The sequence below is a fragment of the Massilia sp. X63 genome (assembly GCF_041023745.1).
Taxonomy (GTDB): Bacteria; Pseudomonadota; Gammaproteobacteria; order Burkholderiales; family Burkholderiaceae_D; genus Telluria.
In genome coordinates this window covers 113,284-227,374 of sequence record NZ_JBFTEF010000006.1, presented here as the reverse complement: position 1 = coordinate 227,374, position 114,091 = coordinate 113,284, and the positions used below count along the sequence as shown (strand labels likewise).

The 114,091-nt window shown below is 67.1% G+C and carries 99 protein-coding genes (2 of these 99 running past the window's edge); 43 read left to right on the top strand and 56 right to left on the bottom strand.

The features are described 5' to 3' along the window. A protein-coding gene (locus AB3347_RS14420) for a protein phosphatase CheZ (RefSeq protein ID WP_369092497.1) crosses the window boundary here: on the bottom strand, positions 1-829 show its 5' portion. 50 nt of this gene lie to the left of the window's left edge; the window shows 829 of its 879 coding nt (coding positions 1-829); its start codon is at positions 827-829; the stop codon falls past the left edge of the window. A 391-nt stretch (positions 830-1,220) separates the two neighbouring features. Here AB3347_RS14420 and AB3347_RS14415 point away from each other — a divergent pair, with 391 nt between their 5' ends. From AB3347_RS14415 to AB3347_RS14405, 3 genes are all read left to right on the top strand, one after another. Beyond that, positions 1,221-1,688: a universal stress protein gene (locus AB3347_RS14415; RefSeq protein WP_369092496.1), complete on the top strand. Its 468-nt coding sequence runs from the start codon at positions 1,221-1,223 to the stop codon at positions 1,686-1,688. A 160-nt stretch (positions 1,689-1,848) separates the two neighbouring features. Next, positions 1,849-2,493: a response regulator gene (locus tag AB3347_RS14410; protein ID WP_369092495.1), complete on the top strand. Its 645-nt coding sequence runs from the start codon at positions 1,849-1,851 to the stop codon at positions 2,491-2,493. A gap of 421 nt (positions 2,494-2,914) precedes the next feature. Further along, positions 2,915-3,709 carry a Crp/Fnr family transcriptional regulator gene (locus tag AB3347_RS14405; RefSeq protein WP_027866725.1) on the top strand — a complete coding sequence of 265 codons (795 nt, stop codon included), beginning with the start codon at positions 2,915-2,917 and terminating at the stop codon, positions 3,707-3,709. A gap of 174 nt (positions 3,710-3,883) precedes the next feature. On the opposite strand, the gene AB3347_RS14400 is transcribed toward AB3347_RS14405, so the two are convergent. The 3 genes from AB3347_RS14400 to AB3347_RS14390 form a co-directional block, all read right to left on the bottom strand. Then, positions 3,884-4,990, bottom strand: a complete 1,107-nt coding sequence (locus AB3347_RS14400; protein WP_369092494.1) for a glycine zipper 2TM domain-containing protein — start codon at positions 4,988-4,990, stop codon at positions 3,884-3,886. Positions 4,991-5,076: 86 nt separating this feature from the next. Continuing rightward, the gene (pdeM, locus tag AB3347_RS14395; RefSeq protein WP_369092493.1) at positions 5,077-5,754 is read right to left on the bottom strand and encodes a ligase-associated DNA damage response endonuclease PdeM; all 678 of its coding nucleotides are present in this window, start codon (positions 5,752-5,754) and stop codon (positions 5,077-5,079) included. Beyond that, positions 5,751-8,222: a ligase-associated DNA damage response DEXH box helicase gene (locus tag AB3347_RS14390; protein WP_369092492.1), complete on the bottom strand. Its 2,472-nt coding sequence runs from the start codon at positions 8,220-8,222 to the stop codon at positions 5,751-5,753. The genes pdeM and AB3347_RS14390 overlap by 4 nt, the downstream gene beginning before the upstream one ends. 371 nt (positions 8,223-8,593) lie before the next feature. Here AB3347_RS14390 and AB3347_RS14385 point away from each other — a divergent pair, with 371 nt between their 5' ends. Continuing rightward, the gene (locus AB3347_RS14385) at positions 8,594-8,830 is read left to right on the top strand and encodes a hypothetical protein (RefSeq protein WP_369092491.1); all 237 of its coding nucleotides are present in this window, start codon (positions 8,594-8,596) and stop codon (positions 8,828-8,830) included. A gap of 48 nt (positions 8,831-8,878) precedes the next feature. Continuing rightward, positions 8,879-9,487 carry a GGDEF domain-containing protein gene (locus AB3347_RS14380; RefSeq protein WP_369092490.1) on the top strand — a complete coding sequence of 203 codons (609 nt, stop codon included), beginning with the start codon at positions 8,879-8,881 and terminating at the stop codon, positions 9,485-9,487. Positions 9,488-9,532: 45 nt separating this feature from the next. Here the strand turns inward: AB3347_RS14380 and AB3347_RS14375 are convergent, their stop codons facing one another. From AB3347_RS14375 to AB3347_RS14310, 14 genes are all read right to left on the bottom strand, one after another. Continuing rightward, positions 9,533-11,167 carry an ATP-dependent DNA ligase gene (locus AB3347_RS14375; RefSeq protein WP_369092489.1) on the bottom strand — a complete coding sequence of 545 codons (1,635 nt, stop codon included), beginning with the start codon at positions 11,165-11,167 and terminating at the stop codon, positions 9,533-9,535. Then, positions 11,160-12,233 carry a ligase-associated DNA damage response exonuclease gene (locus AB3347_RS14370; protein WP_369092488.1) on the bottom strand — a complete coding sequence of 358 codons (1,074 nt, stop codon included), beginning with the start codon at positions 12,231-12,233 and terminating at the stop codon, positions 11,160-11,162. The genes AB3347_RS14375 and AB3347_RS14370 overlap by 8 nt, the downstream gene beginning before the upstream one ends. Before the next feature lie 27 nt (positions 12,234-12,260). Further along, the gene (locus AB3347_RS14365) at positions 12,261-13,967 is read right to left on the bottom strand and encodes an ATP-dependent DNA helicase RecQ (RefSeq protein WP_369092487.1); all 1,707 of its coding nucleotides are present in this window, start codon (positions 13,965-13,967) and stop codon (positions 12,261-12,263) included. Positions 13,968-14,469: 502 nt separating this feature from the next. Beyond that, on the bottom strand, positions 14,470-16,041 hold the full coding sequence (gene ahpF, locus AB3347_RS14360) for an alkyl hydroperoxide reductase subunit F (protein ID WP_369092486.1): 1,572 nt from the start codon (positions 16,039-16,041) through the stop codon (positions 14,470-14,472). Between the two features lie 122 nt (positions 16,042-16,163). After that, the gene (ahpC, locus tag AB3347_RS14355; RefSeq protein ID WP_224942955.1) at positions 16,164-16,727 is read right to left on the bottom strand and encodes an alkyl hydroperoxide reductase subunit C; all 564 of its coding nucleotides are present in this window, start codon (positions 16,725-16,727) and stop codon (positions 16,164-16,166) included. A 225-nt stretch (positions 16,728-16,952) separates the two neighbouring features. Then, a complete protein-coding gene (locus AB3347_RS14350; RefSeq protein ID WP_369092485.1) occupies positions 16,953-18,167 on the bottom strand; it encodes an ATP-binding protein in 1,215 nt (404 codons plus the stop codon). Continuing rightward, positions 18,164-18,781, bottom strand: coding sequence for a chemotaxis protein CheB (locus AB3347_RS14345; protein WP_369092484.1), 618 nt, complete (start codon positions 18,779-18,781; stop codon positions 18,164-18,166). The genes AB3347_RS14350 and AB3347_RS14345 overlap by 4 nt, the downstream gene beginning before the upstream one ends. Next, positions 18,778-19,635 (bottom strand): protein-glutamate O-methyltransferase CheR, encoded by an 858-nt coding sequence (locus AB3347_RS14340; RefSeq protein ID WP_369092483.1) that lies wholly within the window; start codon positions 19,633-19,635, stop codon positions 18,778-18,780. Before AB3347_RS14340 ends, AB3347_RS14345 begins: the two co-directional genes overlap by 4 nt. A gap of 2 nt (positions 19,636-19,637) precedes the next feature. Next, positions 19,638-23,123, bottom strand: coding sequence for a response regulator (locus AB3347_RS14335; RefSeq protein WP_369092482.1), 3,486 nt, complete (start codon positions 23,121-23,123; stop codon positions 19,638-19,640). 137 nt (positions 23,124-23,260) lie between these two features. Further along, a complete protein-coding gene (locus AB3347_RS14330; protein WP_369092481.1) occupies positions 23,261-25,837 on the bottom strand; it encodes an excinuclease ABC subunit A in 2,577 nt (858 codons plus the stop codon). Between the two features lie 76 nt (positions 25,838-25,913). After that, the gene (locus tag AB3347_RS14325; RefSeq protein WP_369092480.1) at positions 25,914-27,161 is read right to left on the bottom strand and encodes a glycosyltransferase; all 1,248 of its coding nucleotides are present in this window, start codon (positions 27,159-27,161) and stop codon (positions 25,914-25,916) included. A gap of 12 nt (positions 27,162-27,173) precedes the next feature. Further along, positions 27,174-27,710, bottom strand: coding sequence for a pyridoxamine 5'-phosphate oxidase family protein (locus tag AB3347_RS14320; RefSeq protein WP_369092479.1), 537 nt, complete (start codon positions 27,708-27,710; stop codon positions 27,174-27,176). Between the two features lie 135 nt (positions 27,711-27,845). Then, entirely contained in the window at positions 27,846-28,313 is a 468-nt protein-coding gene (locus AB3347_RS14315; RefSeq protein WP_369092478.1) for a DUF1854 domain-containing protein, read from the bottom strand. After that, positions 28,314-30,593, bottom strand: a complete 2,280-nt coding sequence (locus AB3347_RS14310; protein WP_369092477.1) for an ABC transporter ATP-binding protein — start codon at positions 30,591-30,593, stop codon at positions 28,314-28,316. Between the two features lie 338 nt (positions 30,594-30,931). Between AB3347_RS14310 and cphA (AB3347_RS14305) the strand changes: the two genes are divergently transcribed. The 6 genes from cphA (AB3347_RS14305) (at position 30,932) to AB3347_RS14280 (ending at position 41,195) form a co-directional block, all read left to right on the top strand. Continuing rightward, a complete protein-coding gene (gene cphA, locus AB3347_RS14305) occupies positions 30,932-33,106 on the top strand; it encodes a cyanophycin synthetase (RefSeq protein ID WP_369092476.1) in 2,175 nt (724 codons plus the stop codon). Positions 33,107-33,191: 85 nt separating this feature from the next. Further along, a complete protein-coding gene (gene cphA, locus AB3347_RS14300) occupies positions 33,192-35,762 on the top strand; it encodes a cyanophycin synthetase (protein ID WP_369092475.1) in 2,571 nt (856 codons plus the stop codon). Then, positions 35,762-36,628 carry a MaoC family dehydratase gene (locus AB3347_RS14295; RefSeq protein ID WP_369092474.1) on the top strand — a complete coding sequence of 289 codons (867 nt, stop codon included), beginning with the start codon at positions 35,762-35,764 and terminating at the stop codon, positions 36,626-36,628. The genes cphA (AB3347_RS14300) and AB3347_RS14295 overlap by 1 nt, the downstream gene beginning before the upstream one ends. Positions 36,629-36,717: 89 nt before the next feature. Beyond that, positions 36,718-37,293: a DUF3617 domain-containing protein gene (locus AB3347_RS14290; protein WP_369092473.1), complete on the top strand. Its 576-nt coding sequence runs from the start codon at positions 36,718-36,720 to the stop codon at positions 37,291-37,293. A gap of 252 nt (positions 37,294-37,545) precedes the next feature. Further along, on the top strand, positions 37,546-40,224 hold the full coding sequence (gene mutS, locus AB3347_RS14285; protein ID WP_369092472.1) for a DNA mismatch repair protein MutS: 2,679 nt from the start codon (positions 37,546-37,548) through the stop codon (positions 40,222-40,224). Continuing rightward, on the top strand, positions 40,224-41,195 hold the full coding sequence (locus AB3347_RS14280) for a hypothetical protein (RefSeq protein ID WP_369092471.1): 972 nt from the start codon (positions 40,224-40,226) through the stop codon (positions 41,193-41,195). Before mutS ends, AB3347_RS14280 begins: the two co-directional genes overlap by 1 nt. Positions 41,196-41,369: 174 nt before the next feature. Here the strand turns inward: AB3347_RS14280 and AB3347_RS14275 are convergent, their stop codons facing one another. Next, positions 41,370-41,903 carry a peptidylprolyl isomerase gene (locus AB3347_RS14275; protein WP_369092470.1) on the bottom strand — a complete coding sequence of 178 codons (534 nt, stop codon included), beginning with the start codon at positions 41,901-41,903 and terminating at the stop codon, positions 41,370-41,372. Positions 41,904-42,008: 105 nt separating this feature from the next. Here AB3347_RS14275 and AB3347_RS14270 point away from each other — a divergent pair, with 105 nt between their 5' ends. The 3 genes from AB3347_RS14270 (at position 42,009) to AB3347_RS14260 (ending at position 44,177) form a co-directional block, all read left to right on the top strand. Next, positions 42,009-43,130, top strand: a complete 1,122-nt coding sequence (locus tag AB3347_RS14270; protein ID WP_369092469.1) for a cupin domain-containing protein — start codon at positions 42,009-42,011, stop codon at positions 43,128-43,130. Positions 43,131-43,152: 22 nt separating this feature from the next. Further along, positions 43,153-43,632, top strand: coding sequence for a hypothetical protein (locus AB3347_RS14265; RefSeq protein ID WP_369092468.1), 480 nt, complete (start codon positions 43,153-43,155; stop codon positions 43,630-43,632). 269 nt (positions 43,633-43,901) lie between these two features. Further along, positions 43,902-44,177, top strand: coding sequence for a hypothetical protein (locus AB3347_RS14260; protein WP_369092467.1), 276 nt, complete (start codon positions 43,902-43,904; stop codon positions 44,175-44,177). A 184-nt stretch (positions 44,178-44,361) separates the two neighbouring features. Here AB3347_RS14260 and bamC read toward each other — a convergent pair whose 3' ends face one another. From bamC to AB3347_RS14210, 10 genes are all read right to left on the bottom strand, one after another. Beyond that, complete coding sequence (gene bamC, locus AB3347_RS14255) at positions 44,362-45,516, bottom strand: outer membrane protein assembly factor BamC (protein WP_369092466.1); 1,155 nt, start codon at positions 45,514-45,516, stop codon at positions 44,362-44,364. Positions 45,517-45,558: 42 nt separating this feature from the next. Next, positions 45,559-46,440 carry a 4-hydroxy-tetrahydrodipicolinate synthase gene (gene dapA, locus AB3347_RS14250; protein ID WP_369092465.1) on the bottom strand — a complete coding sequence of 294 codons (882 nt, stop codon included), beginning with the start codon at positions 46,438-46,440 and terminating at the stop codon, positions 45,559-45,561. Positions 46,441-46,497: 57 nt separating this feature from the next. Further along, positions 46,498-47,064 (bottom strand): class I SAM-dependent methyltransferase, encoded by a 567-nt coding sequence (locus tag AB3347_RS14245; protein ID WP_369092593.1) that lies wholly within the window; start codon positions 47,062-47,064, stop codon positions 46,498-46,500. A 33-nt stretch (positions 47,065-47,097) separates the two neighbouring features. Then, positions 47,098-47,757, bottom strand: a complete 660-nt coding sequence (locus AB3347_RS14240) for a site-2 protease family protein (protein WP_369092464.1) — start codon at positions 47,755-47,757, stop codon at positions 47,098-47,100. Between the two features lie 67 nt (positions 47,758-47,824). After that, entirely contained in the window at positions 47,825-48,448 is a 624-nt protein-coding gene (locus AB3347_RS14235; RefSeq protein WP_369092463.1) for an L-threonylcarbamoyladenylate synthase, read from the bottom strand. Between the two features lie 52 nt (positions 48,449-48,500). After that, complete coding sequence (gene htpX / locus AB3347_RS14230; protein ID WP_369092462.1) at positions 48,501-49,376, bottom strand: protease HtpX; 876 nt, start codon at positions 49,374-49,376, stop codon at positions 48,501-48,503. Between the two features lie 105 nt (positions 49,377-49,481). Further along, entirely contained in the window at positions 49,482-50,312 is an 831-nt protein-coding gene (locus tag AB3347_RS14225; protein ID WP_369092461.1) for a 3',5'-nucleoside bisphosphate phosphatase, read from the bottom strand. Positions 50,313-50,392: 80 nt separating this feature from the next. Then, the gene (locus tag AB3347_RS14220; protein WP_369092460.1) at positions 50,393-50,941 is read right to left on the bottom strand and encodes a FlgO family outer membrane protein; all 549 of its coding nucleotides are present in this window, start codon (positions 50,939-50,941) and stop codon (positions 50,393-50,395) included. 11 nt (positions 50,942-50,952) lie between these two features. Continuing rightward, entirely contained in the window at positions 50,953-51,624 is a 672-nt protein-coding gene (locus AB3347_RS14215) for a hypothetical protein (RefSeq protein ID WP_369092459.1), read from the bottom strand. A 178-nt stretch (positions 51,625-51,802) separates the two neighbouring features. Then, positions 51,803-52,696, bottom strand: coding sequence for an alpha/beta fold hydrolase (locus AB3347_RS14210; RefSeq protein ID WP_369092458.1), 894 nt, complete (start codon positions 52,694-52,696; stop codon positions 51,803-51,805). Positions 52,697-52,854: 158 nt separating this feature from the next. Here AB3347_RS14210 and AB3347_RS14205 point away from each other — a divergent pair, with 158 nt between their 5' ends. The 3 genes from AB3347_RS14205 to AB3347_RS14195 are packed head-to-tail and all read left to right on the top strand — an operon-like array spanning position 52,855 to position 54,775. Next, positions 52,855-53,379, top strand: coding sequence for a gamma carbonic anhydrase family protein (locus AB3347_RS14205; RefSeq protein WP_369092457.1), 525 nt, complete (start codon positions 52,855-52,857; stop codon positions 53,377-53,379). A gap of 4 nt (positions 53,380-53,383) precedes the next feature. Continuing rightward, on the top strand, positions 53,384-54,337 hold the full coding sequence (gene hslO / locus AB3347_RS14200) for an Hsp33 family molecular chaperone HslO (RefSeq protein ID WP_369092456.1): 954 nt from the start codon (positions 53,384-53,386) through the stop codon (positions 54,335-54,337). 9 nt (positions 54,338-54,346) lie between these two features. Next, the gene (locus AB3347_RS14195) at positions 54,347-54,775 is read left to right on the top strand and encodes an acyl-CoA thioesterase (RefSeq protein WP_369092455.1); all 429 of its coding nucleotides are present in this window, start codon (positions 54,347-54,349) and stop codon (positions 54,773-54,775) included. A gap of 1 nt (position 54,776) precedes the next feature. Here the strand turns inward: AB3347_RS14195 and AB3347_RS14190 are convergent, their stop codons facing one another. After that, positions 54,777-55,499 (bottom strand): hypothetical protein, encoded by a 723-nt coding sequence (locus AB3347_RS14190; RefSeq protein ID WP_369092454.1) that lies wholly within the window; start codon positions 55,497-55,499, stop codon positions 54,777-54,779. A gap of 193 nt (positions 55,500-55,692) precedes the next feature. Here AB3347_RS14190 and AB3347_RS14185 point away from each other — a divergent pair, with 193 nt between their 5' ends. Beyond that, positions 55,693-56,199 (top strand): Dps family protein, encoded by a 507-nt coding sequence (locus tag AB3347_RS14185; protein WP_369092453.1) that lies wholly within the window; start codon positions 55,693-55,695, stop codon positions 56,197-56,199. 84 nt (positions 56,200-56,283) lie between these two features. Here AB3347_RS14185 and AB3347_RS14180 read toward each other — a convergent pair whose 3' ends face one another. Continuing rightward, positions 56,284-56,562, bottom strand: coding sequence for a hypothetical protein (locus tag AB3347_RS14180; RefSeq protein WP_369092452.1), 279 nt, complete (start codon positions 56,560-56,562; stop codon positions 56,284-56,286). Positions 56,563-56,669: 107 nt separating this feature from the next. Between AB3347_RS14180 and AB3347_RS14175 the strand changes: the two genes are divergently transcribed. After that, the gene (locus tag AB3347_RS14175; protein ID WP_369092451.1) at positions 56,670-56,960 is read left to right on the top strand and encodes a PAAR domain-containing protein; all 291 of its coding nucleotides are present in this window, start codon (positions 56,670-56,672) and stop codon (positions 56,958-56,960) included. A gap of 44 nt (positions 56,961-57,004) precedes the next feature. On the opposite strand, the gene ftsB is transcribed toward AB3347_RS14175, so the two are convergent. The 4 genes from ftsB to AB3347_RS14155 form a co-directional block, all read right to left on the bottom strand. Then, the gene (gene ftsB / locus AB3347_RS14170) at positions 57,005-57,346 is read right to left on the bottom strand and encodes a cell division protein FtsB (RefSeq protein WP_369092450.1); all 342 of its coding nucleotides are present in this window, start codon (positions 57,344-57,346) and stop codon (positions 57,005-57,007) included. A 61-nt stretch (positions 57,347-57,407) separates the two neighbouring features. Then, complete coding sequence (gene eno / locus AB3347_RS14165) at positions 57,408-58,694, bottom strand: phosphopyruvate hydratase (protein ID WP_369092449.1); 1,287 nt, start codon at positions 58,692-58,694, stop codon at positions 57,408-57,410. A 142-nt stretch (positions 58,695-58,836) separates the two neighbouring features. Beyond that, complete coding sequence (gene kdsA / locus AB3347_RS14160; RefSeq protein ID WP_369092448.1) at positions 58,837-59,691, bottom strand: 3-deoxy-8-phosphooctulonate synthase; 855 nt, start codon at positions 59,689-59,691, stop codon at positions 58,837-58,839. Beyond that, on the bottom strand, positions 59,688-61,376 hold the full coding sequence (locus AB3347_RS14155; protein ID WP_369092447.1) for a CTP synthase: 1,689 nt from the start codon (positions 61,374-61,376) through the stop codon (positions 59,688-59,690). Before AB3347_RS14155 ends, kdsA begins: the two co-directional genes overlap by 4 nt. Positions 61,377-61,624: 248 nt before the next feature. On the opposite strand from AB3347_RS14155, the gene AB3347_RS14150 reads away from it, so the two are divergent. From AB3347_RS14150 to AB3347_RS14120, 7 genes are all read left to right on the top strand, one after another. Continuing rightward, positions 61,625-62,749 (top strand): YjgN family protein, encoded by a 1,125-nt coding sequence (locus tag AB3347_RS14150; RefSeq protein ID WP_369092446.1) that lies wholly within the window; start codon positions 61,625-61,627, stop codon positions 62,747-62,749. 9 nt (positions 62,750-62,758) lie between these two features. Further along, on the top strand, positions 62,759-63,847 hold the full coding sequence (locus tag AB3347_RS14145) for a M48 family metallopeptidase (RefSeq protein WP_369092445.1): 1,089 nt from the start codon (positions 62,759-62,761) through the stop codon (positions 63,845-63,847). A gap of 147 nt (positions 63,848-63,994) precedes the next feature. After that, complete coding sequence (locus tag AB3347_RS14140) at positions 63,995-65,722, top strand: methyl-accepting chemotaxis protein (RefSeq protein ID WP_369092444.1); 1,728 nt, start codon at positions 63,995-63,997, stop codon at positions 65,720-65,722. A 231-nt stretch (positions 65,723-65,953) separates the two neighbouring features. Next, positions 65,954-67,105, top strand: coding sequence for a YaiO family outer membrane beta-barrel protein (locus AB3347_RS14135; RefSeq protein ID WP_369092443.1), 1,152 nt, complete (start codon positions 65,954-65,956; stop codon positions 67,103-67,105). A gap of 165 nt (positions 67,106-67,270) precedes the next feature. After that, the gene (locus AB3347_RS14130) at positions 67,271-67,807 is read left to right on the top strand and encodes a dihydrofolate reductase family protein (RefSeq protein WP_369092442.1); all 537 of its coding nucleotides are present in this window, start codon (positions 67,271-67,273) and stop codon (positions 67,805-67,807) included. Then, positions 67,804-68,373: a TetR/AcrR family transcriptional regulator gene (locus AB3347_RS14125; protein ID WP_369092441.1), complete on the top strand. Its 570-nt coding sequence runs from the start codon at positions 67,804-67,806 to the stop codon at positions 68,371-68,373. Before AB3347_RS14130 ends, AB3347_RS14125 begins: the two co-directional genes overlap by 4 nt. A gap of 95 nt (positions 68,374-68,468) precedes the next feature. After that, positions 68,469-70,766: a penicillin-binding protein 1A gene (locus tag AB3347_RS14120; protein ID WP_369092440.1), complete on the top strand. Its 2,298-nt coding sequence runs from the start codon at positions 68,469-68,471 to the stop codon at positions 70,764-70,766. A gap of 79 nt (positions 70,767-70,845) precedes the next feature. Here the strand turns inward: AB3347_RS14120 and AB3347_RS14115 are convergent, their stop codons facing one another. From AB3347_RS14115 to AB3347_RS14100, 4 genes are all read right to left on the bottom strand, one after another. Then, the gene (locus tag AB3347_RS14115; protein WP_369092439.1) at positions 70,846-71,400 is read right to left on the bottom strand and encodes a c-type cytochrome; all 555 of its coding nucleotides are present in this window, start codon (positions 71,398-71,400) and stop codon (positions 70,846-70,848) included. 113 nt (positions 71,401-71,513) lie between these two features. Next, positions 71,514-73,124 carry a DUF4139 domain-containing protein gene (locus AB3347_RS14110; RefSeq protein ID WP_369092438.1) on the bottom strand — a complete coding sequence of 537 codons (1,611 nt, stop codon included), beginning with the start codon at positions 73,122-73,124 and terminating at the stop codon, positions 71,514-71,516. A 134-nt stretch (positions 73,125-73,258) separates the two neighbouring features. Then, complete coding sequence (locus tag AB3347_RS14105; RefSeq protein ID WP_369092437.1) at positions 73,259-73,633, bottom strand: hypothetical protein; 375 nt, start codon at positions 73,631-73,633, stop codon at positions 73,259-73,261. 434 nt (positions 73,634-74,067) lie between these two features. Beyond that, on the bottom strand, positions 74,068-77,250 hold the full coding sequence (locus AB3347_RS14100) for an error-prone DNA polymerase (RefSeq protein WP_369092436.1): 3,183 nt from the start codon (positions 77,248-77,250) through the stop codon (positions 74,068-74,070). Between the two features lie 109 nt (positions 77,251-77,359). On the opposite strand from AB3347_RS14100, the gene AB3347_RS14095 reads away from it, so the two are divergent. From AB3347_RS14095 to AB3347_RS14065, 7 genes are all read left to right on the top strand, one after another. Continuing rightward, positions 77,360-78,160: a PhzF family phenazine biosynthesis protein gene (locus AB3347_RS14095; protein ID WP_369092435.1), complete on the top strand. Its 801-nt coding sequence runs from the start codon at positions 77,360-77,362 to the stop codon at positions 78,158-78,160. A 104-nt stretch (positions 78,161-78,264) separates the two neighbouring features. After that, the gene (locus AB3347_RS14090) at positions 78,265-80,091 is read left to right on the top strand and encodes a M61 family metallopeptidase (protein ID WP_369092434.1); all 1,827 of its coding nucleotides are present in this window, start codon (positions 78,265-78,267) and stop codon (positions 80,089-80,091) included. Between the two features lie 155 nt (positions 80,092-80,246). Further along, on the top strand, positions 80,247-80,783 hold the full coding sequence (locus AB3347_RS14085) for a PH domain-containing protein (RefSeq protein ID WP_369092433.1): 537 nt from the start codon (positions 80,247-80,249) through the stop codon (positions 80,781-80,783). Between the two features lie 97 nt (positions 80,784-80,880). Then, positions 80,881-83,319 (top strand): TonB-dependent receptor plug domain-containing protein, encoded by a 2,439-nt coding sequence (locus AB3347_RS14080; RefSeq protein ID WP_369092432.1) that lies wholly within the window; start codon positions 80,881-80,883, stop codon positions 83,317-83,319. 186 nt (positions 83,320-83,505) lie between these two features. Next, positions 83,506-84,999 (top strand): ATPase domain-containing protein, encoded by a 1,494-nt coding sequence (locus AB3347_RS14075; protein WP_369092431.1) that lies wholly within the window; start codon positions 83,506-83,508, stop codon positions 84,997-84,999. Continuing rightward, complete coding sequence (locus AB3347_RS14070) at positions 84,986-86,707, top strand: response regulator (RefSeq protein WP_369092430.1); 1,722 nt, start codon at positions 84,986-84,988, stop codon at positions 86,705-86,707. Before AB3347_RS14075 ends, AB3347_RS14070 begins: the two co-directional genes overlap by 14 nt. A 72-nt stretch (positions 86,708-86,779) precedes the next feature. Further along, positions 86,780-86,995 carry a hypothetical protein gene (locus AB3347_RS14065; RefSeq protein ID WP_369092429.1) on the top strand — a complete coding sequence of 72 codons (216 nt, stop codon included), beginning with the start codon at positions 86,780-86,782 and terminating at the stop codon, positions 86,993-86,995. 103 nt (positions 86,996-87,098) lie between these two features. Here the strand turns inward: AB3347_RS14065 and AB3347_RS14060 are convergent, their stop codons facing one another. Both AB3347_RS14060 and AB3347_RS14055 read right to left on the bottom strand, forming a co-directional pair. Next, positions 87,099-87,350, bottom strand: coding sequence for an antitoxin Xre/MbcA/ParS toxin-binding domain-containing protein (locus AB3347_RS14060; RefSeq protein WP_369092428.1), 252 nt, complete (start codon positions 87,348-87,350; stop codon positions 87,099-87,101). 11 nt (positions 87,351-87,361) lie between these two features. Next, positions 87,362-88,489 (bottom strand): branched-chain amino acid ABC transporter substrate-binding protein, encoded by a 1,128-nt coding sequence (locus tag AB3347_RS14055; protein ID WP_369092427.1) that lies wholly within the window; start codon positions 88,487-88,489, stop codon positions 87,362-87,364. A gap of 221 nt (positions 88,490-88,710) precedes the next feature. Between AB3347_RS14055 and AB3347_RS14050 the strand changes: the two genes are divergently transcribed. After that, entirely contained in the window at positions 88,711-89,001 is a 291-nt protein-coding gene (locus tag AB3347_RS14050) for a hypothetical protein (protein WP_369092426.1), read from the top strand. On the opposite strand, the gene AB3347_RS14045 is transcribed toward AB3347_RS14050, so the two are convergent. The 4 genes from AB3347_RS14045 to AB3347_RS14030 all read right to left on the bottom strand — a co-directional run bounded on the left by AB3347_RS14045 (position 88,991) and on the right by AB3347_RS14030 (position 93,364). Continuing rightward, positions 88,991-90,352 (bottom strand): ATP-binding protein, encoded by a 1,362-nt coding sequence (locus AB3347_RS14045; protein WP_369092425.1) that lies wholly within the window; start codon positions 90,350-90,352, stop codon positions 88,991-88,993. The two genes, AB3347_RS14050 and AB3347_RS14045, sit on opposite strands and share 11 nt — an antisense overlap. Beyond that, a complete protein-coding gene (locus AB3347_RS14040; protein WP_369092424.1) occupies positions 90,349-91,011 on the bottom strand; it encodes a response regulator in 663 nt (220 codons plus the stop codon). Before AB3347_RS14040 ends, AB3347_RS14045 begins: the two co-directional genes overlap by 4 nt. Positions 91,012-91,160: 149 nt before the next feature. Beyond that, a complete protein-coding gene (locus AB3347_RS14035) occupies positions 91,161-92,684 on the bottom strand; it encodes a Do family serine endopeptidase (RefSeq protein ID WP_369092423.1) in 1,524 nt (507 codons plus the stop codon). 206 nt (positions 92,685-92,890) lie between these two features. Continuing rightward, positions 92,891-93,364 (bottom strand): Hsp20 family protein, encoded by a 474-nt coding sequence (locus AB3347_RS14030; protein WP_369092422.1) that lies wholly within the window; start codon positions 93,362-93,364, stop codon positions 92,891-92,893. Between the two features lie 254 nt (positions 93,365-93,618). Here AB3347_RS14030 and AB3347_RS14025 point away from each other — a divergent pair, with 254 nt between their 5' ends. Together AB3347_RS14025 and AB3347_RS14020 are read left to right on the top strand one after the other, a co-directional pair. Then, positions 93,619-94,782, top strand: a complete 1,164-nt coding sequence (locus tag AB3347_RS14025; protein WP_369092421.1) for a metallophosphoesterase — start codon at positions 93,619-93,621, stop codon at positions 94,780-94,782. 34 nt (positions 94,783-94,816) lie between these two features. Then, the gene (locus AB3347_RS14020; RefSeq protein ID WP_369092420.1) at positions 94,817-97,381 is read left to right on the top strand and encodes an ATP-binding protein; all 2,565 of its coding nucleotides are present in this window, start codon (positions 94,817-94,819) and stop codon (positions 97,379-97,381) included. A 24-nt stretch (positions 97,382-97,405) separates the two neighbouring features. Here AB3347_RS14020 and AB3347_RS14015 read toward each other — a convergent pair whose 3' ends face one another. Next, positions 97,406-99,790, bottom strand: coding sequence for an EAL domain-containing protein (locus AB3347_RS14015; protein WP_369092419.1), 2,385 nt, complete (start codon positions 99,788-99,790; stop codon positions 97,406-97,408). Positions 99,791-99,979: 189 nt separating this feature from the next. Here AB3347_RS14015 and arfB point away from each other — a divergent pair, with 189 nt between their 5' ends. Beyond that, entirely contained in the window at positions 99,980-100,375 is a 396-nt protein-coding gene (gene arfB, locus AB3347_RS14010; protein WP_369092418.1) for an alternative ribosome rescue aminoacyl-tRNA hydrolase ArfB, read from the top strand. A 79-nt stretch (positions 100,376-100,454) separates the two neighbouring features. Continuing rightward, a complete protein-coding gene (locus AB3347_RS14005) occupies positions 100,455-101,165 on the top strand; it encodes a GNAT family N-acetyltransferase (protein ID WP_369092417.1) in 711 nt (236 codons plus the stop codon). 2 nt (positions 101,166-101,167) lie between these two features. Here AB3347_RS14005 and AB3347_RS14000 read toward each other — a convergent pair whose 3' ends face one another. From AB3347_RS14000 to imuA, 3 genes are all read right to left on the bottom strand, one after another. Then, positions 101,168-101,521 (bottom strand): response regulator, encoded by a 354-nt coding sequence (locus AB3347_RS14000; RefSeq protein WP_369092416.1) that lies wholly within the window; start codon positions 101,519-101,521, stop codon positions 101,168-101,170. 314 nt (positions 101,522-101,835) lie between these two features. Next, the gene (locus tag AB3347_RS13995; RefSeq protein WP_369092415.1) at positions 101,836-103,419 is read right to left on the bottom strand and encodes a DNA polymerase Y family protein; all 1,584 of its coding nucleotides are present in this window, start codon (positions 103,417-103,419) and stop codon (positions 101,836-101,838) included. Then, complete coding sequence (imuA, locus tag AB3347_RS13990) at positions 103,349-104,083, bottom strand: translesion DNA synthesis-associated protein ImuA (RefSeq protein ID WP_369092414.1); 735 nt, start codon at positions 104,081-104,083, stop codon at positions 103,349-103,351. Before imuA ends, AB3347_RS13995 begins: the two co-directional genes overlap by 71 nt. 244 nt (positions 104,084-104,327) lie before the next feature. Here imuA and AB3347_RS13985 point away from each other — a divergent pair, with 244 nt between their 5' ends. Together AB3347_RS13985 and AB3347_RS13980 are read left to right on the top strand one after the other, a co-directional pair. Beyond that, a complete protein-coding gene (locus tag AB3347_RS13985; protein WP_369092413.1) occupies positions 104,328-105,566 on the top strand; it encodes a putative Na+/H+ antiporter in 1,239 nt (412 codons plus the stop codon). A 12-nt stretch (positions 105,567-105,578) separates the two neighbouring features. After that, entirely contained in the window at positions 105,579-105,995 is a 417-nt protein-coding gene (locus AB3347_RS13980) for a DUF86 domain-containing protein (protein WP_369092412.1), read from the top strand. 110 nt (positions 105,996-106,105) lie between these two features. Here AB3347_RS13980 and AB3347_RS13975 read toward each other — a convergent pair whose 3' ends face one another. Next, entirely contained in the window at positions 106,106-107,194 is a 1,089-nt protein-coding gene (locus AB3347_RS13975) for an endonuclease/exonuclease/phosphatase family protein (protein WP_369092411.1), read from the bottom strand. Positions 107,195-107,430: 236 nt separating this feature from the next. Here AB3347_RS13975 and AB3347_RS13970 point away from each other — a divergent pair, with 236 nt between their 5' ends. Next, a complete protein-coding gene (locus tag AB3347_RS13970) occupies positions 107,431-107,604 on the top strand; it encodes a hypothetical protein (RefSeq protein WP_369092410.1) in 174 nt (57 codons plus the stop codon). Between the two features lie 9 nt (positions 107,605-107,613). On the opposite strand, the gene AB3347_RS13965 is transcribed toward AB3347_RS13970, so the two are convergent. The 6 genes from AB3347_RS13965 to AB3347_RS13940 all read right to left on the bottom strand — a co-directional run bounded on the left by AB3347_RS13965 (position 107,614) and on the right by AB3347_RS13940 (position 112,824). Further along, positions 107,614-108,408, bottom strand: coding sequence for a cytochrome c (locus AB3347_RS13965; protein ID WP_369092409.1), 795 nt, complete (start codon positions 108,406-108,408; stop codon positions 107,614-107,616). Next, positions 108,405-110,009: a cbb3-type cytochrome c oxidase subunit I gene (locus AB3347_RS13960; protein ID WP_369092592.1), complete on the bottom strand. Its 1,605-nt coding sequence runs from the start codon at positions 110,007-110,009 to the stop codon at positions 108,405-108,407. The genes AB3347_RS13965 and AB3347_RS13960 overlap by 4 nt, the downstream gene beginning before the upstream one ends. Positions 110,010-110,022: 13 nt before the next feature. Then, a complete protein-coding gene (locus tag AB3347_RS13955; protein ID WP_369092408.1) occupies positions 110,023-110,601 on the bottom strand; it encodes a cytochrome C oxidase subunit II in 579 nt (192 codons plus the stop codon). A 1-nt stretch (position 110,602) separates the two neighbouring features. Next, on the bottom strand, positions 110,603-110,776 hold the full coding sequence (locus AB3347_RS13950; protein WP_369092407.1) for a hypothetical protein: 174 nt from the start codon (positions 110,774-110,776) through the stop codon (positions 110,603-110,605). Between the two features lie 25 nt (positions 110,777-110,801). Beyond that, positions 110,802-111,962 carry a cytochrome c gene (locus tag AB3347_RS13945; protein WP_369092591.1) on the bottom strand — a complete coding sequence of 387 codons (1,161 nt, stop codon included), beginning with the start codon at positions 111,960-111,962 and terminating at the stop codon, positions 110,802-110,804. A gap of 172 nt (positions 111,963-112,134) precedes the next feature. After that, a complete protein-coding gene (locus AB3347_RS13940) occupies positions 112,135-112,824 on the bottom strand; it encodes a cytochrome c (protein ID WP_369092590.1) in 690 nt (229 codons plus the stop codon). A 371-nt stretch (positions 112,825-113,195) separates the two neighbouring features. Between AB3347_RS13940 and AB3347_RS13935 the strand changes: the two genes are divergently transcribed. After that, positions 113,196-113,657 (top strand): hypothetical protein, encoded by a 462-nt coding sequence (locus AB3347_RS13935; RefSeq protein WP_369092406.1) that lies wholly within the window; start codon positions 113,196-113,198, stop codon positions 113,655-113,657. A 3-nt stretch (positions 113,658-113,660) separates the two neighbouring features. After that, positions 113,661-114,091, top strand: partial view of a DUF2145 domain-containing protein gene (locus AB3347_RS13930; RefSeq protein WP_369092405.1) — the 5' portion only. Its footprint extends 472 nt past the window's final position; only the first 431 of its 903 coding nucleotides appear in the window; the start codon lies at positions 113,661-113,663; the stop codon falls past the right edge of the window.

Here is a 114,091-nt window from a genome sequence, read left to right as displayed (position 1 = left end):
CCGTATCCGGCACCGACGGGCCCTGCATCAGCGGCGCAGGCGCAGGCGGGACTTCTTTCTTGGCCAGCTTTTCCTTCAGGTCGGCGGGGGCGCTGTCGCGCAGCAGCTGCGCCAGCTCGGCTTCGACGGTCTGGGTGATCTTGACCACCTTCTTGATCAGCTGGCCGGTGATGTCCTGGAAGTCCTGCGCCATCATGATCTCGAGCAGGCGCGCCTTTTCCGCTTCGGTCGCTTCGTTGACGGCGGCGGCGAACTGGCGCGCGTCGCCGGCCAGGGCCTTGAACTCGTCCAGGCTCAGCTTGCCCGAGAACAGGTCGGCCCAGCGGTTTTCCATGTCCTTGGCCTGCTTCGACAGCAGGTCCTGCGCCGGCATGCCTTCGTCCAGGGTGTTCAGCACCTTGTTGGCGGCCTGCTCGGTGAGAGTGGCGACGTATTCCAGGCGGTCCTGGGCATCGTTGATGGCCGACGAGGCTTCGGTCAGCGCCTTGTCGTAGCCCAGCTCGCGCAGCGAATCGTGCAACAGGCGCACGATGCCGCCGAGGCGCTCGAACATGGCGTGCTCGCCGTCGCTGCTGGCGGCCGGCAGGGTCGTTGCAGCCACCGGAGCGGCCGCAGCCGTGGCAACCGGCGCGGCCGCGGCGGTCGCCGGAGCGCTCGAGGCGGCCACCTGGTCGAACAGGGATTCGAGGTCGTCCTCGTCGGCCGGGGCGGCATTTGCCGCAGCGGGCGCGGCCTCGGGCGCCGGCGCCGGGGCGGCGGCGGGAGCGCTGGCGCGCTGCGCCGCCACTTCCTCGAATAGTGCGTCGAAATCGTCAGCGGCGTTGGTCATGATCCCTGCTTCTCCATGGTGTTTAAGTTCGCAATGAGCGTTGCAATTACGGTATTTTTACTGCGCCCATCCGGCCATTTCGGCGGCACGCGGGATGGGTCAAATCTGCATGGGAGTGTAGCAGTGTGGTTGCCGTAGGTAAATGTCGGAGACGGAGACGCAACAAAATGGACAGTGAAACTTAATTCCGCGACAATTAAATTGCAGGGTTCCTGAATAATTACACAAGGGAGGTGTTGTTTTTCGTAACGCGAAGCGTATTCTTAACCCGGTGTTGTTGTGCCATTGAAATAAATACCCGGAGTTTGATCGAGCTCAACAGTTTGCGTTCTTGCAATCGCCGCCATGCCGTGTTCGCTCCAGAATGGCGTGGCCATTGGAGGAGTCAACCATGTATCGCAAAATCCTGATCACCACCGACGGCTCGGCCGTGTCGCAGCATACGGCCTGCGCCGGTGTCAAATTCGCGCAACAGATGGGCGCCGAGGTGCTGGCCCTGTTCGTCGCGCCCGAGTACCAGTACCCCGTCTATGTGGAAATCATTCCGCCCTCCTACCCCAGCGAAGAGGAATACATCGCCCAGATGCGCCGCATGGGCGAAGAATACATGGGCAAGATCATGCGTTCCTGCGCCGGCGCAGGCCTGAAGCATGCGTGCATGACCGCGTTTTCCGACAGCGCCGCCCTCAAGATCGTCGACGTCGCCGAGCAGGAAGGCTGCGACCTGATCTTCATGGGCTCGCACGGCCGCAGCGGCTGGGGCCAGCTGTTGCTGGGCAGCGTCACCAACAAGGTGCTGTCGCACACGAGCAAGCCGGTGCTGGTGCACCGCCTGATCAGCGAGCCGGCGCCGGCATGAGGCGCGCAGCAGGGCATGGCCCCGGGAAGCCGGCTCCGGGCCCCGGGAAGCCGGCTCCGGGCCCCGGGAAGCCGGACCTGACGAAAGTACGACAAATACCGGTACGATCCCGTGTTAGCCTGCATCGGTCATCGTCGCGTTCACCTCGAAGGATGGATTTATGATTCGCATAGTCATTGCCGACGACCACACGATCATGCGCGAAGGCCTCAAGCGCATCCTCGACGGCGCACCGGATATCGAGATCGCCGGGGAAGCGACCAACGGCTTCGAAGTGCTGGCCCAGGTACGCCAGGGCGGCTTCGACCTGCTGCTGCTCGACCTCTCGATGCCGGGCCGCAGCGGCGTCGACCTGATCCGCCAGGTGCGCAGCGAAGCGCCCAAGCTGGCGATCCTGATCCTGACCATGCACGAGGAAGAGCAGTACGCGGTGCGGGCCATCCGCGCCGGCGCCCAGGGCTACCTGACCAAGGAAAGCGCGGGCACCCAGCTGGTGGGCGCCATCCGCAAGGTGGCCTCGGGACGTCCATATATCAGTACCGAGGTGGCCGAGCAGCTGGCCCTGAACATCATGACGCCGAACGAACAGCTGTTGCATAAACAACTGTCGGACCGCGAGTTCGAGGTGTTTTCGCTGCTCGTCGGCGGGAAGTCGATCACGGAAATCGCGAACAGCCTGCACCTGTCGGTCAAGACGGTCAGCACCCACAAGACCCGCATCATGCAGAAGATGGGCATGACGTCGTTGTCGGAAATGGTCCAGTACGCCGTGGCGCACAGGCTCTTGTCTCCGATGAAGGCGTAATACAAAGACGTTTTAGACACGCGGCAGCTCGTTTTGTGCCTGCGACGCCACGCTTCCAGGGTAGGAATTTCTACCCTGACCTGCTCCCCTCCTCGCTCCCCCCTCCCCGCACTTCCCTCTGGCGCCCCATGTCGCGGGTCGGAATATTCCTACAAGCCTGTCATCCTTCCTACCTACATATTCAGCCATCGCTGATATCCGTGCCGGACTCGTGTTGGCATACTGAATTCAGCGTTTCGACTTGCTTGCGATCCAAGTCCCAGCGTGAGCCACCGGCAGCGGGAATTTTCCAAAGCACCGGTTGCCTGCTCCGCCCTGTGGTCGCCGCCTGAAACCCTGAGTCTTTCACCTGGAGATGAGCATGCAGTCCCAGCCAACGTCAGAACCACGCAACGTCACTCAGCCGACCCTGCATACCCCCATGGAAGCCGGCCGCCAGCGCCAGGGACGTCTCTGGTCGAACCTCAAGGAAGTCTGCGACCTGCTGCGCATTCCCGCCAGCGTCTCGGTCACCTCCGAAGAACTGCTGTTCCAGCACGTCCAGTTCAAGACCGGACAGCGGGTACACACCATCGGCCAGGCCTTCGACACCCTGTACATCGTCAACTCCGGCTTCCTCAAGACCGTGCTCATCGACGAGTTCGGCAACGAGCAGGTGCTGAGCTTCCCGATGAAGGGCGACATGCTGGGCGTGGACGGCATCCACACCCGCCACTACGCCTCGGAAGCCGTGGCCCTGTCCGACTGCGACCTGATCCTGCTGCCGTTCAAGAAGCTCACCGCCCTCGGCCGCGTCCACGCCGAGCTCGAGAACATGATGTACGGCGTCATGAGCCGCGAACTGGTGCGCGAGCAAACCATGATCGGCATGCTCGGCGCCCTTTCGGCCGAAGCGCGGGTGGCCCGCTTCCTGGTTTCGCTGGCCGACCGCTTCGCCGCGATGGGCTACTCGAGCAAGCTGTTCAACCTGCGCATGACCCGCCACGAGATCGGCAGCTACCTCGGCCTGACGCTCGAAACGGTCAGCCGCACCCTGTCGGCCTTCAACGAGATCGGCCTGATCACCGTCGACCAGCGCACCATCGGCATCAAGGACGCCGAGGCGCTCAAGACCCTGCGCCGCCTGCCGCCCTCGCGCTCGCGCACCAAGGGCGGCGCCAAGCAGAAAGCCGAGAGCGAACAGCCCGGCGACGACCAGGTGCTGGCAACCGCCTGATCGGCGTCGTAAAAAACAAGGCCGGTTCCCGCCAGGGCGCCGGCCTTGTTTTTTCGTAGGGTGGGCGGCTATGCCGCCCGCGCGTTCACATCACCTTAGCGCAGAGGCAAACCGATCAGCATTCATGCGCTGCTTGAACGCGTGGGCGGGAGACCCGCCCACGCTACTCTTAAATTATTGGTCGCGCGACAGCACCCCATTGTTCACCCGCACCCGATCGCCCTGGCGGAAGCCCGGATCGTTGTCGAACTGCAGGGTCTGGGTCGCGCCGCTGTTGGCATAGCGCACCACCACTTCATAGCGCTGCTCGCGGTTCATGTTGCGCTGCACGTTGCGTCCGGCCAGACCGCCGGCCACTGCGCCGGCCACCGTGGCCGCGGTACGGCCGCTGCCGCTGCCGACCTGGTTGCCGAGCAGGCCACCGATGACGGCGCCGCCTGCCGTGCCCAGGTAGTTGCCGTTACCCGACACTTCGATCACGTTGACCGCTTCCACGACCGCGCAATTGGTGCAGTAGCGCGCCTGGCGCGGCTCGCGCGCTTCGTTCAGGCGCCCGCTTGCCAGCAGCGGCCGGCCCAGCACGCTGGTGGTGTAGCGGCCATTGGCGCGGATGGTCGCTGTGACGCGGCTGTCCGGCGCGATCCGGTCCGAGGCGCGAACCGTGTAGACCGCGTCGTATTCGCCCGGTCGCACTTCCGGCAGGAAGAACACGCCGCGCGCGCCGGCGATCGCCACCTCGACCCGGCCGCCGGGCGTGCCGAAGACCGTGAAGCGCAATTCGTTGCCCGGGCCCAGCTCAGGGCTGCCCTGCACCTCGAAACGCTGGATCGCGGGCGCCCCGGCCAGCTGGCCGCGCCGTTCGCGCGGCGCGTTCGGCTGCAGCAGCGATTCGCTCAGCAGGCTGGTCGCCACCTGGTTACCCAGGCGCAGGTTGGCGGTCACCCCGCTTTCGGGGCGGATGCGGTCGTGGGTGCCGATGGTGTAGGTGCCGGTGTACTGGCCCGGCTCGACTTCGGTCAGGTGCAGGTTGCGGGTGGCGCCGTCGATGCGCAGGGTCGCGGTGCCGCCCGGGCTGCCGTACATGTCGAAATGCAGCTCGACGCCCGGGGTCAGGCGGCGCACCTCTTCCACGTTGAATCCGTTGATGACCGGGCCGTAGGCGCGGTTGTTCTGGTATTGCTGGGCATGGGCGACGGCGCCGCCCGTCAGCACCGGTCCGAAAGCCGTCGTCATGGCGATGACGGCAGCGAATGCGGCTTGCAACAGCTTACTGAAATGCATGGCTTCTCCTCCCTGGTCGATGGCGGTACCGGATCACCTCATATTCTTAGGGAAATTTACGCTCGGGCACGCCAGGGGTCGGTTCGCTATCGTACGCTGTGCACGCAGTGGACCGCCTCGCCCGAGCTCACGTAGATGCTGTCGCCCGGTTCCGGACGGATCGCGTGACCGCCGGTGAAGGCGCCAAAGGAGGGCAGGATCATCCGCTCCTGCCCGACCACGAAGCACGGCAGGCGCAGCGCATCGAAGCGGGTGGCCAGCACGTAGACCGGATGGATGTGGCCGGCCATGGCGTAGCCGGCGGAATCCAGATCGGGGTGGTGGCAGAAGGCGAAGGGGCCGACCGCATGTGGCTCGTCGACCAGCGCGATACCGAGCGCCGCCGCCGGGTCGCCGGCGTGGCGGTCGTGGTTGCCGCGCACCAGCGTCAGCGCCAGGTCGCGGCGCCGTTCGCGCCAGGCCAGCATGGCTTGCTGGGTCGCGCTGGCATGGGCCGCGCGCGCATGCAGGAAGTCGCCCAGGAAGACCACGTGGCGCGCGCCGTGTGCCTCGACCAGGGCGTCGAGCCCGAGCAGGTTCTCGGTGGTGGTCCCGCGCGGCACCGGCACGCCCAGGGCGCGGAAGGCCGCCGCCTTGCCGAAGTGGATGTCGGCGATGACCAGCATCTTTTCGTGCGGCCAGTACAGCGCCTTTTCCGGCAGCAGCAGCACCGTTTCTCCCCCGACCCGGACGGCCACGCTGCTGCTCGTGCCGCTTGCGCTCATGCCGCGGCCGCCTTTTCGAGTTCGCGCACCATGCGCGCGACGCGGTCGGACAGCTTCTCGGTGCTGACCTTCTCGCGGAAGCGTTCGACCATCAGCGCAAAGCCGAAGGGCGTGGCGCGCTTGACCTCGCGGAAGGCGACGCGGCGCCCGTGCAGCTCGCCGAGGGTCTCGCGCAGGCGCGTCAGTTCCAGCTCCTGCTCCAGCACCTCGCGCTGGGCCTGGCTCAGGAGCAGGTTGCCCGTGTCGTGCTTGCGGAAGACCTCGAAGAACAGCGACGACGAGGCCTGCAGCTGGCGGTTCGACTTCGGCTGGCCGGGATAGCCCTGGAACACCAGGCCGGCGATGCGCGCCACCTCGCGGAAGCGCTGCTGCGACAGCTGGGTGGCGTTCAGGCTGCCCAGCACGTCCTCGAGCAGGCAATCGGTGCTCAACAGATCTACCCCTGCCCCGGTTTCCGCGGTGAAGATGCGCGGCCAATCGACCGGCTCCGGCGCGAGCAGCTCGAAACCGTAGTCGTTGATCGCAATCGAAAAGGTCGAGGGCTGCATGCGCCCGATCCGGTAGGCCAGCAGCGACGCCAGCCCCATGTGCACCGAACGCCCCGCGAACGGATACACGAACAGGTGCCAGCCTTCGCGGCTCTTCATGCTCTCGATCACCAGGGTCTCGCTGGTGGGCAGCGCCGACCAGCGGCACTGGATCTCGATCAGCGGGCGCAGCGCCTCCATCTCGGGGCCGTCGTAGATGCCCTGGGAGGCCAGGCGCAATTCCTCCAGCGCGGCATGCGCCAGTTCCGAGGACATCGGCATCTTGGCGCCCTGCCAGCGCGCGATCGCCCCGCGCTTGCTGGTGGCGCGCTTCACGAACGCGGTCATCTCGTGCACCCGCACGAATTCCAGGATGCGCCCGCCGAACAGGAAATGGTCGCCCGGCTTCAGGCGCGAGATGAAGGATTCCTCGACGCTGCCGATGCGTCCCCCGCTCATGTACTTCACCGAGATGGTCGAATCGGACACGATGGTGCCGATGCCCATCCGGTGGCGCCGGCCGATGGCGGTATCCGGCACCCGGTAGACGCCCTCCTCGTCCGGCAGCACGCGGCGGTATTCCGGATACACGGTCAGGCTCTGGCCCCCGCGCGCGACGAAATCGAGCGCCCACTGCCATTCTTCCTCGTCCAGGTGGCGGTAGGACCAGGCGCGCCTGACTTCCTCGAACAACTCGCCCGAACGGAAGCCCCCGCCCAGCGCCACCGTGACCAGGTGCTGCACCAGCACGTCGAAGGGCTTGTTCGGCACGTAGCGCCCCTCGATGCGGCGCGCCGCCACCGCCTTCTTGGCGCCGGCCGCTTCCAGCAGTTCCAGGCTGTTGGTCGGCACCAGGGTCACGCGCGACACCCGGCCCGGCGCGTGTCCGCTGCGGCCGGCGCGCTGCAACAGGCGCGCGATGCCCTTGGCGCTGCCCACCTGCAGCACGCGCTCGACCGGCAGGAAGTCCACGCCCAGGTCCAGGCTGGCGGTACAGATCACCGCCTTCAGTTCGCCCTTCTTGAGCCCCATCTCGACCCATTCGCGCACCTCGCGGTCGAGCGAGCCGTGGTGCAGCGCGATCAGGCCGGCCCAGTCGGGGCGCTCGTCGAGGATGTTCTGGTACCAGATCTCGGACTGGGCGCGGGTATTCGTGAACACCAGCGTTGCATCGTAATGTTCGATTTCGCGGATCACCGGCCCCAGCATCTGGAGGCCCATGTGGCCGCCCCAGGGAAAACGCGCCACGTTCTCGGGGATCAGGCAATCGACCTCGATCTTCTTGCGCAGGTCGCCTTCCACCAGCACCCCAGGATCATCCGACGGCGCCCCGCCCAGCAGCACCTGGCGCGCCAGGTCGAGGTTGCCCATGGTGGCCGACACGCCCCACACCAGCAGTTCGGGACGCCAGTGGCGCAGCCGGGCCAGCGCCAGCTGCACCTGCACGCCGCGCTTGCTGCCCATCAGTTCGTGCCACTCGTCGATGACGATCATGTCGAGGTGCCTGAACTGCTCGGCGGCCGCGGCATGGCTCAGCATCAGGGACAGGCTCTCGGGCGTGGTGACGAGCGCGGTGGGCCAGCTACGCGACTGCCGTGCGCGCTCGGCCGAGCCGGTATCGCCAGTACGGGCGCCGATGGTCCAGTCGGGCGCCAGTTCGGCTGCCGACTGTTCCAGCGCGCGCTGGGTATCGGCGGCGAGCGCGCGCATCGGCGTGATCCACAAGACCCTCAGTCCGGCCGCTCGCTTACCCTTGGCAAGCGCGCCGCGCTGCAGCGCCGCGAACCAGACGGCGAAGGTCTTGCCTGCACCGGTATTGGCATGCAACAGGCCGGACTGACCGGCAAGTGCCGCCTTCCAGACGGCAGCCTGAAATGGAAAGACCTTCCATCCGCGCGCTGCGAACCAGTCCTTGACAAGCTTTGGCGCAGGACCGCTCATGCACCCGTGACGGCCGCCCGCCTGCTCGGCCGGATGCGCATGCTGGAAAGATCGCGTGTCGATGTCGTGTTCATGTTCGGAGTGGGCCGGGTAGACCGAAAGTATCAGCGTGTCCGTGTACCGATGCCGGCCGGGCCAGGCAAGCAGCAGCGGCATCGAAGCCTGGCCGAGTCTAGCAGAGGACGATCCCAGGCGGCGCAGGCCAAGCGGCGATGGGCGTCGACACCGTCCCTTCGATCGGCTATCCATTCGAACATTGCTACACGTTATGTATCGAAGAAAGAGTGCTGAACCGGACGAATCGGCGGCAGTTTGGGTGTATGGTTGTTCTTTGCATCGGGACGACGGGCCGTACACCGGCCAGGACATGAATGAGCGAACGCCAGAAACGGACTGACATCCATACGGCAAACGTGGTGATGCGCGGCGTCAATATTCTGCTCGTGCGCGACCCCGTGGTGGCGCGAAAGTACATGGAATACAAGCATGTGCCTGCGCACGTCATCGAACGCGTATTGGACTACCCCACCCTGCGGCGCATGCCCAGTGCCGAACAGCTGAGGTCGGAAGCGATCACGCCGTTTCCGCCCGCCCCGGACGACGATTAGCGCTCCCGCCTGCGTGAGACTACCCTGCCCAGCCATGGTCGGCCGGACATGATGGAGGCCCAGCGGCCCGCCCTGCCGCAGCTGAATGCACTGTTGACGCTGGCGCGCGAACTGTTCCAGGACGACGATATGGACAGTTCGCCAGGGCTGGCGGTACCGGGCCATACGGGGCTGGTCGCCCTGATCGTCGCCTGGGATCACGACCTCGATGGCGCGGACCAGGATGCGCACGCACGGACCATGTCGTCCATTCTGGGACTGACGGCGGCGGCGCTGGGCAAGATCGAAGCACGCACCTCGCTGGAGCACCTCGTCCGCTACCAGCGCGAGCACATCGCCACGTCGGCCGCGGAATATGCCGCCGAACTGGCCCGGCGCGACCTGGCCGCTACCGAAATGCGCATGCTCTCGCTGACCGACGTGCTGACCGGCCTGTACAACCGTCGCGGCATCTTCGTGCAGGCCGAACGCGTCTTCAAGGTGGCACGCCGCAAGCGCGCACGCAGCGCCGTCATCTTCGCCGATATCGACGGTCTGAAGCGCGTGAACGACGAACTCGGGCACGACACCGGAGACCGCCTGATTCTCGACGTGGCGCTCAGTGCCGGCCTGGTGAAGTGCGATCCGCTTGGCGACCAGACGCTGGCGGATGATTGACGGCGCTTTTACTCATGCCTTGCCGATGCCTTGTTCATGCGCTGCTCACGCTCCTGCCGCGGCCAGCAGGCCCTTCAGGGTATCGAGCGTGTCCGCCTCGTCCACCGGCTTGTCGAAGCGGCGCCGCAGGATGCGCGGGAAGCGCACCGCGATGCCGGCCTTGTGGCGGGTGGACAGGGCGATGCCCTCGAAGCCGATCTCGAACACCATGGTCGGCTTCAGCGAGCGCACCGGCCCGAATTTTTCGATGGTGGTCTTGCGCACCGCATTGTCCACCTGCTGGATCTCGGCATCGGTCAGCCCCGAATAGGCTTTCGCGAACGGCACCAGGCGCCGTTCCTCGCCCTGTCCGTCCCACACGGCGAAGGTGTAGTCGGTATACAGCGAGGCGCGCCGTCCGCTGCCGGCCTGGGCGTAGATCAGCACCGCGTCCACCGTGTACGGGTCGATCTTCCACTTCCACCAGGTGCCGACGTCCTTGGTGCGGCCCACGCCGTACTGGGCGCTCCTCGCCTTGAGCATCATGCCTTCGACGCCGCGCTCGCGCGACTGCTCGCGCAGCTGCGCCAGCGCATCCCAGCTGTCGGCCTGCACCAGCGGCGACAGGCGCAGCTGCGGCAGGTCGAGCGCCTGGACCTCGGTTTCCATCAGCGCACGCCGTTCGTGCTGGGGCAGCGCGCGCAGGTCGACCCCGCCGAATTCCAGCAGGTCGTAGCAGCACAGCACGGCAGGCAACTCCCCCAGGAGCTTGGCGCTCAGGGTCTTGCGGCCGATGCGCTTCTGCAGGTCGGCAAACGGGGCCGGCGCGTCGACCCCGGGCTGCCAGATCAGCACTTCGCCATCGAGCACCGTCCCTTCGGGGAGGTGCAGGTTCGCCAGTTCGGGGAAGCGCTCGGTGATCAGGTCTTCGCCGCGCGACCACAGGAAGTTCTGGCCGCCGCGCCGCACCAGCTGGGCGCGGATGCCGTCGTACTTCCACTCCACCTGCCAGTCGTCGACTTCGCCCAGGGCAGCGGGCTCGCCCTGCAGCTGGTGCGCCAGGAAGAAGGGGTAAGGCTGGCCGCCGCGCATCTTGTGTTCTTCGTCGGACTGGGCAGCGATCAGTTGCAGGAAGCTGGTGGCGGTGGGCCGCACCGAGTTGTCGGTCCAGCCCATCAGGCGTTGCGCGATCAGCTTGCTGTCCACCGCCGCGATCGCCGCCAGCGCGCGCGTGACGAGCAGGCGCGACACGCCCACGCGGAAGCCTCCGCCGATGAGTTTGACGAACAGGAAGCGCTCGCGCCAGTCGAGTTCGTCCCAGGCCGCGAACAGGGCGTCGCGGATGGTGCCGGGATCGGCGCCGCGCAGCGGGCCGATCCTGTGCTCCATCCATTCGGCCAGCCCGATCTCGCTGCGCCGTGTGGGCGGCGGCAGGATGTGGGCGATGGTCTCGGCCATGTCGCCCACCGCGTGGTAGGACTCGTCGAACAGCCATTCGTCCAGGCCGGCGTATTCGATGGCGTACTGGCGCAGCAGCTTGGTGGGCACGGCCTGGCGCGGCTTGCCGCCGGCAAGGAAATAGACGGCCCAGGCGGCATTCTCGGGCGCGGCATGCGAGAAGTAGGACTGCAGGGCGTCGAGCTTGCGGGTGGTGGAGGTGGTTTCGTCGAGTTCGGCGTAGAGGCGGGCGAATTCACGCATCGGGCGCTCCTTCAGGCTCATCCGCTGGCGCCGCGCTTGCCGCCTTGCTGGCCGCGGCGCCGGCCGGCGGCAGCGCTTCGTCCTCTTCCTCGTCGCCGTATTCGGTATCGAAGCCCTTGGCATCCAGCCCGTTCTGGCACAGCCAGCGCACCATGGTCGGAATCGATCCGTGGGTAACGATGACCTGCTGCGCTTCGGTCGCCTTGATGGCGCTCATCAGCCCGGGCCAGTCGGCGTGATCGGACAGCACGAAGCCGCGGTCGACGCCGCGCCGGCGCCGGGCGCCGCGCAGCAGCATCCAGCCGCTGGCGAAGGAATCGCTGTAGTCGCCGAAGCGCTTCATCCAGGGCGAGCCGCTGGCCGAGGGCGGCGCGATCACGATCGCGCGCCGCAGCAGCGCCTTGTCGATCTCGCTGACCATCAGCGTCTCCGGCAACTCCACGCCGCCGGCGCGATACACGCGGTTGAGCGGCTCCACCGCGCCATGGCAGACGATCGGCCCGATGGAGGGATCGAGGCGCGACAGGATGCGCTGGGCCTTGCCGAAGGCATAGGCGAACACCACGCTGCAGCGCCCTTCCTCGGCATTGCGGCGCCACCAGGCATTCATCTCGTCGATGACCTGCTGCTCGGGGTCCCAGCGGTAGATCGGCAGTCCGAAGGTGGACTCGGTGATGAAGGTATCGCAGCGCACCGGTTCGAAGGGCGCGCAGGTCTTGTCGGGCTCTACCTTGTAGTCGCCGGAGGCCACCCAGACTTCGCCGCCGCACTCCATGCGCACCTGCGCCGAGCCGAGCACGTGGCCGGCCGGGTGCAGCGAGATGGTGACGCCGTTGTGCGTGATGCGCTCGCCGTACTCCAGGCCCTGCACGGTGATGTCGCCGAGGCGCGACTGGAGCACGCCGACGCCGGGCGCCGCCGCCAGGTAGTGGCCGTGGCCGTAGCGCGCATGGTCGCCGTGGGCATGCGTGATGACGGCCCGGTCGACCGGGCGCCAGGGGTCGATGTAGAACCCGCCGGGCACGCAATACAGCCCTTCCTTGCGGACGACGACCATGTCTCCCATGTGGTCCTTTCTCGTGTCGTGCGAGCCTTACACCGGCTCGAGATAACTTGCCAGGAAAGTATGCGGCTGCTCCTGGTCGGCAAATTCCATCGTCACCTGGTCGCCGGCAACGGCGGTCACCGTGCCTTCACCGTACTTCGGCGCCCTGGCGCGCGCGCCGGCCTCGAACACCGGGCCGCTCGGCGCGGGCGCCGGCTCGCGCTCGAATTCGTCGTCGCGGATCGCGATGTCCTCGAGCAGCGCGGCCGGCGGGTTCAGGCAGTTATCGCACTTGCAGCACTTCTCGAAGCCCGCGACCGTGTCACCGAAATAGTCCAGCAACAACTTCCAGCGGCAAAAACCGCTTACCGCATAGCCTACCATCTGATCGAGCGCCTCGCGTTCCCGTTCAGCTTTCTGGACATAGACCTCGGCCAGTTTGCCGAACACTCCCGGTTCAGGCGCCTTGCTCGCGACCAGGAACTCGAGCTTGCGGTTCTGGCGCAGCAGCTTGGCGTCCTTGAGCAGCTTGAGGCAGACCTTGAGCTTGGCGTCGCCCGCCTCCTCGAGCACCTCTTCCAGGCGCTCGCAAGTGAGCGGCCCCTCGGCGGCCAGTTCGCACGCCGTGTTGTAGACCACCTGCAGCTCGGCCGCGGTCGGGTAATGCTTGACCAGGAAGAACTGCTGGATGCGCTTGTCGTCCTGCAGGAACAGCAGCGTGCACCTGGCGTCCAGGCCGTCGCGTCCGGCGCGCCCCGATTCCTGGTAATAGGACTCGAGGTTGGCCGGGATCTGCAGGTGGATCACGAAGCGGGTGTCGCGCTTGTCGATCCCCATGCCGAAGGCATTGGTGGCCACCATGACGCGGCGCTCGCCGTTCATGAACATGTCCTGGTTGTGCTTGCGCTCGGCGGCTGCGAGCTTGCCGTGGTAGAGGGTGACCGATTCGCCGGCCTCTTCCAGCACGGCCAGCATCTCCTCGGCCACCTTGACGGTGGCGGCATAGACGATGCCGACGCCTTCGGTCTCCTGCACCAGCGTCAAGGCCCGGGACAGCTTTTCCTGCGGGTTGGTGACCTGCACCACGCTGTAGTGCAGGTTGGGACGATAGATGCCGGTGTTGATGACGTTCAGCTTGCGGCCCAGCTGCTTGCCGATATCGGCCACCACGTCCTCGGTGGCGGTGGCGGTCAGCGCCAGCACCGGCGGCCTGCCGAGGGCGTCGAGGGCGGCCGACAGGCCGATGTAGGCCGGGCGGAAGTCGTGGCCCCACTGCGAGATGCAGTGCGCCTCGTCGACCACCACGATGTCCAGGGTCACCTGCCTGAGCACGGCGATGAACTCGGGCGAGACCAGGCGCTCGGGCGTGCAGAACACGATCTCGCAGGCCTCGCCCGCGATCGCCTCGAGGGCGGCCGCTTCTTCCTCGGCGTTCAGGCTGCTGTTGACCTGCACCGAGCGGATGCCCAGCTCTTCCAGCTTTTCGAGCTGGTCCTTCATCAGGGAGATCAGGGGCGAGACCACGATGGTGATCCCTTCGAGCATCTTGGCGGGAATCTGGTAACACAGCGACTTGCCGGCGCCGGTGGGCATGATCGCCAGCGTGTCCTTGCCGTCCAGGACGCTGTCGATGACGTGCTGCTGGCCTTCGCGCAGCTGCTCGATACCGAAGACGGAACGCAGCAGGCGACGGATGGTATTGCGACGCACGGCAAGCAGGCCGCGGTGCAGGAGTTTGGGTTCGTGTCGGGTCATGATGGGAGCTACTCTATGCCCGCCGCCTGCCGCGAACTATAGGACGCCGCCTAGCTCCGGCGTAGGAGCTCAACCAGATGAGCGCCCCAAAGTCGTCGTGACAATGTCACAAGGTTTATTCCTACAAACCCACGGAGGTTTTGCCGATGTTTATTGTCGGGTCCGGGTTTTAAGATGGCTCCATCACCACTACGATTTCATCGATCAGGGAGTCTCATCATGGCACGCCACCATCCAATGACCTGGACCGCAGTCCACCTGGCACTGGCCAGTGCGGCCACCTGGCTGCTGCTCGAGACCGAGGCGCTCACCGGCGCCTTGCTGGTCGCGTTTCATTGATCATAAAGCATCTTTCGCCGATGCCTGCGCACGCTTGCGCTGCGCGGGATCGCCACCGCTTACTGGAGCCGCGTCCTGCAGCACCGGTAAATAAAAACGCCACCTCCCGCATGGGACGTGGCGTTTTTTCTGTTGGCAAGCGGGTGGAAAGCCCGCTCTTCCATTACGCAGCTTTCGCTTGTTCTTCCTCGACCGGCAGGCGCATCAGGTAATCGAAGGCCGCCAGCGAGGCCTTGGCGCCCTCGCCCACCGCGATCACGATCTGCTTGAACGGCACCGTGGTGACGTCGCCGGCAGCGAACACGCCCGGCACCGAGGTCTGGCCCTTGGCGTCGACTTCGATCTCGCCGTGCGCCGACAGGTCCAACGTGCCCTTCAGCCATTCGGCGTTCGGCACCAGGCCGATCTGCACGAACACGCCTTCCAGGTCAACGCGCTTGAGTTCGCCGCTGTTGCGGTCCTTGTACGACAGGCCGTCCACGATCTGGCCGTCGCCGTGGATCTCGGTGGTCTGGGCCGACTTGATCACCGTGACGTTCTTCAGCGAGTACAGCTTGCGCTGCAGGACCGCGTCGGCACGCAGTTCGGCGCCGAATTCGATCAGGGTCACTTCCTTGACGATGCCGGCCAGGTCGATCGCCGCCTCCACGCCCGAGTTGCCGCCGCCGATCACGGCCACGCGCTTGCCCTTGAACAGCGGACCGTCGCAGTGCGGGCAATAGGCCACGCCCTTGTTGCGGTACTCGCGCTCGCCCGGCACGTTGATCTCGCGCCAGCGGGCGCCGGTGGCGATGATCACCGACTTCGACTTGAGCACCGCACCGGTCTCGGTGTGCACCTCGATCAGCTTGCCTTCGACCAGCTTGTTGGCACGCTGGGTGTTCATGATGTCGACGTCGTAGTGCTTGACGTGCTCTTCCAGGGCGACGGCGAATTTCGGGCCGTCGGTTTCCTTCATCGAGACGAAGTTCTCGATGGCGAGCGTGTCCAGCACCTGGCCGCCGAAACGGTCGGCCAGCACGCCGGTGCGGATGCCCTTGCGGGCGGCGTAGATCGCCGCGGCCGCGCCGGCAGGACCACCGCCGACGATCAGCACGTCGAACGGGTCTTTCTGATTCAGCTCGGCCGCCTTGCGGGCGCCGGCATTGGTGTCGATCTTCGACAGGATCTCTTCCACGCTGGTGCGGCCCTGGCCGAAGTGCTGGCCGTTCAGGAACATCATCGGTACCGCCATGATCTGGCGCGCTTCGACTTCGCTCTTGAACACGCCGCCGTCGATGGCGACCACCTTGATGCGCGGGTTGATCACCGACATTGCGTTGAGGGCCTGCACCACTTCCGGGCAGTTATGGCAGCTCAGCGAGATGAAGGTTTCGAATACGTAGTCGCCGTCCAGGTTCTTGATTTGGTCGATGACGGCCTGGTCCAGCTTGATCGGGTGGCCACCCACCTGCAGCAGCGCCAGCACCAGCGAGCTGAATTCGTGGCCCAGCGGGATGCCGGCGAAATCCACGGCGATGTCGGTGCCCACGCGCTTGATCGAGAACGAGGGCTTGCGGGCATTGTTGCCGTCGTTGCGCACGCTGATCTTGTCGCTCAACGCGGCGATTTCGCGGAGCAGTTCATCCATTTCGCGCGCCTTCGGCGAATCATCCAGCGATGCAACGAGCTCAATCGGCTGCACCACTTTTTCCAGATAGGCTTGCAACTGCTTCTTGAGGGTTGCGTCCAGCATGATATTTTCCTCGACTATGACGTTGTTGTTTGAGTATATGGCGGTGCCCGGGATCGGATATGGATCCCTGAAATGCACCGGGCCGCCCACGGCGGCCCGGGACAGTACTACCGAACTGCTATTTAGATCTTGCCGACCAGGTCCAGCGACGGGGTCAGGGTTTCAGCGCCTTCGGTCCACTTGGCCGGGCACACTTCGCCCGGGTGCGAAGCGACGTACTGGGCAGCCTTGACCTTGCGCATCAGTTCCGATGCGTCGCGGCCGATGCCGTTGTCGTGCACTTCCATGACCTTGATCTGGCCTTCCGGGTTCATCACGAAGGTGCCGCGCAGCGCCATGCCTTCTTCTTCGATCATGACTTCGAAGTTGCGTGCCAGGGTGCCGGTCGGGTCGCCGATCAGCGGGTAGTTCACTTTCTTGATGGCGTCCGAGGTGTCGTGCCATGCCTTGTGCGCGAAGTGACTGTCGGTCGACACGCCGTAGACGTTCACGCCCATCTTTTCGAATTCAGGCTGGAAAGCAGCCAGGTCTTCCAGTTCGGTCGGGCAGACGAAGGTGAAGTCGGCCGGGTAGAACATCAGGATCGACCAGGTGCCCTTGAAGTTCTCTTCCGTCAGATCGATGAATTTGCCGTTGTGGTAAGCGGTGGCTTTGAACGGCTTGATCTGGGTGTTGATGAGGGACATGTAATCTCCTGTTTTCGGGTGGTTAAAGATTTGATAGACACCAGTGTACCGACCTGGACGTCTTTTGTGAAATTGATTGACGCGATACTCACAATAGATTTTAACTATCAATCAAGTATTGCTTGCCCCTCGCGGGGGCTCACCGCGCCGGCAGACCGGCGCGATCCGTGAGTGTGGACGAAATGACAGCGGCGTGCAACCCGTGCTTCGATTGCGGTCCGGAAGCTAGACGGCGCTGACCGCCGGCTCGGTCTGCCGGCAGGTCGGCAGCACCAGGGTGAAGGTCGAGCCTTCGCCCGGCTTGCTGGTCACGCGCAGTTCGCCGCCATGCGAGATGGCCAGCTGGCGCGAGATGTACAGGCCCAGCCCCAGGCCCTTGGGCTCGCCGTTGCGCGCGCCGCGTTCGTAGGGCTCGAAGATGCGTTCCAGGTCGCTCGGGGCGATGCCCTTGCCCTCGTCGCGCACGTGGATGCTGACCGTGTCGCCGGCGTACTGCACGCTCACTTCGACCGGCTGGCCGCCGCCGTAGCGCAGCGCATTGGTGAGCAGGTTCACCACCACCTGCTCGATGCGGAACTCGTCCCAGCACCCCTCCACCGGCGGGTGCGGGTTCAGGGAAAGCTTGCAGCCGGTGGCGCTGGCCTGCAGCGACAGGTCGCTGACCACCCGCTCGAGCAGGTCCATCAGCTGGACCTGGCCCGGGCGGATCGACAGCTGGCCGCTGCGCATGCGCGAGACGTCGAGCATGTCGTCGATCAGGCGGATCATCGACTTGATCTGGCGTTCGTCGCGCCGGATCATGGCTTCGAACTGGTCCGGATTGATCGCGCCCAGCGTGCCGCGCTTGAGCTGCAGGCTGCGCATCTGGGCTTCCAGGAACAGGGTGTTGAGCGGGGTGCGCAGTTCGTGCGCCACCAGCGACATGAACTCGTCGCGCATGCGCAGCGAGCGTTGCAGCTCTTCCTGGGTCTGGTTCAGTTCGCGCAGCAGGGTTTCCTGCTCCTGGCGGCTGCGCTCGAGCGCGGCCATCTGGCGCTGCATCTGGCGGCGCTGCTGGTCGAGCGTGACGAACACGTTGACCTTGCTGCGCACCGCGTCCGAATCGAGCGGCTTGTAGAGGAAATCGACCGCGCCGCTCTCGTAGCCCTTGAAGGCGTAGTTCAGTTCGCGCCCGGCGGCCGACACGAACACGATCGGGATGTTGCGGGTGCGCTCGGTGCCGCGCATCAGTTCGGCCAGCTCGAAGCCGTCCATGCCCGGCATCTGGACGTCGAGGATGGCGAGCGCGAAATCGTGCTCGAGCATCAAGGCCAGCGCGTGGTCGCCCGACGAAGCCTGGTAGACCAGGCGCCCTTCGCCGCGGATCAGGGCGTCGAGCGCGCGCAGGTTTTCCGGCAGGTCGTCGACGATCAGGAGTTTGCTTGGGTCTTGGACGCTCATGGGTTCCTCAGCATGGGAAGCAGTGCCCGGATACCGGACAGGGGCAGCACGAGATCGGGGGCACAGCGGCGGATGGCTTCCTCCGGCATCGCGCTGGCCTGCGCTTCAAGGGGGTCCTGCACCACGGTCAGGCCGCCGCGCTCGCGGATCCGGCACATGCCCGCGGCGCCGTCATGGTTGGCGCCGGTCAGCAGGATGCCGGCGAGCAGGGGGCCGTAGGCGTCGGCGGCGGACTCCATCAGCACGTCGATCGCCGGGCGCGCGAACTGCACCGGCGGCTCGCAGCTGAGCGAGAAGCAGCGCTCGCGCTCGACCGACAGATGATACCCCGAGCCGGCAAAATAGATGACGCCGGGCTCGATCCGCTCCTTGTCGCGCGCCTCGCGCACCGGCAGCGCGGCGCGCAGCTCGAACAGTTCGGCCAGGCGGCTGTCGCGGTCGGACGGCACGTGCAGGATGCAGACCACGCCCGCGCGGTGGTCGGCGGGTATCTCCGGCAGCAGCTGGAACAGCGCATCGACGCCGCCGGCCGAGCCGCCGATCACGACCAGCTCGGTGCGCCGGCCGCGCAGGGCCTGCGCGACCTGCTCCGGCGCAGCGCGTGGCACGGTCACGCCACCCCCTTGCGGTAGATGCGCTCGCGCCGCGACAGCACGTCGAAGCGCTCGCCATAGCTGGAGAACTCGATGCTCTCCTTGCTGCCCAGGCCCAGGAATCCGCGGTAGCACAGCGATTCGTGGAACAGGCCGAGCACGCGGTCCTGCAGCTTGCGGTTGAAGTAGATCAGCACGTTGCGGCAGCTGACGAAGTGCGTCTCCGAGAACACGCTGTCGGTCGCCAGGCTGTGGTCGGCGAAGGTCACGTTCTCGACCAGCACCCGGTTGAACAGCGCGCCGTTGTAGGCAGCCGTGTAATAGTCCGAGAACGCGCCCTTCCCGCCCGCCTTCTGGTAATTCTCTGTATAGGTGCGCATGCGGTCGAGCGGGAATACGCCGCGCCGCGCCGCATCCAGCGATTCCGGGTTGATGTCGGTGGCGTAGATGATGGTGCGCTCGAGCAGTCCTTCTTCCTGCAGCAGGATCGCCAGCGAATACACTTCCTCGCCGGTGCTGCAGCCGGCCACCCAGACCTTCAGCGACGGATAGGTCTTCAGGAACGGCACCACGTGCTCGCGCAGCGCCTGCCAGTACTCGGGGTCGCGGAACATTTCGGTGACCGGGATCGTCAGGTACTGCAGCAGCTGGGCAAAGCCGTCCGGCGCATGCATGACCTTGGCCTGCAGGCTCGAGACGGTATCGCATTCCATCTCGCGCATCGCCACCAGGATGCGGCGCTTCTGCGAGGCGCCGGTGTACTCCCTGAAGTCGTAGTTGTACTTCAGGTAGACCGCTTCCATGAGCATCTTCAGCTCGATGTCGAAGTCGTCCGGCGCTGGCGGGACCATGGGATTGGTCGGATTCGTCGACATGCTCAAATACGCTCCAGTGCAGGCATCCACACGCGCAGCAGCGAATACAGGCGGCTCAGGTCGATCGGTTTGGCCAGGTAGTCGTTGGCGCCGGCCGCCAGGCATTGTTCCTGGTCGTCCTTCATGGCCTTGGCCGTGATCGCGATGACCGGCAGGCGGTCGAAGCGGCCGTCCGCGCGGATGCGGCGGGTCGCTTCCAGGCCGTCCATGCCCGGCATCATCACGTCCATCAGCACCAGGTCGATCCCTGGAACCTGGTCGAGCTTGTCGAGCGCTTCGAATCCGTTCCTGCCCACCTCGACCTTGGCCCCGCGCGACTCCAGCGCACTGGTCAGCGCGAACACGTTGCGCACGTCGTCGTCCACCAGCAGGATGGTACGCCCTTCGAACACGCGGTCGCGCCCGCGCACGGCCTTGAGCATGGTCTGGCGTTCCGACGACAGCTCGCTCTCGACCTTGTGCAGGAACAGCGTCACCTCGTCCAGCAGGCGCTCGGGCGAACGGGCGCCCTTGATGATGATCGAGCGCGAGTACTTGAGCAGCTGGGCCTCTTCGTCGCGCGTCAGGTTGCGGCCGGTGTACACGATCACCGGCGGGAAGGAGCACAGTTCTTCGCCGGCCATGCGCTCGAGCAGCTCGCCGCCCTGCATGTCGGGCAGCTTCAGGTCGATGATCATGCAGTCGAAGATCTGCTCCTTCAGCAGGGCCAGGGCGTCGCCGCCGAGGCCGACCGCCCTGATCTCGACGTCGGTGTCGGCGATCAGCTGGACCACGCTTTCACGCTGGCGTTCGTCGTCCTCGACCAGCAGCACGCGCTTGATCTTCTGGCTCGACTTTTCCTGCAGCTTGCGGAACACCTCTTCCAGCTGCTCGCGGCTGGTGGGCTTGAGCGCATAGCCGATCGCGCCCAGGTGCAGGGCCTCGCCGCCGTTCTCCATGCTCGAGACGATATGCACCGGGATGTGGCGGGTGGCCGGATTGTCCTTCAGCTGCTGCAGCACCGACAGGCCGGAGCTGTCCGGCAGGCGAATGTCGAGCAGCACCGCGTCCGGTTTCTGGCTGGCGGCCAGCGCCAGGCCCTCGCCGGCGCTGAGGGCAACCAGGCAACGGTAGTCGAGTTCATGCGCCAGGTCGAACAGGATGCGCGCGAACTCCGGTTCGTCCTCGATCACCAGGACGGTACGCGATGCCCCCGACGCGGCGGCCGGCTGGTCGCGGTCGTCCGGGAAGGTGGCTGCCGGTTCGACCGACGCCGGGGCGCTGGTGGGCGCCGGGGTCGCGGCAATCGCCGGCAGTGCCGCCTGGGCAGGCGCCAGCATCGGCGCCGCCGGCGGCGCGGCGGACACCGCACCGCTGCACGGCAGGCTCAGGGTGAACAGGCTGCCCTCGCCCGGATTGCTGGACACGGTCAGGGTGCCGCCCAGCAGGCTGGTGAGGTCGCGCGAAATCGACAGGCCCAGGCCGGTGCCGCCGAAGCGGCGGCTGGTGGTGCCGTCGGCCTGGTGGAAGGCATCGAAGATCTTGTCCTGCTGGTCCGGAGCGATGCCGATGCCGGAGTCGACCACGCCGAACTGGACCCAGCCTTCCGGCGTGACGCTGACGTTCATGGCCACCCTGCCGCTGTCGGTGAACTTCACCGCGTTCGACAGCAGGTTCTTGAGGATCTGTTCCACGCGCTGGCGGTCGGTGGTGATCGCCATCGGGACGTTCGGCGCGATGACGACGCTGAAGTCGAGCGACTTCTGGCGCGCCAGGGGCTCGAAGCTGCGCGCCAGGCCTTCGACCATGCGGCGCACCGGCACTTCTTCCGGCACCAGTTCGAGCTTGCCCGCCTCGACCTTCGAGATGTCGAGGATGTCGTTGATCAGGTGCAGCAGGTCGTTGCCGGCCGAGTAGATGGTCTGGGCGAAGCGCACCTGCTCTTCGTTGAGGTTGCCGGCCGCGTTATCGGCCAGCAGCTTGGCCAGGATCAGCGAGCTGTTGAGCGGCGTGCGCAGCTCGTGCGACATATTGGCCAGGAATTCGGACTTGTAGCGGCTGGCGCGCTCCAGGTCGAGCGCGCGCTGGCGCAGCTGCTCCTGGGCGCCGGTCAGGGCCGCATTCTTCATGTCGAGGTTGAGCGCCTGCTCGGCCAGCTGGTCGTTGGTGGCGCGCAGCTCGGACTGCTGGTTCTCCAGCGCCGTCTGCGATTCTTCCAGCGCGCGCGACTGCTCTTCCAGCTCCTCGTTGGCGGTGCGCAGCTCTTCCTGCTGCACCTGCAACTCCTCGTTCAGGGTTTGCGTCTCTTCCAGCGCGTGCTGCAGGCGCAGGCGGTACAGCACCGCCGCCATCGAGGCGCCCACGCTCGGAGCGATCAGCTCCATGAACTCGCGGTCGCGCGCTTCCACCTTGTGCAGGAAGCCGATTTCGATCACGCCCTTGATCTTGCCGTGGTTGTTGACCGGCGCGATCAGGAGTTCGCGCGGCGCCGATGCGCCCAGCGCGGAGCCCACCTTGATATAGCTGTCGGGCAGGTCGTGCAGCACCAGGACGCGCTTGTCGATGGCGGCGCGGCTGGCCAGCGAATCGCCCGGCATGATGACCTGGGCGTCGTCGCTGCTGTCGAAGGCGAAGCCGTAGGCGCCGATGCGGCGCAGCACGCCGTCCTCGCCGTACACGTACATGGCGGCCACCGCGCCGTCCAGGTAGCGCACCAGATAGTTCAATACCGCTTCGGCCAGCGGTTCCAGCGAATGAATGCCGGCGCTCAGCCCGGCCAGCTCGGTCTGTCCCGCGCGCAGCCAGTCCTGGTGGCGCAGCTGGGCATTGTGCTCGGCTTCGTGTTCCAGCGTCTCCTGGTAGGAATTCGACAGCGCGACCAGCTGGCGCCGGCCGAACAGCGCCAGGCCCCCGCCTACCAGCAGGCTCAGCAGCAGGAAGGAAGCCACCGACCAGGTCGTGACGCTGCGCGCCTCGTCGTTGCGGTCACGCAGCTGGCGGCGTTCGACGTCGAGGAAATCGTCGTAGGTGCGGCGGATGTCGTCGGTGAGGATCTTGCCGCGGCCGCTGCGCACGGCGTCGATGTAGGCCGGATCGTTGCGGCGGCGGCGCTCGACCATCTCGGCGGCAAAGGCTTTCCACTGCATCTGCGCGGCCTGGATGCGCTTGACGCGCTCGACCTGGGATGGGCTGTCCGCCACCATCTCGGCCATGTTCTGCAGCCCGCTCTCGATGCGCTGCAGCGCCAGCAGGTAGGGCGACAGGAAGCCTTCGTCGCCGGCCAGCAGGTAGCCGCGCATGCCGGCTTCCATATCGGCCGTCAGCTTACTGACTTCCTGGGCATTGCCGATCACCCGCTCCGAGTGCTCGACCCGGTTCAGGACGCTGATCAGGTAGGCAATGATGCCGACGAAGACGATCGCCGTGATGACGCTCAGGCCCAGCGGCAGGGCCACGTTGCGGGTCAGGATGCGGCGAAATTCTGAATTATCGATGCTTGGGCCGGTCATACGTGACGGAAAGTTAGGAAAAAAATATCCTAAGTGTAACGTATGGACCCGGTTTCCGGTCACACAATTGAATGCGTCGAAGACATGGCAATTGTCCTGGCAGAAACCAAGTTGCAGGCGCCGCCGTCTTGCATCCTTTATGGCAGATGGGCCTTCAGGTAGGGCGCCGTACGACTGGCCTTGCAGCGCGCGACCTCTTCCGGCGGCCCGGCGCAGATCAGCTTGCCGCCTTCGTCGCCCGCCCCCGGGCCGACGTCGATGACCCAGTCGCAGCCCGCCACCACGCGCATGGTGTGCTCGACCACGATCACGGTGTTGCCGGCATCGACCAGGCGGTTCAGCTGGAGCACCAGGCGGTCGGCGTCGCGCGGATGCAGGCCGGTAGTCGGCTCGTCCAGCACGTACAAGGTGTTGCCGCGTCCGGTGCGCTGCAGCTCGGACGCCAGCTTGATGCGTTGCGCCTCGCCGCCCGACAGCTCGGTGGCCGGCTGGCCCAGGCGCAGGTAATCCAGGCCCACCTCGGCCAGCACTTCGAGGGAGCGCTCGACCAGCGCCTCGCCCTCGAAGAAGCGGATCGCCTCGCCCACCGTCATGCCCAGCACCTCGGCGATGTTCTTGCCGCGGTAGCGGACCTCGAGGGTCTTGGCGTTGTAGCGCGCGCCCTCGCAGGTCGGGCACGGCGCATACACGCTGGGCAGGAACAGCAGTTCGACCATCACGAAGCCCTCGCCCGCGCAGTGTTCGCAGCGCCCCTTGGCGACGTTGAACGAGAAGCGGCCGGCGTCGTAGCGGCGCTTCTTCGCATCGGGGGTGGCAGCGAACAGCTTGCGCACCTGGTCGAACAGGCCGGTATAGGTGGCCAGGTTGGAACGCGGGGTACGGCCGATCGGCTTCTGGTCGACCCGCACCATGCGCCGGATCCCCTCCATGCCGGCGACGATCCGGCCTTCGAGCGGTAGCGCCGTCTCCTGCTCCAGGCCGGGCTCGTCCGCATCAAGCGCCTCGGCTTCCGGCGCGCCCTGGCCGAGCGCGGCGCCGACCAGCTCCACCAGCACCTGGCTGACCAGGCTGGATTTGCCGGAGCCGGACACCCCGGTCACGGCAGTGAGCACGCCGAGCGGGAAGGCCGCATCGATCCCGTCCAGGTTATTGCGGCGCACGCCTTCCAGGCGCAGCCAGCCGCTCGGCTGGCGCGGCGGGCGCAGTTCGAGCGGCGCCTCGTCGAACAGGTAGCGCCGCGTCTGCGACGCTTCGACTTTTTTCAAACCGTCCGGCTTGCCGCTGTACAGCACCTGCCCGCCCTGCTCGCCCGCTTGCGGACCGACGTCGACGATCCAGTCGGCGCGCCGGATCACGTCGAGCGCATGCTCGACCACGAACAGCGAATTGCCGGCGCTTTTCAACTGGGCCAGGGCGTCGAGCAGGGCTTCGGTGTCGGCCGGATGCAGGCCGGCCGAGGGTTCGTCGAGCACGTAGACCACGCCGAACAGGTTCGAGCGCACCTGGGTCGCCAGGCGCAGGCGCTGCAGTTCGCCCGGCGACAGGGTCGGCGTGCTGCGCTCCAGCGCCAGGTAGCCCAGGCCCAGGTCGAGCAGCACGCGCAGGCGCGCGCACAGGTCCTGGGCGATGCGCTGGGTGACGATCATCTGTTCCGGGTGCTCCCTGGCACGGGTCTTGTCGGTGTTCGCGCTGCCGGCGGCATAGGGTGCCAAGAGATCGGCAAGCCGCGCCAGCGGCAGGCGCGACAGTTCCATGATGTCGATGCCGGCAAAGCTCACCGACAGCGCCTCCTGGCGCAGGCGCTTGCCGCGGCACAGCGGGCATTCGGTGCTCACCATGTAGCGCGCCACCCGCTTCTTCATCGACGCGCTTTCGGTATTCGCGAAGGTCTGCAGCACGTAGCGGCGCGCCCCGGCGAAGGTGCCCTGGTAGCTCGGCGTGTCCTTGCGCCGCAATGCCGCCCGCGTCTCCTTGGGCGTCAGGCCGGCATATACCGGCACGGTCGGGGTCTCGTCGGTGAACAGGATCCAGTCGCGGTCCTTCTTCGGCAAGTCGCGCCAGGGGGTGTCGACGTCGTAACCCATGGTGACCAGGATGTCGCGCAGGTTCTGGCCGTGCCAGGCCGGCGGCCAGGCCGCCACCGCGCGCTCGCGGATGGTGAGCGAGTCGTCCGGCACCAGCGACTGCTCGGTGACCTCATAGACCCGCCCCAGTCCCGAGCACTGCGGACAGGCGCCTTCCGGCGTGTTCGGCGAAAAGGATTCGGCATACAGCAGTTCCTGCCCCGGCGGATAGTCGCCGGCGCGCGAATACAGCATGCGCAGGGAATTCGACAGGGTGCTGACGCTGCCGACCGAGGAGCGCGCGGTGGGCGAGCCTCGCTGCTGCTGCAGGGCCACCGCCGGCGGCAGGCCGTCGATCTCGTCGACGTCCGGCACCGGCATCTGGTGGAACAGGCGGCGCGCATAGGGCGACACCGATTCCAGGTAGCGCCGCTGCGCTTCCGCATACAGGGTGCCGAAGGCCAGCGAGGACTTGCCGGAGCCGGACACCCCGGTGAACACGACGAGAGAACCGCGCGGGATGTCGACGTCGACGTTCTTCAGGTTGTGTTCGCGGGCGCCGCGCACCCGGACGTAGCCCACCCGGCTTTCGCCGGCGGCGGGTGACTGGTCGTGGTCCGCGTGCTTGTGTTGCGGCTGCTTGTTGCGCATGGCTTCCCCGGCATCGTGAGGTCGATACCCTATTTCATCCTATCGGCGGGAAACGGACCGTGCGCTTCCCAACAGTTCATTGCGCAAGAGACAAGAGCCGCGCACACAGCGGCGCGAGCTCGGCCGGCGCGGCATGGGTGGCCACCCTGCGGCAGGCGTCGGCCACATCTTTATTGTCAACAACTTCCGCCAGCCGCCGGGCCAGCCGTCCCGGGGTCAGACGGCTGGCGCGCAGGCTGGCGCCCACGCCCAGCCTGCCGACCCGCGCCGCGTTGTCGAACTGGTCGTGCGCCAGCGGCACCACCAGCTGGGGCGTGCCGGCGCGCAAGGCTTCGGCCGTGGTGCCGATGCCGCCATGGTGGACCAGCGCAGCCACGTGCGGCAGCAACGCGCGCAGCGGCACGTAGTCCTGCCACAGCACCGGCGTCGGCAGCTGGGCCGGCAGCTGCTCGCGGTGCGGGGTGAGCAGGATCGCGCGCCGGCCGCGCCGGGCGCAGGCATCCAGCGCGCAGCGGAAGTAATCGGCCGCCTGGCGGTTGCCGGTGCCGGGCGTGAACACCACCGGCCTGGCCCCCTCTTCCAGGAAACGCGCCACTTCCGGCGACAATTCGGCCTCGGGCGACGGGTCGTACAGTGGAAAACCGGTCCGCGCCAGGGGCTGCGGCCAGTCGGGCTGGGTCGGCGCGAACCAGTCCGGGAACAGGGTGATCGACAGGTCCGGCACCTTGACGATGAAGTCGATCAGGTCGGCCACCGGCGCCAGGCCGCTGTCCGCGCGCGCCGCGTTCACGCTTGGCAGCGCCACCGGATTGATCAGGGCCTCGCCCAGGCGCCGCCACAGCCGCCGGCGCAGGCCCAGCGGCACCCAGCGCGGCACGGGGTACGGTCCCAGCAGCAGCGGATCGTGCACGGTGGGCAGGTTCGAGGGCGCCAGGTAAGCCGCCGCCACTTTCAGGCCGGGACGGCGCGCGCGGCACAGGTCCGCTTCGGGCAGGGCCAGCGGATGGACCAGCAGCAGCACGCGTTCGCCTGGCGGCAGCGCGGCCACGAAGGCAGGCACTTGCGCCATCGCCGGGCGCGTCGCGTTCCAGACCACGGCCAGTCCGCGCGTCGGGTGCCACAGGTCGGGATGGTCGAGCACCGCTTCGTCGGCCGGCAGGCCGTGGAAAGCCAGCCCGGTCGGCGCCACGAAGGGCGCATGCTGCACGGGACCCAGCATGGTGACGCGCTGCCCGCTGTCGCGCAGCGCCAGCGCCACCCGCGTGAAGGGGAACAGGTCGCCGGCCGAGCCGATGGTGACGACGACGACGTGGAGCGCGGACATCGGCAGCGCGGCTCAGAAACTGAGCGTGCCTTCGATCGAATCGTCCAGCGTCTTGCCGAGCACCGCGCCGACCACCACCTTGGCCCCGGCCACGGCGTCGCCGTGTTTGTTGTCCCAGTAGTAGCCTCGGCGCGGAATGACCCGGATCACGGTGATGCGCGGGTCGTCTTCGCCTTCGGTGAACCAGGTCTTGAGCATGAAGTTCCACAGCTCCTTGATGCGCCGGCGGTCGGTCAGCACCTCGGCATGACCGTCCAGCTCCAGGAAGCCGGCATGGGCATTTTTCTGGAAGTAGAGCGTGACCGCCGGATCGGCAGCGATTTCGGCGTTCTTGTGGCTGTCGGCGGCGCTCAGGAACCAGAGTTGGCCGGCATCGTCCGCCTCGCGCACGCTCATCGGGCGCACGCCCCGGCTAGGCCCAAGGCCGCCCCGGGTGACGAAGAAGCAGCTGTCGGCGTCCTGCGCCAACTCCTTGAGGCGCTGCACGGCCTCCCGGCCGCTCAGGTCGAGACGGTTCTGTTCGGGCTGATTGCGGTTGATCGAGTCCATGGCGTCTTCCTTTCTGGCTTGGCGGATGGGGAGACTCTACCCGCGACCTGCCTGCCGGTATGTGGGCGGGCGTACACTCGCCGTCAAAACAGACCCGCGGCACGGGTCATTCCTGCGGCGTCCGCATCGACACGCTTACAGGAAGCGGTCCAGGATCTTGCGGCTGTGCTTGTCGATATGGAACATGTCGCGCACCAGGAAGTTGATGCCGTGGCTGTCCGACACCAGCAGCGAAGCCTCGCCGATGCGGCGGATGTCCTCGTCGACCTTGAGCACGAACTCGGTGTCGCCGCGGTCGGTCTTCACGTACCAGGTGCAGGGCGTGGCGAAGCTCGACACGTCACTGATGTGCAGGATCTCGGGGATGAATTCGCGGCCCTCGATCTCCTCCTGCACCAGATGACGGATCGGTTCCGGCAGGTCGGCCAGGTCGTCGATCCAGGCCACTTCCTTGCCGCCCTCGCGCACCATCGAGATGCCACGCATCGGCGCCTGGATCGGAAAAGCGCGCACCGGGATCACTCCGACGTGTTCCTCGCCGTCGGCGGTGGTCAGGACCAGCTTGCCGAAGCTGTCGCGGCGCAGTTGAAAAGTGCTGCTCATTTAGTCGTCCTTGTCGTCGGGATCCTGGTCCACGTTGCGCGCCTGCGCTTCGTAGAGGCGGTGATAGGCGCCTTCGCGCGCCATCAGTTCGTCGTGGCTGCCCTCTTCCACCACCACGCCGCGGTCCAGCACCACCAGGCGGTCGGCCCGGTGCAGCGTGGACAGGCGGTGCGCGATGGCGATGGTGGTGCGGCCCTGCACCAGGTTGTCGAGCGCCTTCTGGATTTCCTTCTCGGTTTCCGAGTCCACCGAGGAGGTGGCTTCGTCCAGGATCAGGATCGGCGGGTCGATCAGCAGCGCGCGCGCGATCGAGATGCGCTGGCGCTCGCCGCCCGACAGGCCCTGGCCGCGCTCGCCCACCATCGAGTCGTAGCCCTGCGGCAGGCGCAGGATGAACTCGTGGGCGTGCGCGGCGCGCGCCGCCGCGATGATCTCTTCGCGGGTGGCGCCCGGTTTGCCGTAGGCGATGTTCTCGGCAATCGTCCCGAAGAACAGGAAAGGCTCCTGCAGCACCAGGCCGATGTTGCGGCGGTAATCGGCCACCGCGAAGCTGCGGATGTCGGTGCCGTCGAGCAGGATCGCGCCTTCGGCCACGTCGTAGAAGCGGCAGATCAGGTTCACCAGCGTGCTCTTGCCCGAACCCGAATGGCCGACCAGGCCGACCATCTCGCCGGCCTTGATCCTCAGCGAAATGCCGCGGTTGACGGCGCGATTGCCGTAACGGAAACCGACTGCGCGCAGCTCGATGTTGCCGGCCACCTTGTCCACCTTCACCGGATTGACCGGGTCCGGCACGCTCGACACGTGGTCGAGGATGTCGAAGATGCGCTTGGCGGCCGAGGCCGACTTCTGGGTGACCGACACGATGCGGCTCATCGAATCGAGCTTGACGTAGAAGCGGCCGCTGTAGGCGATGAAGGCGGTCAGGGTGCCGACCGTGATGTCGCCCTGCGATACCTGCCAGATGCCGAAGCACCAGATCACCAGGAGGCCGATTTCGGTCAGCAGCGAGACGGTCGGCGAGAACAGCGACCAGACCTTGTTCAGCTTGTCGTTGACGGCCAGGTTGTGCTTGTTGGCTTCGCGGAAGCGGACGGCCTCGCGCTTTTCCTGGGCAAAGGCCTTCACCACGCGGATGCCCGGGATGGTGTCGGCCAGCACGTTGGTCACCTCGCCCCAGACGCGGTCGATCTTCTCGAAGCCGGTGCGCAGCTTGTCGCGCACCACGTGGATCATCCAGGCGATGAAGGGCAGCGGCACCAGGGTCACCAGCGCCAGCCACGGATTCATGCTGAACAGGATCACGCCCGTCATGATGATCAGGAGGACGTCCGACAGGAAGTCGAGCAGGTGCAGCGACAGGAACACGCTGATGCGGTCGGAGCCGCTGCCGATGCGCGACATCAGGTCGCCGGTGCGCTTGCCGCCGAAGTATTCGAGCGACAGGCGCAGCAGGTGTTCATAGGTGGTCGAGCGCAGGTCGGCGCTGATGCGCTCCGAGGCCAGCGCCAGCACGTAGGTCTTGCCCCAGCCCAGCGCCCAGGCCAGCAGCGCCGCCCCGAACAGGCCACCCATATATAAATAGACGAGCGTGGTGTCGATGGTCTGGCCGTTCTGGTATGGAATCAGGACATTGTCCATCAGCGGCTTGGTGAGATACGGCGGGATCATGTGCGCGCCGGTCGAGCCCACCATCAGCAGGAAACCGAGCAGCAGCTGGCCCTTGTAGGGCCGGGCGAAGCGCCACAGGCGGAACAGGGTCCAGGTCGACGGCGGCGTGTGCAGCACCTTGGCGCACACGGCGCACTCGGCGTCGTCGGCCTCGAGCGGCGCCTTGCAGCTCGGGCAGGTGTGCTGCTCCGGCGGGGTCACCGGCACGCCCGTCACATGGCTTTTCACCTGTTCGTTGAAATGGTCGACCACGCGGATCGCGCCCAGGTTCTGGCCCAGGGTAAAGCGCCAGGCCCCCAGCAGGCCCTCGGCATCGACCAGTTCCAGGTGGCCGACGCCGGCGTGGTCGTGATGGCGAAGAACCAGCCCGGGGCGGTAGGCCCAGTCGCGCCAGCCGTCTTCGCCCGCGGCCTTGGCCAGCAGGCGGCGGCTGGTGACCACCACCAGGCCCTTCTTGAAACGTAATTTCGCATCGAGGTCAACCTCGACGCCGGTCAAAACGTTTTCCCCTGGTGCAAGCTGTTTCGCAACGTCATTTTGCCAGTGTTCAGGCAGGCCATTGGCGGCAACCGCCAGGGACGACGGAATAGCAAGTTGTTGAGTTGTCATGTATTACGCCCGAGATCAGGCATGGGTTCTGGTGGGAGGTGCGAAATGCGGTCACAGGCGGCTTGGCACGGACGTGCCGGGGTGCCTGCTTGGTGAAACGCTCCACAAACAGGCATAACGTTTCTGCGTATTCTTTGGATGACAGGAAACAGTAAGTAGATGCGCGAATAGGCAGGAAAGGAAGCGGCCCGGTAAGCTTCGGGCCGGCAAGTATATAGGAATGTACCGTGGATGTGCGCTGCGAACAGCCGCCTTCCGGTACCGTAGCAACAGGCAGGTAACCAAAGGTAAAGATCGGCGGCGCGCAGGAAGCCCGCGGCCGGCAAAGACATTTTTTCATGAACAAGAAGAACGACATCAAGTTCCTCCGCGTGAACCACCTGCGCGGCCCGAACATCTGGACCTACCGACCGGTGATCGAGGCCTGGCTCGACATCGGGGAGCTCGAAGACTTCCCATCCAACACCTTGCCCGGCTTCACCGAACGCCTGTGCGCCTGGCTGCCCGGCCTGGTCGAACACCATTGCGGCGTCGGCCACCATGGCGGCTTCATTGAACGCCTGCGCGACGGCACCTGGGCCGGCCACATCCTCGAGCACGTCGTGCTCGAGCTGCAGAACCTGGCCGGGATGAAGACCGGTTTCGGCAAGACCCGCTCGACCGGCCAGCGCGGCGTGTACAAGATGGCCTTCCGCACCCGCGACGAGATCGTCGGCCGCGCGGCGCTGGAGGCCGGCCACGCACTCATGATGGCGGCCATCAACGACACCCCTTTCGACATGGCCACCTCCGTGCAGCGCCTGACCGAACTGGTGGACCGCTGGTGCCTGGGCCCGTCGACCGCGCACATCGTCGACGCCGCCACCGAGCGCCGCATTCCCTCGATCCGCCTCACCGAGGGCAACCTGGTGCAGCTCGGCCACGGCGCGGCGCAGCGCCGCATCTGGACCGCCGAGACCGACCGCACCAGCGCCATCGGCGAAGGCATCGCCAGCGACAAGGACCTGACCAAGACCCTGCTCGCTTCCTGCGGCGTGCCGGTGCCGGAAGGCGCCCTGGTGCGCAGCGCCGAAGAAGCCTGGGAAGAGGCGCAGGACATCGGCCTGCCGGTCGTGGTCAAGCCGGTCGACGGCAACCACGGACGCGGCGTGACCCTGAACCTGATGACCGAAGCCGATGTCATCGCCGCCTACGCCATCGCCGCGGAAGCCGGCGACAGCAGCGCCGTGCTGGTCGAGCGTTTCATCCCCGGCAACGAGCACCGTCTGCTGGTGGTCGGCCGCGAGGTGGTGGCCGCCGCCAAGGGCGAGTCGCTGTGGGTGACCGGCGACGGCAGGCAGAACGTGGTCGAACTGTGCGACAGCCAGATCAACACCGACCCGCGCCGCGGCGAGAGCGAGGAACACCCGCTCGGCCTGGTCAAGCCGCACGACAGCGAGATCATGCTGGACCTGAAGCGCCAGGGCCTGACGCCCGACTCCGTGCCGCCGGCCGGCCAGAAGGTGCTGATCCAGGTGAACGGCAACGTCGCCGACGACGTCACCGACCAGGTCCACCCCTCGGTCGCGCACGCGGCCGCCCTGGCCGCCCGCATCGTCGGCCTGGATGTGGCCGGCATCGACCTGGTGGTCGAGGACATCTCGCGCCCGCTCGAAGAACAGCGCGGCGCCATCATCGAAGTCAATTCGAGCCCGGGCCTGCTGGCCCACATCAAGCCGGCCGCTGGCCGGCCGCGCAACGTCGGCAAGGCGATCATCGAGCACCTGTTCGCGGACGGCGAGACCGGCCGCATCCCAGTGGTCGGCGTCACCGGCACGCTCGGCACCAGCCTGATCGCGCGCCTGGTGGGCTGCCTGGTGCACATCACCGGCAAGCACGTCGGCGTGGCCAACGGCGAAGGCCTGTACCTGGACGCGCGCCAGGTCTCCAGCCGCGACGCCACCGGCTTCGAGGCCGGCCAGCGCCTCCTGATCAACCGCACCGTGCAGACCGCCGTGTTCGAATCGAACGCACGCACCATCCTGTCCGAGGGCCTGCCCTACGACCGCTGCCTGGTCGGCATCGTCACCGACATGGAAGGCCTGGACGAGCTCGCCGAGTTCCACATCCATGACCAGGACGCACTGCGCAACGTGATCCGCAGCCAGGTCGACGTGATCCTGCCGGAAGGCGCGGCCGTGCTGAACGCCGCCAACGAACAGGTCGCGGCCCTGGCCGAACTGTCCGACGGCCGCGTGATCTTCTATGCGCTCGACGAGCACAACCCGACCATGGCGGCGCACCGTGCGGCCGGCGAACGGGTCGTGTTCGTGCGTGACCGGCGCATCGTGTTGGCCGAAGGCGGCGACGAAACCGCGCTGCTGGAGCTTGCAAAGATCCCGCCGGCCACCGTGAAGCATCCGGACAGCGTGCTGGCCGCGGTGGCGGCGGCCTGGGCGCTGGGCGTGCCCGCGGACCTGATCTGCGGCGGCCTGCGCGCCTTCGACGCCACCCCGAAGAAGACGACCAACTAAATAAGAACGGCCCGGCCGGTGCCGGGACCTGCGCTGCGCACCGGCCCTCATGGCGCGGTGCCGCGCCCGAAAGGACTGAAGGTTTATGGAAGTATCTCGCGTACGGGCCCTGCGTGGCCCCAACCTGTGGAGCCACCACACCTCGGTGGAGGCGATCGTCGCCTGCACCCTTGAAGAAGAATCGATCGGACAGCTCGCCGGCTTCGAGACGCGGCTGCGCGCGCGCTTCCCGCAGGTGGGCGAACTGCAGCCCTACGGCCATGAGGACACGGTGCCGCTGGCCCAGGTGCTCGAGCGCGTGGCGCTGGCGCTGCAGGCCGAAGCCGGCTGCCCGGTCACCTTCAGCCGCACCACCGCCACCGTCGAACGCGGCATCTACCAGGTGGTGGTCGAATACAGCGAAGAAGACGTGGGCCGCCTGGCGCTGGAACTGGCCCAGGAACTGGTCGACGCGGCCCGTCACGACACCGCCTTCGACCTGGCGGGCGCGCTGGCCCGCCTGCGCGAACTCGACGAAGACGTGCGCCTGGGCCCCTCCACCGGCGCCATCGTGCAGGCTGCAGTGGCCCGCAACATCCCGTTCCGCCGCCTGACCGAGGGCAGCCTGGTCCAGTTCGGCTGGGGCAGCCGCCAGCGCCGCATCCAGGCCGCCGAGATCGACGCCACCGGCGCCATTGCCGAGACCATCGCCCAGGACAAGGAACTGACCAAGAAGCTGCTCGACGCCGCCGGCGTGCCGGTGCCGATGGGCCGCAGCGTGAGCGACCCCGAAGACGCCTGGGCCGCCGCCCAGGAAATCGGCCTGCCGGTCGTGATCAAGCCGAAGGATGGCAACCAGGGCAAGGGCGTGACCGTCAATGTCACGACGAAAGAACAGCTGACCGCGGGCTTTCACGCCGCCTCGGAATTCCGCGACGACATCCTGGTGGAGCGCTACCTGCCGGGCCACGACTACCGCGTGCTGGTCATCGGCGACAAGATGGTGGCTTGCGCCCGCCGCGATCCGCCGCAGGTGGTGGGCGACGGCGTGCACAGCGTGCGCGAACTGGTCGAACAGGTCAACAAGGATCCGCGCCGCGGCGACGGCCACGCCACCTCGCTGACCAAGATCCGCTTCGACGACATCGCCCTGGCCACGCTCGCCAAGCACGGCATGCATGCCGATTCGGTACCCGACAAGGGCCAGCGCGTGGTGCTGCGCAATAACGCCAACCTGTCCACCGGCGGCAGCGCCACCGACGTCACCGACGACGTCCATCCGGACGTCGCCGAGCGCTGCATCGCCGCCGCCCACATGGTCGGCCTGGACATCTGCGGCGTCGACCTGGTGTGCGACAGCGTGCTCAAACCCATCGAGGAACAGAACGGCGGCATCGTCGAAGTCAACGCCGCCCCGGGCCTGCGCATGCACCTGTCGCCCTCGTTCGGCAAGCCCCGTCCGATCGGCGAAGCCATCATGGACACCCTGTTCGCGCACGGCGACGACGGCCGCATCCCGGTGGTGGCCGTGACCGGCACCAACGGCAAGACCACCACCGTGCGCCTGATCGCGCACCTGCTCACCGCGTCCGGCCTGCGCACCGGCATGACCAACACCGACGGCGTCTACATCGAAGGCCGCCGCATCGACAGCGGCGACTGCTCGGGCCCGCGCAGCGCGCGCAACGTGCTGCTGCACCCGGACGTCGACGCCGCCGTATTCGAGACCGCACGCGGCGGCCTGTTGCGCGAAGGCCTGGCCTTCGATCGCTGCAAGGTGGCGGTGGTGACCAACATCGGCGCCGGCGACCACCTCGGCCTGAACTACATCACCACGCTGGAAGACCTGGCGGTGCTCAAGCGCGTGATCGTCCAGAACGTGGCCGATGGCGGCATGGCCGTGCTGAACGCGGCCGACCCGACCGTGGCCGCGATGGCCGAGGTCACCCGCGGCGAGGTCACCTTCTTCGCGCTCGACGTCGGCAACCCGGTCATGGCCATGCACCGCGCCCAGGGCCGCCGCGTGGTCTTCGTGGAAGACGGCCACCTGGTCGCCGCCGAGGGCAGGTTCGAGCAGCGCATTCCGCTGGCCGAGGTGCCGATTACCCGCAACGGCACGGTCGGCTTCCAGGTCGAGAACGTGATGGCCTCGGTGGCCGCCGCCTGGGGCGTGGGCGTCGACTGGGACAAGATCCGCGTCGGCCTGACGACCTTCGTCGGCGAAAGCGACAACGCGCCGGGCCGCTTCAACGTGTTCGACTACCGCGGCGCCACCGTGATTGCCGACTACGGCCACAACCCGGACGCGATCGCCGCCCTGGTCAATGCCGTGGAAGGCATGCCGGGCAAGCGCCGCTCGGTGGTGATCAGCGGCGCCGGCGACCGCCGCGACCAGGACATCACCCAGCAGACCGAAATCCTCGGCAAGGCCTTCGATGAGGTGCTGCTGTACCAGGACCAGTGCCAGCGCGGCCGCGCCGACGGCGAAGTGATCGCGCTGCTGCGCAAAGGCCTCGATGGCGCCACCCGCACCAGCCACGTCGAGGAGATCAACGGCGAATTCGTCGCCATCGACCGCGCACTGTCGCGCCTGGACACCGGCGACCTGTGCCTGATCCTGATCGACCAGGTGGACGAGGCCCTGGCGCACATCGCGCAACGCGTCGCCGAAGGCTGATGCCTGGCTCATCGACATCCCATGTGCCGGCGCTGCCGGCCATGGGGCCTGTCACGCTGCTGCGGGCGCTGCTGAAGTTTCCAAAGCGGCGTGCGCAGCGCCCCCTTCTTTCGGCACTGCCGGAACTCGTCACCGAATATCGCCTCGACCGCTTGCCGCTGGACGACATCGCGCGTTATCGCGCGGCCTTCGGATTCAAGGATGCGCACATCCCGCTGACCTGGTGGTATCTGCCGGCCCAGCGCGCCCACCTGGCAACCATGCTCGACCCGCGCTTCCCGTACCGCATCGCGGGACTCGTGCACATGGAGAACACGCTCGAGGCGCACGGCCCCGCAGCGCCCGATCAGCCGCTGCTGCTGCGCACCGTGCTGCGCCTGCCGCCCCCCTCTTCCAGCGGCGCCCTGCGCTGTGTGCTCGAGACCAGCGGCAGTGCGGATGGCAAGTTGGTGTTCGCCTGCGCCAGTACTTACCTGATCCGACGCGGTGAACGTGGCGGGGCGAAGCAGGCGGACGCCGCTCCGGAATTTCCCGGGGCGCCGCTGGCGCAATGGACGCTGGACGCTGCTGCGGGGCGACGCTATGCCCGCCTGTCGGGCGACTGGAATCCTATCCACTTGTACCGCTGGAGCGCCAGGCTGATGGGCATGCGGGCGCCGATCATCCATGGGATGCATTCGCTGGCCAAGGCCTGCGCTGCACTCGAACGCGACAACGGGCGCCGAACCGCACGCATCGATTGCCGCTTCCGCGCCCCCATTACCCTGGGCCGCGCCGTGACCCTGCGCATGGCGCCGGCGTCGACAGGATTCGTATTGGAAGCCGCAGGCAAACCAGCCGTGACAGGAACCTGGACGCCGGTGTGAGGACGTCCTCATGGACAGGCGGGCCGTTCAGGAAACAGCAAGATCGCAAGCTCTCGTCTACACTAGTGCCCTACCCTTCAGGAGTTGCCATGAGAACGACACCGATCGCCCTACCCCTCCTTGCGTTCGCCCTCGTCCACGCATCGGATGCGTCCGCACAACAGGTCAACATCAAGCCGGGACTGTGGGTTGTGGACATGCGCTTGCCAGGCCAGGCGAACGGCAATGCGATGGCAGGCTACGTCGAGCAGATGAAAGCCCAGATGGCCTCGATGCCTCCCGAGCAGCGCAAGAAGATCGCGTCGGCGCTGGCCCAACTCGAGACGCACGGTACGGAATTCACGGATGACGGCTTGCGCACCAAGCAATGCATTACCAAGGAAAACCTCGCCGATTTCAACTTTCTCGGCAAGCGGGGAATGGAATCCTGTACGCAGAAGCGCTCTCCTGCGCCTGGCGGGATGAAAGTGAGCATGCAGTGCACGCGCCCGCAGATGAACATCGATGCCAGCTTGAAGTACCAGAGCGACAAGGCCTACACCTTCGAGTCGATCGCCACCCTTCCAGGTCCTGACGGCAAACCGATGACCCAGAAAACCAGCGGCTCCGGCAAATGGCTGAGCAGCGACTGCGGCCAGGTCAAGCCCCCGTCCGTCAACGAATGAACAGGCAGCGTCGTGAGGCAAGGCCTGGCGCCGAAGACTGCCCGCGCCAGGTCCGGATGGCGTATCGTCCCCTGCAGTGTTCGATTCGCTTGCTCCCATGAGAAATTGCCTGACTTTTTCCTCAGGCTTCGCTGATCGGATCACGCGCAATGCGGCTGGCAGGATTGCCCATTTTGCAGCGCCGAGGCGCCCGAACGCGGTAGAATGACGAGCCTTGGCTCAGCCCCCGCCTGCCGTACCGAATCACTAGACATGAACGCTCCCAACGAAATCAACGCCGCCGCCCTCAAGACCAGTCCGGCGGAAAAAGTCACCCCCATGATGCAGCAATACCTGCGCATCAAGGCCGATTACCCCACCATGCTGGTGTTCTACCGCATGGGCGATTTCTACGAGTTGTTCCATGACGACGCCGAAAAGGCGGCGCGCATCCTCGGCATCACGCTGACGGCGCGCGGCAGCTCCAACGGCCAGCCGATCAAGATGTGCGGTGTGCCCTTCCACTCGCTGGACGGCTACCTGGCCAAGCTGGTGAAAATCGGCGAATCCTGCGCGATCTGCGAGCAGATCGGCGACCCGGCCTTGTCCAAAGGTCCGGTCGAGCGCAAGGTGGTGCGCGTGGTGACGCCGGGCACCCTGACCGACAGCGACCTGCTGCCCGAGAAAGCCGACCGTCCGCTGCTGGCCATGTGCATGCTCTCCCAGCGCAAGACGGTCACCGTCGGCCTGGCCTGGCTGTCGCTGGCCAGCGGCGTGCTGCGCCTGATGGAATTCGCGGGCGAGCAGCGCGCGGTCGAAGCGCGCCTGGCGCACGAACTCGAACGCATTGCCCCGGCCGAGATCCTGCGCGCCGACTGCGCCGACCTGTTCGAGTGCGAGCCGGCGGCGCACACCAACCGCGTGCCGGAATGGCACTTCGACGTCCTCAAGGGCCACCAGGCGCTGCTCGACCAGCTGGGCGTGGCCACCCTTACCGGCTTCGGCGCCGACGGACTGGGCGCCGCTTTCGGCGCGGCCGGCGCGCTGCTGCGCTATGCGCAATCGACCCAGGGCCGCGGCCTGCAGCACGTCAAGAGCCTGGCCTGCGAGCTCGAGAACGAATACATCGGCCTGGATGCTGCAACGCGCCGCAACCTGGAACTGACCGAGACCATCCGCGGCCAGGAAGCGCCCACCCTGTTCTCGCTGCTGGACGGCTGCCGCACCGCGATGGGCTCGCGCATGCTGCGCCACTGGCTGCACCACGCACGGCGCAACCAGCGGGTGGCGCGCTCGCGCCACGAGGCGATCGCCGCGCTGGCGCAGCTTGATGCCACCCATGGTCTCTCCGCCACCCTGGCGAACGTGCCCGACATCGAACGTATCACCACCCGCATCGCCCTGCTGTCGGCGCGCCCGCGCGACCTGTCCTGCCTGCGCGACGGCCTCAAAACATTGCCGGCGCTGCGCGAGCAGGTGGCGCGCTGCTTCGTCGCGGGTGACACCAGCCTGCTGCGCGAGATCCACGACCTGCTGGCTCCGCCCGAGTCCTGCATCGACCTGCTCAGCCGCGCGATCATGGAAGAGCCGAGCGTGATGGTGCGCGACGGCGGCGTGTTCGCGCGCGGCTTCGACGCCGAACTGGACGAACTGCGCGCGCTCTCCGAGAACGCCGGCCAGTTCCTGGTCGACCTGGAAGCGCGCGAGCGCGCCCGCACCGGCATCGCCAACCTGCGCGTCGAGTACAACCGTGTGCACGGCTTCTACATCGAAGTCACCAACGGCCAGGCCGACAAGGTGCCCGAAGACTACCGCCGCCGCCAGACCCTGAAGAACTGCGAGCGCTACATCACGCCGGAACTGAAAGCCTTCGAGGACAAGGCGCTGTCGGCCCAGGACCGCGCGCTGGCGCGCGAGAAGATGCTGTACGACCAGCTGCTGGGCGACCTGGCGCCCTTCATCGGCTGCCTGCAGTCGATCGCCGGCGGCCTGGCCCAGCTCGACACCCTGGTGGCCCTCACCAGCCACGCGGTGCGCAACAACTGGTGCGCGCCGCAGTTGGTGGACGAGCCCTGCCTGAACATCGTCGAAGGCCGCCACCCGGTGGTGGAAAACCAGATCGAGCGCTTCATCGCCAACGACTGCCGCCTGGCGGACGAGCGCCGCATGCTCCTGATCACCGGCCCGAACATGGGCGGTAAGTCGACCTTCATGCGCCAGGTGGCCTTGATCACGCTGCTGGCCTACGTGGGCAGCTACGTGCCGGCTACCCAAGCGGTCATCGGTCCGATCGACCGCATCTTCACCCGCATCGGCGCCAGCGACGACCTGGCCAACGGCCGCTCGACCTTCATGGTCGAGATGACCGAATCGGCGGCCATCCTCAACGGCGCCACCGAACAGTCGCTGGTGCTGATGGACGAAGTGGGCCGCGGCACCTCGACCTTCGATGGTCTGGCGCTGGCCTGGGCCATCGCGCGCCACCTGATCGAGACCAGCCGCAGCTTCACGCTGTTCGCGACCCACTACTTCGAACTCACCCAGCTGCCGGAGACCCACCCGAGCGCGGTGAACGTGCACCTGTCGGCGGTCGAGCACAAGGACAGCATCGTGTTCCTGCACGCGGTGCAGGACGGCCCCGCCTCGCAGAGCTACGGCTTGCAGGTGGCGCAGCTGGCGGGCGTGCCGCCGGCCGTGATCCGCGCCGCGCGCAAGCACCTGGCGCGGCTGGAGTCGCAGGCGCTCGACACCACGCCCCAGCTCGACCTGTTCGCGGCGCCCTGCGAGGACATCGACGATGCCCCGTCCGCATCCGCACCGGCTGCGGACACAGGCGCGCACGACGCCGTGCAGAGCGAACTGCAACACGCCCTGGCCGCGATCGACCCGGACGCCTTGAGCCCGCGCGAAGCGCTCGAACGGCTCTACGAGCTGAAGCGGCTCGTGGCCTGATGCCGGCGCGCCGTCCCCTCCTTCTTGCAGTGCTGCTGGCGGCCGCCCTGATCGCGGCCCCGGGCAGCGCGCGCGACAAGAAGAAGGAGAAGGACAAGGCGATCGATCCGAATGCGCACAGCTTCGCCATCGTGGGCCATCGCGCCGCGGAGGGCGGCGAGACGGCGCTCAAGGAGGTGCTGCAGGACGCCAGGGACGAGGAACTCGCTTTCCTGGTCGTTACCGGCATCAAGGGCGAGAAGGAAGCCTGCGGCGACCGCCTCTACCAGAAGCGCCGCGAACTCTTCGACAAGGCCAGGCGCCCGGTCCTGCTGTCGCTCACGGGGGATGACTGGACCGGCTGCCGCAACTCGGCCGGCCGCACCAGCGCGATCGAACGCCTGAACCGCCTGCGCGAACTGTTCTATGGCGAACCCGAATCGCTCGGCAAGGCCAGGCTCCCGGTGACGCGCCTGTCGAGCAGCCCGCGCTTTCGCAGCTATGCCGAGAACGCCCACTGGCAGGTCGGCAAGGTGCTGTACGCCACCATCAACCTGCCGGCCAACAACAACCACTACCTGGCGGCGGCGGGACGCAACAGCGAATACGAAGACCGGGCGGTGGCCAACCGCTTCTGGCTCAATCGCCTGTTCGCGATCGCCCGGCAGGACAAGGTGGATGCGGTGGTGCTGTTTGCGGAAGGGAACATGCAGCCGCTGCTGCAACCGGCGAACGGCCTGCGCGCGCTGCTGCAGCGCACGCCCACGGGTCACGACGGGTTCGCCGACACGCGCCGCCAGGTGCAGACCCAGGCGGCGAAGTTCAAGGGGCAGGTGCTGGTGATCGACAGCGCCGGACTGCCGAAGGATGCGCGGCCGGCCATCGCCTGGCGCGGCAACCTGGGGCACTTGTCCGTCGGGGCGCACATGGTGGAAGTGCTGGTGGCGGGCAAGGGAGAGAATGTGTTCAGCCTGGGTGAGACTGTGCGCTGAAGGTCCGCGCCAAGGGCTGTGCAAGAAAGATTGAATGCCGGCTGTCGCAGGGATGACGACGCAACGGCTGACCCGGCGAATCCGCTCAGCGGATCAGCCGTCGTCCCGGCCTGGGCCGGGACCCAGGGTGCAGGCCTGCAGCGTGACACAGAACGCTGCAGGCGCGCAGCAGCATTACAGCGGCTTGCTACGGAAGTGATCGCCCTCGTCGCTGTCTTCCATCTCTTCGTGGTGGTGACCATGCGCGCCATGCACGTGGCCGTGGGCGATTTCTTCCGGAGTGGCTTCGCGCACGTCGATCACCGACAGGTCGAAGCGCAGCGCCATGCCGGCCAGCGGGTGGTTGCCGTCCAGGACCACCTTGTCGTCCGCGATATCGGTCACGGTGAAGATGGTCGGCTCGTCGTCGACGCCTTCGGCCACGCCTTCGAACTGCATGCCGACTTCGAGCGGCTCGGGCAGGCGCTTGCGGTCTTCGACCTTCACCAGTTCAGGATCGTAGTCGCCGAAGGCATCTTCCGGCTCGACCTGGATCGTCGACGAGTAGCCGGCTTCCTTGCCGTCGAGCTCTTCTTCGATCTTCGGCAGGGTGTTTTCGTAGCCGCCGTGCAGGTACACCATCGGCTGGGAGCCCTCTTCGATCAGGTTGTTCTGGGCGTCCGACAGCTTGTAGTTGACCGACACGACCGTATTCTTGGCAATCTTCATCGCAGATCCTTTCGTTGTAAGCCCCGGATTATACCTCTTGGCCAGTCGCGACCCTTGTCGGGCTGGCACATTTTCGGTTGCTTATGTGGGTTGATATAATGGCGCATGAAAAAATTACAGCTTCTCGGGAATATTACTCCCGCCCAGTTCCTGCGCGATTACTGGCACAAGAAACCGCTGCTGATCCGCCAGGCCATCCCGGGCTTCAAGCCCCTGCTCAAGTTCGAGAAGCTGGCCGAGCTCGCACGCGAGAACCACGTCGAATCGCGCCTCGTTTCCCTGCGCAACGGCCAGTGGGACATGCAGCACGGCCCGCTCGCCGAACTGCCGGCGCGCAGCGAACGCGAATGGACCATGCTGGTCCAGGGCGTCAACCTGCTTGACGAGCGCGCCGACGAACTGCTGCGCCAGTTCCGCTTCGTGCCGGACGCCAGGCTCGACGACCTGATGGTGAGTTTCGCCACCGACGGCGGCGGCGTCGGTCCGCACTTCGATTCCTATGACGTGTTCCTGCTGCAGGCCCAGGGCAAGCGCCGCTGGCGCATCAGCGCCCAGCAGGACCTCGACCTGATCGAAGGCCTGCCGCTGAAGATCCTCGCCAACTTCGAAGCCGAAGAAGAATTCGTGCTGGAACCGGGCGACATGCTCTACCTGCCGCCGCACTATGCCCACGACGGCGTGGCCGAAGGCGAATGCATGACCTATTCGATCGGCTTCCGTTCCCCGTCGTTCCAGGAACTGGGCGAAGCCTTCCTGCAGTTCATGGCCGATTCCATCGACCTGCCCGGCCGCTACGCCGACCCGGACCTGCAGCAGCCGAAGAACCCGGCCGAGATCCCGCGCGAGATGCTCTCCACCGTCACCGAAGAACTGAACAAGGTGCGCTGGGACGAGGAAGACGTGACCATCTTCCTGGGCGAGTACCTGTCCGAGCCCAAGCACAACGTGTTCTTCACCGGCCCGGCCAAGCCGCTGACGGTCGGCCGCTTCATGGAGACGGCAGCGAAGAAGGGTATCAAGCTGTCGAGCAAGACCTTGATGCTCTACCGCGGCAAGAATGTGTTCATCAACGGCGAGTCCTTCGCCGTCGGCCGCGCCGACAAGGCGGTGCTGGACGTGCTGGCCAACGAGCGCCGCATCGGCGGCGAACTGCTGGCCAGCGCCACCGACGACGTACTCGAGGCGCTGTACACCTGGTACCAGGACGGCTGGGTCGAACTGGGCTGATCGACCGGCGGCGGGAGGAGCGATGCAGGAGCCGATTGTCACGCGTTTCGACACCCGCCTCGCGTTCGAGGCGCAGGTGCGCGCCTGCCTGGCCGCCGCCCGCAGCCGGCTCGACCTGTTCGATCCGGACTTCGCGGTGTTCCCGCTGGGCGCGAGCGACGTCGAAGCGGCGCTGCGCGCCTTCCTCGGGCGCGGCGGGGTGCTGCGCCTGGCCATGCATACGCCGGCCCATATCGAGCGCCACTACCCGCGCCTGCTGCGCCTGCTGCGCGACTACAGCCACGGCGCCGAATGCCGCGCCACGCCCAAGGGGCTGCGCCAGCTCACCGATTCATTCTGCATCGCGGACGACCTGCATGTGGTCCGCCGTTTTCATAGCGACCACATGCGTGGCGAGGCGGCTTTCGCGACGCCCGGCGCCGTCGACCTGCCGCGCCACCGCTTCGATGCAATCTGGGAAGAGTCGATTCTCACTTTGTCGTCAACCAGAACAGGCTTGTGAGCGTTATAGGGAAGCCAAGCGCGAGCGTGTTGTGCCTTCGGTTGCAACTTGTAACAAACTAAATTTTGTTAACTCGCAAATTACTTTCGCTACAGCATGAGTTCGCTATTGCGATTCAGTAAATTTGGCTATAATATCAGGTCAGGAAGGTTCCGTTGCCTATCTGGCAGTATTGCTTTTAATGAAGCACGAGAATTCCTCTGAGCAATAATTACCGGTAATTATTATTCAAACTAGCAGTACTTACTTTTGAAATATTAAGGAAAATCATGAAAAAATCCCTGCTGATCGTTTCCCTGATGGCTGTTGCTCTGGCTGCTTGCAGCAAGAAAGAAGAAGCTGCTCCGGTCGCTCCGGCTGCTGTTGAAGCACCTGCTGCTACCACCGACGCAGCCGCTACCCCGGCCGCTACCGACGCAACCGTCGCTGCTCCGGCTGCTGACGCTGCTGCTGCCGCTTCGGCTGCTGCTTCGACCGCTGCTGACGCAGCTGCTGCTGCTTCGACCGCTGCTTCGCAAGCTGCTGACGCTGCTGCAACCAAGTAATCAGCACGTTCTGATTCAAAACCGGCCTGCGGGCCGGTTTTTTTTCGCCTGTACGATTGGGCCTTCTCGGCCAGCCAGCCAGATTCGAGCGCGCCTGCGCCCGGATAAGGTCCCAAAGCTGCGGGATGGCATAAAAAAAACCGGCCTTGCAAGGCCGGTTTTTCGATCGAACCCGGAACCGCTATTACTTCAGCTCGTCCGTCAGCAACTTCAGGATCTTCGCGCCGGTGTCGCCGGTCTCCAGCTTGCCGTCGTTGGTCTGCACGCTCACCTGGCTGGTCGAGGCGCCCTGCTCGGCCTTGACGATCACGCGGTAACGCTGCGCTTCCTTGGCCTTGTCTTCCGCGCTGCCGAAGGTGAACAGCTTCTTGAAGAAGCCTTCCTTGTTGGCCGCGTCCGGATCGACATAACGCACGAAGTAGACGCCCTGTACGCGGTCGCGGTCTTCCACGGTGAAGCCGACGCGATCGAGCGCCAGGCCGACGCGGCGCCATGCACGGTCGAAGCCTTCGTTCAGTTCGATGGCGCTGCCGACCAGCTTGGCCTGCTGCGGCGCCACCGGCGCGTTCGCGACCGTGGTCTCGGCCTGCTTGGTTTCCTTGATGCCGGTCAGCTGGGCAACCAGACGGCCCAGGAATTGCGCTTCCAGGCCCGGATCGTTCGGACGCACGGTCCAGATCGTGGTTTCCTTCTGGGCGCCCTGCAGCACTTCTTCGGCGCCGCGGTGGCTGATGTAGATCTCGGTCGAGCCGTCCGGCAGGCGCTCGAGGCGGGTGCGGAACTTGTCGCGCTCGCCGGTCGAGTAGGCGCGGTCGAACACCTTGCCCAGTGCGCCGCGGATGAAGTCTTGCGGGATCTTGGAACGGTTCTCGACCCAGTTGGTTTCCATGGTGCCGGTAGTGGCCGACTCGGTCTCGATGGCGAAGCCCTGGTTTTCCCAGAACTGGCGCAGCTGCGGCCACAGTTGTTCCGGGGTCTGCTTGACCACCAGCCAGCGCTGGTCGCCGTTGCGCTGGATGCTGACGGCGTCGGTCGAGACAGGGCCGATCGGCTGCATCGCGCCGCCGCCCATCGGCACGCCCGCACCCTGCGCGCCCATCTGTTGCTGCTGGAAGCCGGAGGCGGTCGCCACGCCCTTGCCGTCAGGGATGGCGTAGCGGTTGTCGCGCTGCAGCGCAGTCAGGTCCGGCGGAACTTCGAGGTTGGCGGCCTTCTTGGCGCCGCGGTAGTCGACCTTGTCCGATTCGAAGATGGTGGTGCAGCCTGCGAGGCTCAGCGCGATCGCGGTGAGCGTCAGCACGCGCGCGGCGGCAGGAGTCGTAATGGTGCGGTTAGTCATGGCTTTCGATATCAGGTACTGGGAACCGGAACCCTTGCGGGTTCAGGCAGTGAGAAGGCCCGCCTGGGCCAGTGCGCCACGCACGGTATCGTGGAACGAAGAAGACATCGGCGCCAGCGGCAGGCGCAGACCGGACGGGATCTTGCCCATCTCGGCCAGGGCCCACTTCACCGGCACCGGGTTCGGCTCGACGAACAGCTTGGCGTGCAGGTCGAGCACGCGGTTGTTGATCTCGACCGCGCGCGCCACGTCGCCGGCCATGGCGGCGACGCACAGTTCGTGCATCGCGCGCGGGGCGACGTTGGCGGTGACCGAGATATTGCCGGCAGCGCCGCAGAACATCAGGGCCATCGCGGTCGGGTCGTCGCCCGAGTACACGGCGAAGGATTTGTCGACCATGCGCAGCAGTTCGATGCCGCGGCCGATGTTGCCGGTGGCGTCCTTGATGCCGACGATGTTGTCGATCGGCGCCAGGCGCGCGACGGTCTCGTTGCTCATGTCGGCAACCGTGCGGCCCGGCACGTTGTACAGGATCACCGGCAGGTCGACCGCTTCCGCGATGGCCTTGAAGTGGCGGTACATGCCTTCCTGGGTCGGACGGTTGTAGTACGGGACCACCTGCAGCGTGGCGTCGGCGCCGACGTCTTTGGCGTGCTGGGTCAGTGCGATGGCCTCGACGGTGGAGTTGCCGCCGGCGCCGGCGATCACCGGGATACGGCCGGCGGTGTGGTCCACCGCGATCTTGATCAGTTCGGCGTGCTCCTCGGGGGAGACGGTGGCCGATTCGCCGGTGGTGCCGACGATGACGATGCCGTCGGTGCCTTCCGCGATGTGCCAGTCGATCAGCTTGCGCAACGAGTCGCGGTCAAGACTGCCGTCCTCGAACATCGGGGTGACGATTGCTACGATGCTGCCCTTAATCATATGCGTTGGCCGTGCCGGAAAGTAAATAAAAGTCTGATTGTAGCGGATCGTCCGCTTCTATGGTTCATTCGTAAGCACATTATGGTCGAGCCGGGCCTCGGTTTTGGCAAAGGCCGGGCCGGCCGCGCACAGGCGCTGCACCTGGGCTGGATGCGGACGCTCCACGTGGCCGTCCTCGTAGGCCAGCACCTGCAGCGCGCCCTGCTGCGCCAGGCCGAGCAATTCTCCGGGCGCCAGCAGGAAATCCGGGTTCGAGGGCTTGCCGTAGAGCTGGTTCCCTTGGGCAAACGTCTCGTAAATCAGGATGCCGTCCGGGCGCAGGCTGGCCATCAGTTGCGGGAACAGCGGACGGTACAGGTAATTGGTGACGACGATCAGCGCGAAACGGCCCGCTTCGAAGGGCCAGGCCGCATCCTCGGTTTCCAGGTCGTGCACGAGGATGCTGACGTTCGGACCGGCGAGCGGATCCAGCAGTTCCGGATTGCGGTCCAGCGCGGTGACCCGCATGCCCTGCGCCGCCAGCAGGCGCGTGTGGCGGCCGCTGCCGCAGGCAAGGTCGAGCGCTTCGCCGGCCCTGGCCAGCGGCGCGAAACGTGCGACCCAGGGCGAGACCGGCAGCTTCATCATGTTCATATGGACGGGGCCCCGGAGGTACGCTCAGCCGAACAGCAACTGCAGGGGAAGCGACAGCAGCAGCAAGACCTTCAGCGCGATATTTTGCAGGCCGACGATCCACCAATCGAGCATGCGCAGGAAGACCAGCGCCAGCACGATGATGAAGCCGTAGCGCTCCAGTTGCGAAAACTGGTAAGCCAGCTTGGGCGGCAGCATGCTGTTGAGGATGCGTCCGCCATCGAGGGGCAGGATCGGAATCAGGTTGAATGCGAACATCAGGAGGTTGACCTTGACGCCCGCGACCGACATCTCGTGCAGGAAGTCGCCGTTGCCGGAATAGTTCGCCAGCACCGTCGCCAGGACGAGCCAGCCCAGGGCCATGACCAGGTTCGCCCCCGGTCCGGCGAAGGCCACCAGCGCCGAATGCAGGCGCGGCTTGCGCAGCGCGCCGAAGTCGACCGGCACCGGCTTGGCATAGCCGAAGGTGAACGCGCCCTGGGTGCCGAAATACAGCAGCAGGGGCATGGCGACGGTGCCGAAGGGATCGATGTGCTTGAACGGATCCAGCGTCATGCGGCCTGCGACAAAGGCAGTGGCATCGCCGTATCGTTTGGCCGCGAACGCATGGGCGGCTTCGTGCAAGGTAATAGCGAAGATCAGCGGTAAGGCGTAGACCGTGACGGCCCGAATCAATTCATCCATGACGGGATTCTATCAGAGGCGGGGAGCCCGGCAGTTAAGCAGGGCTGAAGAGCTTGGGCACCCGGGTCTACAGGCCGAATGCGGCCGGATCGCCCCTGCCCTCGCGCACCAGCTCCGGCGCCGGTCCGGTCAGGTCGATCACCGTGGTCGGCTCCAGGGTGCCGGCGCCGCCGTCGATCACCAGCTCGATCTGCTTGCCGAGGCGCTCCAGCACCTCGTCGGGATCCGACAGCATGTGGTCGTCGCCCGGCAGCTGCAGCGTGGTGCCGATCAGCGGCTCGCCCAGTTCCTCGATCAGGGCCAGCATGATGCGGTTTTCCGGAACCCGCACGCCGATGGTCTTGCGCGAAGGGTGGGAAAGGCGGCGCGGTACTTCGCGCGTCGCCTCCAGGATCACGGTGTACGGCCCCGGCATGCTTGCCTTGAGCAGCCGGTACTGGGTGTTGTCGACGCGCGCGAAGTGCGCGATCGCCGACAGGTCGCGCACCAGCAGGGTCAGGTGGTGCTTGTCGTCGACCCCGCGGATGCGGCGCAGCTTCTCGACCGCGGCCTTGTCGTCGAGGCGGCACACCAGCGCATACGCCGAATCGGTCGGGGCGGCGACGATGCCGCCCGCGCTGATGATCTGGGCGGCCTGCTTCAGCAGGCGCGGTTGCGGGTTGTCGGGGTGGATCTGGAAGTGTTGGGCCATCGGTGCCGCCTTTCTTGTTTCTTGTTGAGCGAAGCGCCTGCAGCGCAGCTTGTCAACGCAGCGCCTGCAGCGCCGCGATGCGCTGCTCCATCGGCGGGTGGGTCGAGAACAGCGCGCCCCAGCCGCCGCCGCTGCCGGAGATGCCGGAAGCGGCCATCGACGAGGGCAGCGCGCCCGGGGCCAGGCCGCCGAGGCGGGCCAGCGCGTGCTGCATCGGCACCGGGCTGCCCAGCAGCCTGGCGGAACCGGCGTCGGCGCGGAATTCGCGCTTGCGCGAGAACCATGCCACGATGATCGAGGCCAGGACGCCGAACACGATCTCGCAGACGAACACGGTGATCATGTAGCCGATGCCGGGTCCGCGGTCTTCGCTGCGGAACAGCACCTTGTCCACGAAGAAGCCGACCACGCGCGCCAGGAACACGACGAAGGTGTTGACCACGCCCTGGATCAGGGTCAGGGTCACCATGTCGCCGTTGGCGATGTGGGCGACTTCGTGGCCGAGCACGGCCTCGACTTCGTCCTGGTTCATGCTGGACAGCAGGCCGGTGGACACCGCCACCAGCGCGGAATTCTTGAAGGCGCCGGTGGCGAAGGCGTTCGGTTCGCCCTCGTAGACGGCGACTTCCGGCATGCCAATGCCGGCACGCTCGGACAGCCGGCGCACGGTATCGACCAGCCAGCGCTCGGTGGCGTTGGCGGGGGCCTCGATGACGCGCGCGCCGGTCGACCACTTGGCCATCGGCTTGCTCATCAGGAGCGAGATGAAGGAACCGGTGAAGCCGACCACCAGCGAGAACATGGCCAGGGAGCCGACGTCGATGCCCTGCCCCGTGACGGCGCGTCCCACCCCGAGCAGGTTAAGCACGAGCGACACCACCAGCACGACGGCAAGGTTGGTGGCAAGGAACAGGACAATGCGTTTCATGGACAGGCCTCCTGGCAACTCGATGATGTCAGGCTGCCAAGATTGGGCTATGAAACCGGAAATTCAAGGGCTCGGCCATAGGCGAGCCGCGGTTTAAGCGTGGTTTCAGAACCAGTCATGCCAGACCGGCGTGAGCCCGCCCGGCAGCGGCGGGAGTTCGGCAAACTCGACCCGCGCCTCGCCCGGCGCATGGAAATCGGTCCCGCGCGAGGCCAGGAAGCCGTAGCGCCGCGCTAGCTCGGCATAGGTCGCGTACTGGTCCGGCGTATGGCTGCCGGTCACCACTTCGATGGCCTTGCCGCCGAGCTGGCGGAATTCGTCGAACAGCGCGCCCTCGGCCGTCGGGCTGAACGGGTAGCGTCCGGGGTGGGCGATCACGGGAATGCCGCCGGCGCCGCGGATCCAGCCGACTGCATCGGACAGGCTGGCCCAGCGGTGCGGGACGTAGCCCGGCTTGCCTTCGGTGAGGTATTTGCGAAACACCTCGGAGGTCGAGCCGCACACGCCGATTTCCACCAGGTAGCGGGCAAAATGGGTGCGCGACATCAGGTCGGGGTTGCCGACGTAGCGCAGCGCGCCCTCGTAGGCGCCCGGGATGCCGGCGCTGTCGAGCTGGGCCGCGATTTCCCGGGCCCGCGCCTCGCGTCCGTTGCGGGTGGCGGCCAGGCCGGCCACCAGGGCCGGGTTGTCCTCGTCGACCTGCAGGCCGACGATGTGCACGGTCTCGCCGGCCCAGGTCACCGAGATCTCGACGCCGGCCACGAAGCGCATGCCCAGTTCCCCGGCCGCCTGGCGCGCGGCCTTGATGCCGCCGATCTCGTCGTGGTCGGTCAGCGCCCAGGCGTCGACACCGCCCTTGCGGGCATAGGCGGCGACGGCGGCGGGCGCGAGCACGCCGTCGGAGACGTTCGAATGGCAGTGGAGATCGACTTTCATGGCACGGCAGCGGCGGTAGCGCGGTCAATGGCGATGGAGCGGAACATTGTACGCGTCAATCGCCGCGCCGTGCGGGCTGCTTAATTGGACTGCAGCATCGAACGCACCGTGGCCTCCTTCGCCAGCACGTAGTCGTGCCCGGCCAGCACCAGGTTCGTGCTCGGCTGGATCACCTTGACGTTGACGAAGACGGCCTCGCGGGTTTCGGCATACGAGCCGACCACGACCGCCTGGGCGTTGTGGGTGTGGGCGACGTCGCCGATCTCGCGCGTGAGCATGAGTTCGCCCTGCCCGCGCTTGAGATAGACGCTGTTACGCAGCTTCATCTCCAGCATCTTCATGCCGCCCTGCGCCAGCCGGGTCGACAGCTGCTCGGACACCAGGCGTCCCAGCATCGAGGTCTGGTCCAGCGCGTCGATGTTGACGATGGTGGCCATGATCAAGGGTTTGTCCTCGGCCAGCTTGCCGCGCAACTGCAGCGCCAGGGCGTCGGCGGCGCGGTAGTTGGCGGCAACGAAGGCGTTGGCCGACACCGAGGTGTAATTCGTGTCTTCCCTGGTGGTCGAGCAGGCGCCCAGCAGCAGGGACAGCGCGAGGATCGCGCTGCGGAGGGTCGGGAATCGCATCATGGCCCCAGTGCTCAGTGATTACGGACCGCGAAGGTCCTGGACGGCTGGAAGGCGGCGTCGTACAGGGCGCGGTCGCTGTCCGTGGTGTAGTACACCGCGGTGCTGCGCGCGTAGTAGCGGCTGTCGTCGGCCAGCGACAGGTTGACGATGATCTCGGTCTTCGGCGTGGCGCCGGTGGCGAACTGGGAGCGGAACCAGGCGTAGGCATCCTGGCCGGCGATGGCGCTGGACACCAGCCACTCGATGGTATGGTCGATGCCGGTCAGGACCCAGGCCCCGGCCACCAGTGCGCTGCGCTCGCCGGCGAACTTGTACTGCGGGCGCTTGCTCGAGAAAGCCAGCACCTGGGTGTCGAGTTCGATGCGCAGCGTATTCGCGTCCGGCACCTTCACCACGATATAGCCGTCGTTGACCAGGGCCGTGACCAGGTGCGCGCTCACGCCCTGGGCAAAGGCGCTCGACTGCTGCGAGGTGACGTACAGCGGCCGTTTGGCGTTCACCTTGAGCGAAGGCGCGAGCTGGCCCGCCATGTGGCGCGCGATCACCCCCCAGTGGGCTGCCGCCTGCAGTTTCGCCTGCTGGGTGCTGGGGAAGTTGGTGGCCACCGGGGCTGGGCTGTAGGGAACGGCGCAGCCCGTCATCAAGAGGGCGCCGCAGAGCGCGAAGCCGGCTCGGAAATGCATGGGGATCCTGTCAGTCTGGTTCGATGGCGCGTGCGCGCCGGGTCGGATGGGACTGTAGCACAGGAGTTTCCTCGCGGCAATTATCGATCTGCTGCTTGCGGGGTGCTTACAACGCTGGCGCCGGCAAGCAAGGAGAGCGCTGTCGCCGCGGCGCAGGCCGGAGCCAAGGTCTGCATGCTCAGCCCGGAACCTCGCCGCCCGCCAGGAAGGCCTCGATCATCCGCGCCAGTAGCTCCGGCTGGTCGTGGTGCAGCATATGCCCGGCGCCCGGTATCATGCGCGCCGTCACCTTGGCCAGGTGCTCGCGGCGGCGGTCGATTTCCGCGCGCGCCTGCTCTTTCGGCCCCATCCAGCGCCACATCTCGGTCTCTTCGGCCTCGACCCACAGCACGGGCGCCGTGATCTGGGTCCAGCAGGCCAGCACCTCATCGGCGTGGTACAGCAGCGGCCCGGTCATCTTGTGGGCCGGATCGCCCAGGATGCGCCACTGGCTATCCGCATCTTGCGCCGCCCAGTGAGCGGCCAGGAAGGCCGCGCGTTCGCCGGACAGGCGCGGGTTGGTCTTCTGCAGGCGCGCGGCCACCTCTTCCAGGCTGGCGTAGCCGCGCATTTCCGGCTTTTCGCGCAGTTCGTCCAGCCACTTGGCGAAGCGTCCCGGCGCCTGCGAAGGACGGGTGGCCGGCAGCCCGAAGCCTTCCAGGTTGACGAGTTTCGCGATGCGTGCGGGGCGCACGCCGGCGTACAGGCTGGCGATGTTGCCGCCCATGCTGTGGCCGAGCAGGTTCACGGCTTGGCCCGGCGCATAATGGTCGAGCACCGCTTCCAGGTCGGCCAGGTAGTCCGGGAACCAGTAGGTGTCCGAATGCGAACGCTCGCTCAGGCCGAAGCCGCGCCAGTCGAAGGCGATCACATGCCAGTCGCCTTGCAGGCAATCGACGACGAACTGGAACGAGGCCGCGACATCCATCCAGCCGTGCTGCATGAAGATCTTGGGCGCGCCTTCGCGGCCCCAGTGGCGCACGTGGGTGCGCAGGCCGCGTACGGTGAGGAATTCGGAACGGGACGGGATCATGGGGGGTGCCTGGTAATGGAGCGGGTAAAAAAGTACGGTCGTTCGCATTATAGCCGGGAGCTTGATATCCCGCTGGCCAGCCCCATCTGGCAGCGGTCGGACGATGGCGGGCGCAGGGTTTACAATAGCGGCATTACAACCCTTCCCCGAGCACATCCATGGCGATTTACCAGCTGGGCGAGCATGCGCCCGAGATCGACACCTCAAGCTTCGTGGCCGATTCGGCAACCCTGATCGGCAAGGTCACGCTCGAGGCGAACGCCTCGGTGTGGTACGGCGCGACGCTGCGCGGCGACAACGAACGGATTACCATCGGCGAAAACAGCAACGTGCAGGAAGGCACGGTGATGCACACCGACATGGGTTTCCCCCTTACCCTGGGCAAGAACGTGACGGTCGGCCACCAGGCCATGCTGCATGGCTGCACGGTCGGCGATGGTTCGCTGATCGGCATCCAGGCCGTGATCCTCAACGGGGCAAAGATCGGCAAGGGCTGCCTGGTGGGCGCCGGCGCGCTCGTTACCGAAGGCAAGGAATTCCCGGACGGCTCGCTGATCCTCGGTTCCCCTGCCAAGGTGGTGCGCACCCTGTCGGAAGAAGACCTGCTGCGCCTGCAGGCCAGCGCCGCGAGCTACGTGGCGCGCGGCCAGCTGTTCAAGGCGCAGCTCAAGAAAATCGGATAAAAGAATGACCACTGAAACTCGCGACACCCTGCAAAAATTCATCTTCGACAACGCCGCCGTGCGCGGCGAGCTGATCGAGATCTCCGACACCTGGCGCGAGATCCAGGCGCGCCACGCCTACCCGAAGGCGGTGCGCTCCGCGCTCGGCGAGATGGTCGCGGCCAGCGCCCTGCTGTCGGCCAACCTGAAGTTCAACGGCGCCATCGTGATGCAGATCTTCGGCGACGGTCCGGTGCGCCTGCTGGTGGTCGAATGCGACGCCCAGCTGCGCATCCGCGCCACCGCGAAACTGGCGCCGGACGCCGAACTGGCCGACGACGCCACCCTCACCCAGATGTTCAACGCGCACGGCAAGGGCCGCTTCGTGATCACCCTCGACCCGGTCGACAAGGTGCCCGGCCAGCAGCCCTACCAAGGCGTGGTGCCGTTGATCGGCGAAGACATGGCGACCGTCATCGAGAACTACATGCTGCGCTCCGAGCAGATGGACACGCGCCTGTGGCTGGCGGCCGACGACCAGGTCTCGCGCGGCCTGCTGCTGCAGAAGCTGCCGCGCCACAGCGGCAAGGACGACCAGCAGAAGCAGGCTTCCGAGGCCGAAGACCTGGAAACCTGGAACCGCGCCGTGATGCTGGGCCAGACCCTGAAGCGCGACGAACTGCTCAGCACCGGCATCGAGACCCTGCTCAAGCGCCTGTTCTGGGAAGAGACCATCCGCGTGTTCGATCCGCAGCACCCGCAGTTCCACTGCAGCTGCACGCGCGAAAAGGTCGGCAACATGCTCAAGATGCTGGGACAGGAAGAAGTCGAATCGGCGCTGGCCGACCTGGGCGAACTGGGCATCAACTGCGACTTCTGCGGCAAGCACTACGCCTTCGACAAGGTCGATTGCGCCCAGCTGTTCGCGAGCGATACGCCGGTGGAGACCATGATGCCGGCCAGCGGCAGCATCAACTAAGCTGAAAAAATGAGAGACACGCCCCGTAGCGCCTTCCCCCATTTCCTGGCGCTTCCCACGCGCTGGATGGACAACGACAGCTACGGGCATGTCAACAACGTCAACTACTACAGCTTCTTCGACACGGCGGTGAACCGCTACCTGATCGACGAGAAGGTGCTGGACATCCACGCGGACACGACGGTCGGGCTGGTAGTGGAAACCGGCTGCTCCTACTTCAGTTCGATCTCCTTCCCGGACACCGTGCATGCCGGCGTGCGGGTGGCCAAGCTGGGCAACTCCAGTGTCCGCTACGAGATCGCGCTGTACCGCAACGACGACCCCCTGCCCTCGGCGGCCGGGCATTTCGTGCACGTCTACGTCGACCGCGGCGCCAAGCGGCCGACGCCGATCCCGACCGCGGTACGCGCGGCGCTGGCACGGCTGGCGCCCGGTTGATTCAAGGCTTGGCGTCGGCGAATTCGTAGACGACCAGCGTGTCGTTGTCCCAGCTCTTGTCGCGCAGGGGCGCCATGTAGGCCTCGCCGTTCTCGTGCAAGACCAGCGCGAGCTTGCGTTCGCCCGCCACCGCCGTCGCCGAGGCCAGCTTCCTGGGCGCCCGGTAGACGTAGCCGACCATCGGCAAGTTGCACAGGCCGCCCGCGGCCAGCGCACCGGCCCGGTACAGCAGCGGGATCTCCTCCTTGCGCACCGCCGCCGACACTTCGCACTCCAGCCGCAGGTCGCCCAGCCGGCGCGCATGCTCCGGCACGCCCGGCGTGCGCACGCGCGGACGCCAGCGGATCTGGTCCTTCTTGCGGTTCGAGACCAGGTCTGCCTCATCGTCCCAGGCTTCCTGGCTGCGCGGCAGCACGAAGCTGCCGTCGGGGTCGATCGGCAGCGCAATATCGACCTGGTTGCCGGCGATGCGCAGTTGCAGCCCTTCCGGCGCCGCCGGCTTGCCCTCCGCCGTCCACAGCTCGAAGCGCAGGCTGGCGTTGGGCGCCAGCCCGCGCTTTTCTTCCCAGGCGTCGAGCCCGCGCAGCATGCGCCGGTAGGGCCGCAAGGCCGGATCCTTGATGCTGCTGACCTGGACCGTTTCGGCGGCGGCCGCTGCGCCTTCCTGGGCAAACGAGGGGGCGGCCATCGCCAGCAGCGCGGCGATGATGCTGAGTCTGTTCATGCACGTCTTTCGTTGATGGGAACTGCCGGCATTGTAAAGACGCCACTCCCGGCAATGTGCACACATTTCCACTGCCCCGCATTTGAACCGGGACACTCAAAATACGCAGTTTTTGCAGCGGTGCTAAGCTGATGCATCGATAACAGTGTTGTCATTTCCTTACAAACACTGCATTTACCTCAGGAGAAAAACGATGCACATGGATACCGGAATCAGCACCGAAGACCGCGCCAAGATCGTCGAGTCGCTCTCGACCGTATTGAGCGACGCCTTCATGCTTTACCTGAAGACCCACAATTTCCACTGGAACGTCACCGGCCCGATGTTCTCGACGCTGCATGTGATGTTCGAGGAGCAGTACACCGAGCAGTGGAACGCGCTCGACGAGATCGCCGAGCGCATCCGCGCCCTGGGCCATTTCGCGCCAGCCACGTCCAAGCGCTACGTCGAGCTGTCGAGCATCAAGGAAGAGCCGGAGGTACTGTCGGCCAAGGAAATGATTCGCCAACTGGTCGAAGGCAACGAGATCCTGGTGCGCACCATGCGCGCCGGCGTGAAGGTGGCCGACGAACTGGACGACTTCCCGACCGCCGACATGCTCACCACCCGCATGGAAGTGCACGAGAAGAATGCCTGGATGCTGCGCTCCTTCCTGGAGCAGGGCGCCGGCTCGTCCCAGGGCGACGCCTCGTCCGATTGAGGACATGCCAGGCTTCATCAACGAAAAACGCGCCGCAAGGCGCGTTTTTCGTTGGAGCCGAAGGCCGGGCACAGCGTGGGTGCGTCAGCCGCGTCCCCCGGACATGTGCAGGTCGACCACCTTCATGATCTCGAGCGTGAGATCGAGGTTGAATTCGTCCGCCACCAGGGCGCCGTGCAGCGTGTCGCGCGGCATGCCCACCGCGGCGGCCAGCGCACCCAGGCCCGGGGCGCGCGCCACCGCCTGCAGCGCGACCATGATGACGGCGCCGTCGCCGTCCTCGAAGGCGTCTGCCAGGCAGTCGGCAATGCTGTCGAGCGAATCGAGTTCGGCCGGGTTCGGAGGGGTCTGTTCTTGGGTCATGCTTGGCTTTCGTGAAGCGGCGCATTGCTGCGCCAGGATGTCGTTCGGTGGATCATACACCGGTGCAGGCCGGCTCGCGGACGGGGCGGCCATAGCGCGGCGGCAAGGTGGTCGTGGCCGAGCACGAGCGGCACCTGGACGGTTTCCGGGTCGCCTGCGTCGGCGACCGGGTCTGCTATCCGGATGGCAGCGAAAGCATCATCGTGTCCGGCGCGGGCAACGCCTCCACCTTCGGCAACCGCCCGGTGGCGCTGGTGGGCAGCCATGTCGAGAACGGCGACCGCATCACCCTGAGCCAGCAGAGCATGGGCGAGATCGTCCTGTTCGAAGGAGACGCCCCGATCGCGGGCCTGCTGCAGCCGGGCACCATGCCGCCACCGGGCCGCGGCGAGGCCTGAGGCGGGCAGCTGTGCCGCCGGGCGCCGGACAGGCGCGCCAAATATCAGTGGCCGCGCTTTTCCTTGGGCGCCGGCGGGGGCGGCGGCACCGTCATCGAGACCGCCGGCTGCTCGTCCTTGCGCAGCACCTGCACGAAGATCTCGTTCTGCTTGATCATGCCCAGCTCGTAGCGGGCGCGCTCCTCGACCGCGCCCAGGCCTTCGCGCAGGTCGATCACTTCCGACTCGAGCTTGGCATTGCGCGCTTCCAGCAGTTCGGTTTTTTGGCGGGTCTGCGCGACCTGGTCGCGCATGTCGGCAACGGCAAGCCAGCCGCCCTTCCCCAGCCACAGCGGGTACTGGATCAGCAGCAGCAAGGCGGCAAGCGCGATGGTGATGAGTCGCATGGCATGCAAAAGCCGGACGGGCCCGAGGGGCTGTCCGGCTTCATTCCTTTTATTTCAAGGCTTACTTCAGGTTATAGAACGCGTCACGGCCCGGGTAGGTGGCGACGTCGCCCAGGTCTTCCTCGATGCGCAGCAGCTGGTTGTACTTGGCCATGCGGTCCGAGCGCGACATCGAGCCGGTCTTGATCTGCAGGGCGTTCAGGCCCACCGCGATGTCGGCGATGGTCGAGTCTTCGGTTTCGCCCGAGCGGTGCGAGATCACGGCGGTGTAGCCGGCGCGCTTGGCCATTTCGATGGCGGCGAAGGTCTCGGTCAGGGTGCCGATCTGGTTGATCTTGATGAGGATCGAGTTGGCGATGCCCTTCTGGATGCCCTCTTTCAGGATCTTGGTGTTGGTGACGAACAGGTCGTCGCCGACCAGCTGCACCTTCTTGCCCAGCGCCGCGGTCAGGGTGGCCCAGCCTTCCCAGTCGCCTTCGGCCATGGCGTCCTCGATCGAGATGATCGGGTACTTGTCGCACCAGGTGGCCAGCATGTTGGTGAAGTCGGCTGCCGACAGCGACAGGCCGCCTTCGCCTTCGAGCACGTACTTGCCGTCCTTGTAGAATTCGCTGGCGGCGCAATCGAGGCCGATCGCGATCTGGCTGCCGGCCACGTAGCCGGCCTGGTCGATCGCCTGCATGATCAGCTTGATCGCTTCTTCGTGGTTGGCCACCGACGGGGCGAAGCCGCCTTCGTCGCCGACCGCGGTGTTCAGGCCTTTCGAATGCAGGATCTTCTTGAGGGTATGGAACACCTCGGCGCCCCAGCGGATCGCTTCCTTGAAGGACGGCGCGCCGACCGGGATGATCATGAATTCCTGGATGTCCAGGTTGTTGTCCGCGTGTGCGCCGCCATTGATGACGTTCATCATCGGCACCGGCAGCTGCATCGCGCCGGAACCGCCGAAGTAGCGGTACAGCGGCAGGCCGGCTTCTTCTGCGGCGGCCTTGGCCACGGCCATCGACACCGCCAGCATCGCATTCGCGCCCAGGCGGCTCTTGTTTTCGGTGCCGTCGAGATCGATCAGGGTGCGGTCCAGGAAAGCCTGTTCGTTGGCGTCCAGGCCCATGATCGCTTCGGAGATCTCGGTGTTGATATTCTCGCAGGCCTGCAGCACGCCCTTGCCGAAGTAACGCTTCGGGTCACCGTCGCGCAGTTCGATCGCTTCGCGCGAGCCGGTCGAGGCGCCCGAGGGCACGGCGGCGCGGCCCATCACGCCCGATTCCAGCAGGACGTCGCATTCCACGGTCGGGTTGCCGCGCGAATCAATGATTTCGCGGCCGATGATATCAACGATAGCACTCATGTTTTTCAATCTCCGGAAGGATAAAAATCTGTAGCAGCTACTTGCCGGGCAAAGCCTCGTAGCCAAATCGCTTGACATTGTAACAAATGCGCGCGTCCACCCGGCCGCCGGGCGCACGCGCGCATTCTTGCTGCCGCTATGCTTACTTGAAGTCGGCTTCCAGGAAGCCGGTCTTCTTGACGATGCGGTCGATCTCGACCAGGGTCGTCAACAGCTCCTTCATGCGGCCGAGCGGCACCGCGTTGGGGCCGTCCGACAGCGCATTGGCCGGGTCCGGGTGGGTTTCCATGAACAGGCCGGCGATGCCGGCCGCCACGGCCGCACGCGACAGCACCGGCACGTGCTCGCGCTGGCCGCCGGACGAGGTGCCCTGGCCGCCCGGCAGCTGCACCGAGTGGGTCGCGTCGAACACCACCGGGCAGTTCGATTCGCGCATGATGGCCAGCGAGCGCATGTCCGAGACCAGGTTGTTGTAGCCGAACGAGACGCCGCGCTCGCAGGCCATGAAGTTATCTTCCGGCAGGCCTGCTTCGCGAGCGGCGGCGCGTGCCTTGTCGATCACGTTCTTCATGTCGCCCGGGGCCAGGAACTGGCCCTTCTTGATGTTGACCGGCTTGCCCGAACGCGCGCAGGCGTTGATGAAGTCGGTCTGGCGGCACAGGAAGGCCGGGGTCTGCAGCACGTCGACCACGCTGGCCACCTGCGGGATCATCTCTTCGTCGTGCACGTCGGTGAGCACCGGCACGCCGATTTCCTTGCGCACGTCGGCCAGGATCTCCAGGCCCTTGTCCATGCCCGGGCCGCGGAAGGACTTGCCCGACGAGCGGTTGGCCTTGTCGAACGAGGACTTGTAGATGAACGGGATCCCCAGCGCGCTGGTGATTTCCTTGAGCGTGCCCGCGGTGTCGAGCGCCATCTGGCGCGATTCGATCACGCAGGTACCGGCGATCAGGAAAATCGGGTGCTCGAGACCGACGTCGAATCCGGCGAGTTTCATGCTGCATCTCCCTGCAGCGACGAACCGTTGTTCGCCGCCACGTTGGTGTTGGCCGCCTGGTGCGCCAGCGCAGCCTTGATGAACGAGGTAAACAGCGGGTGGCCGTTACGCGGGGTCGACTTGAACTCCGGGTGGAACTGCACGCCGATGTAGAACGGGTGGGCCAACTCGCCGCTGCGCGGGAGTTCCATGATCTCGAGCAGGTCTTCGTTCGGAGTACGTGCCGACACCACCAGCCCGGCCGCTTCGATCTTCGGCAGGTAGTGGTTGTTGCCTTCGTAGCGGTGGCGGTGACGCTCGGTCACGACATTGCCGTAGATGTCGGCGGCCAGCGTGCCCGGATTCACCGCACAGGTCTGCGCGCCCAGGCGCATGGTGCCGCCCAGATCGGAATTGACGTCGCGCTTCTCGACCTTGCCGTCATGGTTCTGCCATTCGGTGATCAGGGCCACCACCGGCTGGTCGGTTTCCGGATCGAACTCGGTGGAGTTGGCGTTCGGCAGGCCGGCCACATGGCGCGCGAATTCGATCAGCGCGACCTGCATGCCCAGGCAGATGCCCAGATACGGAATCTTGTTCTCGCGGGCGTAGCGGGCGGCCATGATCTTGCCTTCCACGCCGCGCTTGCCGAAGCCGCCCGGCACCAGGATGGCGTCGTACTTGGCCAGGTGGTCGCAGCCGCGGCTTTCGATCTCTTCCGAGTCGAGGTATTCGATGTTGACGCGGCTTTCGGTATGGATGCCGGCGTGGCGCAGCGCCTCGGTCAGCGACTTGTACGATTCGATCAGGTCGACGTACTTGCCCACCATGCCGATGGTGACTTCGTGCTTCGGGTTTTCCAGGGTGTGGATCAGCTTGGTCCACATCGACAGGTCGGCCTTCGGCGCTTCGAGGCCGAGCGCTTCCAGGATGATGTCGTCCAGGCCCTGGTCGTGCAGCACCTGCGGCACCTTGTAGATGGTGTCCACGTCCCATACCGAGATCACGGCCTGCTCTTCGACGTTGGCAAACAGCGAGATCTTGGCGCGCTCGTCGTCCGGGATGCGGCGGTCGGCGCGGCACAGCAGCGCGTTCGGCGAAATGCCGATCTCGCGCAGCTTCTGCACCGAATGCTGGGTCGGCTTGGTCTTGAGTTCGCCGGCCGAGGCAATCCAGGGCACCAGGGTCAGGTGCACGAACGCGGCGCCCTTGCGGCCCGAGCGCAGCGACAGCTGGCGCGCGGCTTCGAGGAAGGGCAGCGACTCGATGTCGCCGACGGTGCCGCCGATCTCCACCAGCGCCACGTCGACGCCTTCGGCGCCGCGGCGGATGTAGTCCTGGATCTCGTTGGTAATGTGCGGAATCACCTGCACGGTCTTGCCGAGGTACTCGCCGCGGCGCTCCTTGCGGATCACCGATTCGTAGATCTGGCCGGTGGTGAAGTTGTTCACCTTCTTCATGCGGGTGCTGATGAAGCGCTCGTAGTGGCCCAGGTCCAGGTCGGTCTCGGCGCCGTCGTCGGTGACGAACACTTCGCCGTGCTGGGTCGGGCTCATGGTGCCGGGGTCGACGTTGATGTACGGGTCGAGCTTGAGGAGGGTGACTTTGAGGCCGCGCGATTCAAGGATCGCGGCGAGGGAGGCAGCCGCGATCCCCTTGCCCAGGGAAGATACGACGCCGCCAGTGACGAATACGAATTTGGTCATTTGTACTGAAGGTGCCGGACGGCACGCACTGGAAATAGAAATTATACCTTAAACCGCGCAAATACTTTCCATCACCAGCCCAACTCCCCTCCAGAATGGGGGATCGGGGTCGATTGCCGTAGAAAAACATCGGACCGTCCCGGCAGCGTCTGCATGTACCGAACACGCTGCTCCTCAAGAATATGCCCCATCAATTGACCGACGGCCGGGGTGGCCACCTATACTGCGCTTTTTGCCCGGCCGAGAACATGCATGCCTTAACCGATCCGCCGGCCACCCTCGGCGCCGACGCCGCCATCGATGCGGCCGACGACGCCCCGCGCACCCTGGTGCTGCGCTTCAGCGGCGACGGCCGCGAATACTTCCGCATCTGGGTCGTCAACCTGCTCCTGAGCCTGGCCACGCTGGGGATCTACTCGGCCTGGGCCAAGGTGCGCCGGCTGCAGTATTTCGACCGTAACACGCACCTGGCCGGCGCCAGCTTCGATTTCCACGGCAACCCGCGCGCCGTGCTGGTCGGCCGCCTGCTATCGGTCGTGCTGCTGGCGGCCTACCATTACGCCTTCGGCTTCTCGACCACCTTCGGCATGGTCGTGATCGCCGCCCTGCTGCTGCTGTTTCCTTACCTGATGCGCGGTGCGCTGCGCTTCCGCCTGGGCAACACCAGCTACCGCGGCCTGCGCCTCGGCTTCGACGGCTCGGTGACCCAGGCCTACCTGGCCTGGCTGCCGCCCGCCTTCGCCTTCCTGATGCCGGGCGTGCTGCTGGCGCTGTACCCGGAACGGCCGGAACTGGCCGCGCTGCCGCTCCCGCTCTACCTGCTGTGGCCGCTAATGCATGCGCGGATCCGGCGCTTCCAGCATGCACACCTGCTGTTCGGCGACCAGCACTCGAGCTATGCGCTCAAGGCGCGCCGGTTCTACAAACCCTACCTGGTCGCCGGGCTGCTGGGCATCGCCGGCGTGTTCGGCGCCGGCATTGTGGCCGGCCTCGGCGCCTGGGCCGCCGGCGGCGGCGAGGCCATGGCCTTCGTGCCGATCCTTGCCGCGGTGATCATGGTATACGTGATGTACCTGCTGGCCGGGCCCTACATGGTGGTGCGGATCTCGAACCTGGCCTGGTCCCATACCGGCTTTCCCGGCGTCCGCTTCCGCTCCACCCTGCCGGCGCGCGCCTTCATGAAGCTGCAGACCACGAACGCCCTGCTCACCCTCCTGAGCCTCGGTCTGTACCGGCCGTTCGCGGTCGTGAACGTGTACCGCTTCCGGCTGGCCCACCTGCACCTCGAGGTGGACGGCGACATCGAAGCCGCCTGCGCCAACGCGGCCGGCGACAGCGTCGCCGACGGCTTCGGCATCGACCTGTCCTGGTAAGCACCTCCGATGAGCACACATTCTGGCAAGGACTTCATGAGCGCAGCACATTACTTCGATGGCCGCAGCGCACGCCTGCACCTGGTCGACCTGGCCGCCTTCGACGGCGTCATCCATCTGCACGGCGAAACCACGCGCAGCTATCCCGCGGCCGGCACCCGCCTGGCCGAACCCTTCGCGCACGCCCCGGCCGTGCTCTACTTTGCGGACGGCAGCCATGCCGAGGTGCAGGACCCGGCGATGCGCCCGCTGCTCGCCGCCGCGCTGGGCTACCGCAAGCCCTGGGTGGTGCGCTGGCAGGAACGCACCGCGGCCGCACTGGCCGCCCTGGTGCTGCTGGTGCTGCTGATCGCCGCAGGCTGGCATTGGGGCATTCCGGCCGCCGCCGCGCGCCTGTCCGACCGGGTGCCGCCCGCGGCCGACCAGGCCCTGGGCAGGAATGCCCTGGCCCTGCTCGAGCGCCAGGGCGTGCTGCGGCCCTCGCACCTGAGCGACGACCGGATCGCCGCACTGGACGCCATCCTGCAACGTATCCAGCCGGCCTCCCCGCGCATTGCGCTGCGCCTGCGGGTGCACGCCGCGCCCGGGCTCGGTCCGAATGCCCTGGCCTTCCCTGACGGGAGCATCGTCCTCACCGACGAAATGGTGCGTCTGGTGATGGGCAAGGACAACGACTTCGACGCCCACGCCGCCGCCGCGCTGGCCGGCGTGCTCGCGCACGAGGTCGGCCACATCGAGCAGCGCCACAGCGTGCATGCGATCACGCGCTCTTCTTTGAGCGCGGCGCTGTCGGCCACGCTGTTCGGCGACTTCAGCGCGGTCGCCGCCGGCCTGCCCGCGGTACTGAGCAACATGGAGTATTCGCGCGCCATGGAATTGGCCGCCGACGCCTACGCGGCGCGCGCGCTGCAGGCCCGCGCCATCCCGCTGGCCCCGCTGGCCGACCTGTTCGACCAGCTCGAGGAACAGGGCGACAAGACGCCGAAGTTCCTGCGCCAGGCAATGTCGTATGCCTCGACCCACCCCGACGCCTATGAGCGCAGCGAGCGCCTGCGGGCAGAGGCCGCCATGCCGGCGCGACAGGACGAGGCGTTGTAAATCGTCTATATAAGTCTGATGCTTTCCACAACAAACAACTGACAATCACTAATAAAAGCTGCGCACATCTTTCGCATGGGCAATAATTATTCCTTTTAATTGCATGAATTGGCCGGCCTTGTCGCATTGCCAATCCTTACGAAACCTATGCGTACCTTTCACAATCTCGCCATCGGCGTGCGTCTTGCCGTCGGCTTTGCCCTCACCCTCCTGTTGGCAGTCTTGATCGCCGGCACCAGCATGTGGTGCCTCGAGCAGGTGGCTACCGCCACCCAGAAAACCCTGGCTACTCCGCTTGCCAAGGAGCGTCTCATTGCCGATTGGTACGCGCAAATCTTTGGCGCCGTACGCCGCACTGCTGCCATCGTGAAGAGCAGCGATCCATCGCTGACCGCCTACTTCAAGGAAGACGCTGCGATGACCGCGAAGGCGGCTGTCGACCTGGTCAAGCAGATCGAACCGCTGATCGAAGGCGACAAGGAAACTGCCCTGTTCAAGCGCATCACCGAGCAGCGCAAGCTGTACGGCGCGGCCCGCGACAACGCAGTCAAGGCCAAATCCGAAGGCAACCAGGAACTGGCTGACAAGATTCTGGACGAGTCATTTACGCCGACCGCGAATGCATACCAGGAGTCGATCCGCGAACTGGTCGCCATGCAACGCACGAACATCGCTGCCACCGCAGCCGACATCGACGCCACCGCGCATCGCGGCCAGCTCAGCGTCGCCGGCCTGACCGCTGCCGCCGTGCTGCTTGGCGCGCTGCTCTCATGGATGCTTACGCGTGGCATCACCCGCCCGATCCGCGCCGCCGTGCAGGCAGCCGAGACCGTTGCCGCCGGCGACCTGAGCAGCCGCATCGCCGCCGACACCCGCGACGAAACCGGCGCCCTGCTGCGCGCCCTGGGCAACATGAACGACAGCCTGGTGAAGATCGTGACCGAAGTGCGCAACGGCACCGACACCATCGCCACCGGCTCGGCGGAAATCTCGGCCGGCAACCTGGACCTGTCCGCCCGCACCGAGCAGCAGGCCGGCGCCCTGGAAGAAACCGCCGCCTCGATGGAAGAACTCACCACCACCGTGCGCCAGAACGCGGACAATGCACGCCAGGCCAACCAGCTGGCGATCACCGCCTCGAACGTGGCGCGCGACGCCGGCAGCGTGGTGGACCAGGTGGTCACCACCATGGGCTCGATCAACGATTCTTCGCGCAAGATCGTCGACATCATCGGCGTCATCGACGGCATCGCCTTCCAGACCAACATCCTGGCGCTGAACGCGGCGGTCGAAGCGGCGCGCGCCGGCGAACAGGGCCGCGGCTTTGCGGTCGTCGCCTCGGAAGTGCGTACCCTGGCGCAGCGCTCGGCCGCTGCCGCCAAGGAAATCAAGACCCTGATCGGCGACTCGGTCGAGAAGGTCGAGGCCGGCACCAGGCTGGTCGACCAGACCGGCGAAACCATGGAGCAAGTGGTCAGCTCGATCCAGCGCGTGACCGACATCATGGCCGAGATCGCATCGGCCAGCCAGGAGCAGACCGGCGGCATCGAGCAAGTCAACCAGGCGATCGGCCAGATGGACCAGGTAACCCAGCAGAACGCCGCCCTGGTCGAGGAGTCGGCCGCGGCCGCCGCATCGATGCAGGAGCAGGCGGCCCGCCTGGCGCAGGTGGTCGGCGTGTTCAAGCTGGCCGCCGGCCACACGGCTTCCCCTGCGGCGCCGGCAGTCAGCCCGTCCGCGCGCACGCTGGCGCTGCCGGCACGGCCCGCACGGCCGGCCGCATCGGCCAAACCGGCCGCACGCCTGACCAGGGCGGCGCCGGCAGGCGTACGCAAGCGCGCGCAGGCCGAGGCTGACGAATGGGAAACCTTCTGAGCCCTCCCTACCCGCTGCAGAACTGACGAAAACGCCTGGTGCATGCACCAGGCGTTGTTACTTTGCCTGTCCAGTTCGCCATACACGTGGTCAGGATGACCATCAATTGACGATTTCGCGCGACACCGGCCCCTGCGGGCGTCATGTTTCCTTGACGCACTAGCAGCGCTCGGGCACAGTTTCGCCTGTCCTGCGGCCCCGGCCGCATCGTGTTCCTTTCTTGCCGATTCCATGCCCGTCGATTACCAGCAGGTTCCCGCCGAAGTCACCCTGGCGCAGCCCGCCGCCACCGCCTCGTTCGAGGAACAATACGCACAGGCGCGCGCGCTCGCCAACGCCGGCCAGCCGACACTGGCGCTGACCGCCTACGATGCCTTGCTGGCGCGCGCGCCTGGCAACGTGGACGTGCTGCTCGCGCGCGGCATCGTGCTCAGCCGCCTGGAACGCTGGCGCGAGGCCGAGGCCGATCTGCAAGCCGCGGCCAAGGCCTCGCCCGACTATGCCGACGTCTGGTTCGCACTCGGCAACCTGTATCAATGGCAAAATCAGCCGGCCAGGGCCGCTGACGCCTATGGCCGCGCCGCCGCGCTGCGCCCAAGCGATGCCGCCATCCTGGCCGCCCATGCGCGCGCGCTGCGCGCCATGCAGACGCGCCCGGGCAATCCGGAAGCGGCGAACGCCGCCGGCTACACCTGGGCAGCCGGCCTGTCGGGCAACTGGCAGGAAGTGGGACAAACCGGCGGCGCCGGCCGGCGCTGGAACGACCAGACCCTGAGTGTGCGCCATTACGGCCGGCGCGCGTCGATCGGCTTCGAAGCGCTGCGCGCGCACCGCTTCGACCAGACCGGGCGGGCCTGGGCGATCGACGCCTATGCCGGCCTGTGGCAAGGCGCCTATGCCAACCTGCGCTACCAGCGCGCACCGGGCGAGCGCCTGTTCCCGGCCCATTCCGGCCGCGTGGAGCTGGTCCAGTCGCTCTGCGGCGGCTGGGAAGCCGCGCTCAGCGACGACGTGCTCGGCTTCGACCAGCGCGTCAACATCTACGGCGCCAGCCTCGGCAAATACGCGGGCAATTTCTACCTGCAGTTGCGCCACCAGAAGATCGTCTCGGCTGGCGCGCACAGCTCGGGCGAGCGCCTGCTGGGGCGCTGGTATTACGCCGGCGACGGCGACAGCTACCTCGAGATGAGCGCCAACCGCGGACGCAGCGACGATTCCTTGTCGCTTACCGGCGGCGCCGCGCGCTCCGGCGGCGGCGGCCTGGCCTGGGTGCACTACCTGTCGCGCGACTGGGGCGCCAAGCTCGGCGCCAGTGTTGCGCGCAGCGGCGCGAACGGGACCCGCGAACGCGGCCTGAGCGTCGGCCTGGTGCGGCGCTGGTAAACCATGCGCCACCCTCCTGCCGCCATGGCGGGTGCGGGATCGACACGACCGTCACAATTGTTACCGCCTAGCAACGCCAACACCTTGCGTGATTTCTCACGCTGCGGCCGGTGCGCTCCTTGTTTTTTACGGATAAAATATACGCTGTATAAATAAGGAGCCACCATGATCTCTGCCCACGTGTTCATTGCCACCAGCCTGGACGGCTACATTGCCCGCGCCGACGGCGACATCGGCTGGCTGCTCCAGCGCGACGATCCGACCGAAGACCACGGCTACCGCGACTTCATCGCCGACAAGGACGCGATCGTGATGGGCCGCGGCAGCTTCGAAAAAGTGCTGGACTTCGATCCCTGGCCCTACGATCGTCCGGTGCTGGTGCTGTCCAGGCAGCTGGCCCCCACTCCCGTGCCCGCGGCCTTGCAGGACAAGGTCCGCTTCTGCGACGCCACGCCGCAGCAGGTCCTGGCGGAACTCGAAGCCCAGGGCGTGCGCCGCGTGTATGTCGACGGCGGCCAGGTGGTGCAGTCCTTCATCCGCGCCGGGCTGGTCGAGGACATGGTGCTCACCACCGTGCCCGTGCTGATCGGCGCCGGCCGCCCGCTGTTCGGCGCGCTGCCGCGCGACCTGGACCTGCAACTGCTGGCCAGCCGCAGCTTCCCCTCGGGCCTGGTGCAGTCCACCTACCGCTTCGCGCGATGAGCCGCCCACGCGGCCGTCCCGCGCAGGGACAGGGCGTGACGCGCGAGGCCATCCTGTCCGCCGCGCTCGGCCTGCTCGACGAAGACGGCGCGCAGTTCGGCATGCGCGCGCTGGCGGCGCGGCTGGGCGTTACCCCGATGAGCCTGTATCACCACGTCGGCGACCGCGCCGGGCTGCTGCAGGCCCTGTCCGACCAGGTGTACGGCGCGGTGCTGGAAGACGATGCGGAAGCGGCCCCGGGCCCCGCCATCCTGGCCCTGCTCATCCGCTACCACGACGCCGTCGGCCGCCATCCGCAGCTGACCCTGGCCATCTTCGCCGAGCCGGCCGCCTTCGCCGGCGTCACGCGCGCCATCACCGGGCGCCTCGACGCGCTCCTGTCCGCGCTCACGCCGGAGCCCTTGCTGTGGCGCGACATCCTGGTCGACCACGCGCACGGCAGCGCGCTGGCCTTGTGCGCGGCACGCGGCGCGCCGCAGCAGGCCGGCGCCATGCGCGAACAATACCGGCGCGCGCTGGCGCGCATGCTGGACAGCCTTGCGGGCCCGGAACCCGGCCCCCGGTAGCGCCGGCTGAGCCCGCGCAATGCAATCGGCGCTACCTTGCCGCTTGCTGCTGCGCGCGGCGCGCAATGGCGCTAAGATCGGCGCCGCTTCCAACCATGACCCCGACCGCACCCATGTACCAGCCCTCTCCCCTTCGCGTGGCCGCACGCGCCGCCTTGTTTGCCGCCCTGCTGCTGCCGCTTGCGGCGCCCGCCGGCGCCGGCGTCCTGGACGACGTTCCGCTGCCGGACATCGGCGCCGTGACCGACTACCGCCCCAAGATCCCGCTGCGGGTGTACTCGGCCGACAAGGTCCTGATCGGCGAATTCGGCGCCGAGCGGCGCGACTTCGTGCCGATCGCGAAAATCCCGGCCATGATGAAGGCGGCCGTGCTGTCGATCGAGGACGCGCGCTTCTATGAGCACGGCGGGATCGACTGGATCCGCGCGCTGGGCGCCGCCAAGGCCAACCTGGCCTCGCTCGGCAGCTTCCGCCAGGGCGGCTCCACCATCACCATGCAGGTGGCGCGCAACTTCTTCCTGTCGCGCGACAAGACCCTGCCGCGCAAGCTGACCGAAGTCGCGCTGGCCTACAAGATCGAACAGGCCCTCTCCAAGGACCAGATCCTCGAGGTCTACATGAACCAGATCTACCTGGGGCAGCGCTCCTACGGCTTCGCCAGCGCCGCGCGCACCTATTTCGGCAAATCGCTGGACAGCCTGAGCCTGGCCGAGACCGCGATGCTGGCCGGCCTGCCGCAGAACCCGTCGCGCCACAATCCGGTGAGTAATCCGGAACGCGCCCAGGAGCGCCAGCGCGTGGTCCTGAAACGCATGCTGGCGCTGGGGAAAATCAGCGAGGCGCAATATCGGCGCGCGCTGGCCGAGCCGCTGCGCGTGCGGCGCGACGGCGGCGGCCCGGGCGCGGGCGCCGAATACGTCGCCGAACTGGCGCGCCAGGCGGCGCACGCCCGTTTCGGCCAGGCCGCCTACGAGCATGGCTACACCGTCACCACCAGCATCAACGCGGCCGAACAAAGCGCGGCCTACGAGGCGGTGCGCCGCAACGCGGTCGCCTACGACCGCCGCCACGGCTACCGCGGCCCGGAGGCGCGCATCGCGCTGCCGAAGGCAGGAGAAGCGCGCGACGACGCGATCGCCGAGGTCTTGCAGAAGCAGGCCGCCATCGCCGGCTTCACCCCGGCCGTGGTGCTGGCCGCCTCGCCCAAGCGGGTGCGGGTGGTCACGCGCGACGGCGAAGAGGTCGAGGTCAAGGGCGCCGGGCTCGAATTCGCCGCCCCTGCCCTGGCGCCCGCGGCCAAGGCCGGCATCAGGCTGGCGCCGGGCGCGGTGGTGCGCATCGCCCAGTCCAGGGGCGCCTGGGCGATCACCCAGGTGCCGCAGGTGGCCTCGGCCTTCGTGGCGCTCGACGCCCAGACCGGCCTGGTGCGCGCCATGGTCGGCGGCTTCGACTACCAGCTGCAAAAGCTCAACCACGTGACCCAGGCCTGGCGCCAGCCGGGATCGAGCATCAAGCCCTTCGTGTATTCGGCGGCGCTGGAGCGCGGCTTCTTCCCGGGCACGACCATCCTCGACGAGCCGCTCGATTTCTCTGGCGAGAAGGCCTACGCCAACTGGTCGCCGCGCAACGACGACAACCTGTTCGAGGGCCCGGTGACGATCCGCCACGCGCTCACGCACTCGCGCAACGTGCCGACCGTGCGCATGCTGCGCGCGCTCGACGTCGACTATGCGCGCGAGCACCTGCGGCGCTTCGGCTTCGACCTGGCGCGCCACCCGAGCAACCTGACCCTGGCCCTGGGCACCGGCTCGGTGACGCCGCTGCAGCTGGCGGGCGCCTACGCGGTGCTGGCCAACGGCGGCTACCGGGTCGAGCCGGCGCTGGGCATGCTGATCCAGGACCGCGACGGCAAGGTCCTGTTCGAGAGCGGCAAGCCGCGCCCGCTCCAGGAAGGGGCGCGGGTGCTGGATGCGCGCAATGCCTTCATCCTCGATTCCATGCTGCGCGACGTGGCGCGCGTCGGCACCGGCGCCCAGGCTTCGCGCCTGCTGGGCCGCACCGACCTGGCGGGCAAGACCGGCACCACCAGCAACGCCATCGACGGCTGGTTCGCCGGCTACGGCGGCAACGTGGTGGCGGTGTCCTGGATGGGCTACGACGAGCCGCGCTCGCTCGGCGGCCGCGAATTCGGCTCCACGCTGGCACTGCCGGTCTGGGTCGACTACATGCGGGTGGCGCTGGCCAAGCTGCCGCAGCGCGAGCGCGCGCTGCCCGAAGGCCTGGTGCGCGCCAACGGCGACTGGGTGTATGCGGAGTTCGCCGAAACGGCGCCCGCCGCGCTGGAAAGCGCCACGCAGGAAAGCGCCGCGGCGCCTGCGGAACAGACGCCGTAGCGCTGGAATGGAGGGCGGGTGCAGGCAGCCTCGCTGCCGGCACGCCGCCATGTGAGCTTATTGTGAGCGTACTGAGAGCTTATTGCGGCGGCGGCGGCGCCGGGAACAGGATCGCCGGGCCCTGCGGCGCCACGCCTGGCGCCAGCCCGGCGGGCGCCGGCTTGCCGGCCGGCCCGAGGTGGCGCACGAAGCGGTAGATCGCGCGCAGGTCTTCCTTGTCCATCGTATTCAGGGTGAACCAGGGCATCGGCGGGCGCGCCTGCATGGTCTGCGCCATCTTGATCCAGTCCTCCTCGCCCATCGCGTTCATCGACAGGCGCAGGTTGGTCGGATAGGTGGTGCCCCAGGGACCGCGCCAGCCCAGCTGGTCGCCCATCAGCCAGTCTTTTTCCGCGACCTTGCCTGCGCTCATGCCGTAGCCGGCGGTGTGGCAGTCGTTGCAGCCGCCGACCTTGACCAGGTAGCGTCCGCGCTCGATGTACTTGCCCTGGGCCGAGGCGTTGGCGGGATGCTGCGGCGTGTTCGGCGCCGCGTGGGCCGGGATGCCGAAGGCCAGCAGCAGGGCTGCCTGCACGGCCGCATGCGCGGCCACGTGGACGGCCGTGCGCGTGCCATTCTGAAAAAGCTTGGTCATGGTAGTCGGTCCTTCAGGTGGCTTGTCAATACGCGACAGAATACGCCCCCTTTGCCGCCGACGGCCCCCCCACGATGGGGGGGATCCTGCAGATCCGGACCACCGTCACCGGCTCAGGGCAGGCCCTGCACCGTTCCTGCCTTCGGGAAGTCGATCACGTAGTCGACGTTGAAGCGCGCCGTCTCGTTCGGCTTCAGGGTGCGCTCCCAGCCCACCAGGCCGCGCCGCTGCTGCCAGTCCTTGACGCTCGCCTCGGGGCTGAGCGTCACCTTGACCTTCACCTTGTCCGATTCGCTCACCGGCGTCGGTTCCAGCACCAGGATGTCGACCGGCTGGCGGTGGAAGCTGGTCACCACGTAGGTGTCGGCGATGCGCTTCTGGTTCTCCTGTCGGAAGAAGCCTGCCTGCCCGGATTTCTGGTCGCGCTGCTCGGTGCTCACGCGCACCAGCGGATCGCGGCCGAAGGACATCGAGAAGCGCTCGCTGGCCTGGGGATCCCAGTGCAGCGCACCGACATACGAGCCGTCGCGGCGCAGCTGCACCTGGCCCGGCAGCCAGACGCCCTCGGGCCGGGCCGCATCGATGGTCAGCACCGCCGCATCCCCGCTGGTGCGCGGCGAAATGCGCACCAGCTGCTTCACGGCCAGGCTCTGCTTCGACAGGCCGACCGAGATCTCGCGGCCGTCCGAGGCCAGGTTGACCCTGGCCGGCACCTCGTATTCGGTGGTGAAGTTGCCCTGCGTTTCCACGACCGGGGCGATGTAGTCGTCGGCCGCCCGGTTGCGCGAGCCGGTCACGGTCACGGGTGCGGGTGGCGGCGCCGGCGCCGCCACAAGCGGCTGGGCATAGCGGAACTGGACCATCTCCTGCTGCTGCGGCGGCCGCCAGCTCAGCAGCCAGGGCGAAGGATCGGGCGCATAGGCAGTCAGGTTCGGCTGGCCGGTCGACAGGCGCAGCTTGACGCCGCTCCAGTCCTCGCCGGTCTTCTGCGAGATCGATGCCATGCGTTCGAGTTCGACGCTGGAGGCGTTCGAATCCAGCGAGGCGCGGTAGGTTGGCTTCCACCCCGCGCGGTTGACCTGGTAGCTCAGCACCAGCCGGCCCGCCTGTTTCGCCGCGACGGCCACCGTCATGGTACGGCTCTCGCGCGTGCTGGCCTGGGCCTTGGCCAGGTCGAGCTTGAGGGCGGCCAGCTGCTTGCCCAGCGCGCGCTTCTTGACTTCGGCCTCGTGCATGCGGGCCAGGGCCTCGCTGCCGCCCTTGCGGATCGCATCCAGGGTACCCAGCAGCGCCTTGGAGTCGCTCGGGCCGGAACGCACCGCGGCGTCGGCGCCGCCCAGGCGCTCGAGATAGCCCTGCACCAGCTGCGCCGCCTTGTAGTCGGCATCGATCAGCGCGATCTGGTCCTGCAGCGCCAGCACCCGGGCTTCCAGCTCGGCCACGCGCGGGCTCGGGCTGTCGGCGCTGCCCTGGTCGCGCGTGAGCACCTGCCCGACCTGGATGCCCGGATCGGCCTGCAGCCGCACGGTATCGGTGTTGAAGTTGGCCAGCAGGCCCGTGATCTCGACCTGGTTCGTGCCCGGCGCCACCTGCACCACGCGCTCGACGGTGGCGCTGCCGGGATACAGGGTGACGCTCTGGATCGGCGCCTCGACGGCGGAGGCGTTCGATGCCGCGAGGGCCGCCAGGGCAACGAGGGGGGACCATTGCTGTTTGATTGCCATCGGATCTCTTTCGGAATGTAATGATTCGGTGAGAGTAACAGATGGCAATCTTGGGAAAAACACACAAACTCACCGCCTGGCAACGCATGTGTAAGCAGACGTTTCAGGGCGCCGGTGCAATCCCCGGCAGTCGTTCAGTCGGTGACCACGTGCCAGACCCCGTTCAGCTTGTCGCCCTTGCGCTCGCCCGGCTTGGCATCCCTGGCATAGAGGTAGAGCGGCCTGCCCTTGTAGGCCAGCTGCCTGCTGCCGTCATCGCGCGTGACGATCGAGTACGGCGATTCGATCCATTCGGCGGTGAGGGGCACCGGCGGCCACATCTTCGCGCACTGGTCGTTGCAATTGCTCTTGCCGGAGCCGGCAACATCCTTGTCGAAGGTGTAGATGGTCATGCCCTCGCCATTGACCAGCATGCCCTCGCGCACATTGACGGGCTGCGCCGTGGCGCCGGCGGAGAGCAGCAGGCAGGCGGCGCCCAGCGCCGCAAGTACAGGATGCATCGCTTTCATGGTGATCTCCCGAATAGAGGCGGTGCGACAGCGCGACTGTGCGACTGTGCATGTTCAGTATAGGACGGGATTCGGGGAATGCAGCGGACGGCGGCGCACGCCAATGAGGACCGACAGTTGCTAGGAGAACGTGACGACCGCCCCCTTAAAGAACAGGATGAATACAAGCGCGCACGCCCAGCCTTGCCAGCTGACCGGAGTGAGGCCGATACCGAACTTCCTTGGAGCAAACCACGTTTTTTCATCAGAGCGACTTTTTTTTAGACTCTTGTTTTATTTAATCGGAGAAAGCTGGAACTGCCCCCTAAATTCAGACGGCAACGCGAGCAAGGTTAACCCTTAGCATGCCGAGGGGAGCCGAAATGCGCACATTTCCACCATCCGCGGATCACGGGAACAGCTTGTGTCCGGCGAGAGGGAAGCGAATTAGCGCCTCAGCAGAAATCCCGGCTCGGCGCCCGCAGCTTCCCCAGCAAGTGCGACATGTCCACCAGCCGCTTGGCCACCAGGTGGCGCACTTCGCCCTGTTTCTGCCAGACGCCGTACACGCCCAGCAGCGGCGCATTGAGCACCTCGCGCCGCTGCTGCTCCACCAGCGTCGGCCAGACGATCACGTTGATGTTCCCGGTCTCGTCCTCCAGCGTCATGAACAGCACGCCCTTGGCGGTGCCGGGGCGCTGGCGCACCGTCACCAGGCCGCAGGCGCGCGCCAGCTGGCCGTCGGCGTAGTCGGCGAGCAGCGAGGCCGGCATGAAGCGCCTGGCCAGCAGCTGCTCGCGCAACAGCGCCAGCGGATGGCGGCCCAGGCTCAGGCCCTGGGCGCGGTAGTCGCCCACGATCTCGTCGGCCTCGGACGGCGCGGCCAGTTGCGGCAGTTCTTCCTGCGGCGTGGTGGGGCGCAGCAGGTCGCGGTCGGGCACCGCGCCCACCGCCTGCCACAGCGCCTCGCGCCGGTGCCCGGCCAGCGACTGCAGCGCGTTGGCGCCGGCCAGCACCTGCAGGTCGCCGCGGTCGAGCTGGGCGCGGCGCGCCAGGTCGGCCACGCTCTCGAAGGGACGCACGGCGCGCGCCATCTCGATGCGCAGGGCCACCTCCTGCTTCAGGCCGCGCAGCAGGCACAGGCCCAGGCGCACCGCGGGCTGGCGCGCGCGCTCCGTGGGATGGTGCTCCTCCAGGGCCGCGTCCCAGCCGCTGATGCTGACGTCCGCCGGGCGTACCTCGATGCCGTGGCGGCGCGCGTCCTGCACCAGTTGCGAAGGGCTATAGAAACCCATCGGCTGGCTGTTGAGCAGGGCGCACAGGAAGGCCGCCGGCTCGTGGCACTTGAGCCAGGAGCTGGCATAGGCCAGCAGCGCGAAGCTGGCCGCGTGCGATTCCGGGAAGCCGTATTCGCCGAAGCCCTGGATCTGGCTGAAGATCGCTTCGGCGAATTCCAGCGTGTAGCCGCGCTCCAGCATGCCCTTCACGATGCGCTCGTAGTATTTTTCGAGCCCGCCCTTGCGCTTCCAGGCCGCCATCGCGCGCCGCAGCTGGTCGGCCTCGCCCGGCGTGAAGCCGGCGCCGAGGATCGCCACCTGCATCACCTGCTCCTGGAAGATCGGCACGCCCAGCGTGCGTTCCAGCGCCACCTTCATCTCCGGGCTCGGGTAATGGATCGGCTCCAGGCCCTGCCTGCGCCGCAGGTAGGGATGGACCATGCCGCCCTGGATCGGGCCGGGGCGCACCACCGCCACCTCGATCACCAGGTCGTAGAAGCGGCGCGGGCGCATGCGCGGCAGCATGCTCATCTGCGCGCGCGACTCGATCTGGAACACGCCCACGGTGTCGGCGGCGCAGATCATGTCATAGGTGGCGCTGTCGTCAGGCGGGATGTCCTGCATCTCGAACAGGTTGCCGTAGCGCTGGCCCACCAGTTCGAGGCCGCGGCGCATCATCGACAGCATGCCCAGCGCCAGCACGTCCACTTTCATCAGCCCGAGTTCCTCCAGGTCGTTCTTGTCCCACTGGATGACGCTGCGGTCCGCCATGGTGGCATTCTCGATCGGCACCAGGCGCGACAGCTTGCCGCGCGCGATCACGAAGCCGCCCGGATGCTGCGACAGGTGGCGCGGAAAGTTCAGCAGCTTGTCGGCCAAGGTGGCCCACTGCTGCGCCAGGCGCGATGCCGGGTCCAGTCCCGCCTCGGCCAGGCGGCCCAGCAAATCGGCGCGGCTGTCGAACCAGTGGTGGGTCTTGGCCACCTTCTCGACGATGGCCAGGTCGATGCCGAGCGCGCGTCCGCTGTCGCGCAGCGCGCTCTTGGGGCGGTAGCTGATCACCACCGCCGCCAGCGCGGCCCGCTCGCGCCCGTATTTCCGGTAGATGTACTGGATCACTTCTTCGCGGCGCTGGTGCTCGAAGTCGACGTCGATGTCGGGCGGCTCGTTGCGCTCCTTCGAGATGAAGCGCTCGAACAGCAGGCTGGCGCGGGCCGGGTCGACCTCGGTGATGCCGAGGCAGTAGCACACCGCCGAGTTGGCGGCCGAACCGCGGCCCTGGCACAGGATGTGTTGCGAGCGGGCGAAGCGCACGATGTCGTACACCGTCAGGAAGTAGTGCTCGTACTGCATCTCGGCGATCAGCCGCAGCTCGTGCTCGATCTGCGCCTGCACCTTGGCCGGAATGCCCTCGCGGAAGCGCCGGTGCGCGCCGATCCAGGTTTCCTGGCGCAGGAAGCTGCTGGCGTCGTGGCCGGGCGGCACGACTTCGTCGGGATACTCGTAGCGCAGTTCGTCCAGCGAGAAGGTGCACAGGCGCGCGATGCGCAGCGTCTCGGCCAGCGCCTCGCGCCCGTAGATGTTCGACAGGCGCAGGCGCGAGCGCAGGTGCTGCTCGGCGTTCTGGGCCAGGCCGTAGCCGCAGTCGGCCACCGGCTTTTTCAGGCGGGTGGCGGTGAGCGTGTCCTGCAGGGGTTTGCGCGAACGCACGTGCATCACCACGTGGCCGAGGGCCGTGATCGGCAGGCCGTGCTGCCAGCCCACCTCTTCCAGCGTCTCGCGGTGCGGCTCGTCGAAAGCCCGGTGCAGCAACACCAGCCCGAGCCAGGAGCGGCCCGGGAAGGTGGACGCCATCCACGCGGCTTGCCCGTGCAGGCGGTCGACGTCGAGCGCTTCGTGCGAAGGATAATGCGGCAGCAGGATCGCCAGGCAGTCGGGCATGTGCTGCAGGTGCGCATACGCGGGCGCGGGCCGGGCCAGGTCGTCCGGGGTGAGGAAGTAGCTCCCTTTTTCGCTGCGGGTGCGGCCAAGGGTGATCAGCTCGGACAAGTTACCGTAGCCGTTGCGGTTCTTGGCCAGCAGCACCAGCGACAAGGCCGGGCTGCCGTCCGGGTTCTTCAGGTGGAAGTGGGCGCCGATCACCAGGTGCAGGCCGGCCTTCCTGGCCTCGGCATGGGCGCGCACCACGCCGGCCAGCGAGCATTCGTCGGTCAGCGCCAGCGCGAAATAATCGAGTTGGACCGCCCGCGCCACCAGTTCCTCCGCATGCGAAGCGCCTTCCAGGAAGGAGAAGTTCGACAGGCAGAACAGCTCCGCATAGGGCGGCAATGCCTGTGGCGGCGGCGGGTAGGAATCGGTCATCGGCAAGGGCGAACAAAAGCTGGGCGAACGGGCTACAATGCTAGTCAAACCAGCAATACTGTATAAAAACACAGTATAACCGAGACGATCCACGCGACAAGGAAAACCCATGCAGATCCGTGCACTGCGCTGTTTCGGCGAACATGCCGGCACCGGCAACCCTGCCCTCGTCATCGAAGGCGACCATGCGACCGAAGAAGCACGCCGGGCCCTGGCGCAGGCGCGCAACACCACCTGCGTCTACCTCGACGGCGAGGTCGTCGATTTCTACTACCCGCACATGCGCAGCCCGCTCTGCCTGCACGCCACCCTGGCGGTGGCGCATGTGCTGTTCGCACGCCACCCCGATGCATCCAGCCTGGCGGTGACGACGGCCATGCGCGGCCAGCGGCTCGAGCTGCTGCGCGACGAAGAGGTCTTCTACATTCGCCTGCAGGCGCAGGAAGCAGCGCAGCCGGCGCCGGCGCCCGGCCTGCTGGCGCAGCTCCTGGACGCGCCCGGCTTCGTGCCCGCATCGCCCCCGCGCGTGGCCTCGGTCGGCAGTCCGAAGCTGCTGGTCGAAGTACCGGATGCCGCCTTGCACGCCCTGCGTCCGGACCTGCAGGCGATCGCGGCCTGGGGCAAGCAAGCCGGCATCAACGGCATCTATGCCTGGTGCCGCCTGCAGGACGGGCTTGACGCGGGCCGCTTCGAAGGGCGCAACTTCAACCATCTCGACCCGGCGCTGGAAGACAGCGCCACCGGCGTTGCGGCCGGCGCGCTCAGCGTCCTGCTGGGGCATGGCATTATCCTGCTGCAGGGACGCGCCACCGGCCAGTCCTGCCTGATCCGGACGAAAGTGGAAAACGGCGCGATCCTGGTTGGCGGCCGCGCCGAGCCGGACGCCGTGATCGCTTCTTTCGCCCGCTAGCACCCGTACATACAAGGCAGCCGGTACTGTCCGTCCGGCCCAAGCTGGGATACACTTCCGCGGATACCCCTAGAAGCTCGTCCAGAGCCAACCACACCGCGGATATGAAACCACTCCTTTCCTACGCCCTCCCCTTGATCCTGCTCGGCGCCAGTGCCACCGCACGCGCCGACGTCGATTACCAGCTGCGCATTACCGATGCGGCACAGCACCTGGCCGAAGTGCGCGCCACCTTCCCGGCGGCCACCGGCGCCACGCTGGACGTGCAGATGCCGAACTGGCGCACCGGCCGCTACAACATCCTGAACCTCGCCAACGGCGTGCGCCTGTTCAAGGCCTTCAACGCCAAGGGCGAGCCGCTGGCGGTCGCCAAGACCGACAAGGGCACCTGGCAGGTCCGCACCAAGCCGGGCGACGCGGTGACCGTGCAGTACGAGCTGTACGCCAACCTGCTGGGCGAGCGCACCCGCCACATCGACGACACCCATGCCTACCTGGACGCCAGCGGCGTGTTCGTCTATGCCGCCCCATTCCGCAAGGAGCCCGTGAAGGTCAAGCTGGACGTGCCGCAGGGCTGGAAGTCGCGTTCGGGCATGGACGCGGGCAACTGCGACCACTGCTTCGTCGCGCCCAACTACGACGTGCTGATCGACGCGCCGATCGAGACCGGCATCCACGAGTTCTACACCGACAAGGTGGACGGACGCACGATCGAACTGGCGATCTGGGGCCGCGGCAACCACGACGGCAAGCAGATGATGACGGACCTGAAGAAGATCGTCGCCGAGACCGCGAAAATGTACGGTAACAAGTATCCGTTCCAGCGCTACCTGTTCATCGTCCACGCCACCGACGGCGTCGGCGGCGCCACCGAGCACGCCAACTCCACCGTGATCCAGAAACCGCGCTGGACCTTCGCGCCGCGCAAGCCCTACCTCGACTTCCTGCGCGTCGCCGCGCACGAGTTCTATCACACCTGGAACGTCAAGGCCTACCGTCCGAAGGAGATGGTGCCCTACGACTACCAGAACGAGAACTACAACCGCCTGCTGTGGATCGCCGAGGGCCACACCTCCTACTACGACGAGCTGATCGTGCTGCGCGCCGGCCTGCAGAAGCGCGACGAGTTCCTGGAGGGTTACGCCAAGCTGATCGACGACTACCTGCACCAGCCGGGCCGCTTCCAGCAGAGCGCGGCCGACGCCAGCTTCGACGAGTGGATCGCGGTCGGCGGCGAGCGTGCGCGCAACGCCTCGGTCAACATCTACTCCAAGGGCCAGGTGCTGGCGCTGATGATGGACCTCGAGCTGCGCCGCCAGACCGGCGGCAAGCGCGGTCTCGAGGACATGCACCGCATCCTGTTCGAGAAGCACTCGACCGCCCAGGGCGGCTACGACGTGCCGGCCGTGCTGGCCGCCCTGCGCAGCGTGAGCGGCCAGGACTGGAGCGGCTGGTGGGCCCGGTACGTGGACGGCACCGCCGAGATCCCGTTCGACACCCTGCTGGCCCAGGTCGGCCTGCAGAAGCTGGTCGACGTGCCGAAGGACCAGGAGCAGAAGACCGAATGGTGGTCCGGCTGGACCCTGCGCGAAGGCAGCGACCCGGCCGTGGTCACCGTGGTCGAACGCGACAGCCCGGCCTGGAAGGCCGGCGTGGTCGCGGGCGATACGCTGGTGGCCGTGAACGGCCTGCGCGTGTCCGCCAAGGACATCGGCGACAAGATGTCGCTCGCCAAATCCGGTCCGTTCAAGCTGCACCTGTTCCGCCGCGACGAGCTGGTCGAGATGCCGATCTCGCCGCAACAGCTCCCGAAGGGCAAGGCCAAGATCAAGGCCCTCGACAAGGCCAGCGCCGCGCAGCAGGCGATGAACGCCGCCTGGCTGGGCGTGGCCTGGCCGAAAGAAGAACCGGCGGCGGCCAAGAAGCCTTGACCCGCAGCTGAACGGCGCGCCTGCGCCGGCCACGCTCACCGCGGCCCCGGTCTTCCCGGCGCCGCGGTTTTTCATTCCCGCCCTGGCGAATGCCTGCTCTATAATTTGGCTAGAAAGCAATATATTCGAATCTCCACCAGTTGCTCACATTCGCCATGGCCGACGACAAACGCATCCGCGTCCAGTTCAACCCCCTGATCAAACCCTTTCTGGTGGCAAAGATTGGCTTCGCCATGCTGTGCACCATCGTCGGCATCCCGCTGGCGATCGTCTGGTTCCTGGGCGTCGGGCGCTGGTGGGCCCGGCACTATTTCGAGCGCCTCGAATGCCAGCTCGATCCACGCAGCCTGCGCTACCGCAAAGGCATCCTGGTCACCACCGAAAAGACCATCCCGCTGGAGAACATCCAGGATGTGACCTTCATCGAAGGTCCGATCCTGCGCCACTTCAACCTCAGCACCCTGAAGTTCGAGACCGCGGGCCACAACGCCGGCCAGGCCTCGGACATGCGCCTGACCGGGATCATCGACGCCCAGGACTTCCGAACCCGGATCCTGCAAGCGCGCGACGCCCTGCGCCACCCTCCGCAAGACAGGGGCGGCGATGCACAGCTGGCCGCGTTGAACGCGATCGAAGCCAGGCTGGACGAAATCGCCGGTCTACTGCGCGCCGCGCGCCTGGACGATCGATAAATATAGGTTATATGTTTACAACGTTGTGTTAATACGACACAGCGACGCTGCTCCTCTACGGGATTGTTTAGTATTTAATTTTCCCACGGAGAAATCAGTGCTCACACTCAAACGCCTTCCCCAGTCGGTCCTGCTCGCCCTGTACGGCGGCGCCGCATTCGCCTCCCTGGTCCCTACCGCCTTCGCCCAGAGCACTGTCCAGGAGCCTTCCACCACCCCGGTCGCCGCAGGCACCCCGGCTGCTGCGGCCACCGGCCAGGGCGGCGTGCAGAGCGTCAGCATCGTCGGCTCGCGCCGCGTCGGCAACTCTTCGGCGATCGACACGCCGGTGCCGGTCGACACCATTTCGATGACCAAGGCCAGCGAACAAGGCGGCCAGTTCGACCTGGCCCAGGTACTGAACAACGTCTCGCCCTCGTTCAACTCGACGCGCCAGACCGGCGCCGACGGCGCCGACCTGGTCGACTCCGCGGCCCTGCGCGGCCTGGGTTCCGACCAGACCCTGGTGCTGGTGAACGGCAAGCGCCGCCACACCACCGCCCTGGTGAACCTGTTCGGCGCGCGCAACCGCGGCAACACCGGCACCGACATGAACGCGATTCCGGTCATGGCCATCCGCAACGTGCAGGTGCTGCGCGACGGCGCCGCCGCGCAGTACGGCTCGGACGCGATCGCCGGCGTGATCAACATCGAACTGAAGAAGAGCCTGGGCTGCGAGATGGTGGCCGGCTTCGGCCAGTACACCGAGGGCGACGGCGACAACTACCTGGCCTCGGCCTACTGCGGCGTGGCCATGGGCGGCGGCGTGCTGGGCATCACCGGCGAGTACTACGACCGCGGCCGCTCCAACCGCGCCGAGCCGGGCAACCCGCGCATCATCGGCGACACCAAGTCGCAGAACAGCACCCTCTACCTGAATGGCGAATTCCCGGCGGGCCCGGGCAAGCTGTACTTCACCGCGGGCGTGCAGAACCGCGACGCCTCGTCGGCCGCATGGGCGCGCGAAGGCATCGGTTCCGAGGACATCCCCTCGCGCAACTCGGCCGCGATGTACCCGAACGGCTTCGTCCCCTTCATTAACGGCGACATCAACGACCGCTGGGGCACCGTCGGCTACCGCTGGCAGCTGGGCGAGTGGAACACCGACCTGTCCCAGACCCTCGGCTACAACAGCATGAAGTACCACATCGCGAACACGCTGAACGCGTCGATCGCGAACCTCGACCTGATGCGCGGCGGACGCGGCGTCAGCCCCTCCATCTTCGACGCCGGCGGCTTCTCGTTCCGCCAGGCCACCACCAACCTGGACTTCTCGCGCTTCTACCAGGGCGTCGGCCAGGGCATGAACCTGGCCTTCGGCTTCGAGCACCGCCGCGAGAACTACAAGATCCGCGCCGGCGAGCCGGGCTCGTACATCGACGCCGACGGCGTGGGCGTGGGCGGCAATGCCGGCAGCCAGGGCTTCCCGGGCTTCCAGCCGGGCGACCAGACGGACAGCGACCGCCACTCGAACGCCGCCTACCTCGACGTCGAGACCGACCTGAGCGAGCGCTTCAAGCTGCAGGCCGCGCTGCGCCACGAGCGCTATTCGGACTTCGGCTCGACCACTACCGGCAAGCTGGCCGGCGCATATCGCGTCAACCCGGCAGTGCTGCTGCGCGCTTCCGCCAGCACCGGTTTCCGCGCGCCCTCGCTGCAGCAGGTGTACTTCTCGTCGACCTTCACCGACTTCGTCAGCGGCCAGCCGCTCGACGTGGTGCTGGCGCCGAACGGCGGCCGGGTGGCGAATGCGGCCGGCATCCCCCAGCTCAAGGACGAGCAGTCGAAGAGCTACACGCTGGGCCTGACCTGGTCGCCGAACGCGGCCACCTCGCTCACGGCCGACCTGTACCGCATCGGCATCGACGACCGCATCGTGCTGTCGGGCCGCTTCGACGCCGACAACTACCCGGCCCTGGGCGCCACCCTGCAGCAGCTGGGCGTGGGCCAGGCGCAGTTCTTCGTCAACTCGGTCGATACCAAGACCGAAGGCCTGGACGTGACGCTGTCGCACCGCATGGACGTGGGCGCCGGCAAGCTGAACACCTTCCTGGCCCTGAACTTCGGCAAGACCGAGGTCACCGGCGTGCATGCGCCGAGCGCCCTGCGCGGCTTCGAGGACGTGCTGCTGTCCGAGCGCGAGCGCCTGTTCATCGAGGAAGGCGCGCCGCGCCGCAAGGCCACGCTGGGCTTCGACCACAGCCTGGGCAAGCTGGAAACCGCGCTGCGCATCGTGCATTTCGGCCCGCAGACCCTGGGCACCTTCTCGGGCCCGCCGGTGCCGAACCAGTACTACAAGGCCAGGACCTCGGCCGACCTGTCGTTCACCTGGGCGCTGGACGCCAGGACCAAGTTCACCGTCGGCGGCACCAACATCTTCGACGTCAAGCCGAGCGAGCAGGATCCGAACGAGACCGACAACGGCTTCAAGTACGAAAGCGTCCAGTTCGGCCTGAACGGCGCGGCCTGGTTCGCGCGCCTGGCGCACAAGTTCTGAGTGCATCGCCCACGGCCATGGCGAAAGGGTCCCCAAGGGACCCTTTTTATTACAGGCGGCATCCACACTTTGTAACAATGGGGATTTTGCGTATTTGCTTGCGTATATAATGCCCAGCATGTCTCGTTGGCAGCTTGCAACGTTTTCTTCCCACTGCCGCAGCATGCGGCGTCCGCAGGCCATACCATGACTGACCTTGCACACAACCGCATCTCCACCGGCATCCCTGGCCTCGACGACATCCTCGGCGGCGGCCTGACGCCGCAGCGCATCTACCTTGTCGAAGGCTCGCCCGGCGCGGGCAAGACCACGCTCGGGCTCCAGTTCCTGCTCGACGGCGTGGCAAGGAACGAGCGCGGCCTGTACATCACCCTGTCCGAAACGGCCGACGAACTGGCGGCGGTGGCGGCCAGCCATGGCTGGAGCATCGATGCGCTGTCCCTCTACGAACTGGCCGGCGACGCCGACCTCGAACCGGAGGCGCAGCAGTCGGTGTTTCACCCGTCCGAGGTCGAACTGGGCGAGACCACCCGCAACGTGATGGACCAGGTCGACGCCGTGCGGCCGGTACGGGTGGTGTTCGACAGCCTGTCGGAGATGCGCCTGCTGGCGCAGAATCCGCTGCGCTACCGGCGCCAGATCCTGGCCCTGAAGCAGTTCTTCGCGTCCCGTTCCTGCACCGTCCTGCTGCTGGACGACAAGACCAGCCAGTCCGACCAGCACCTGCACAGCATCGCGCACGGCGTGATCAGCCTGGAGCAGATCGCCAAGGAGTTCGGCAAGGAGCGCCGGCGCGTCAACATCATCAAGATGCGCGGCATCCGCTTCCGCGGCGGCTTCCACGACTACACGCTCGACACCGGCGGCATCACCATGTATCCGCGCCTGGTCGCTTCCGAGCACCTCCGCGACTTCGTCCCCGCGGTACGCTCGACCGGTTCCGGCGGCCTGGACGCCCTGCTGGGGGGCGGCCTGGTGCGCGGCACCAATACCCTGATCGTCGGGCCATCCGGCATCGGCAAGACCACCCTGTCGACGCGCTGCCTCCTGAGCGCGCTGGAACGCGGCGAGCACGCCTCGTTCTACCTGTTCGACGAGGGCCTGGGCACCTTCTTCGCGCGCAGCCGGGCGCTCGGGCTGGAGCTGCGGCCTTTCGTCGACAACGGCCAGCTGCACATCCACCACATCGACCCGGCCGAGCTGTCGCCCGGCGAGTTCGCGCAGATGCTGCGCGACGCGGTCGAACACTCGGGCGTCGGCTTCATCGTGATCGACAGCCTGAACGCCTACCTGCAGGCGATGCCGGGGGAGCAATACCTGATCCTGCAGATGCACGAGCTGCTGTCCTACCTGAACCAGCAGGGCGTGACCACGGTGCTGGTGCTGGGCCAGCACGGGTTGATCGGCGAAGTGAAATCCGACGTCGACCTGAGCTACCTGAGCGACAGCACGGTGCTGATGCGCTTCTTCGAGTCGAACGGGCGCCTGCGGCGCGCCGTCACCGTCATCAAGAGCCGCGCGGCCGAGCATGCGCTGACCATCCACGAGCTCCAGCTGGGCGCCGACGGCCTGCGCGTGGGCGAACCGCTGGAAGGCTTCGACGGCGTGCTCACGGGCCTGCCGAGCTACCGCGGCCTGACGCCGATGATGTCGGACCTCTCTCCAGATGCCCTTCTCTAGCCGGCACGACGAGCGCATCCTGATCCTGGCGCCGCGTGGGCGCGACGCCGACGTCATGTGCGCCGTGCTGGGCCAGGATGGCGCCGCCTGCTGCGTGATCCAGGACTTTTCCAGCTTTACGGCCGCGCTCGCAGAGGGCGCCGGCATGGCCATCGTCGCCGAGGAAGCGCTGAACGGCGTCGATCTTGGCGCCCTGTATGCCTGGCTGGCGACGCAGGCGCCCTGGTCCGACTTTCCCTTCGTGATCCTGCTCGGCAAAGCGATCGGGATGGCGGCATCGAACGCGCGCCCCCGGATCGAGGAACTGGGCAACATCATCCTGCTCGAGCGTCCGCTGAATGCCCAGACGCTGCGCAGCGCCGCCACCTCCGCCCTGCGCGCGCGCCGGCGCCAATACCAGACGCGCGACCTGCTGGCCGAGCGCGAACGCAGCGCGACTACCCTGCAGGAAAGCCGGCACGCCCTCCTCTCGCTCAACGAAACCCTGGAATCGCGGATCGAGGAGCGCACCCGCGCGCTGGCCGGGGCCAACGACCGCCTGATGAACGAAGTGATCGAGCGCGAGCGGGTCCAGCAGGCGATGGTGCAGTTCCAGAAGATGGAGGCGGTCGGCCGCCTCACCGGCGGTATCGCCCACGACTTCAACAACCTGCTCAACGTGGTCCAGGGCAGCATGGACCTGATCCTGCTGCTGTCGAAGGACGAGGTGGCGCGCCAGCGCGCCGAGATCGCACGCCGGGCCTGCCAGCGCGGAGGCAAGCTCACCAGCCAGCTGCTGGCCTTCGCCCGCAACCAGAACCTCGACCTGCGTCCCACCGGCGTGCCGGAGCTGTTCGACGGCGTGCGCGAACTGGTGGCGACCTCGGTCGGCTCGCGCATCGCATTGCGCTTCGAGGTCGAGGCGGACTGCGCGCGCGTGTTCGCCGACGCCAACCAGATGGAGATGGCGCTGCTGAACCTGGCCATCAACGCGCGCGACGCCATCGAGGGCGGCGGCCAGCTATCGTTCCAGGCCGGGAATGCGCAGCCGCCGGGCGGGCTGCTGCCGGCCGGCGACTACGTGCGCATCGCGGTCGCCGACAATGGTCCGGGCATGTCGCCCGAACTGGTCGCCAAGGTGTTCGAGCCCTTCTTCACCACCAAGGCGGTCGGCAAGGGCACCGGCCTGGGCCTGAGCCAGGTGTACGGCATGGCCCAGCAGTCGGGCGGCGCGGCGCGCATCCTGAGCGAGCCGGGCGCCGGCACCACGGTCGAGATCTGGCTGCGCGCCTGGGCCGGCAGCGGCGCCGACGACGCGCCGCCGCTGCCGGCCGCGCTGCCGGATGCGCGGCCCGGCTGCCATATCCTGGTGGTCGAGGACGACAACTTCGTGCGCGAATCGATGGTGCTGTCGCTGGAAGCCTTCGGGCACGTGGTGACCCAGGCCGCCGACGGCGAGGCCGCGCTGCGCGAACTGCGGCGCCGGCGGCCCGACCTGATCATCACCGACTACCTGATGCCCGGCATCACCGGCGCGGAACTGATGCTGCGCGCACGCGAGGTCTTTCCCGGTATCCCGATGATCATCGCCACCGGTTATGCCGACATGCACGCCATCGACCAGGTGCTGGGCGACGACCTCCTGCTGCGCAAGCCCTTCCAGCTGGCCGAACTGGCGCGCAGCGTCGAGCGCGCGCTGGGCCGCAGCACCCCGCCCGTATCGAGCTGAACGCCCTCGAAAACGACTCTGTGCCACACTTTGCGCATCGCCATCCGGTCAATGCCATCGCGGGAGCACATCATGAGCAACGAGCAGAAAACCCAGCAACAGCCGCAGGGCCAGCCCCAGAACCAGCAAGGGCCGCAGGATCAGTCGCAAGGCCGGCAGGAAGCGGCGCAGGAAGGATCGAAACAGCAGGATTTCGACGGCCTCGAGAACAAGAAGCCGGAAGAGCTGACGCCGGAGGAGCTACGGCTGATGGCCGACACGATGCCGGGCGAAGGACCGGGCGACTGATGTTCCTGTTCTTCTCGAACAAACTCGGCTGCCTCGGGTCCATCGCCGTGTCGATCGTCTGACGCTGATCGTCCTGCTGATCTTCGGCGTTTTCTAAGCGGGTTTACTTCTTGAGCGAGCGGACGTGGGCCAGGACCTCGTCCTCGCGTCCCTCGCCCACCGCTTCTGCGGCAGTCTTGCCGCCGAACGCTGCCTGCGCCTCGGTCATCCAGTCGCTGGCAGCTTCATCGCTGCCCAGGATCCCGCGCACCTCGTGCATCACCGTGTAATAGGCCTGCGCCTTGCGCGACTGCTGGCCGAAGCGTTCCTTCAGCGCCGCGAAGGCATCGGGTTTGATCGGTTCGTCTGCCGCCATGCTGGTGCTCCTTATTTGGTGACGCTCAGGACCGAACGCTTGCCGCCCTTGAACGAGTACAGCGTGATGGTGCCGTCGCGGATGTCGCCGCGCGCATCGAAGGCGATCGGTCCGGTCACGCCCTTGTGCTGGATCTTCGCCAGCACCGGCAGGTACTTCGCCGGCTGCGCCGAACCGGCCTTCGCCATCGCCTCGGCCATGGTCATCACGGCGTCGTAGGCATACGGCGCATTGATCTGGACGTCGATGCCGAAGCGCTTTTTATAATCGGCGCGGAACTTGTCCATGCCGGCCCTGGCCTCGCCCTGCACGCCGCCCGCTTCCGCGCACACCACCTGGCCGTCAAGCATGGTGCCGCCCGAGAGCTTGTGGATCTCGTCCGAGCAGATGCCGTCGCCGCCCATCATGCGCACGTTCATGCCGAGCTGCTTCATCTGGCGCAGCATCGGGCCGGCGGTCGCGCTCATGCCGCCGAAGAAGACCAGGTCGGGCTTGGTTGCGCGGATACGGGTGATGATGGCGGAAAAATCGGTCGCCTTGTCGTGGGTGAACTCGCGCGCCACCACGCTGCCGCCCTGGCTTTGCAGGCTGCGCGCGAACTCGGTAACCAGGCCCTGGCCGTAGGCGGTGCGGTCGTCGACCACGGCCACGCGCTTCGCGCCCATGCTCTTGACGGCGTAGCGGCCCAGCGCCTGGCCCAGCTGCACGTCGTTGGCCACCACGCGGAAGGTGGTGTTGAAGCCCTGCCGGGTGTACATCGGCGACGTCGAGGAAGGCGAGATCTGCGGAATGCCGGCAGCATGGTAGATCTTCGAGGCCGGAATCGTGGTGCCCGAGGTCTCGTGGCCGACCATGCCGTTGATCCTTGCGTCCACCAGTTTCTGCGCCACCGCGGTGGCCTGCTTCGGCTCGCCGCCGTCGTCCTCGGCCACCAGCTCGAAGCGGACCTTCTTGCCGCCGATGACGGCGCCCTTGGCATTGAGCGCCTCGATCGCCATGCGCGCGCCGTTCTCGGTGTCCTTGCCGAAGTAGGCCACCGGGCCGGTCACGGCGGCGGCATGGCCGATCTTCACCACTTCCTGGGCCGAGGCCGCGCCCGCCAGGGCAAAGGTGGCCAACAGGACTGCTTGCTTCTTCATGATTCCTCGTCAGTATCCGGGGCGCGGCCCCGATGGGCAAAACGGCCATTCTACCGTTACCGGGCCGGCCCTGCCGGCCGCCGTCGCGCCCGGCGTGACAATTGGAGAGAATTTCAAGGACCAAACGCGGGTATCCTGCCCGCCTTACATAAGAACGAGAGGGGGCCGGCCATGCCGAGCATCCCTCCGGCACCACGGAGATCACCATCGTTACACTCGCCATGCGACCTGCCCGCCTTGCGGCAGGCGTCCTGCTGCCCTGCGCGCTTGCACTCGTGCTTGCGCCGGCCCATGCCGGCGACCCGGCATCGCCCCGCCCCGCCGCCGCTTCCCGCGCACCGGCGCGCCCCCACAATCTGCAGGAATGCAGCCGCCTGCGCGCGGCCATCCTGGAATCGGAACAGGCCGAGCGGCGGGTGCGCGCGGCGATCATCGAAGGGATCCAACAGGATCTGTCCAGCCTGCGCCAGCGTTTCCGCCGGCTCCGCTGCCTGGTCCCGGCTAAGCGTTGAAGCCGACCGTGGCCGACAGGCCGCCCAGGCGCTCGGACTGGCCCAGCACCAGCGTGGCGCCGTGCCGTTCGGCGATCGCCTTGATGATCGCCAGTCCCAGGCCGCTGCCGGCCGCCTCGCTGCCGGCGACCCGGTAGAAGCGGTCGAACACGCGCTCGCGTTCTTCCGGCGGGATGCCGGGACCGCTGTCCTCGACCGTGACGCTGATGCCGCCGGTGTCCTTGCGCACCGAGATGTCGGCGGTGCCGCCCGCCGGGGTGTACTTGACGGCGTTGTCGACCAGGTTGCGCAGCAGGATGTGCAGGGCGTCAGGCTGCCCTTCCACGGTGGCCGGGTCGGCCTGGTGCACGCCCAGGTCCACGCCCTTGGCCGCGGCCACGCCGGCCAGGTCGGCCACGGTGCGGCGCGCCAGGTCGGCCAGGTCGACCGGGCGCGCGGCGGCGCCGTTGGCGGCGGCTTCCTGGCGCGCCAGCACCAGCAGCTGCTCGACCAGGCGGGTAGCGCGGTCGATGCCGGCGGTCAGGCGCGATACGGCCAGCTTGCGCGCATCAAGGGTTTCGGCGCGCTCCAGGCTCTGCGCCTGCAAACGCAGCGCCGCCAGCGGCGTGCGCAGTTCGTGCGCGGCGTCGGCCACGAAGGTCTGCTGGGCGTCGAAGGCGGTCTTGACCCGCCCGAACAGCAGGTTCAGTTCGTGCACCAGGGGCCGCACCTCGTCGGGCAGGCCGGCTTCGGACACCGGCGACAGGTCGTCGGCCTGGCGCGAGGCCACCTGCGAGCGCACCCGCGCCACCGGGTCGAGCGAGCCGCTCACCACCCACCACACGACCAGCATCAGGATCGGCATCATGACCGCGATCGGCCCGAGGGTGCGCAGCGCCAGGTTGCCGGCCATGTTGCGGCGCACGGCCAGGTCCTGGGCCACCTGCACGGTCTGGTTCTCGGTCTGGATCGAGAACACGCGGTACACGGTATTGTTGGCCTTGACGTTGGAAAAACCGAGCACGGCGCGCTGCGGCAGTTTGGCGCGCGAGACGCTGTGGAAGACCTGCACGCCGTCGGGCGACCACATCTGCACCACCATGTCGTCGCTGCCGGCGCCCGCCTGGCCTTCGTTGGCCTCGTTCTGGGCTTGCAGGCGGCGCTGGGCCTCGGTGTTCGACAGCGGCGTGCCCGAGCGCAGCGACAGCGCCATCTGCTGCATGTGGTAGTCGAAGATCTGGTCGGCGTCGTGCAGGGCGGTGCGGTAGGCGATCGAGGCCTGCGCCAGCGCGGCGATGGTGATCGCCGCCAGCAGGTACCACAACAGGCGTCCACGCAGCGAGTGCGTGAGCCTGGGCCTGATGAACTTCATGCCTTGGGCACCATGTAGCCGACGCCGCGCACGTTCTGGATCAGGTCGCTGCCCAGCTTCTTGCGCAGGCCGTGGATGTAAACCTCGACCGCGTTGCTGGAGACTTCGTCGCGCCAGCTGTACAGCTTTTCTTCCAGCTGGGCGCGCGACAGCACGGCGCCGGGCCGGGCCACCAAGGCTTCGAGCACGGCCCATTCGCGTGCCGAGAGCGCAACCTGGGTGCCGTCCACCAGCACCTCGCGGGTGGCGGGATTGACGGTGATGTTCTTGTATTCGAAGATGGGTTCGGCGCGCCCGGCGGCGCGGCGCAGCAGCGCGCGGATGCGCGCCAGCAGTTCGTCGAGATCGTAGGGCTTGAGCACGTAGTCGTCGGCGCCGGCATCGAGCCCGGCGATGCGCTGGGCCACCGAGTCGCGCGCAGTGGCGACCAGCACCGGCGTGCGGTCCTTGCGCGAGCGCATCGAGCGCAGCACTTCCAGCCCGTCCTTGCGCGGCAGGCCAAGGTCGAGCAGGACCAGGTCGTAGTTCTGGTTCTGCAGCAGGGCCGTGTCGGCCATCTCGCCGTCCTTGACCCAGTCGACGGCGTAGTGCTCGGCCCGCAAGAGGTCGAGCACTACTTCGCCGATCATCGTATCGTCTTCTACCAGCAGTAGCCGCATGAATTCCCCGTTCTTGAAACCAGCTGGAGAGTATCCGAAAAACGCCTCCATGGCTACGTTGCATCGTCTCGCCGTACTGGCGTACTGTCTTCGCCGACGCGCCTTGCCTGGAGGCTTTTCGGACACTCCTTAGAGGACGCTACGCCTCCTTAGCCAATCCGCACCGGAATGAAGATTCTGTCACTCCCGCGCTGGATCAGCAAGGCCACCGACTTGTTGGCTTTCGCCACCACGTCGCGGACCTGGTCGAGCGAGTTCACCGCCCGGCCGTTGACCGATACCAGTACATCGCCCGGCTGCACCCCCGCGATCGCGGCCGCGCCCTGCGCATCCTCGATCACCAGGCCCGATGCGATGCCGCTCTGGCGGCGCTCGATCGGTTCCAGCGGGCGCAGGGCCAGGCCCAGCTTGGCGCTGCTGCTGTCGCCCGCGTTCGACGCCAGCTCTTCCGGCATGCCACGCTTGGCCTTCTCGCTGGCGTCGCCCAGGGTGGCGTCGATGCGCACCAGCTTGCCGTCGCGCCAGACATCCAGCGCCACCCGCTCGCCCGGTTTGGACAGCGAGACCCTGCTGGACAGGTCGCCCGAAGACAGGATCGGCTGGCCGTTGATGCCGCGGATCACGTCGCCCGACTTCAGGCCGGCGCGCTCGGCCGGGCCGCCGCGCTCGACGCTCGAGATCAGGGCGCCGCCCGGCGTATCGAGGCGGAAGGAATCGGCGAATTCCTGGCCGACTTCCTGCACCGCCACGCCCAGCTTGGCATGCTGCACCTTACCGGTGGTCATGATCTGGTCCTTGATCTTGACCGCGACGTCGATCGGGATCGAGAACGACAGGCCCTGGTAGCCGCCGGTCTGGCTGTAGATCTGCGAGTTGATGCCCACCACTTCGCCGCGGGTGTTGAACAGCGGGCCGCCGGAGTTACCCGGATTGACCGCCACGTCGGTCTGGATGAAGGGCACCTGGCCGTCCTGCAGGTTGCGGCCGGTGGCGCTCACGACGCCGGCGGTGACGGTGCTTTCGAGGCCATACGGCGAGCCGATGGCCAGCACCCACTCGCCTGCCGCCAGCTTGTTCGAGTTGCCGATCGGCGCCACCGGCAGGTTCTTGGCGTCGATCTTCAGCACGGCGACGTCGGTGCGCGGGTCGGCGCCCACGACCTTGGCGCGGAATTCGCGACGGTCGTGCAGCTTGACGGTCACTTCGTCGGCGCCTTGCACGACGTGGGCGTTGGTCAGGATGACGCCGTCCGGGCTTACGATGAAGCCCGATCCGGCGCCGAAAACGGGCGCTCCACGACCGCTGCCGCGCGGGTCCTGGAACTGTCGGAAGAATTCGTAGAAGGGGTGACGCGGGTCGAGCTGGGGCACGTTGCCGCGGCTCGCGGTCTTGGTGCTGCCGATCACCTGGATGTTCACCACCGCCTTGCCGTTCTGGGCGGCGATGCGGGTAAAGTCGGGGAGGGTCACCGTGGCCGCGGGAGCGGCGGCTGCGACGCTGGGCGCGGGGGCAGAGGCAACTGCGGGCGCCGGCGCTGCCGCCGCGGTTTCGGCTGCGACGTTATTATGATTGACTGCAAGCGCACCGACCGCTCCGCCGAGAACGCCCGCGGCACACAAGGCCAGCGTGAGGCGTTTGGCAGTGATGGCAGTGACGGCAGCTTCGTTACGCATGTTGTGCTCCTGAAGAATAATGATTGACCGATGATGTTGTCTATCGATGGGTGTAGTTTCCCAAAGCTGGCTTAGACCATACTTAAGCTGGCAACTGCCAGCCTTAGGCAGCTCTTAATCACGAACCAGGCACCCATCGTCAAAAAGGGCGCCCCGCAGGACGCCCTTCTTTCACACTACTACCTTGTACTCAGGCCGCCGGCGCCTCAGGCAGCTTCGCGCTGTTCCAGCGCTTGCACATTGCCGGTATTGCCCTGGGCGGCGCCGACATGCGCGTCCGCGATCGCGATCTTGCGCGGCTTGAACGCTTCCGGCACTTCGCGCACCAGTTCGATGGTGAGCATGCCGTTGTCGAACGATGCAGCGGTGACCTTCACGTGGTTCGCCAGCTGGAAGCGCTGCTCGAAATCGCGGGCGGCGATGCCGCGGTGCAGATAGGTGCGCTGGGTCTCGTCCTTCTGCTTGCGGCCGGTGACGTGCAGGGTGTCGCGCTCGGTCACGATTTCCACTTCGTCGCGGCTGAAGCCGGCCAGGGCCATCACGATGCGGTAGTTGTCTTCGCTCACCAGTTCGATGTTGTACGGCGGATAGCTCGGCTCGCCGCGCTGCTCGAGCAGGCTGGCCAGGCGATCGAAACCGATGGCGGAACGGTACAGGGGAGTCAGATCGAAAGTACGCATGGTATATATCCTTTTAAAAGTTAAGCGATATGTTGCCGGACCTCATCATGAGCATCCGGTGACTCCAATCTAGTGCCATGCCAAGCCAGTTTCAAGGCATACGAAATACGGATTTTTATCTATTTTTGCAAATATTATTTGCATACCGTGTTCCTGCGAAAGCTTTCCCGGATCGATACAGGGCGCACTGCGTGCGGGCAAGCTTGCCGGATTTGCGCTAAGGTAAGCGCCTTTGGCCGCCAGCTTCAGCATTCATGTTTTCGATCGTCCTCAACATCGTCGGCCCCCTGCTCCACCTGTACGTCGCCGCGCGCCTGTATTCGCTCGATGCGGTGCGCACGCGCGTGCCGCGGCGCGCCTGGTGGATCGGCGCCGTGCTGGTCTGGCTGCTGTATCTCGCCGGCGTGCACATCGGCGACGCTGCGCTCGACTGGCGCTGGTGGCCGGGGCAGTTCGCCCTCACCTGGCTCGGCATTACCTTCGTGATGTCGCTGTGCCTGCTGGCCACGGACATCGTCGGCGGCTTCGGTTACCTGGCGCGCGCGCATACCCAGAAGCTGCGCGCACTGGGGGCCGGCGCCGGCCTGCTGCTGGCCGCTGTTGCCCTGTTCCAGGGCATGCGCGCACCGGTGGTCACCGACCGGGAAGTCGTCATGCAAGGCCTGCCCCGCGCACTGGACGGCACCGTGATCGTGGCGATCAGCGACATCCACCTCGGCGCCCAGCGCCGCTCGGCATGGCTGGCGGCGCGCATCGAGCAGATCAACGCCCTGCAGCCGGCCGCCGTCCTGCTGCTGGGCGACCTGGTCGAGGACGATCCGGTTGGTCGGCCACTACCGGGCGAGCCGCAGCTTGCCCCGACCCTGCGCGGCTTGCGCGCGCCGCTCGGCGTGTGGGCGGTGACCGGCAACCACGAGTTCTATGGCGACGCCGAGACCACCGTGGCGCAATTCCGCGAAGGCGGCGTGCGCTGGCTGCGCGACCAGCAGGTGGAGCTTGCGCCGGGCCTGGTGTTGGCCGGCATCGAGGACGTCGGCCGCCGCATGCGCAAGGAGCGCGACTACCTTGGCGGGCTGGCGCGCACCATCCCGGCGGCCGCGGACAGCGCCACGATCCTGATGTCGCACATTCCGGCGCCACGCATCATCGAGGCAGCCAGCGCGCGCGGCGTCGACCTGATGCTGTCGGGGCATACGCACGGCGGCCAGATCTGGCCCTTCAGCTATGCGGTGCAGCAGCGCTTCGCCAGATTCGCGGGCGCGTACGACGTGGACGGCATGCTGCTGTACGTGACGCGCGGCGCCGGCAGCTGGGGCCCGCGCATGCGCCTGTGGCAGGCCGGAGAGATCATTCGCCTGACGCTGCGCGCGCCGCCGGCGGCCCTGGCGCATGCGGACCGCGAACCAGCGCAATCGTAAGCGGAACTTACAGCAAGACACAGCAAAATACGCCATGCCCCACTCGCCTTCCGACCTCCCCGCCGCCGCGCACGCCCTGGACGCCAGCTGGCGCGCCTTCCAGCTCAGGCTCGCCGACGAGCTCAAGGCCCTTTCTGCGCCCGATGCCATCGGCGCCGCCGCGACCAGGCTGCTGGCCCAGTACCTGGGCGCCTCGCATTGCTGGTACACGGAGATCGGCCGCGACCGCAGCCGCTTCCATTCGCGCGGCGGCTGGTTCGACCAGGGCATGCCGGCACTGCCGGCGTCGGGACGCATCGCCGACTATGGTCCCGAACTGCTCTCGACCCTGAGCGCCGGGGCCGACTTCGTGGTGGACGACGTGACCACCGATCCCAGGACCGCGGCCTTCGCCGGCGACTACCGGACCCTGCGCATCGGCGCGCTGCTGGTCGCGCCGCTGTTCAAGGCAGGCAGCTGGGTGGCCAACCTGAACGTCGCCATGCCGCATCCGCACGCCTGGAGCGAACACGAGCTGGTGGTCACGCGCGACATCGCCGAACGCACCTGGGCGGCGCTCGAAAACGCGCTGGCGCAAGCGGCGCTGCGCCGCGAGCGCGACCGCAGCCGCTACATCTTCGACACCCTGAGCGAGGGTTTCGTGCTGCTGGCGGCGGACGACACCCTGGACTACATGAACGACGCCGCCGCGCGCCTGGCCGGCGCGCCGCGCAGTGCGCTGATCGGCAAGTCCTGTGCCGAGGCCTTTCCCGCGCTGGCGGGCGCAGCGCTGGCGGCGCTGCTGCGGCGCGTGCGCGCCGCGGGCAAGGCGGAATCGGCCGAACAGGCCTGCATGTTGCCGGACGGGCGCCAGGCCTGGATCGCGATCCGGGTCAATCCGGCGCTGGACGACGGCCTGGCGGTCTTTTTCGACGACCTCAGCGGGCACCGGCTGTCGGTCCTGGCGGCGCAGCAGGCCGCCGCCTACAAGGGCATGCTGCTCGAACTCGACGACCGCCTGCGCGGCGTCGCCGACGATCCGGAAGCGATGATGCGCGTGGCCACCGAGGAACTGGCGCGCATCCTCGAGGTTCCCCGGGTCGGCTACGTCAGCATGGACGACGCGGTCGAATACGGCATCGTCGGGCACAACTACAACGACGTGGCGCGCGTGCCGGCGCTGCCGGCACGGGTCGAGCGGCTCGACGACTACGGCCTCGACCTGGCGGCCGACCTGCGCGCCGGGCGCACCATGCGCGTGCGCGACCTGGCCACCGACCCGCGCACCGCGGGCGCGGCCGCCGAGGCGCATGCCGCGATCGGCGCGCGCGCCTCGGTGGCGGCCCCGATCCAGCGCAGCGGCAAGACCGTGGCCTTCATGTTCGCCCACCACGACCGGCCGCGCGAATGGAGCGACGAGGACGTCGAACTGATGCGCCAGACCGCGGCCCGCACCTGGGACGCGGTGGCGCGCGCCAGGGCGGTGCTGGCGCTGCGCGAGACCGACCGGCGCAAGGACGAATTCCTCGCCATGCTGGCCCACGAGCTGCGCAACCCGCTCGCTCCGATCAGCTCGGCGGCCGACCTGCTGCGCCTCGGCCGGCTGGACGAGACACGCATCCGCCAGACCAGCGGCATCATCTCGCGCCAGGTCAGGCACATGACCGGCCTGATCGACGACCTGCTGGACGTCTCGCGCGTCACCCGCGGGCTGGTGAGCCTGGACCTGCACGGGATCGACGCCAGGACCGTGGTCAGCGAAGCCATCGAACAGGTCAGGCCCCTGATCGAACTGCGCCGGCACCAGCTGGCGGTGCACCTGGCGCCGGAGCCGGCCCACGTGCGGGGCGACCTGAAACGCCTGGTCCAGTGCGTCGCCAACGTCCTGAACAACGCGGCCAAGTACACGCCGGAAGGCGGCCACATCGCGCTGCACCTGCGCACCCGCGCCGACCAGGTCGTGCTCACGGTCGCCGACGACGGCATCGGCATGACGCCCGAGGTGGCGGCCCATGCCTTCGAACTGTTCGCCCAGGCCGAGCGCACCTCGGACCGGGCGCAGGGCGGCCTGGGCATCGGGCTGGCGCTGGTCAGGAGCCTGATCGAACTGCACGGCGGCACGGTCGCGCTGCGCAGCGCCGGCCTGGGCCGGGGCAGCGAGTTCACCGTGGTGCTGCCGCGCCAGGACCCGGTGGTGGCCGAGACCGCGGCGCCGCAGGACGGCCTGCCGGCGCCGGGCGCGCAGCCCGGGTCGCGCATCCTGGTCGTGGACGACAACGTCGACGCCGCGGAGGTGCTGGCCACGCTGTGCGAACTGCTGGGCCACACGGTCAGCGTCGAGCATTCGTCCTTGCGGGCCCTCGAGCGCGCCAGGCTGGAGCGGCCGCACGTCTGCCTGATTGACATCGGCCTGCCCGACATGGACGGCAACGCCCTGGCCGGCCGCCTGCGCAGCCAGCCCGAGACCGCAGCGGCCGTGCTGGTGGCCGTGACCGGATACGGACAGGACAAGGACCGCCAGGCCGCCCGCGCCTCCGGTTTCGACCATTACCTGGTCAAGCCGGTCGAGCTGGCGGCGATCCAGCAGGTGCTGCGCGCCGCTCCGCCGCGTACGGGCTGAGGCGCCCGGGCGGCCAGGGCGCGCTCAATCGGGCAGGCGCGCGTCCCTGGCGAGCATGTCCTGCAGCGTTTCGCGCGACAGCGCCGGGCTGAAGTAGTAGCCCTGCATCTGGTCGCAGTCGTGCTGGCGCAGGAAGGCGATCTGCTCGCGCGTCTCGACGCCTTCGGCGATCACCTTGAGCTTGAGGTTGTGGCCGAGGGCGATGATGGCGCGCGTGATCACCAGGTGGCCGTCGTGGCCGACGTCGCCCAGGAAGGACCGGTCGATCTTGATGGTGTCGACCGGGAATTTCTGCAGGTGGCTCAGGCTCGAATAGCCGGTGCCGAAGTCGTCGATCGCCAGGCGCACGCCGAGCGCCTTGAGCTGGGCCAGCGTCTCGCGCGCTTCGTCCGGATGGTCCATCAGCTGGCTTTCGGTGACTTCGAGTTCGAGCTTGCCGGGCCCGACCCCGTGCTGGCGCAGCTTGTCGCCGAGCCGTGCGGCAAACTGGCGCTGGCGCAGCTGGCGCGCCGACAGGTTGACGGCGATGACGAACTCGCCCAGCCCGAGCGCTTCCATGGCCTTGAGCGCGCGGCAGGCTTCGTCGATGACCCAGTCGCCCAATGGCACGATCAGGCCGGTTTCCTCGGCCACCGGGATGAAGCGCTCGGGCGGGATCACGCCCTCGACCGGATGGCGCCAGCGCACCAGCGCCTCGGCCCCGACTACCTTGCCGCTGCGCAGGTCGACCTTCGGCTGGTAGTCCAGCACCAGCTCGTGCTCGCGGATCGCGCGGCTCAGGTTCGCTTCCAGCATCAGGTGCTCGTGCACGATCTGGTTCAGCTCGGCCGAGTAGAACTGGAAGTTGTTCTTGCCCAGGCTTTTCGCATGGTACATGGCGGCGTCGGCCGCGCGCATCATCTGTTCCGGGCTGTCGCCGTCCGCGGGGAAGACGCTGACGCCGATGCTGGTGGCGGGCTGGATATCCAGGCCGTTCACCGCCACCGGCGCCATGACGCTGCGGCGCACGCGCTCGATCAGGTCGGCCACCTGGGCGTGGCTGGACGGATTGCAGATCAGGAGGACGAACTCGTCGCCGCCCATGCGGGCGATGGTGTCCTCTTCGCGCATGCAGGCGCGCAGGCGCTGGGCCACCTCGCGCAATACCGCATCGCCGGCGGCATGGCCGAAGTTGTCGTTGATGTGCTTGAAATTGTCGAGGTCGAGGAAGGCCAGCGCGACCATGCAGTCGTGCAGCGCCGCGTGGTCGACGGCGAAGCGCAGCCGGTCTTGCAGCAGGGTGCGGTTGGCGAGCCCGGTGAGCGGGTCGTGGTGGGCCAGGTGGTGCAGCCGGCGCTCGTAGTGGCGGGCCTCGGTGATGTCGTTGATGACGCCCACGAAGTGCGTGATCTCGCCGTCGCCGTTGGACACCGGGTCGATGCGCAGGTCGTTCCAGAAGACCTCGCCGTTCTTGCGCTTGTTGCGCAGCACCACGCGCACGCCCTCCCGGCGCCGCAGCGCTTCGCGGATGCGATCGCGTTCCCGCTCGTCGCAGCCTTCGATCTTCATGAAACGCGGGTCCTTGCCCTTGATCTCGGCCAGCGCATAGCCGGTGATTTGCTCGAAGGCCGGGTTGACGTATTCGATGCGGTGCTCGTCGCCTTCGCAATGGGTGATGACGATGGCGTTCAGGCTCGAGTAAATGGCGCGCTCGCGCACCCGCAGGCCAAGTTCGGCCTGCTTGCGCGCCGTGATGTCCATGCCGGTGCCGAAGATGACCGTGACATTGCCCAGCTGGCCGCGCGAACAGCGGAACAGGCAGGGGGTGCGCTTGCCGTGCTTGCCGACCAGTTCGGCTTCGTGGGTGGAGCCGCCGTCTTCGAAGGCGCTGAGGATCTTCTCGACGATCTGGGGCCGCTCCTTTTCGTCGAAGAAGAACTTGACGTTGGAAGTGGGCAGTTCCTCGGCCTCCATCTCGAGCGCTTGTTCCAGCTGGTGGTTCCACAGCAGCAGGTGACCGCTCTGGTCGATGACATAGAACACGCAGGGCAAGGCTTCGATGATCTCGGCCACCGGCAGGTCCTGGATCAGGGCATAGCGCGACGGGAACTGGCCGCTGCGCGGGATCACGATGACGCTGAAGCTTCCTGGGGTGTCGGTGTCGAAGGACTGCGGCGCCACCGTGATGCGCACCGGCAGGCGGCGGCCGTCGGCGGCGACCAGCACGCCTTCGTTCTCGGCATCGGCACGCGCGGCGATGCGCGGATGGGCGCCGGACGGATCGTCGAACTCGACGATGCGCTCCAGCGTCATGCCCTGGATGTCGGCGGGACGATAGCCGGCCAGTTGTTCGCACGCCTTGTTCCAGCTCGTGACGGTGCCTGCCGCATCGACCACGAACACCGCAAGGGGCAAGGGCGAGAGGTTCAACGCTCCTCCTGGATAGCCGCGCAGCCTGCGCGCGGCACGGTGTGAACACGTAAATACATGATAGCGCAGCAATCAAGGAGCGGCCATGCACGATTTTCTATGTCGTGCGGCAAGATCGCTCCGGAAGCGGCGCTGCCCTTACAATGCGCCTTGTGGCCGGCGGCGGCAGCACTATGTGACAGGCAGGCAATGGCAGTCATCGATCCGGCGGAAGTCGAATTCAGCGCGATCCGGGCCCAGGGGCCGGGCGGACAGAACGTGAACAAGGTGTCGTGCGCGGTGCATGCGCGCTTCGACGTGGGAGCCTCGTCCTTGCCGGATGCCGTCAAGGAACGCCTGCTGGCCCTGCGCGACGCCCGCATCACGCAGGAAGGCGTGATCGTCCTGAAAGCGCAAGGCTCGCGCAGCCTGGAACAGAACAAGCTCGACGCGCTGCAGCGCCTGCAGGCACTGGTGGACCAGGCCTCGTTGGTGCCGGTGGTGCGCCGCCCGACCCGGCCGACGCGCGGATCGCAGCGGCGCCGGCTCGACGCCAAGACGCGCAGCGGGCGGGTCAAGGCGCTGCGCGGCAAGGTCAGCGAGTAGCCGGCCCGGTGCGCACCCTGCCAAGGACGGCCGGCCAGGCGGTATCATCGCCGCTGTCGCCAATCGAAGAGAGCAAGCCATGTCCTCGTCCCCTGCCCTGCCCCCTGCCCTGCATGGTGCGCTCGACCGGCCGGTCTGGTCGGCGCTGAACGGCGGCCACCGCCAGCTTGCGCTCGGCGGCCCGCTAGCGAAACGCTATCCCCGCGACATCGGTCCGTTCGCGGCCCTCGCGGACGACAGCGCCGCGGCCTGGGAGGCGCTGGCGGCGCTGCTGCTGCCTGGCGAGGCCGCCATGCTGGTGACGCCGGGGGCGCCCGCCTCCACGGCCGCGGGCGTGACGCTCACCCCACTCGATCCGGTGCTGCAGATGACGGCCACGCAGGCGCCTGCGCCGGCCGCGCTGCCGTTCTCGGTGCTGGGCGAGGCCGATGCGCCGGACATGCGCGCGCTGGCCGCGCTGACCAATCCGGGACCGTTCGCACAGCGCACCCACGAGCTGGGCGAGTTCATCGGCATCCGCGAGGACGGCCGCCTGGCGGCGATGGCCGGCGAGCGGATGCGCCCCACGGACGCGGTCGAGGTGAGTGCGGTGTGCGTGCATCCCGATCACCGCGGCAAGGCCTATGCCCGGCAGCTGCTGGCCGAGCGCACACGGCGCATCCTGGCGCAGGGCTGGCAGCCCTTCCTGCATGTGTACCCGAGCAACGGAGCAGCGATCGCCCTGTACGAATCGCTGGGCTACCTGGTGCGTGCGCAGCTGCACCTGACCCGCGTGGTCCGGGACGGCTGAACTCAGGTTTGCAGGAGCCGGAGCAGCTGGTCGATCCGGTAGGGCTTGGCAATGAACAATTGCTTTAGCGGCTGGTCCTTGAACATCGTGGGCGCCATGTAGCCGGAGGCCAGGATGATCTTGACCTTCGGATAGCGCGCGCCGATCTGCTCCGCCAGTTCCAGGCCGTTCATGCCGGGCATCATGACGTCGGAGACGACCGCATCGATGTCGGCATGGGCGGCCAGCATGGCGAGGGCCGCGGCGGCCGAATAGGCCACCATGGCTTCCATGCCATGCGCCGACAGCAGCATCTCGGCAAGGTCGGCCACGTCGGCCTCGTCGTCGACCACCAGCACCTTGCGTATGCCGCCCACTGCTGCTTTCTCGTCCTGTCCGTATGTATCCGGGCTGCCGGGCGTGAAGCCAGGGCGTGTCTTGTCGGCACACATACGGCGATTCATCAAGCCGAACACTCAGCCTCCATGGAAATGGTTGATCGCAGCGCAGGCGCCTTGCGCGCCATGCGCTGTCATTGACCCGCCTAGTATGGCGCAATCGGGCCGATCGAAGCGCCCGCTTACCACGATGCCGTGGCGACGCCACGGTATGGATGGGCTTTGGCGGCAAGCACCGGGCGCCTGTTTCCAGGAGAAACGATTGCGCTGCCGGGACGGCAAGCCTGTGGCGCCTATCCGAACAGCCCGTGCAGGTACCAGCGCGGCTCGGCGTCCTCGCCGGCGCCGACGATGCGCTCGCGGTAGATCCAGTACAGCGTGTGGTCCTGCCCCTCGGCGATGAAGTAGTCGCGGGTCTGGGTCTCGCTCCACCAGCCGGCCTCGATGCGCTCGGGCGTGGAGGCCACCTTCAGCGGCGAGCCGTAGAAGGGCCGGTGGTTGCGCATCAGCAGCGCGATCGGCTTGGCCAGCAGCCAGCTTGGGCGCGGCAGGCTGGCGACGTCGGGCGGCAGGCGGGCGCTGCTGCCCGACGCCCGCGCAGCGCCCTGCACCGGCACCCATTCGTTGGCGACCTCGGGCCGGTAGTCGGCCTGCGGCAGCGCCTGCAGCACGTTTTCCGGCCCCAGCCGCGCCACCAGCAGCTCGAGCATGCGCATGCGGTCTTCCTCGCTGCCGCCCGGCTCGGGAAACAGGGATTCGGTCGGCGGCGCCATGGGCCGCACCTGGCGCGCTTCCAGCGCGAGTCCGATCACCGGCGCCGGCAGCTCCTGCCGGGCCAGGCGTTCCTTGAGCAGGCGCACCAGGTGCTCGTCGCGCCAGCCCGGTTCGGCCAGGGCGATCTCGAGCGCCGTCGGCGGCATCGCTACCCGCCCGCGCTCGTGCTCCATCAGCAGGGTGATACGCTCCACCGCGAGCTGGCGCACACACAGCCAGCCGACCAGCTGCAGCACCAGGTGGTGGGCGCCGGCCAGCAGCAGATCGGCCTGTTCGATGCGGTCGAACAATTCGAGCCGGGCCCGGAAACTCTCGGGCGGGGCGACCCATTCGAACAGCTCGGGACACATGCCGTAGGCGGCGTCGAGCATGTCGAGCAGTTCGCGTCCGCAACGCCGCTGCAGGCCGGGACGCGGCAGGCGCCGCAGCTCGGCCAGGCTCTCGCAGCCGATGCCCTCGAACCAGGACATGTAGGGCCGCGCCGGCGGCAGCAGCGCCACCGGCAGGCGGCCGAGGCGGCGTTCGAGCGAGGCCATGCGCAAGGCTCGGCCGCCGCCGCGGCCACCCCGGCCAGCGCCGCGCGCGCCGGCTCGGCCGGCATCTTGTCCGCCTCCTTGCCCGCCCCCCTGCCCGCTGCCATGCGCCACGGCGTGCGCCCCCGCACGCGCCAGCAGCCAGGCCGCACGCGCCGTCGGCGCGCAGCTGAGCGAGACGCTGAAGCCGAGCGTGCGCAGGCTGGCCCGCACGCGTGCGCACAGGGCGCGGATGCCGCCGAACAGGCGCAGGCTGGCGCCGATGTCGAGCAGCAGCGTGGCTTCTTCAAGCAGCGCGACCTGTGGCGTGAATTGCAGCATCGCCAGCGCGACCGCGTCCAGCGCCTCGGCTTCGCGCGCGGCGCTGCGCTCGAGCAGGCGCGCTTCGGGCATGAGCATCAGCACGCCGCCGCGCCGCATGCCGCGCCCGACGCCGGCCGCGCGCGCCGCCGTTGAAACCGCCAGCACGCGTTCGTGCTCCAGCACGACGCTGCCCGGGTCACTGCACCAGCTGGGGCTGAAGACCTCGAGCGGCAGTTGGGGTAATGACAGGCCGATCCACAAACGCATGTCGTTGAAGGAGAGAAGAAGTGAGCGGTAAACCAAGCGGCAGGAACAGCGGCGCATCGCACTGCGGCCCCCGGCGCTTGACGAAGTCGATGTGCAGGCCGCCCGCGGCCGGCCGCAGGCCCAGGCGCAGGGGCGCGGGCGAGGCGTCCTGCGCCGCGGCCAGCGGGCGCAGCATGAAGAACAGGGTTTCCCCGGCCTGGGCCGCCAGGTGCAGGCGGCGCAGGCTTTCGCCGCGCGCATGATTGGCCCAGAACAGCAGCGCGCCGCAGCTGCCGCTGCGCAGCACCTGCTCGGCCGCCCACAGCGCGTCGGCGCTGCGGCTGGTACGCAGCCACAGCAGTTGCGAAGGCGGCAGGCCCAGCGCGGCCAGCGCCAGGGCTTGCGGCGGGTGCGGCGGCTGGAGCAGGACGATGCGGCGCTCGGCACAGGCTTGCAGGGCCGGGCGCAGCAGGCGCATTTCGCCGATGCCGGGCTGTTGCTGCAGCAGCTCGACCAGGGTGCCGACGGGCCAGCCGCCGCCGGGCAGCTGGGACGACAAGGGCGCATGCCCGGTATCGACGCAACGCGTGCCGGAGCGCGCCAGTTGCGAGGCGCGCCAGAGCGAAGGATGCAGGGTCTCCGGCGCAGCCAGAGAGGCGGAAGACGGCGACGAAGTCCCTGCCATGGATGAGCAATTCATATGGGTTGGCAAACAAGTACTGTATAAACGTACAGTACTCGCTGAGCCCGGATTTGGCAAGATGTATTCATTTTGGACATACCAGTCGGGTGATTGGTATTGACAGAACTTAAAGCTGCGTCCTGCCTGTAAATCCGGCCCGGTCGCGCAAATCATGAAATAATGCTGACTCGTCCATTTACATCCAGACAATGATCAACCTGTCTCCCGCACGCCACGAAGTCGCTCCGTGAATACGCTCCAGCTCACCGGCGCCATCCTGTTCGCGATCGCCCTGGTTCACACCTTCTCCACCAAGCTGTTCCATTCGTTGGCCCGGCGCCATCCGCGCCATGCCGGACTGTTCCACCTGCTGGGCGAAGTCGAGGTCGTGTTCGGCTTCTGGGCCTTCGTGCTGGTCCTCGCCATGGCCCTGCTGGCAAGCGGCGCCGAGGCCATCGGCTACGTCGAGTCGCGCCAGTACACCGAACCGCTGTTCGTGTTCGTGGTGATGGTGATCGCGGCCTCCAGGCCGGTGCTCGACGCCGTGCGCGACCTGCTGGCGATGCTGGCCCGGTTGGCCCCGGTCCGCACCGAGGTGGCCTTGTGCTGGCTCGGCCTGGCGCTGGTGCCGCTGGGAGGCTCCCTGATCACCGAGCCGGCCGCGATGACCCTGGCGGCCCTGATGCTGGCCCCCCAGGTGTTCCGGCCCGGCATTCCCGAGTGGATGAAATACGGTGCGCTCGGCGTATTGTTCGTGAATGTCTCGATCGGCGGCACCCTCACCGCCTATGCCGCACCGCCAGTGCTGATGGTGGCCGGCACCTGGGGCTGGGACAGCGCCTTCATGGCCTCGACCTTCGGCTGGCGCGCCGCGCTGGCGGTGATCTTCAACGCGACCCTCATTACCCTGCTGCTGCGCCGCCACCTGGAGCCAGGCAAGGTGGTCGAAGACGTGCGCATGCCCTGGCTCGTTTCGGCGGTCCACCTGGCCCTGCTGGCGGGCGTGGTGCTGCTGGCCCACCATCCGGTGCTGTTCATCGGCCTGTTCCTGCTGTTCCTCGGCTATACCCAGGCCTATCCGAAGCACCAGTCGCCCCTGATCCTGAAGGAAGGCCTGCTGGTCGGTTTCTTCCTGGCCGGACTGGTGGTGCTGGGCGGCATGCAACAGTGGTGGCTGCAGCCGCTGGTGTCGAGCCTGGAGCCGACCGCGCTGTTCTTCGGCGCGCTGGCCCTGACGGCAATCACCGATAATGCGGCCCTGACCTACCTCGGTTCGCTGATCGAGGGGCTGTCCGATCACGCCAAGTACATGCTGGTGGCCGGCGCGGTCGGCGGCGGCGGCCTGACCGTGATCGCCAACGCGCCCAACCCGGCCGGTGCCGCCCTGCTGCGCGAAGGCTTCGACGAGGGCTCGATCGGCATGGGCGGGCTGTTTTTGGGGGCGCTGGGACCGACCTGCGTGGCGGCGCTGCTGTTCCTGATCTGATGGAGTAAAGACATGGACGACGACATCCTGGTACACAAGGCCGCCACCATCGAGCGCTGCTGCCGGCGCGCACGCGAAGAATACGAAAAGGGCCCGGCCACTTTCGTGAGCGACCTCACGCGCCAGGACGCGGCCACCCTCAACGTGATCCGGGCCTGGGAGGCCGCCATCGAGATGGGCGACTACGTGATCGGCAACGTCCGCCTCGGCCTGCCGCAGGACGAGCGCGAAGTCATCACCCTGCTGGCCGAACACGGCTGGATCGCCCCCCTGCTGGCCGAAGAGCTCAAGCGCACCGGCGAATTCTGCCGCGCCGAATGGGATTACCAGGAAGCGCCGCTGCCGGCCCTGGTGACGATCCTCAAGCGCGGGCTGGACGATTTCACCCTCTATGCCCAGGCGCTGGTCAGCGGAGCCGCAACGGCCTGATTTGATCCAAAGCGTCCAACAGAGCCCTCAGGGCAAGGCGCGGAGTCGCTGACAGTACGTCAGTACGGCAAGACGACGCAACGCAGCAATGAGGGCTTTGCTGGACGCTTTCAGGGTTGGGGCTCGTGGACGTCGGAGACTTCCACATCCTCGGCGGCGATCTTCTCTTCCGCCAGCGCTTCGTCTTCCTTGTCCGCGACCAATCCCTCCTGGTCGGCGCCGCGCGCGCTGTCATAGGTGAGCTCGACCAGCATCGGGAAATGGTCCGAGCCGAAGGAAGGCAGGCGCTGGATCAGGGACAGCGTGAAATGCTCGCTGTGGAACAGGTGGTCGAGCGGCCAGCGTGCAAACCAGTAGCCGGCGTGGAAGGTATTGAACATGCCGCGCCCGATGCGCGGGTCGAGGAGGCCGCTGATCTTGCGGAACAGCCGGGTCGTGGTCGACCACGCCACGTCGTTCAGGTCGCCAGCGACGATCACCGGCGTTTCCAGCCCGGCTTCCGCCACGCTCTTGGCCACCACCAGCAATTCGGCGTCGCGCTGGGTCGATTCCATGTGCTCGGTCGGGCTCGGCGGCGTTGGATGCAGGAAATGCATGCGCACCTTGTGTCCGGACGGCAGGATCACCAGGGTATGGATCGACGGGATATCGTCTTCGACCAGGAACTGGATCGCACTGTCCTCCAGCGGCAGGCGAGAATACACGTGCATGCCATATAGATTGTCGAGCGGACACTTGAGCGCATGCGGATAGTCGTCCTGCAGCACATCCAGCCTTTCCTGCCACCATGCATCCGTTTCCAGCGTGACGAAGATGTCGGGCTGGTGCTGCCGGATCAGGGCGATCAATCCCTCGGTATTCCGGTTCGGCATCAAGACATTGGCCGTCAGGATACGAAACTGCCGGTGCGCCCCGCCGACCACCGCGACTTTCACTTCATGGGGATAAGCCTTGGTGTAGGGAAGGATCCACCAGGCCTGGTAGGCCAGGCAAGCCGCGTTGACCGCCAGCAGCCAATAGTAGGAACTGTCGCGCCAGTCGAGGAACACGAATTGCCCCACCAGCACGGCGAGCGACAGGATGGCCAGTTGCAGGCGCGGGAAATCCAGGTCCCGGATCCACCACCCGGTACATCGCAACAGGGGCAGCAGCGTCGCAAGGACGATGACGGCAACCAGGGTCACGAAAGTAGGCAGCATGGTGGTCTTGATCTCGACGGCGTTGAACAGTGGCTCATCACAAATGCGATGGCGCAAGTATGCCCGCTTTCGCACGCGGTCGTCTGTACGATAGCGTGCACAAGCGGAAAGCTGATCCGGTTCATAGCAGCCTGAGAGCTTGCTGGACGGCCTCCTTACGCATGTTTGCGCAATCCTCTTGAAAACCCGCCGGCCTGGATCTATTTTTGGGATGTCGCACGAACCAGGAAGCCGGCATGGACCTCAGCAAGCCAGCAGACAAGACAAGCTGCCGTGCTCGACACATCGAGCGCGCCGCGCGCCCCGCATCCAGGTTGCGCCTGAATGCCTATCCCCTGCTGGGCATCCTGCTGGTCATCGTGCCGGCCGTGCTGGCCTACGGCGGCCTGTTCCTCCTGCTCATCGACTGATCCCCTCGTTCAGCGCGCCGCGTAGTAGCGGCTGAGCTCCACGATTTCCTGGTCCGTCAGGCCGTGCGCGGCATTGCGCATCTGGCGGTTGATGTCGTTGGCGCGGCGGCCGTCGCGGAAGGCCGAGAGCTGGTTGCGCAGGTAGGTCTCCGACAGGCCTTCCAGCACCGGCGTGGCCGGCCGCAGCGCATGCGGGCTGTGGCAGGACGCGCAGGCGCCGATCGAGCGCATCGGGTCGCCGTTGCGCACCAGGCGCGGGCTCTGCTGCGCCACCGGCGCCACCGCGGCGATCCGCTCGCGTTCGAGCGAGGCATAGTAGGCCGCCAGGTCGCGCATGTCCTGGTCGCTCAGGTTTATCACCAGCGGCCGCATGATGGCGCTCTGGCGGTGGCCGGATACGAAGTCGCGCAGCTGCTTGTACGTGGCCGAGGCCGGCTGCCCCGCGAGGTGCGGAGTGCCGGCCGGGCTGGTGCCGCGTGCGCCATGGCACATGGTGCAGGCCATCGCCAGCGTCGCGCCCCGCCCCACCGAAGCGCCCTCTTCGCCGCCCATCATGGTGGCGCTCACGATCACGCTGCTGGGGTACTTGCGCTCGTCTTCGGGCAGGGCCGCGCCCTGGTAGGGCGCCGGCGCGCCCGCGGCGCTACAGATGGCTTCCCACAGGCTTTCCATCGCGGCGCGCGCATGGGCCCGCGGTACCCACACGAAGCCGATCAGCGCGGCGGCGAAGGCGATGGCCGCCAGGATCGCCACGCTCCAGGTGAACCAGCGGTTGCGGAACGAAAAGGTCTTGTCGACGCTCATGGCTGTGCTCCTACCGGCACTGCCGGCACCGAGGTCTGCTTGAGCGCGATGAGCTGGCTGATCGGGTAGCCGTAGTTCACCAGCGACAGCCCGATCATCAGCGCCAGCCACAGCGCGTAGCCGTTCAGCGCGGCGGGAATGCGGCCGCCCGCATGCACCGGCTGGCTGAAGCGGAACTCGGGCAGCGTGACGCGCTCGCTGCGGTGGCCGCGCAGCAGCACCAGCAGGAACAGCAGGCCCGACAGCACCAGCAGCAGCCCGCCGCAGAAGGTGATGATCACCGTGATCGCCTGGGGCGCAATCTCGGGATGGCTGTAGTCGAAGTAGGCCATCCGGCGCGGCATGCCGAGGATGCCGGTCACGTGCCAGGGGAAGGTCAGCACGATCATGCCGACGAACCACAGCCACAGCTGGGCGCGCATCATGCGTCCCGCCACCAGCTGCTTGCCGGTCAGGTGCGGCCACAGGTCGTAGGCCAGGGCGAAGTACATGATGACGATGGCGCCGCCGAAGATCAGGTGGAAGTGGCCGGTGATCCACTGGGTGTTGTGGACGGCGAAGTCGAGCTGGTAGCTCATGTTGATCAGGCCGCCCGCGCCGCCGAAGCCCAGCAGGATGAAGGAAAAGGCAAGCGCCAGCATCATCGGGTTCTGCCAGGGCAGGCGCCTGACCCAGCCGAAGGCGCCGGTGCCGCCGCGCAGCCGTCCGGCGATCTCGACCGAGGCGGTGATGGTGAAGATGGTGAGCAGGGTCGGCACCGAGACCATGCCGGTGAAGACGGCATGCAGGAATTTCACGCCCGAGCCCACCTGCGGATCCTGGAACAGGTGGTGCACCCCGATCGGCATCGAGAACACCAGGAACAGCACGAAGGAAATGCGCGCCATCTTGTCGCTGTAGAGGCGCCCGCCGATGGCGCGCGGCACCAGCGTATAGAACGCGATATAGGCCGGCATCAGCCAGAAGTACACGATCGCGTGCAGGGTCCATGAAAAGAACACGCGCGCCAGGCCGGCATCGATCGTGGTCTTGAAGCCGAGCGCCACCGGCAGGATCAGGAACAGGATCTCGATGGCGGCGCCGAGCGAGGTCCAGGCCCACAGGTAGGCCCCGGCCAGGTTGGCGAACATCGGCAGCGGCACCGTGGCGCCCGGGTTGGCGGCCTTCCATACCCTGAGGTTGACCGACATCAGCGCCACCCAGATCCAGGAGCCGACCACCACCAGCACCACGCCGATGTAGTAGAAGGCGTTGCCCACCAGCGGCGGATAGAAGGTGTACAGCACCGTGGCCAGGCCCATCGACACCGGCACCATCGCCGTGACCGTGCCAAGCACCACCAGGAAGAAGCCGATCCAGGCCCAGCGCCGGCCCACCAGCGATTGCTTCAGCGACAGTTCGACGATCGCGTAGCCGAAGCCCATCGCCACCAGGGTCGGGAACACGTAGCCCATGGCCGAGCCGTGCGCGGTGACGGCGCGGTAGTACAGCTCGGGGTTGCCGATCCAGTCGCGCAAGGGGCTGCGGATGTACATCTGCCATTCGCCCAGCACCAGGGCCACGAAGAATGCGGCGAAGGCGACCCAGAAATGGGCCAGCACCAGTCGCCTGGAATCATTGCTGAACACAGCTCGCCCTCCTTCCGCCGCTCGCCTGCCGCATGAACTCGGCCTTGTCGACGATCTTCACATGCGCCCACATCGCCGCATGTCCGACCCCGCAGTATTCGTGGCAGGGGAACACGTGCTCGCCCGGTTTTTCGAAGCGCGTGCTGAAGTTCGAAATATAGCCGGGAATCAGCATCACGTTGACGTTGCCCTGGGCGATCGAGAAGCCGTGCACCACGTCGGCCGCGGTGCCGCGGATCCGGACCGGCATACCGGCCGGCACCAGCACGCACGAGGGCGTGAACGAATACTGGTTGGCCAGCACGCGCACGGTGACGCTGCCGTCGTCTTCCAGCACCGAGCCGAGGTTGGCTTCCACGAACTCGCCCGACAGGTGCAGGGTGCCCGGGTCGATGGTCTCGGTGCGCACCGGGGGCATCGCGGCCCAGTGCACGCTCATGTAGGCGATCATCCCGACCAGGAACACGATGATCGCGCCGACCAGCAGCGCCCAGCGCGACTCGGCCGCGTGGGCGACGGCGTCGCTGTCGGCGCCGTGGGGAAGGTCCGGGATGCCGGTCGCCATCTCAGCCCCCGCGCCGCGCCAGGTACACCAGCACGTAGAACGCCAGCCAGATCGCCATCACGATCGCCACCGCCAGCCCGGCCACGGCAAAGGCGCCGCGTGGCCCCTGCGCCACGATGGCGTCCACGCGCTGCTGGTCGGCGCTGCCATCGCTGTCCATCGGTTCCAGGATCATGCCCTCTCCTTGTTCAACAAGCCGTTCATTCGACCGTCGCCGCACGTAGTTCGCTCACCTCGCGCGCCGTCACCGGGGCGCCGCGGTTGCCCCAGGCGGTGCGGATGTAGGTGACCACCGCCGCGATGTCGTTGTCCGACAGCTCGTGGAAGAACGGCGGCATTCCGTAGGGCATCGGGTTGCGGCGGGTGCCCGGCGGATAGCCGCCGTTGAGCACCATCCGGATCGGGTTGACGGCGGAGGTCATGGTGATCGACTGGTTGTTCGCCAGCGGCGGATAGTGCGGCAGCATGCCGCGCCCCGCATCGCCATGGCAGCTGGCGCACTTGGTCTCGTAGATGCGGCGTCCTTCCGAATGCTGCTGGGCGATGTCGGCGCGCGCCGGCGCCGTGGCCGGGTCGGTGTTGACCGGCTGGTCGGCGGGCAGGCTCTTGAGGTAGACCGCCATCGCGCGCACATCCGCGTCGCTCATGAACTGCAGGCTGTTGAAGGTCACTTCCGCCATCGGCCCGTACACCGTGCCGCGGTTCGACACGCCCTTTTGCAGCAGGTCGACGATGTCCTGGATTTCCCAGTTGCCCAGGCCCGCCTCCTTGTTCGAGGTGAGCGAGGGCGCATACCAGTTCTGCATCGGGATCAGGCCGCCCCGGAAGGCCTGCTCTTCCGACGAGCCGCCCAGCGCGTTGATGGGAGTATGGCACATGGCGCAGTGGCCCAGCCCCTGGACCAGGTAGGCGCCGCGGTTCCATTCCGCCGACTTGGTCTGGTCGGGCTGGTACTCGCCCTCCTGGAAGTAGAGTGTGCGCCAGCCGATCAACAGGGAGCGGTTGTTGTAGGGGAAGCGCAGGTCGTGTTCGCGCGTCTGCATGCGCACCGCCGGCACCGAGCGCAAGTAGGCGAAGATCGCGTCGCTGTCGGCGCGCGTCACCTTGGTATAGCTCGCGAAAGGCATGGCCGGGTAGAGCAGCTGGCCATTGCGCGACTTACCGGTGCGCATCATGTTGAAGAATTCGGTGGCCGTCCAGTTGCCGATGCCGGTCTCGCGGTCGGGCGTGATGTTCGGCGCGTACAGGGTCCCGAAGGGCGTGGGCATGGGACGGTTGCCCGAGAAGATCTTGCCGCCGGGGATCGTGTGGCAGGCGATGCAGTCGCCCGCTTGCGCCAGGTATTTGCCGCGCGCGACCATTTCCGCGGACGCGGCGCCGTCGGGCCCGGCCTGGCGGTTCAGCAATTCCGGCGGCCGCACGCCGCGCCCCACCGTCAGGGCCAGGGCCAGGCCGATCACGATCACGCCGGCGACGATGCCCCAGATGGTCGATCGCTTGAACTTGGCAGATGTACTCATGGACGCATGCCTCTCACTTCGGATGGACCTGGCTGCCGCAGGGCATGGGCAGCGCCGTCGTGTTCCCCTTGGCGGGCCGCGCATTGGATACCGGCAGGGAACTCAGGTAGGCCGCCACCGCGGCCACTTCCGGCTCGGTCAGGCTCGATGCGATGACCTGCATGCAGTCCGGCGCAACTGCGGTGCGCACGCCGTAGCGCCACGCGCCCAGCTGGGCGCTCACGTAGTCGGCGCGCAGCCCGAGCAGGCCGGGGATGCCGGGCTCACGCCCGGCCAGGTCGGCGCCGTGGCAGGTGGCGCAGGCGGGAATGCGGCGCGCCGGCACGCCGCCGGTGACGATCCGCTGTCCGTCCCGAACCAGTTGCGGTGACGGCGGCGGCCCCGCCACCACCAGCGGCGGCGGATTCTGCGCGGCGAAGTATTCCGCCATCTTGTAGAGGTAGGCGTCGGGCAGGTAGGCCAGCAGGTAGTTCATCGGCACGTACTTGCGGCGGCCGTCGCGGAAGGCGACCAGCTGGTTGTACAGGTAGCCGGTCGGCTTGCCGGCCAGGCGCGGGAAATAGACATTCTCGACTCCGCGCCCGGCGCTGCCATGGCAACCGACGCAGGCCGCCACCCGCGCTTCCATGGTGTCGGGAATCCGGCCGTCCGATACGGGCCCGGCAGGGGCATCCCGGCTCTGCGCCAGGGCGCCCTGCGCCATTGGGCCCAGCAGCAGCAAGGATACGAAAGCGTTTGCAAGAGGCTTCAATTCCCCCTCCCAGTGAACATTCGCGCCGGCGGCACGCCACGATGCGTGGGTAGAACCGTAGCATGAGCTCCGGATGGGATGTCGCACTTTTGTCCCGGCTGTCTGAAAGCCGGCTGAATTGACAAAACTGCCGAAGGAGCCGCGCATTACCGGGCGACCTGGCGCATCGGCAATGCCTCGGCGAGCGCTGACATGAAGCCAACAGGCTGGTGGACACGATTACAAGAACTTACAGAATTCCCGGCCGGCCGCCTTCTCAACAGTTCGCGGCACTAGTACCATAGCCGTCATCCCGGTTTCATCACCCTTCCCTGAAAATCACCATGACCCTCACCACCCTGTCCCGCGCCCTGTGCCTGGCCGCCTTCGCCCTCGCCTGCGCCGCCCCGAGCGGGGCCACCAGCTTCACTTCGTCCGCTTCCAGCGCGGGCTCGGCCTCGTCCGGCAGCATCTCCGATTCGATCGGCGCCTCCAGCAACAGCTCGAGCGGCGACGACCGCGTGGCCGCGGGCGAGTACCGCGTGATCGACATCGCCCAGGCGCCGGCCAAGCCCGACACCACCCGCCTGACCCTGCGCGCGGCCGCCGGTCCGGCGCGCGAGTTCACCCTCGACGTGCCCAAGCGCGCACTGGCCGAACGCACCGTGAACAAGGGCGAACTGGTGCAGGTCAGCGAACGCGTGTACGGCTTCGAATTCGCGCATGCCGACACCAAACGCTCCTTCTTCCTGGCGCTGCAGGACGACTGGTACCGCGACCTGGCTTCGCGCAAGGTCACCATCTGATGCATGTTCGCTAGGTTCGCCGCCGCCGCGCTCCTGCTGGGCGCGAGCGCGGCCGCGCAGGCGGGGCTGCCGGCCTTCTGCCAGCAGTCGATCGACATCGGCGCGGCCGAGCAGGACCGGGTGCTGCGCTTTGCCGGCGTGGTCAAGTCCGAGCTGGAGCGCTCCGGGGCGCGCGTCGCCCTCATCGCGCGTGCCGGCCTCGACCTGAGCCGCTTCGGCCAGCTGTACTCGCACGCCGGCGTTGCCCTGCGCGACAATCCCGGCGGCCCCTGGGCCGTGCGCCAGCTGTACTACGCCTGCGACGAATCGCGCCCGCGCCTGTTCGACCAGGGCATCGCCGGCTTCGCGCTGGGAGCCGACGCGCCCGCCCGCGGCCACATCTCGCTGCTGTTCCTGCCGGACGAAGACGGCGCGCTGCTGGAACAGGCCGCGCT

Coding starts and splice junctions, on each gene's coding strand:
- AB3347_RS14205 (WP_369092457.1), top strand. CDS start 52,855: ATGGCGATTTACCAGCTGGGCGAGCATGCGCCCGAGATCGACACCTCA.
- bamC (WP_369092466.1), bottom strand. CDS start 45,516: ATGACTAACCGCACCATTACGACTCCTGCCGCCGCGCGCGTGCTGACG.
- AB3347_RS13935 (WP_369092406.1), top strand. CDS start 113,196: ATGACCCTCACCACCCTGTCCCGCGCCCTGTGCCTGGCCGCCTTCGCC.
- AB3347_RS14220 (WP_369092460.1), bottom strand. CDS start 50,941: ATGATGCGATTCCCGACCCTCCGCAGCGCGATCCTCGCGCTGTCCCTG.
- AB3347_RS14195 (WP_369092455.1), top strand. CDS start 54,347: ATGAGAGACACGCCCCGTAGCGCCTTCCCCCATTTCCTGGCGCTTCCC.
- AB3347_RS14215 (WP_369092459.1), bottom strand. CDS start 51,624: ATGCATTTCCGAGCCGGCTTCGCGCTCTGCGGCGCCCTCTTGATGACG.
- AB3347_RS14315 (WP_369092478.1), bottom strand. CDS start 28,313: ATGAGCAGCACTTTTCAACTGCGCCGCGACAGCTTCGGCAAGCTGGTC.
- AB3347_RS14125 (WP_369092441.1), top strand. CDS start 67,804: ATGAGCCGCCCACGCGGCCGTCCCGCGCAGGGACAGGGCGTGACGCGC.
- AB3347_RS14380 (WP_369092490.1), top strand. CDS start 8,879: ATGATGGAGGCCCAGCGGCCCGCCCTGCCGCAGCTGAATGCACTGTTG.
- AB3347_RS14210 (WP_369092458.1), bottom strand. CDS start 52,696: ATGATCCCGTCCCGTTCCGAATTCCTCACCGTACGCGGCCTGCGCACC.
- arfB (WP_369092418.1), top strand. CDS start 99,980: ATGGCAGTCATCGATCCGGCGGAAGTCGAATTCAGCGCGATCCGGGCC.
- AB3347_RS14280 (WP_369092471.1), top strand. CDS start 40,224: ATGCCGGCGCGCCGTCCCCTCCTTCTTGCAGTGCTGCTGGCGGCCGCC.
- AB3347_RS14340 (WP_369092483.1), bottom strand. CDS start 19,635: ATGTCGACGAATCCGACCAATCCCATGGTCCCGCCAGCGCCGGACGAC.
- AB3347_RS14235 (WP_369092463.1), bottom strand. CDS start 48,448: ATGGCCCAACACTTCCAGATCCACCCCGACAACCCGCAACCGCGCCTG.
- htpX (WP_369092462.1), bottom strand. CDS start 49,376: ATGAAACGCATTGTCCTGTTCCTTGCCACCAACCTTGCCGTCGTGCTG.
- AB3347_RS13945 (WP_369092591.1), bottom strand. CDS start 111,962: ATGGTCGCGCGCGGCAAATACCTGGCGCAAGCGGGCGACTGCATCGCC.
- AB3347_RS14265 (WP_369092468.1), top strand. CDS start 43,153: ATGCAGGAGCCGATTGTCACGCGTTTCGACACCCGCCTCGCGTTCGAG.
- kdsA (WP_369092448.1), bottom strand. CDS start 59,691: ATGAAACTCGCCGGATTCGACGTCGGTCTCGAGCACCCGATTTTCCTG.
- AB3347_RS14385 (WP_369092491.1), top strand. CDS start 8,594: ATGAGCGAACGCCAGAAACGGACTGACATCCATACGGCAAACGTGGTG.
- AB3347_RS14190 (WP_369092454.1), bottom strand. CDS start 55,499: ATGAACAGACTCAGCATCATCGCCGCGCTGCTGGCGATGGCCGCCCCC.
- AB3347_RS14415 (WP_369092496.1), top strand. CDS start 1,221: ATGTATCGCAAAATCCTGATCACCACCGACGGCTCGGCCGTGTCGCAG.
- AB3347_RS13940 (WP_369092590.1), bottom strand. CDS start 112,824: ATGGCGCAGGGCGCCCTGGCGCAGAGCCGGGATGCCCCTGCCGGGCCC.
- AB3347_RS14050 (WP_369092426.1), top strand. CDS start 88,711: ATGCGACCTGCCCGCCTTGCGGCAGGCGTCCTGCTGCCCTGCGCGCTT.
- AB3347_RS14260 (WP_369092467.1), top strand. CDS start 43,902: ATGAAAAAATCCCTGCTGATCGTTTCCCTGATGGCTGTTGCTCTGGCT.
- eno (WP_369092449.1), bottom strand. CDS start 58,694: ATGAGTGCTATCGTTGATATCATCGGCCGCGAAATCATTGATTCGCGC.
- pdeM (WP_369092493.1), bottom strand. CDS start 5,754: ATGAGCGCAAGCGGCACGAGCAGCAGCGTGGCCGTCCGGGTCGGGGGA.
- AB3347_RS14075 (WP_369092431.1), top strand. CDS start 83,506: ATGACTGACCTTGCACACAACCGCATCTCCACCGGCATCCCTGGCCTC.
- hslO (WP_369092456.1), top strand. CDS start 53,384: ATGACCACTGAAACTCGCGACACCCTGCAAAAATTCATCTTCGACAAC.
- AB3347_RS14110 (WP_369092438.1), bottom strand. CDS start 73,124: ATGGCAATCAAACAGCAATGGTCCCCCCTCGTTGCCCTGGCGGCCCTC.
- AB3347_RS13950 (WP_369092407.1), bottom strand. CDS start 110,776: ATGATCCTGGAACCGATGGACAGCGATGGCAGCGCCGACCAGCAGCGC.
- AB3347_RS14155 (WP_369092447.1), bottom strand. CDS start 61,376: ATGACCAAATTCGTATTCGTCACTGGCGGCGTCGTATCTTCCCTGGGC.
- AB3347_RS14370 (WP_369092488.1), bottom strand. CDS start 12,233: ATGGGAGACATGGTCGTCGTCCGCAAGGAAGGGCTGTATTGCGTGCCC.
- imuA (WP_369092414.1), bottom strand. CDS start 104,083: ATGGCAGGGACTTCGTCGCCGTCTTCCGCCTCTCTGGCTGCGCCGGAG.
- AB3347_RS13970 (WP_369092410.1), top strand. CDS start 107,431: ATGGACCTCAGCAAGCCAGCAGACAAGACAAGCTGCCGTGCTCGACAC.
- AB3347_RS14245 (WP_369092593.1), bottom strand. CDS start 47,064: ATGAAGCTGCCGGTCTCGCCCTGGGTCGCACGTTTCGCGCCGCTGGCC.
- AB3347_RS14035 (WP_369092423.1), bottom strand. CDS start 92,684: ATGCGTAACGAAGCTGCCGTCACTGCCATCACTGCCAAACGCCTCACG.
- AB3347_RS14100 (WP_369092436.1), bottom strand. CDS start 77,250: ATGACCGATTCCTACCCGCCGCCGCCACAGGCATTGCCGCCCTATGCG.
- AB3347_RS14130 (WP_369092442.1), top strand. CDS start 67,271: ATGATCTCTGCCCACGTGTTCATTGCCACCAGCCTGGACGGCTACATT.
- AB3347_RS13975 (WP_369092411.1), bottom strand. CDS start 107,194: ATGCTGCCTACTTTCGTGACCCTGGTTGCCGTCATCGTCCTTGCGACG.
- AB3347_RS14020 (WP_369092420.1), top strand. CDS start 94,817: ATGCCCCACTCGCCTTCCGACCTCCCCGCCGCCGCGCACGCCCTGGAC.
- AB3347_RS14330 (WP_369092481.1), bottom strand. CDS start 25,837: ATGCGCAACAAGCAGCCGCAACACAAGCACGCGGACCACGACCAGTCA.
- AB3347_RS13995 (WP_369092415.1), bottom strand. CDS start 103,419: ATGCGTTTGTGGATCGGCCTGTCATTACCCCAACTGCCGCTCGAGGTC.
- AB3347_RS13965 (WP_369092409.1), bottom strand. CDS start 108,408: ATGAGCGTCGACAAGACCTTTTCGTTCCGCAACCGCTGGTTCACCTGG.
- AB3347_RS14120 (WP_369092440.1), top strand. CDS start 68,469: ATGACCCCGACCGCACCCATGTACCAGCCCTCTCCCCTTCGCGTGGCC.
- AB3347_RS14290 (WP_369092473.1), top strand. CDS start 36,718: ATGAGAACGACACCGATCGCCCTACCCCTCCTTGCGTTCGCCCTCGTC.
- AB3347_RS14375 (WP_369092489.1), bottom strand. CDS start 11,167: ATGCGTGAATTCGCCCGCCTCTACGCCGAACTCGACGAAACCACCTCC.
- cphA (WP_369092475.1), top strand. CDS start 33,192: ATGGAAGTATCTCGCGTACGGGCCCTGCGTGGCCCCAACCTGTGGAGC.
- AB3347_RS14040 (WP_369092424.1), bottom strand. CDS start 91,011: ATGCGGCTACTGCTGGTAGAAGACGATACGATGATCGGCGAAGTAGTG.
- AB3347_RS14240 (WP_369092464.1), bottom strand. CDS start 47,757: ATGGATGAATTGATTCGGGCCGTCACGGTCTACGCCTTACCGCTGATC.
- AB3347_RS14105 (WP_369092437.1), bottom strand. CDS start 73,633: ATGAAAGCGATGCATCCTGTACTTGCGGCGCTGGGCGCCGCCTGCCTG.
- AB3347_RS14070 (WP_369092430.1), top strand. CDS start 84,986: ATGCCCTTCTCTAGCCGGCACGACGAGCGCATCCTGATCCTGGCGCCG.
- AB3347_RS14325 (WP_369092480.1), bottom strand. CDS start 27,161: ATGTCCGCGCTCCACGTCGTCGTCGTCACCATCGGCTCGGCCGGCGAC.
- AB3347_RS14045 (WP_369092425.1), bottom strand. CDS start 90,352: ATGAAGTTCATCAGGCCCAGGCTCACGCACTCGCTGCGTGGACGCCTG.
- AB3347_RS14275 (WP_369092470.1), bottom strand. CDS start 41,903: ATGAAGATTGCCAAGAATACGGTCGTGTCGGTCAACTACAAGCTGTCG.
- AB3347_RS14390 (WP_369092492.1), bottom strand. CDS start 8,222: ATGAGCGGTCCTGCGCCAAAGCTTGTCAAGGACTGGTTCGCAGCGCGC.
- AB3347_RS14060 (WP_369092428.1), bottom strand. CDS start 87,350: ATGGCGGCAGACGAACCGATCAAACCCGATGCCTTCGCGGCGCTGAAG.
- AB3347_RS14005 (WP_369092417.1), top strand. CDS start 100,455: ATGTCCTCGTCCCCTGCCCTGCCCCCTGCCCTGCATGGTGCGCTCGAC.
- AB3347_RS14030 (WP_369092422.1), bottom strand. CDS start 93,364: ATGCGTACTTTCGATCTGACTCCCCTGTACCGTTCCGCCATCGGTTTC.
- AB3347_RS14295 (WP_369092474.1), top strand. CDS start 35,762: ATGCCTGGCTCATCGACATCCCATGTGCCGGCGCTGCCGGCCATGGGG.
- AB3347_RS13955 (WP_369092408.1), bottom strand. CDS start 110,601: ATGGCGACCGGCATCCCGGACCTTCCCCACGGCGCCGACAGCGACGCC.
- ahpF (WP_369092486.1), bottom strand. CDS start 16,041: ATGCTGGACGCAACCCTCAAGAAGCAGTTGCAAGCCTATCTGGAAAAA.
- AB3347_RS14090 (WP_369092434.1), top strand. CDS start 78,265: ATGAAACCACTCCTTTCCTACGCCCTCCCCTTGATCCTGCTCGGCGCC.
- AB3347_RS14025 (WP_369092421.1), top strand. CDS start 93,619: ATGTTTTCGATCGTCCTCAACATCGTCGGCCCCCTGCTCCACCTGTAC.
- AB3347_RS14135 (WP_369092443.1), top strand. CDS start 65,954: ATGCCCGTCGATTACCAGCAGGTTCCCGCCGAAGTCACCCTGGCGCAG.
- AB3347_RS14185 (WP_369092453.1), top strand. CDS start 55,693: ATGCACATGGATACCGGAATCAGCACCGAAGACCGCGCCAAGATCGTC.
- ftsB (WP_369092450.1), bottom strand. CDS start 57,346: ATGCGACTCATCACCATCGCGCTTGCCGCCTTGCTGCTGCTGATCCAG.
- AB3347_RS14310 (WP_369092477.1), bottom strand. CDS start 30,593: ATGACAACTCAACAACTTGCTATTCCGTCGTCCCTGGCGGTTGCCGCC.
- AB3347_RS14150 (WP_369092446.1), top strand. CDS start 61,625: ATGCATGCCTTAACCGATCCGCCGGCCACCCTCGGCGCCGACGCCGCC.
- AB3347_RS14405 (WP_027866725.1), top strand. CDS start 2,915: ATGGAAGCCGGCCGCCAGCGCCAGGGACGTCTCTGGTCGAACCTCAAG.
- AB3347_RS14410 (WP_369092495.1), top strand. CDS start 1,849: ATGATTCGCATAGTCATTGCCGACGACCACACGATCATGCGCGAAGGC.
- AB3347_RS14225 (WP_369092461.1), bottom strand. CDS start 50,312: ATGAAAGTCGATCTCCACTGCCATTCGAACGTCTCCGACGGCGTGCTC.
- AB3347_RS14065 (WP_369092429.1), top strand. CDS start 86,780: ATGAGCAACGAGCAGAAAACCCAGCAACAGCCGCAGGGCCAGCCCCAG.
- AB3347_RS14055 (WP_369092427.1), bottom strand. CDS start 88,489: ATGAAGAAGCAAGCAGTCCTGTTGGCCACCTTTGCCCTGGCGGGCGCG.
- AB3347_RS14180 (WP_369092452.1), bottom strand. CDS start 56,562: ATGACCCAAGAACAGACCCCTCCGAACCCGGCCGAACTCGATTCGCTC.
- ahpC (WP_224942955.1), bottom strand. CDS start 16,727: ATGTCCCTCATCAACACCCAGATCAAGCCGTTCAAAGCCACCGCTTAC.
- AB3347_RS14365 (WP_369092487.1), bottom strand. CDS start 13,967: ATGACCCGACACGAACCCAAACTCCTGCACCGCGGCCTGCTTGCCGTG.
- AB3347_RS14270 (WP_369092469.1), top strand. CDS start 42,009: ATGAAAAAATTACAGCTTCTCGGGAATATTACTCCCGCCCAGTTCCTG.
- AB3347_RS14095 (WP_369092435.1), top strand. CDS start 77,360: ATGCAGATCCGTGCACTGCGCTGTTTCGGCGAACATGCCGGCACCGGC.
- cphA (WP_369092476.1), top strand. CDS start 30,932: ATGAACAAGAAGAACGACATCAAGTTCCTCCGCGTGAACCACCTGCGC.
- AB3347_RS13980 (WP_369092412.1), top strand. CDS start 105,579: ATGGACGACGACATCCTGGTACACAAGGCCGCCACCATCGAGCGCTGC.
- AB3347_RS14140 (WP_369092444.1), top strand. CDS start 63,995: ATGCGTACCTTTCACAATCTCGCCATCGGCGTGCGTCTTGCCGTCGGC.
- AB3347_RS14145 (WP_369092445.1), top strand. CDS start 62,759: ATGAGCACACATTCTGGCAAGGACTTCATGAGCGCAGCACATTACTTC.
- AB3347_RS14115 (WP_369092439.1), bottom strand. CDS start 71,400: ATGACCAAGCTTTTTCAGAATGGCACGCGCACGGCCGTCCACGTGGCC.
- mutS (WP_369092472.1), top strand. CDS start 37,546: ATGAACGCTCCCAACGAAATCAACGCCGCCGCCCTCAAGACCAGTCCG.
- AB3347_RS14400 (WP_369092494.1), bottom strand. CDS start 4,990: ATGCATTTCAGTAAGCTGTTGCAAGCCGCATTCGCTGCCGTCATCGCC.
- dapA (WP_369092465.1), bottom strand. CDS start 46,440: ATGATTAAGGGCAGCATCGTAGCAATCGTCACCCCGATGTTCGAGGAC.
- AB3347_RS14320 (WP_369092479.1), bottom strand. CDS start 27,710: ATGGACTCGATCAACCGCAATCAGCCCGAACAGAACCGTCTCGACCTG.
- AB3347_RS14350 (WP_369092485.1), bottom strand. CDS start 18,167: ATGAGCGTCCAAGACCCAAGCAAACTCCTGATCGTCGACGACCTGCCG.
- AB3347_RS14335 (WP_369092482.1), bottom strand. CDS start 23,123: ATGACCGGCCCAAGCATCGATAATTCAGAATTTCGCCGCATCCTGACC.
- AB3347_RS14085 (WP_369092433.1), top strand. CDS start 80,247: ATGGCCGACGACAAACGCATCCGCGTCCAGTTCAACCCCCTGATCAAA.